Source organism: Xenorhabdus entomophaga (genome assembly GCF_037996725.1).
Taxonomy (GTDB): Bacteria; Pseudomonadota; Gammaproteobacteria; order Enterobacterales; family Enterobacteriaceae; genus Xenorhabdus; species Xenorhabdus khoisanae.
Window position 1 is genome coordinate 1 of record NZ_JBBMXH010000003.1, and the last position, 101,587, is coordinate 101,587.

At 42.9% G+C, this 101,587-nt stretch carries 74 protein-coding genes and 8 tRNA genes; 27 read left to right on the forward strand and 55 right to left on the reverse strand.

Annotated features, from left to right (window positions below):
• Nucleotides 1-534: 534 nt before the first annotated feature.
• The 10 genes from AAC854_RS00895 to AAC854_RS00940 all read left to right on the forward strand — a co-directional run bounded on the left by AAC854_RS00895 (nucleotide 535) and on the right by AAC854_RS00940 (nucleotide 15,006).
• Nucleotides 535-2,349: an IucA/IucC family protein gene (locus tag AAC854_RS00895; protein WP_422824013.1), complete on the forward strand. Its 1,815-nt coding sequence runs from the start codon at nucleotides 535-537 to the stop codon at nucleotides 2,347-2,349.
• Between the two features lie 46 nt (nucleotides 2,350-2,395).
• Complete coding sequence (locus AAC854_RS00900; RefSeq protein ID WP_422824014.1) at nucleotides 2,396-4,660, forward strand: TonB-dependent siderophore receptor; 2,265 nt, start codon at nucleotides 2,396-2,398, stop codon at nucleotides 4,658-4,660.
• Between the two features lie 97 nt (nucleotides 4,661-4,757).
• A complete protein-coding gene (locus AAC854_RS00905) occupies nucleotides 4,758-5,801 on the forward strand; it encodes an iron-siderophore ABC transporter substrate-binding protein (protein ID WP_340615485.1) in 1,044 nt (347 codons plus the stop codon).
• A complete protein-coding gene (locus tag AAC854_RS00910; RefSeq protein WP_340615486.1) occupies nucleotides 5,788-6,798 on the forward strand; it encodes a FecCD family ABC transporter permease in 1,011 nt (336 codons plus the stop codon). The genes AAC854_RS00905 and AAC854_RS00910 overlap by 14 nt, the downstream gene beginning before the upstream one ends.
• A gap of 3 nt (nucleotides 6,799-6,801) precedes the next feature.
• Entirely contained in the window at nucleotides 6,802-7,848 is a 1,047-nt protein-coding gene (locus AAC854_RS00915; RefSeq protein ID WP_422824015.1) for a FecCD family ABC transporter permease, read from the forward strand.
• Nucleotides 7,848-8,663: an ABC transporter ATP-binding protein gene (locus AAC854_RS00920; RefSeq protein ID WP_340615488.1), complete on the forward strand. Its 816-nt coding sequence runs from the start codon at nucleotides 7,848-7,850 to the stop codon at nucleotides 8,661-8,663. The genes AAC854_RS00915 and AAC854_RS00920 overlap by 1 nt, the downstream gene beginning before the upstream one ends.
• A 23-nt stretch (nucleotides 8,664-8,686) precedes the next feature.
• The gene (fhuF, locus tag AAC854_RS00925; RefSeq protein ID WP_340615489.1) at nucleotides 8,687-9,454 is read left to right on the forward strand and encodes a siderophore-iron reductase FhuF; all 768 of its coding nucleotides are present in this window, start codon (nucleotides 8,687-8,689) and stop codon (nucleotides 9,452-9,454) included.
• 250 nt (nucleotides 9,455-9,704) lie between these two features.
• Nucleotides 9,705-11,234 (forward strand): pyridoxal phosphate-dependent decarboxylase family protein, encoded by a 1,530-nt coding sequence (locus tag AAC854_RS00930; RefSeq protein WP_340615546.1) that lies wholly within the window; start codon nucleotides 9,705-9,707, stop codon nucleotides 11,232-11,234.
• 50 nt (nucleotides 11,235-11,284) lie between these two features.
• Entirely contained in the window at nucleotides 11,285-12,598 is a 1,314-nt protein-coding gene (locus AAC854_RS00935) for a lysine N(6)-hydroxylase/L-ornithine N(5)-oxygenase family protein (protein ID WP_340615490.1), read from the forward strand.
• Nucleotides 12,598-15,006 (forward strand): GNAT family N-acetyltransferase, encoded by a 2,409-nt coding sequence (locus tag AAC854_RS00940; protein WP_340615491.1) that lies wholly within the window; start codon nucleotides 12,598-12,600, stop codon nucleotides 15,004-15,006. The genes AAC854_RS00935 and AAC854_RS00940 overlap by 1 nt, the downstream gene beginning before the upstream one ends.
• A 325-nt stretch (nucleotides 15,007-15,331) precedes the next feature.
• Here the strand turns inward: AAC854_RS00940 and emrB are convergent, their stop codons facing one another.
• From emrB to proV, 8 genes are all read right to left on the reverse strand, one after another.
• Complete coding sequence (emrB, locus tag AAC854_RS00945; RefSeq protein ID WP_340615492.1) at nucleotides 15,332-16,873, reverse strand: multidrug efflux MFS transporter permease subunit EmrB; 1,542 nt, start codon at nucleotides 16,871-16,873, stop codon at nucleotides 15,332-15,334.
• 10 nt (nucleotides 16,874-16,883) lie between these two features.
• The gene (emrA, locus tag AAC854_RS00950; RefSeq protein ID WP_340615493.1) at nucleotides 16,884-18,086 is read right to left on the reverse strand and encodes a multidrug efflux MFS transporter periplasmic adaptor subunit EmrA; all 1,203 of its coding nucleotides are present in this window, start codon (nucleotides 18,084-18,086) and stop codon (nucleotides 16,884-16,886) included.
• A gap of 232 nt (nucleotides 18,087-18,318) precedes the next feature.
• Nucleotides 18,319-18,834: a transcriptional repressor MprA gene (gene mprA / locus AAC854_RS00955; protein WP_047962208.1), complete on the reverse strand. Its 516-nt coding sequence runs from the start codon at nucleotides 18,832-18,834 to the stop codon at nucleotides 18,319-18,321.
• Between the two features lie 129 nt (nucleotides 18,835-18,963).
• Entirely contained in the window at nucleotides 18,964-19,299 is a 336-nt protein-coding gene (ygaH, locus tag AAC854_RS00960; RefSeq protein ID WP_340615494.1) for an L-valine transporter subunit YgaH, read from the reverse strand.
• The gene (locus AAC854_RS00965; protein ID WP_340615495.1) at nucleotides 19,292-20,083 is read right to left on the reverse strand and encodes an AzlC family ABC transporter permease; all 792 of its coding nucleotides are present in this window, start codon (nucleotides 20,081-20,083) and stop codon (nucleotides 19,292-19,294) included. The genes ygaH and AAC854_RS00965 overlap by 8 nt, the downstream gene beginning before the upstream one ends.
• Nucleotides 20,084-20,280: 197 nt before the next feature.
• Nucleotides 20,281-21,306 carry a glycine betaine/L-proline ABC transporter substrate-binding protein ProX gene (gene proX, locus AAC854_RS00970; RefSeq protein ID WP_340615547.1) on the reverse strand — a complete coding sequence of 342 codons (1,026 nt, stop codon included), beginning with the start codon at nucleotides 21,304-21,306 and terminating at the stop codon, nucleotides 20,281-20,283.
• A complete protein-coding gene (gene proW, locus AAC854_RS00975; protein ID WP_340615496.1) occupies nucleotides 21,275-22,432 on the reverse strand; it encodes a glycine betaine/L-proline ABC transporter permease ProW in 1,158 nt (385 codons plus the stop codon). The genes proX and proW overlap by 32 nt, the downstream gene beginning before the upstream one ends.
• Nucleotides 22,422-23,624, reverse strand: coding sequence for a glycine betaine/L-proline ABC transporter ATP-binding protein ProV (gene proV, locus AAC854_RS00980; protein ID WP_340615497.1), 1,203 nt, complete (start codon nucleotides 23,622-23,624; stop codon nucleotides 22,422-22,424). Before proV ends, proW begins: the two co-directional genes overlap by 11 nt.
• Before the next feature lie 1,329 nt (nucleotides 23,625-24,953).
• Here proV and AAC854_RS00985 point away from each other — a divergent pair.
• Both AAC854_RS00985 and cspE read left to right on the forward strand, forming a co-directional pair.
• Nucleotides 24,954-25,439, forward strand: a complete 486-nt coding sequence (locus AAC854_RS00985) for a methylated-DNA--[protein]-cysteine S-methyltransferase (protein WP_340615498.1) — start codon at nucleotides 24,954-24,956, stop codon at nucleotides 25,437-25,439.
• Nucleotides 25,440-25,626: 187 nt separating this feature from the next.
• Complete coding sequence (gene cspE, locus AAC854_RS00990; RefSeq protein ID WP_047962204.1) at nucleotides 25,627-25,836, forward strand: transcription antiterminator/RNA stability regulator CspE; 210 nt, start codon at nucleotides 25,627-25,629, stop codon at nucleotides 25,834-25,836.
• A gap of 80 nt (nucleotides 25,837-25,916) precedes the next feature.
• Here the strand turns inward: cspE and crcB are convergent, their stop codons facing one another.
• The 3 genes from crcB to lipB all read right to left on the reverse strand — a co-directional run bounded on the left by crcB (nucleotide 25,917) and on the right by lipB (nucleotide 28,026).
• On the reverse strand, nucleotides 25,917-26,291 hold the full coding sequence (crcB, locus tag AAC854_RS00995; protein ID WP_340615499.1) for a fluoride efflux transporter CrcB: 375 nt from the start codon (nucleotides 26,289-26,291) through the stop codon (nucleotides 25,917-25,919).
• Nucleotides 26,292-26,307: 16 nt separating this feature from the next.
• Nucleotides 26,308-27,273, reverse strand: coding sequence for a lipoyl synthase (lipA, locus tag AAC854_RS01000; protein ID WP_340615500.1), 966 nt, complete (start codon nucleotides 27,271-27,273; stop codon nucleotides 26,308-26,310).
• Between the two features lie 117 nt (nucleotides 27,274-27,390).
• On the reverse strand, nucleotides 27,391-28,026 hold the full coding sequence (gene lipB, locus AAC854_RS01005) for a lipoyl(octanoyl) transferase LipB (RefSeq protein WP_340615548.1): 636 nt from the start codon (nucleotides 28,024-28,026) through the stop codon (nucleotides 27,391-27,393).
• 181 nt (nucleotides 28,027-28,207) lie between these two features.
• Between lipB and AAC854_RS01010 the strand changes: the two genes are divergently transcribed.
• Both AAC854_RS01010 and AAC854_RS01015 read left to right on the forward strand, forming a co-directional pair.
• On the forward strand, nucleotides 28,208-29,668 hold the full coding sequence (locus AAC854_RS01010; RefSeq protein ID WP_340615501.1) for a TrkH family potassium uptake protein: 1,461 nt from the start codon (nucleotides 28,208-28,210) through the stop codon (nucleotides 29,666-29,668).
• A 309-nt stretch (nucleotides 29,669-29,977) separates the two neighbouring features.
• Nucleotides 29,978-30,901, forward strand: coding sequence for a siderophore-interacting protein (locus AAC854_RS01015; RefSeq protein ID WP_340615502.1), 924 nt, complete (start codon nucleotides 29,978-29,980; stop codon nucleotides 30,899-30,901).
• Nucleotides 30,902-30,974: 73 nt separating this feature from the next.
• Here AAC854_RS01015 and ybeD read toward each other — a convergent pair whose 3' ends face one another.
• The 20 genes from ybeD to miaB all read right to left on the reverse strand — a co-directional run bounded on the left by ybeD (nucleotide 30,975) and on the right by miaB (nucleotide 52,094).
• Entirely contained in the window at nucleotides 30,975-31,238 is a 264-nt protein-coding gene (gene ybeD / locus AAC854_RS01020) for a DUF493 family protein YbeD (protein WP_047962199.1), read from the reverse strand.
• A gap of 108 nt (nucleotides 31,239-31,346) precedes the next feature.
• A complete protein-coding gene (dacA, locus tag AAC854_RS01025; RefSeq protein ID WP_340615503.1) occupies nucleotides 31,347-32,555 on the reverse strand; it encodes a D-alanyl-D-alanine carboxypeptidase DacA in 1,209 nt (402 codons plus the stop codon).
• Nucleotides 32,556-32,891: 336 nt separating this feature from the next.
• Nucleotides 32,892-33,890 (reverse strand): endolytic peptidoglycan transglycosylase RlpA, encoded by a 999-nt coding sequence (gene rlpA, locus AAC854_RS01030; RefSeq protein WP_340615504.1) that lies wholly within the window; start codon nucleotides 33,888-33,890, stop codon nucleotides 32,892-32,894.
• A gap of 12 nt (nucleotides 33,891-33,902) precedes the next feature.
• The gene (mrdB, locus tag AAC854_RS01035) at nucleotides 33,903-35,015 is read right to left on the reverse strand and encodes a peptidoglycan glycosyltransferase MrdB (protein ID WP_340615505.1); all 1,113 of its coding nucleotides are present in this window, start codon (nucleotides 35,013-35,015) and stop codon (nucleotides 33,903-33,905) included.
• Between the two features lie 8 nt (nucleotides 35,016-35,023).
• Nucleotides 35,024-36,949 carry a peptidoglycan DD-transpeptidase MrdA gene (gene mrdA, locus AAC854_RS01040; protein WP_340615506.1) on the reverse strand — a complete coding sequence of 642 codons (1,926 nt, stop codon included), beginning with the start codon at nucleotides 36,947-36,949 and terminating at the stop codon, nucleotides 35,024-35,026.
• A gap of 36 nt (nucleotides 36,950-36,985) precedes the next feature.
• Entirely contained in the window at nucleotides 36,986-37,456 is a 471-nt protein-coding gene (rlmH, locus tag AAC854_RS01045; protein WP_187653047.1) for a 23S rRNA (pseudouridine(1915)-N(3))-methyltransferase RlmH, read from the reverse strand.
• 2 nt (nucleotides 37,457-37,458) lie between these two features.
• A complete protein-coding gene (rsfS, locus tag AAC854_RS01050; protein WP_099114749.1) occupies nucleotides 37,459-37,785 on the reverse strand; it encodes a ribosome silencing factor in 327 nt (108 codons plus the stop codon).
• A 106-nt stretch (nucleotides 37,786-37,891) separates the two neighbouring features.
• Nucleotides 37,892-38,605: a nicotinate-nucleotide adenylyltransferase gene (nadD, locus tag AAC854_RS01055; protein WP_340615507.1), complete on the reverse strand. Its 714-nt coding sequence runs from the start codon at nucleotides 38,603-38,605 to the stop codon at nucleotides 37,892-37,894.
• Entirely contained in the window at nucleotides 38,598-39,644 is a 1,047-nt protein-coding gene (gene holA, locus AAC854_RS01060) for a DNA polymerase III subunit delta (protein WP_340615508.1), read from the reverse strand. Before holA ends, nadD begins: the two co-directional genes overlap by 8 nt.
• Nucleotides 39,641-40,186, reverse strand: coding sequence for an LPS assembly lipoprotein LptE (gene lptE / locus AAC854_RS01065; RefSeq protein ID WP_340615549.1), 546 nt, complete (start codon nucleotides 40,184-40,186; stop codon nucleotides 39,641-39,643). Before lptE ends, holA begins: the two co-directional genes overlap by 4 nt.
• A 48-nt stretch (nucleotides 40,187-40,234) precedes the next feature.
• A complete protein-coding gene (gene leuS / locus AAC854_RS01070; RefSeq protein WP_340615509.1) occupies nucleotides 40,235-42,817 on the reverse strand; it encodes a leucine--tRNA ligase in 2,583 nt (860 codons plus the stop codon).
• Nucleotides 42,818-43,029: 212 nt separating this feature from the next.
• Nucleotides 43,030-43,755 (reverse strand): amino acid ABC transporter ATP-binding protein, encoded by a 726-nt coding sequence (locus AAC854_RS01075; protein WP_340615510.1) that lies wholly within the window; start codon nucleotides 43,753-43,755, stop codon nucleotides 43,030-43,032.
• Entirely contained in the window at nucleotides 43,755-44,429 is a 675-nt protein-coding gene (gltK, locus tag AAC854_RS01080) for a glutamate/aspartate ABC transporter permease GltK (protein ID WP_340615511.1), read from the reverse strand. The genes AAC854_RS01075 and gltK overlap by 1 nt, the downstream gene beginning before the upstream one ends.
• 3 nt (nucleotides 44,430-44,432) lie before the next feature.
• Complete coding sequence (locus tag AAC854_RS01085; protein WP_340615512.1) at nucleotides 44,433-45,173, reverse strand: amino acid ABC transporter permease; 741 nt, start codon at nucleotides 45,171-45,173, stop codon at nucleotides 44,433-44,435.
• 120 nt (nucleotides 45,174-45,293) lie between these two features.
• A complete protein-coding gene (locus AAC854_RS01090) occupies nucleotides 45,294-46,181 on the reverse strand; it encodes an amino acid ABC transporter substrate-binding protein (protein WP_422824011.1) in 888 nt (295 codons plus the stop codon).
• A 457-nt stretch (nucleotides 46,182-46,638) separates the two neighbouring features.
• Nucleotides 46,639-48,168, reverse strand: coding sequence for an apolipoprotein N-acyltransferase (gene lnt, locus AAC854_RS01095; RefSeq protein ID WP_340615513.1), 1,530 nt, complete (start codon nucleotides 48,166-48,168; stop codon nucleotides 46,639-46,641).
• Nucleotides 48,169-48,178: 10 nt separating this feature from the next.
• On the reverse strand, nucleotides 48,179-49,057 hold the full coding sequence (corC, locus tag AAC854_RS01100; RefSeq protein ID WP_340615514.1) for a CNNM family magnesium/cobalt transport protein CorC: 879 nt from the start codon (nucleotides 49,055-49,057) through the stop codon (nucleotides 48,179-48,181).
• Nucleotides 49,058-49,128: 71 nt separating this feature from the next.
• Nucleotides 49,129-49,596, reverse strand: a complete 468-nt coding sequence (ybeY, locus tag AAC854_RS01105; RefSeq protein ID WP_340615515.1) for an rRNA maturation RNase YbeY — start codon at nucleotides 49,594-49,596, stop codon at nucleotides 49,129-49,131.
• Nucleotides 49,593-50,570, reverse strand: coding sequence for a PhoH family protein (locus tag AAC854_RS01110; RefSeq protein WP_422824016.1), 978 nt, complete (start codon nucleotides 50,568-50,570; stop codon nucleotides 49,593-49,595). Before AAC854_RS01110 ends, ybeY begins: the two co-directional genes overlap by 4 nt.
• A gap of 93 nt (nucleotides 50,571-50,663) precedes the next feature.
• Nucleotides 50,664-52,094: a tRNA (N6-isopentenyl adenosine(37)-C2)-methylthiotransferase MiaB gene (gene miaB / locus AAC854_RS01115; RefSeq protein WP_340615517.1), complete on the reverse strand. Its 1,431-nt coding sequence runs from the start codon at nucleotides 52,092-52,094 to the stop codon at nucleotides 50,664-50,666.
• Between the two features lie 203 nt (nucleotides 52,095-52,297).
• Here miaB and ubiF point away from each other — a divergent pair, with 203 nt between their 5' ends.
• Nucleotides 52,298-53,485, forward strand: coding sequence for a 3-demethoxyubiquinol 3-hydroxylase (gene ubiF, locus AAC854_RS01120; RefSeq protein WP_340615518.1), 1,188 nt, complete (start codon nucleotides 52,298-52,300; stop codon nucleotides 53,483-53,485).
• Nucleotides 53,486-53,566: 81 nt separating this feature from the next.
• Here the strand turns inward: ubiF and AAC854_RS01125 are convergent, their stop codons facing one another.
• The 13 genes from AAC854_RS01125 to nagB all read right to left on the reverse strand — a co-directional run bounded on the left by AAC854_RS01125 (nucleotide 53,567) and on the right by nagB (nucleotide 58,735).
• Nucleotides 53,567-53,941, reverse strand: a complete 375-nt coding sequence (locus AAC854_RS01125) for a helix-turn-helix domain-containing protein (protein ID WP_340615519.1) — start codon at nucleotides 53,939-53,941, stop codon at nucleotides 53,567-53,569.
• 3 nt (nucleotides 53,942-53,944) lie between these two features.
• On the reverse strand, nucleotides 53,945-54,247 hold the full coding sequence (locus AAC854_RS01130) for a type II toxin-antitoxin system HigB family toxin (RefSeq protein ID WP_340615551.1): 303 nt from the start codon (nucleotides 54,245-54,247) through the stop codon (nucleotides 53,945-53,947).
• Nucleotides 54,248-54,455: 208 nt separating this feature from the next.
• Nucleotides 54,456-54,530 (reverse strand) — tRNA-Gln (locus AAC854_RS01135).
• A gap of 18 nt (nucleotides 54,531-54,548) precedes the next feature.
• Nucleotides 54,549-54,625 (reverse strand) — tRNA-Met (locus AAC854_RS01140).
• Between the two features lie 41 nt (nucleotides 54,626-54,666).
• Nucleotides 54,667-54,741 (reverse strand) — tRNA-Gln (locus tag AAC854_RS01145).
• 18 nt (nucleotides 54,742-54,759) lie between these two features.
• Nucleotides 54,760-54,836 (reverse strand) — tRNA-Met (locus tag AAC854_RS01150).
• Nucleotides 54,837-54,877: 41 nt separating this feature from the next.
• Nucleotides 54,878-54,952, reverse strand: a tRNA-Gln gene (locus AAC854_RS01155).
• An 89-nt stretch (nucleotides 54,953-55,041) separates the two neighbouring features.
• Nucleotides 55,042-55,116, reverse strand: a tRNA-Gln gene (locus tag AAC854_RS01160).
• 68 nt (nucleotides 55,117-55,184) lie between these two features.
• Nucleotides 55,185-55,269: transfer RNA gene (locus tag AAC854_RS01165), tRNA-Leu, on the reverse strand.
• Between the two features lie 5 nt (nucleotides 55,270-55,274).
• Nucleotides 55,275-55,351 (reverse strand) — tRNA-Met (locus tag AAC854_RS01170).
• 152 nt (nucleotides 55,352-55,503) lie between these two features.
• Nucleotides 55,504-56,727: a DNA-binding transcriptional regulator NagC gene (nagC, locus tag AAC854_RS01175; RefSeq protein WP_340615520.1), complete on the reverse strand. Its 1,224-nt coding sequence runs from the start codon at nucleotides 56,725-56,727 to the stop codon at nucleotides 55,504-55,506.
• A gap of 12 nt (nucleotides 56,728-56,739) precedes the next feature.
• Nucleotides 56,740-57,897 (reverse strand): N-acetylglucosamine-6-phosphate deacetylase, encoded by a 1,158-nt coding sequence (gene nagA, locus AAC854_RS01180; RefSeq protein WP_340615521.1) that lies wholly within the window; start codon nucleotides 57,895-57,897, stop codon nucleotides 56,740-56,742.
• A 31-nt stretch (nucleotides 57,898-57,928) separates the two neighbouring features.
• A complete protein-coding gene (gene nagB / locus AAC854_RS01185; protein ID WP_340615522.1) occupies nucleotides 57,929-58,735 on the reverse strand; it encodes a glucosamine-6-phosphate deaminase in 807 nt (268 codons plus the stop codon).
• Nucleotides 58,736-59,107: 372 nt separating this feature from the next.
• Here nagB and nagE point away from each other — a divergent pair, with 372 nt between their 5' ends.
• The 7 genes from nagE to glnS all read left to right on the forward strand — a co-directional run bounded on the left by nagE (nucleotide 59,108) and on the right by glnS (nucleotide 68,263).
• Nucleotides 59,108-61,135, forward strand: a complete 2,028-nt coding sequence (gene nagE, locus AAC854_RS01190) for an N-acetylglucosamine-specific PTS transporter subunit IIBC (protein ID WP_340615523.1) — start codon at nucleotides 59,108-59,110, stop codon at nucleotides 61,133-61,135.
• A gap of 446 nt (nucleotides 61,136-61,581) precedes the next feature.
• On the forward strand, nucleotides 61,582-62,433 hold the full coding sequence (locus tag AAC854_RS01195; RefSeq protein ID WP_340615524.1) for a phytanoyl-CoA dioxygenase family protein: 852 nt from the start codon (nucleotides 61,582-61,584) through the stop codon (nucleotides 62,431-62,433).
• Nucleotides 62,434-62,468: 35 nt separating this feature from the next.
• Nucleotides 62,469-63,215 (forward strand): glycosyltransferase, encoded by a 747-nt coding sequence (locus AAC854_RS01200; RefSeq protein ID WP_340615525.1) that lies wholly within the window; start codon nucleotides 62,469-62,471, stop codon nucleotides 63,213-63,215.
• Between the two features lie 125 nt (nucleotides 63,216-63,340).
• Complete coding sequence (locus AAC854_RS01205; protein ID WP_340615526.1) at nucleotides 63,341-63,991, forward strand: HAD-IA family hydrolase; 651 nt, start codon at nucleotides 63,341-63,343, stop codon at nucleotides 63,989-63,991.
• Nucleotides 63,992-64,046: 55 nt separating this feature from the next.
• Nucleotides 64,047-65,171, forward strand: coding sequence for an MFS transporter (locus AAC854_RS01210; protein WP_340615527.1), 1,125 nt, complete (start codon nucleotides 64,047-64,049; stop codon nucleotides 65,169-65,171).
• Between the two features lie 44 nt (nucleotides 65,172-65,215).
• Nucleotides 65,216-66,445, forward strand: coding sequence for a DegT/DnrJ/EryC1/StrS family aminotransferase (locus AAC854_RS01215; protein ID WP_340615528.1), 1,230 nt, complete (start codon nucleotides 65,216-65,218; stop codon nucleotides 66,443-66,445).
• A 150-nt stretch (nucleotides 66,446-66,595) separates the two neighbouring features.
• Nucleotides 66,596-68,263: a glutamine--tRNA ligase gene (gene glnS / locus AAC854_RS01220; protein ID WP_340615529.1), complete on the forward strand. Its 1,668-nt coding sequence runs from the start codon at nucleotides 66,596-66,598 to the stop codon at nucleotides 68,261-68,263.
• Between the two features lie 130 nt (nucleotides 68,264-68,393).
• Here the strand turns inward: glnS and AAC854_RS01225 are convergent, their stop codons facing one another.
• Nucleotides 68,394-68,546 (reverse strand): hypothetical protein, encoded by a 153-nt coding sequence (locus AAC854_RS01225; RefSeq protein ID WP_340615530.1) that lies wholly within the window; start codon nucleotides 68,544-68,546, stop codon nucleotides 68,394-68,396.
• Nucleotides 68,547-69,148: 602 nt separating this feature from the next.
• Here AAC854_RS01225 and AAC854_RS01230 point away from each other — a divergent pair.
• Nucleotides 69,149-71,824: a beta-N-acetylhexosaminidase gene (locus AAC854_RS01230; protein ID WP_340615531.1), complete on the forward strand. Its 2,676-nt coding sequence runs from the start codon at nucleotides 69,149-69,151 to the stop codon at nucleotides 71,822-71,824.
• A gap of 123 nt (nucleotides 71,825-71,947) precedes the next feature.
• On the opposite strand, the gene fur is transcribed toward AAC854_RS01230, so the two are convergent.
• The 10 genes from fur to AAC854_RS01280 all read right to left on the reverse strand — a co-directional run bounded on the left by fur (nucleotide 71,948) and on the right by AAC854_RS01280 (nucleotide 85,475).
• Nucleotides 71,948-72,397 (reverse strand): ferric iron uptake transcriptional regulator, encoded by a 450-nt coding sequence (gene fur, locus AAC854_RS01235; protein ID WP_340615532.1) that lies wholly within the window; start codon nucleotides 72,395-72,397, stop codon nucleotides 71,948-71,950.
• Between the two features lie 174 nt (nucleotides 72,398-72,571).
• Nucleotides 72,572-73,105, reverse strand: a complete 534-nt coding sequence (gene fldA, locus AAC854_RS01240) for a flavodoxin FldA (RefSeq protein WP_340615533.1) — start codon at nucleotides 73,103-73,105, stop codon at nucleotides 72,572-72,574.
• Between the two features lie 174 nt (nucleotides 73,106-73,279).
• Nucleotides 73,280-73,570, reverse strand: a complete 291-nt coding sequence (ybfE, locus tag AAC854_RS01245; RefSeq protein WP_340615534.1) for a LexA regulated protein — start codon at nucleotides 73,568-73,570, stop codon at nucleotides 73,280-73,282.
• A 105-nt stretch (nucleotides 73,571-73,675) separates the two neighbouring features.
• Nucleotides 73,676-74,266, reverse strand: a complete 591-nt coding sequence (locus AAC854_RS01250; protein WP_340615535.1) for a TetR/AcrR family transcriptional regulator — start codon at nucleotides 74,264-74,266, stop codon at nucleotides 73,676-73,678.
• Nucleotides 74,267-74,304: 38 nt separating this feature from the next.
• On the reverse strand, nucleotides 74,305-77,388 hold the full coding sequence (locus AAC854_RS01255) for an efflux RND transporter permease subunit (protein WP_340615536.1): 3,084 nt from the start codon (nucleotides 77,386-77,388) through the stop codon (nucleotides 74,305-74,307).
• Nucleotide 77,389: 1 nt separating this feature from the next.
• Nucleotides 77,390-78,496: an efflux RND transporter periplasmic adaptor subunit gene (locus AAC854_RS01260; RefSeq protein ID WP_340615537.1), complete on the reverse strand. Its 1,107-nt coding sequence runs from the start codon at nucleotides 78,494-78,496 to the stop codon at nucleotides 77,390-77,392.
• A 286-nt stretch (nucleotides 78,497-78,782) separates the two neighbouring features.
• Complete coding sequence (locus AAC854_RS01265) at nucleotides 78,783-79,793, reverse strand: GlxA family transcriptional regulator (protein ID WP_340615538.1); 1,011 nt, start codon at nucleotides 79,791-79,793, stop codon at nucleotides 78,783-78,785.
• Between the two features lie 144 nt (nucleotides 79,794-79,937).
• Nucleotides 79,938-82,067 carry a type I secretion system permease/ATPase gene (locus AAC854_RS01270; RefSeq protein ID WP_340615539.1) on the reverse strand — a complete coding sequence of 710 codons (2,130 nt, stop codon included), beginning with the start codon at nucleotides 82,065-82,067 and terminating at the stop codon, nucleotides 79,938-79,940.
• A 2-nt stretch (nucleotides 82,068-82,069) separates the two neighbouring features.
• Nucleotides 82,070-83,425: an HlyD family type I secretion periplasmic adaptor subunit gene (locus AAC854_RS01275; RefSeq protein WP_340615540.1), complete on the reverse strand. Its 1,356-nt coding sequence runs from the start codon at nucleotides 83,423-83,425 to the stop codon at nucleotides 82,070-82,072.
• Nucleotides 83,418-85,475 carry a peptidase domain-containing ABC transporter gene (locus AAC854_RS01280; protein ID WP_422824012.1) on the reverse strand — a complete coding sequence of 686 codons (2,058 nt, stop codon included), beginning with the start codon at nucleotides 85,473-85,475 and terminating at the stop codon, nucleotides 83,418-83,420. The genes AAC854_RS01275 and AAC854_RS01280 overlap by 8 nt, the downstream gene beginning before the upstream one ends.
• A 559-nt stretch (nucleotides 85,476-86,034) precedes the next feature.
• Between AAC854_RS01280 and rtxH the strand changes: the two genes are divergently transcribed.
• The 4 genes from rtxH (at nucleotide 86,035) to AAC854_RS01300 (ending at nucleotide 101,471) form a co-directional block, all read left to right on the forward strand.
• Nucleotides 86,035-86,418, forward strand: coding sequence for a protein RtxH (rtxH, locus tag AAC854_RS01285; RefSeq protein ID WP_047963099.1), 384 nt, complete (start codon nucleotides 86,035-86,037; stop codon nucleotides 86,416-86,418).
• A gap of 35 nt (nucleotides 86,419-86,453) precedes the next feature.
• A complete protein-coding gene (gene rtxC, locus AAC854_RS01290; RefSeq protein WP_340615542.1) occupies nucleotides 86,454-86,915 on the forward strand; it encodes an RTX toxin-activating lysine-acyltransferase RtxC in 462 nt (153 codons plus the stop codon).
• A gap of 27 nt (nucleotides 86,916-86,942) precedes the next feature.
• On the forward strand, nucleotides 86,943-100,508 hold the full coding sequence (rtxA, locus tag AAC854_RS01295; protein WP_340615543.1) for an MARTX multifunctional-autoprocessing repeats-in-toxin holotoxin RtxA: 13,566 nt from the start codon (nucleotides 86,943-86,945) through the stop codon (nucleotides 100,506-100,508).
• Nucleotides 100,509-100,787: 279 nt separating this feature from the next.
• Complete coding sequence (locus tag AAC854_RS01300) at nucleotides 100,788-101,471, forward strand: hypothetical protein (RefSeq protein ID WP_340615544.1); 684 nt, start codon at nucleotides 100,788-100,790, stop codon at nucleotides 101,469-101,471.
• The last annotated feature ends 116 nt before the right edge of the window (nucleotides 101,472-101,587 follow it).

Below are 101,587 nucleotides of genomic sequence, written 5' to 3' on the forward strand. Positions count from 1 at the left end.
AATCCATAGAATGCAAATGTCAGATTGCGATGCGCCTGTTAGGGCGCGGCTGGTAAGAAAGCCTTATAGGCGCATATGAAAAACCCCCGGCTATGCCGGGGGATACTTATTTTTTACACGTTAATTTGGTGAGTCTGTTTTTATTCCTATGGGGATAATGTTCTATAAAACTAAATAATTACATATGTAATTGTTTTTATGTAAATTATTAGTCATATTTTATTTTCTGAGGTTTTTAATAACCCATATAAAATTTATGTTATTTATGGTTTATCCATATTATTAGGCTGTTCTATTAAACAGGGTGGCTAATTTCTCTAAATATTTTACTTTTTTAGGGTTGTTAATGGTAATGATTTTAATTATCATTTCATGAATTAAAAAAGAAATACCATAATGTTCGTGAGCCAGAATTAATACCCACTAGTTGGATAGTGATATCCAGGAATTTATATAAAGATGCATCACTCTGTTAGGCCATGTTTTGGAAACAAGAGTATGCAGAATATGAATGAAGGGCTTTATTAAATGTGTTTGTTGAATACTCATCAGGGTCATCAGACCTCCCATTTAACTAGGGAAAATTGGTTACACGCCAACCAACATCTTGTAGCAAAAATATTGCGTGAACTTTGCCATGAAAAACTCATCAAGCTAGTACATCATGGCAAAGAGCAATCTTATTCTGTTGAAATAAATAAATTTCAATATCATTTTCAAGCACAGTCCTACCAGCTTGATCATTTGGATATTGATGCTGCATCGATAACTAAACTTTGTCATGATCAATTGCAACCTTTAGATGCTATTGAATTGATTATTGAGTTGCGGCCATTATTGGATATTTCTGATAAATTACTGCCAATTTACCTCGATGAAATATCCAGTACGCTCTATGGATATGCCTTTAAATATGAAAACAATCGGCTGACTGCACAGGATTTAACTCAAGCAGATTATCAGACGGTGGAAACATCAATGAGTGAAGGGCATCCGGTATTTATTGCTAATAATGGTCGCATTGGTTTTGATGCCGATGACTATTTAGATTTTGCACCAGAAAGTGCCCATCCAGTGACATTAATTTGGATTGCGGTACATCGAAATAAAACGGTTTTCTCTTCACTATCCTCGCTTTCTTATTCACAGTTAATCGGAGAAGAATTAGAAAAATACTTGCCTGCACAGTTTGAGCGACAAATGCAGTCATTAGGATTGAATTTGTTAGATTATTATCTGATGCCTTTACATCCTTGGCAATGGAAACACCGTATCGCCATTAGTTTTGCTGCGGATATTGCCAAGCAGGAAATTGTTTATCTCGGTAAAGGTCATGACCGCTATTTGGCCCAACAATCTATTCGTACATTTTTTAATATCAGCCAGCCTAAGAAAAACTATGTGAAGACTGCGTTGTCAGTTCTCAACATGGGATTTATGCGTGGATTAGATCCGCATAGTATGGTGATGACTCCACAAGTTAACGAATGGCTCAGCAACTTGGTAGAAGCAGATGCTTTCTTTCAGGAAAAAGGATTCACCATATTGCGGGAACGGGCAGCGATAGGTTATTTCAATCACTACTTTGAATCAGCTATTAAGAAAGATAACCCACATAAAAAAATGTTATCCGCATTGTGGCGTGAAAGCCCAATGACGATTTTGAAAGAAAATCAACGCTTAATGACAATGGCTTCATTATTACACGTTGATCGAGAAGGCAATTCGGTAGTCGCTGCTTTGGTACAAGATTCAGACTTAACAGTTGAAGATTGGGTATCACGTTATCTGGATGCGTATCTTTCTCCATTATTGCGTTCTTTCTTCACCTACGATCTGGTTTTTATGCCACATGGCGAAAATCTGATGTTGGTATTGGAAAACAATGCACCAGTAAAAATGCTGATGAAAGATATTGGTGAAGAAATCGCCATCTTAAATGGTGAGCTTGAGCTACCCGAAGAGATTAATTTCTTGCATGTTACTATCAAGGATGAAATGAAAATAAACTACATTTTCCTCGATATATTTGACTGCTTTTTCCGCTATTTGATCCCGTTGTTGCAAAAACATCTTGCATTGTCGGAACTACGTTTTTGGGAATTGGTCGCCCATTGTGTTCATAGGTATCAATCACAACATCCGCATCAGATAGAGAAATTTCGCAAATTTGATCTATTTAAGCCTGATTTTGTGCGTACTTGTCTAAATCGTCTACAAATGTCGAATAACCAACAGATGATAGATCTTGATGATCGCGAGAAAAATCTGAAATTTGCTGGAACGTTAGTGAACCCACTTCATGCTTTACGCGAAAAATATTCTGTTGCTGTTGAGACAGACGAGTGAGGGAAACATCAAAGTGAACATAACAACAAATTATTTTGGTAACGGGATGAATAGAGGGATTAATCCAATTTTGCAACTAAATTATTTAACCAAAAGAACCCGGCTTTCTCTAATGATTCCGCTTATTTTGGCGGGAAATAATGTAGCTATGGCAGAAGAAGCACAAAGGAAGGAGGATAGGATTGTTGTAACGGCTGCATCGGTAGAACATGAAGGTATCACGGAAGATACGGGCATGTATAACACGTCATCAATGGTGACATCGACTGGCCTGAACTTGTCTGCACGTGAAACACCACAAAGCGTCAGTGTTATGACTAAACAGCGTATGGTGGATGAAAATCTGGATAGCGTTAAGAGTGCTATTGATAGCATCACAGGCATGACGGTTCACCAGGCTGATAGTGATCGTTTTACCTTTTCTTCAAGAGGAATGACGGTCAGAAATATGTTGCGTGACGGTGTACCTACTTTTTACGACATCCGTTTTAACTATGGTGATAACTTACTGGATACCGCCATCATTGATCGCCTTGAAGTCGTTCGTGGTGCTGCGGGGTTAATGGTAGGGCCGGGAACACCTTCAGCTGCCGTTAACGTGATTCGCAAACGCCCAACCAGTGATTTTCGTGGTGAGGCTACTTTAGGTGGTGGTTTCTGGGATAAGTGGCGGACTAGCCTTGATCTGTCTGGTCCATTAAATGAAAACGGAACTGTCAGAGGGCGTTTTGTTACTGCTTATGAGCGCTCCAATTCGTTTATTGATCGTGATAAACATGAGAAATATCCTTTTTACGGCATTCTTGAAGCGAATCTAACAGAAAATACTTTGCTGAGCATTGGCACTGATTATCAAATCAACCATACCCGCGGTGGAATGTTTGGTGGTTTGCCGATTTATTTTAAAGATGGCAGTAAAACTGATTACAAACGTAGTAACAGTTATGCGCCTGATTGGGCCTTCTCCAAAGTTCGTTCGTTTTCGACTTTTACCAGCTTGCAACACAAATTTGATAATGGCTGGAGTGTGAAAGGTACCTTTACTTATGACAATAACTCTCTTGATCAAAAAGTATTATGGGCGACCGGTTTCCCTGAACGTGCAACGAATGAAGGGATGTATCCGGGTAATATGACGTTGATTGACGGATCTCGTCGCCAGCGTAATTTCGATTTACAGGCAAATGGTAATTATAGGTTATTAGGGCACACGCATCACGCCAGCTTTGGTTTGAACTACCAGAAACAAAATTTCCAGAATGATTACTATTATGCCACTTGTATGCTTGAGAAAAATCCAAATGAAAACGATCAAGCCAATACAGGGAAAAGGAATAACTGTAAATATTTAGGAGATTTTACTAAATCTTCATGGAGTTATGCTGAGCCAACGTGGAGTAAGCAGAGAACAACAGGGTCTCATGGCTATATTGAACAAACCGCAGGTTATGCTGTTACACAACTCTCTTTAGCCGATCCAGTTACATTGATCCTTGGTGGACGTGTCACCAGTTGGAAAACTCGTGGTGATAACTTTGGTACGTCACAAAATGCCAGTTATAGTGATCAATTCGTACCGTATGGTGGGTTGGTTTACAACATAACACCGGATTTCTCGGTTTATGGCAGTTATACTAAAATTTTTGATCCAGAAAGCCGCATTGACCGTAGTAACCAACTCCTTAAACCCGTCTCCGGTGAAAACTATGAGCTGGGTCTGAAAGGTGTTGCCTTGGATAACGGTCTTGATTACTCATTGGCACTTTTCGAAATTCGTCAGAATAATTACACGGTTGATGATAATTCTGGAAAACCGAAAGCACCCGAAATTCCAAAGAATGCCAGAGTTTATAATGCAATCAATGGGGTAAAAACCCGAGGCTTTGAGGCTGAAGTCAGTGGTCAGATTACCGATGACTGGCGTATTTATGCGGGTTATACCCAATTCCGCGCGACTATGTCAGGTGGTAAGCGTACCAATACAGAAGATCCAAACCGCTTATTCAAATTGTTCACGACTTACACTTTGTCTGGTGTGATGAACGACTTAACGTTGGGTGGTGGTATTAATTGGCAGGGTAAAACATGGCGTGATCTTACCGGGCCTGATGGAAAAGTACGTCAGGATGGTCAAGGTAGTTTTGCCACTGTCAACTTGATGGGACGTTATCAATTCACGCCAGATCTTTCCCTGACAGTGAATCTGAATAACTTATTCGACAAGAAATACTACACCTCATTTGGTAGCTATACCCAGTACTACTATGGTGCACCGCGGAATGTTGAAGCAACTTTGCGTTATCAGTTTTAATTAAATCACGGACGGCGACAATGTATTTTTATCCATTTGAACAGCAATCGCTTGAACAACAATTTCTTGAACAACAAATAGTAAAGGGTAACTGGCAATGGTTTTGACACGTTGCAAAATGCTGGTTGCCGTACCGTTGATACTGCTGGCAAGTTTGTTGATTGGTTGTGACAAACCGTCAACTTCAAAACATTTACCGATGAACCACGCTGATTATCCTAAGAAAATTACTACTGCTTTAGGTACAGCGGTGATTAACCAGCCGCCGCAACGGATTGTGGCGTTGGGAACAGGTACTGAAGATATTTTGCTCGATCTGGGCATGATTCCTGTTGGCATTGAATCTCATCGCTGGGGCGGCGATGCTGAGGGATATTTGCCATGGTTCAGAGAGGAGGTAGAGCGGCGTGGTGCAAAATTACCTGCCATTATTGAAATGTATCCTGAATTGGATATTGAAAAGATCATCAATTTGAAACCAGATTTAATTTTGGCGACACAATCAGGTATCACGAGGGAACATTATGAGCATTTATCCCATTTTGTTCCCGTCGTTGCTTATCCGGAAAAGCCTTGGCAGACGACACCACGACAACAGATTGAGCTGGTGACACGAGCGTTGGGTAAAATAGAGCAAGGTGAAAAACTTATTGCTGAGCTGGATAACATGCTGACTCAGGCGGGAAGCACTATCCCTAATATTGCACATTATCATTTTGCCTATATTAAAGCAGGAACGACCGGTAATACCTTATCGCTCTACGTCAAAAACGATCCACGTGTGGATACGCTAATACATCTTGGTTTATCTCTATTTCCGTTGGCTGACTCCTTGACTGCACCTTTCGGTAATTTTTCCGCCAATATTGGTCTGGAAAATGCCGACTTGCTTAATGGCGCTGATATTTTAGTCACGTGGTACACCAATGAAAAAGAACGTCAGGAAACGGAAGCCCAGCCTTTATTTCGGTCTATCCGTGCTGTTGGTCAAGGGGGGTATATTCCATTGACCAATCAGTCCATTGTGATGTCCATGTCCTATGGTTCGCCACTTAGTTTACGCTGGGGATTACCCAAATTTATGCCGTTGTTAAAACAGGAATTGTTGAAGCAGGAGACAGCAAAACATGATGAACCCTAAACGGCGAATTGCTCTTACATTTGGGTTGATGTTCATGGTCGTGCTGACTTGCTTTTGTGTTATGGCCAGCTTAAGTTTAGGCTCAAAATCGTTGCCTTTGTCAGCAGTCTGGCAACATTACTGGCTAGGAGATAGTGGCAGTTATTACGATTTAGTGATCAATTCCCGTGAGCCTCGCACATTGATTGGTTTAATGGCTGGTGCGGCACTGGCATTGGCAGGGGCTGTGATACAAGGATTATTGCGCAATCCATTGGGTGATCCCGGATTGCTGGGTGTTAATGCAGGGGCAGCGGCTACCGTGGTCTGCTTTTCTTTCATTCCTGTTTTAGATGGAATACCTCGGTTTTGGACTGCGTTTATTGGCGCGAGTTTGTCTACCCTTTTGTTTTACCTGCTTAGCGGAAGATCACGCAGTACTCATCTTTCTCGGTTGGTCTTGACAGGCGCATCAATCAATATCTGTCTGTTTGCACTTGTGCAGGGTGTCATATTATTAAATCCACAAGTGATGGATAGCTATCGTTTTTGGACTATCGGTTCATTGAGTGCCATGTCATTGAGTGATGCCAGCTTGCTGATTCCTTATTTGCTGGTGGCAGTGATATTAACGCTTTCTTTGAGTTCTTCCTTAAATGTGATGGTTTTTGGCGAAGGGATTGCAGGCTCATTGGGAGTAAATGTTGCCCGAACCCGAATATTGTCTTTGCTGAGTGCGACAATGCTGGCGGCGGCTGCGACAGCAATGGCCGGCCCTATTGCGTTTGTTGGTCTGGCTGCCCCTCATTTGATGCGAGCATTGGTGGGTAGTGATTTCCGCTGGTTATTACCTTATTGCCTGCTTGCGGGTTCTTGCTTGCTCCTGATATCGGATGTAGTTGCTCGATTACTGATAGCGCCAGAAGAAATCATGGTTGGCATTATTACGGCGAGCATCGGTGCGCCTCTACTTTATCTGGTTGCGAAAAGTCGCGCCCAAAAAATGATGGCGGAATAAATGATGACACTGATACATTCGCCAATTAAGCAACCAAAAACGAAAACATTTAAACTGGGAAGCGCCGTTTTGCTTGCACCTTCATGGCAAGTGAGCAGGGTAGTTTTTTCTGTTTTACTACTCATTGTGGTGTTCTTTTACCTGTCTTTAGCGATGGGCAGGGAAGGGATTGATAATCCTTTTCTGTTGACAGAAACGCCTTATCAGAAATTTATCCTTATGGATATCCGCTTACCAAGAGCGTTAGTGGCAATTGGTGCGGGTATGACATTGGCACTTTCCGGTTCCCTTTTTCAGCTCACAACCCGTAATGCACTTGGCAGCCCGGATATCATCGGCGTTAATGGTGGAGCAGCCGTGGGGATCGTAATGGCGATGGTTGTTTGGCCTGATGTATTACCTGTTCCATTGGGTGCACTATTGGGTGCTATGTTTGCTGTCTTGTTGGTTTATCTCGGTAATAGCGCGGGAATCGGAAATATGTCGGCTAACAAGATCATTATTTCGGGAATTGCGATTGCTGCGTTGTGTACAGCATTTGTCGATTTTGCTTCCTCGAATATCCGGCTTGAACAGGCTCAACAACTGAAATCATTATTGAGAGGTAACCTTGCCAGTCAAAATTGGCGAAATGTTGCACTAATTAGCGGAATGATCATTTTCATTCCTGCTTTGTTTTGGTTAGGCAGGCAATTGAATTACACCCATTTTGGAGATGATCTGGCTAATACTCTTGGTGTACCTGTGCGTCTTATTCGGATTGTCAGCATATTATTGGCCGTAACTTTTGCCACCATGTCAGTATTGGTCGTAGGGCCAGTTGCATTCATCGCTTTGTCTGCCCCGCAAATTGCCCGACGCTTAGTGCGAAATAAGGGTATTGCACTGTTTTGTACTGCGTTGGTGGGTGCGTTGCTAATGCTGGCTTCTGATTTAATGACTCTGATATTACCGACTTCAGCCCGTTTACCAGTGGGGGTGATTACGGCTGTGGTTGGTGGAGTCTATTTGATGTATTTACTGTATTCCGAATTAAGGAGAACGCGATAATGTCATCGGATGATCATTCCCCAGAGATGGCTTCACGGCTGAAAGCCCATGATCTTTCATTGGCATACGGTAAAAGAACCATCATTAATGGTGTTAACCTTGCCATTCATGATGGTGAATTTAGCGTCATTATTGGCCCAAACGGGTGTGGAAAATCAACACTGCTACGGGCTATCAGCCGCAGTATGCAGCCCCAACGTGGGGAAGTCTTGCTGGATGGAACCAATATTCACCATCATAAGCCTAAATCAGTTGCTCGTGAGTTATCTTTGCTGACACAAGGCGCTATCGTTACTGAAGCACTGACAATTTATGAGCTTGTTTCTCGCGGGCGTTACCCCTATCAATCTTTCCTGCGTCAATGGTCGGCAGAAGATGAGAGAGTGGTCAATGAAGCGTTGAAGGCGGTGGATTTATGGGACATGTCACATAAATTGGTGAGTGAACTGTCAGGTGGACAGCGTCAGCGTGCTTGGTTTGCTATGACATTAGCCCAGCAGACACCAATTATTTTGTTGGATGAACCAACAACTTATTTGGATATTTCTCACCAGATTGAACTGCTTGATCTTTGTCAGGGCTTGCATCGGCAAGGTAAAACACTGGTATTGGTTTTACATGATATTAACCTTGCTCTGCGCTACGCCTCGCGTCTGATTATGATAAAAGATGGTCAGGTTTATGCAGAAGGTGTTCCTGAGGAAATTGTAACGGTACAAAATATTACCGATGTATTTGGTTTGGCATGTCGGATTATTCGTGATCCTGAATCTAACAAGCCATTGATTATTCCTAAATATAGACCCATAGCTTAGGATGAAAAATAGGAAAATATGAAATGACTGATAAGAATAATCATGACTCCATTAATTTGGCATCTGACATATCCATTGAAGATATAATTGATTTATTTGATGGTGCATTTGGACATTTTAATTCATCATTAAAAATAAATGTAGAAAATACTCCAGCAGGAAGTATGAATTTTTATCAATGGTCTAGTGAAGATGAGTTTTTGCTATTGATAAAACGTTACCAAGATTCATACTATAGTAATAATAATTTAAAACCAAATCAAAAAGGGCTTTATTCTTTATGGGCACAATGGTATTTTGGATTAGTTGTTCCACCAATGATGTTAATGTTGTTAGAATATCCTCGAGCTGTTGATACAGATTATAAGCTGTTTCAAGTGGAGTTTCATGAAACAGGTAGGCCAAATGTTGTTTATTATCAATTAACGTGGATGGACGAATCAATATCTTTATTGGAGCGTTATCATTCTATGTTGGATAGGCATATTATTCCTGTGTGTGAAAAAATTGAAACGTACCGAGGAATAAATGGACGTTTATTGTGGAATAATATTGGTTATGTAATGCATTGGTACTTAGAGAATTTCAAAGAAAGGATAGATAAAGAACAATATAATACATTAATACAGAATCTTTTCTTTGAGCAAATTCTGCCTGATGGCAGGGATAACCCGCTTTATCGGACAGTAATTATGAAAAATAATGCCATACAGCGCCGTTGTTGCTGCCAAAGAAATAAACTACCAGGAGTAGGGAATTGTCACGATTGTCCTCTTGAATCTACTGAATAAATAGAAGTTTTTTATTTATTATAAAATCAAAAATCATTATGGATGATGATATATAATGGCCTTAATGGATTAATGAAGGTATTTGGTTGTTTTAAAGAATAATGTCGAGCAATTATATAGAAGCATAATATATTTCGAGTTTCAGATAGAAAATCAGAGCTTGAAAAATAAAGAGTATAAAAGTTAAGGACATATAATGCCTGATAAAGCTAAAATTATTGCCGAACCGTTGGCTGAAAAGACACCTTCAATGGGGTATGGTTCTTTAGAAAATAGTGGTTTTTATCAACATTTATTTAATGGAGATAATGCTGATCGTTATTTAGAAAACGCTTGGGATGCTATTGTTAAGATAAAGAAAATATTAAAACAGACAAATAAGCCCTTTGGTGGGATTTTTCCTAATGAGTTATCATCATTATTTTCAAGTATAAATCTAAATAATCCAGTGGGTTCTTGGGAACTAGTTTTAGAGGAATTACATCATCTTTATTTTAAGGAAGCTGTTTATTTTCATCATCCGAAATACGTAGCTCACCTTAATTGCCCGCTTGTACTGCCAGCCGTGATTGCGGAAACAATAATAGGCGCCATCAATTCGTCAGTAGATACTTGGGATCAAAGCGCTGGTGGTACATTAATAGAGCAGAAAATTCTTGATTGGACGCTGGATAAGCTGGGATTGGGAAAAGAGTCTGATGGAATATTTACCAGTGGCGGAACACAATCAAATTTAATGGCGATGCTATTGGCGCGGGATTGGTTTTGTCATCAACGTAATCCAAAGCATAAAAATCAGCTGCATGGTTTACCTGCTGATTTTCATAAATTGCGTATATTTTCTTCATCCGTCAGCCATTTTAGTACACAGAAAGCAGCGGCGATACTGGGGTTGGGGTATAACTCGGTCATGTCGGTTCCTCATGATCATGAATTCTGCATGTCATCTCAAATGTTGGAGGCTGGCATCAAACAATGTCTTGAGGAAGGAAATATTCCTTTTGCCATAGTAGCAACGGCAGGCACAACAGATTTTGGCAGTATTGATCCATTGCCTATGATTGCTGATCTGGCGAAACAATACGGAATATGGCTGCATGTTGATGCTGCTTATGGTTGTGGGTTATTAGTTTCATCTCGCCATGGACATCTACTTCAAGGAATAGAACTGGCGGATTCTGTCACCGTGGATTACCACAAATCTTTTTTCCAACCTGTGAGTTGCAGTGCCTTTTTCGTCAAAGATAAGCAGCATTTCTCTCACCTGACTTATCATGCAGAGTATTTGAACCCTCTGAGCGCTGTTCAGGAAGGCACGCCAAATCTGGTTAACAAAAGTATTCAAACAACCCGCCGTTTTGATGCCTTAAAAATGTGGTTGACTTTGCGGATTATGGGAGCTGAACAACTGGGGCAGGCATTTGACAAAGTGCTGGATACCGCACAGGCCGCATATCGTTTAATGAAACAGCATTCTTGTTTTGAGCTTGTTCACCAACCAGTATTGAGTACGTTAGTTTTTCGCTTTATGCCGTCACAGTCACTTTCTGATGCTCATCTTGACCGCCTCAATGCAGATATCCGTAACGCGTTACTTAGAGAAGGGAATTGTGTTATTGCCGGAACAAAAATCAAAGGAAGGCAATATCTGAAATTTACTTTTCTCAATCCAGCAACAACCGAACAGCATTTACAAGAAATTGTGGATGAGATCGTTATGCAGGGAAACTTGTTGTTGATGGATCTTGCGTTTTCCAATGATGAACTTACTAGAAAATAATAATTGTTCTTTCCCAAATCAGTGGCATTTAGTATTTATTAGGAGTAACCATGAAAACCAAGATTTATGATTTTATCGCTATTGGAATTGGCCCATTTAATCTAGGCTTGGCCTGTTTGGTACAACCGATCCAAGAGATGAGCAGTTTGTTTATTGATCAGAAACCTGCTTTTGATTGGCATCCGGGCATGATGCTGGAAAACTCCACCATGCAGACACCCTTTATGGCAGATTTAGTGACATTAGCATCTCCTACTCATCCATTAAGCTTCCTCAACTATATCAAGCAGAAAGGGCGTATTTACTCGTTCTATATTCGAGAAAGTTTTTTCCTGATGCGCAAGGAATACAACCAATATTGTCAATGGGCAGCCGAACAGTTATCCAACCTGCGTTTTAATACACGGGTTGAGAATATCAGTCATGATGCTATATCTTCTCTTTATACCTTGCATTGCATAGATACATTAACGGAAGAAAAGCATGAGTTTTTCTGCAAAAAATTGGTGCTGGGAACAGGGCCTTCCTCTTATATTCCAAAATGTTGCAAGCCTTTTACTGAGCAGATGGTGACATCAGGAAATTATTTAAAAAATAAAGTTGCTTTACAGCAAAAGAAATCTATCACTGTATTAGGAAGTGGACAGAGTGCAGCAGAAATTTTTTACGATTTGCTTCAAGATATTGATATTTATGGCTATCAGCTCAATTGGGTAACACGTTCTCCGCGTTTCTTTCCTCTTGAATATACCAAGCTGACATTAGAAATGACGTCACCTGAATATGTGGATTATTTCTACGGTTTGCCGGAAAACAAGCGTGATGCACTGAATCGTACGCAAAAATCGCTTTATAAAGGCATTAACAATTCACTTATCAATGAAATTTTTGATTTGATGTACATCAAGCGACTAAATGGGGAGTTGGATGTTGCGTTGTACACCAATAGCGAATTACGACAAGTACACCAGATAACAGAAGAACAGGGCGTAGATAAGAAACTGGTGTTGGATTTATTCCAGCAAGAGCAAGAAGCAGAATTTTCTCTGGCTACGGAAGGAGTGGTACTTGCCACTGGTTATCAGTATCAAACGCCTGGTTTTATCGAAGGCATACAACATCTTATCCGCTGGGATAAGCAAGGGCGTTATGACGTTCAACGAAATTACAGTATTGACCATAACAATGAAATCTTCGTGCAAAATGTTGAACTGCATACCCACGGTTTTGTGACACCCGATTTGGGAATGGCGAGCTATCGTAATTCACGTTTGATCCAAGAAATCACAGGTGCTGAATATTATGTGATAGAAAAAAGTATTGCATTCCAACAATTTGGTGTTGTTAGTGAAGAGGTTATCTGATGTCTACTGTTATCTCTGCATCATTTGAAAAAACAGTTTCTGAGTTGGGTACATTTTCCTTGCGTCCGATAGTTCTGGCAGACGATATTGAGGTTATTACTGATTGGGTTAACCGGGATTATGCTTATTATTGGGGAATGCAAGGTCAGACTAAGCAGCAAGTAAACTATTTTTACCAAGACCTACTTATCCGCCAGCCTGATTCCGTCTTCATCGGTGCATATCAGGGGCAACCAGCTTTTTTGTTGGAATGCTATCGTGCGCAAGAGGATCTGATAGGGCAATATTATCCAGCACGTCCTGATGATATGGGAATGCATATTCTGGTTGCTCCGCCAGAACAAAAAATCAGGCAATTCACTTGGGGAATTTTTCAGACAGTGATTGCATTCATTTTCAGTAATTCTGCAATCAAACGCATTGTGGTTGAACCTGACATGCGTAATGAAAAAATTCATCGTCTTAACTTACGGGCAGGTTTTGTTTACGAAAGAACGGTACAGTTGCCACACAAAACTGCCGGGCTGGCATTTTGTACAAGGGAGCAGCATCAAATGGCATTACAAACAGACATATTAGCAGAATTGACTAATCAGAATCATTGCTTTGTCAGTCACTTACATCCAGCTATTTGGCAGAAAGTTAATCGTCTGCATTTGAAGAAAGCCATTTCAGAATTTGCCCATGAATGTTTATTATTTCCAGAGCAATTGACAGAAAAAACGGATCAAGAAGGTTATTACAGTTATCGCTTAGATAATCATGAATACTCAGTTAACTACTATTTTCGAGCTCGTAGATTGGCATTGGATCACTGGTTGATTGACTCTGACTCATTACGAAAAATGCAGGCTGGGGATTGGGTTGAGCTGGATTTCATACATTTTGTTATTGAATTCAAAAAGCAACTGGGTATTAGTGATAACGTGATGCCGACTTATCTGGAAGAACTGACCAGCACATTGCATAGTAGTTCGTTTAAGCATCACCGTACGGGTATCAAAGTGGAAGAGCTGGTCAATGCTGATTTTCAGACAATTGAGGCAGAAATGATGGAAGGGCATCCCATTTTTGTTGCTAATAATGGGCGAATTGGTTTTGATGCAGATGACTTTAAAAACTTTAGTCCTGAATCAGCTTGTGATATGCGTTTGGTGTGGTTGGCAGCACATAAGAGTAAAGCCCACTTTGCTTGTATTGAACAACTCAGTTACGAACAACTGTTAGAACAGGAATTGGGGCAATCTGAGATTGATAAATTTAATCATCAGCTTATTCTTTTGGGGTTGAATCCAGAAGAATATCTGTTCATGCCTTTTCATCCGTGGCAATGGCAAAATAAATTGCCTTCTATATTTGCTCATGATATTGCCACCCGGAAACTTGTGTATTTAGGTAAAGGAACGGATGTTTATCAGGCACAGCAATCAATACGAACGATGTTTAATCGTAGTCATCCTCAGCGTTATTATGTTAAAGCGGCTCTCTCGATTCTTAATATGGGATTTATGCGGGGCTTATCGCCTTATTACATGGCGACAACACCTGGTATTAATGATTGGCTGTTTGATTTGGTGCAAAAAGATAAAGTCCTGCAAGGCTGTGGTTTCCGGATTCTGCGGGAAGTAGCCAGCATAGGGTTCAGAAATAGCTACTACGAACAGGCTATTCAGGGAGATACACCTTATAAGAAAATGATGGCGGCACTGTGGAGAGAAAATCCATTACAATTGATTGAGCCGAATCAAAATGTGATGACAATGGCAGCGTTATTACATCATGATCAACATGGAAAGGCGTTTTTACCAGCCTTGATAGCTGCATCAGGATTGCGAGTTGATGAATGGGTGCATCGTTATCTGAATTGCTATTTCGTGCCATTACTCCATTGTTTATATGCTTATGATCTGATGTTTATGCCACATGGCGAAAATATCATCATAGTGCTGGAAGATCATGTTCCACAATATATTTTTATGAAAGATCTGGCAGAAGAAATTTTGGTCATGAATTTGGATACGGAATTACCAGAAAAAGCCAGTCGGGTGAAAGTTGATATGCCAGAAGAGATGAAAACGTTAACGATTCTGTCCGATGTATTCGATGGCGTGTTCCGTTATTTGGCAGCAATCCTTCATGAGCAGGCAGAATATACACAAGAAAAATTCTGGCAAGCTGTAGCACATTGTATTTTAGATTACCAGTCTCAGCATCCGGAATTTAGTCAACAGTTTAAGCAGTATGAACTGTTTACACCAGAAATTAAACGCTGTTGTTTGAACCGCCTGCAAATTGCTAACAACCGTCAGATGCTCGATTTATCTGACCCCGCTCAGAGTTTTAAATTTGCGGATAATTTGACTAATCCAATTGCTCCATTTGCTAATCACTTGGTAAATACTCTTTAGTGAGCAGCTATAAATTTTTTATCTGAAATGTTTAAACCTCACCGATAAAGATGAGGTTTTTTATTTCCGTTTATCCCCTCGGTATATCTTTATGTCGTATCTTATTGAATAACCTATTAATAAAATTACTTTAATATCGATGTTTTTCAACAAGATATTCCAATTTCATTTATGTTAGACGGTCTATTCATGTGGAGAACTTTGCTATGGGAATGAAATTTCAGTATGACGGAAAGAGGATAAATTGAAGGTATGGTGAATAATTCCCAATGTTTTTCATAACGGGAGCGGATGCTCCCGTTACTATCAAAGCCAATCAATCTTTTTAATGCGCTCCGCCTTGATCTTGTTTCCCCGCAGAAAATGGCGGTTTTGCCATCCAAACTAATAATGTCAAAACAAGGAACACGCCTGCTGACAGCCAAAAGATTTCATTGGCAGAAATAATTAATCCTTGTTGGGTGATCTGTTTTGCCAGATAAGCTGCGATCTGCGTATCATTCATGCCTAACTGACTTAATTGGTGATGAATTTGCTGATAGTTCGGGTTATATGGATTGATGTATTCAGTAAGGTTTGAATGGTGTATCGATTCACGCTGTGTCCACATTGTGGTTGTGAGGGATGTCCCGATTGAACCGGCCAATATACGGGTAAAATTTGACAGGCTGGAAGCCGAAGCCATTTGCTCTGGTGCAAGCCCTGATAAGGTAATGGTTGTCAGTGGCATAAAGAAACATGCCATAGCAAGTCCCTGAAAAAATTGAGGCCATGCAGCGGTGGCAAAATCCATACCCGGCTCAAATGTATATGCCCGCCAATAGAAACAAGCAGTGTAAGTGACGAAACTGAATGTCACGATGTAGCGCATATCTATTTTATGCCCAAATTTACCAATAATCGGGGAAAGCAACAGCGGCAACAACCCGACAGGCGCAGCCGCAAAACCAGCCCACGTTGCGGTATAGCCGAAAACTTCTTGCAATAATTGTGGCAGCAAGACAATCGAACCGAAGTACATCATGAAGCCAAGGCTGATGCTCAATGTCCCAATAGAAAAATTACGCTTCTTAAACAGCGATAGATCGATAATCGGGTGGTCATCCGTCAGTTCCCATATAATTAAGAACGTCAGTGCAATCACTGCAATAAGAGTGAGGATTATAATTTCGGTAGAATTAAACCAGTCAAGCTCCTTACCTTGGTCGAGCATGGTTTGCAGGCAACCTATGCCAATCACCAGCAAAAATAATCCTCCAATATCAATTGGATTAATCGCAGTCTCTGTTTCCCGGCCACGCAATATTTGCATAACAGCAAAGATAATAGCGATACCAAGGGGGATGTTAATAAAGAAAATCCATCCCCATTGGTAGTTGTCACTGATATATCCCCCTAAGATAGGGCCGCAAATAGGCGCAACAACTATCATTACTGACCAAAGCGCTAACGCCATGTTTCGCTTAACTGGTGGGTAATTATTGAGTAACAAACTTTGGCAAAGAGGAAGTACCGGTCCTGCTGCGAGTCCTTGGATAATACGGAATAAAATTAGCATACCAAGGCTATTGGAAACACCACATAGCCAAGATGCAAGCGTAAAAATCGCAGTAGCCCAGAGGAACAGTTTCACTTCACCAAAGCGCTTTGCCAGCCAACCCGTGATTGGTATAGAAATAGCGTTTGCGACACTAAAAGAAGTGATGACCCATGTTCCCTGCGAGATTGAAGCCCCTAAATTACCCGCAATTGTTGGTATGGCGACATTGGCAATAGTGGAGTCGAGAACAAGCATGAAAGTTGCCATTGCCAGTGAAATGGTCAGAAGAGCAAGTTTCGCGCCTGTCAGTGGTTCTCTGTTTCCCATGACTCTCCCCTTAAATCGGGTTTCCTAGGTTACTATTAATGACGTCAGTAACTATTTGGTTGGCAGAAGCCATATCTATCGTCAACGCATTTGTGTGATAGGCAGGAAGAGAGCGTTCGGTGGTTGCCAACGTAGTTCCATCGGTGTTTGCTGTATCCACGTTGACTACTGTTGATAAGCCAATCCGCAGGGGATGCTGTTTTAATTGTTCAGCATCAATCTCAATTCGGACGGGTAAACGTTGAACCACTTTAATCCAGTTACCGCTGGCGTTTTGTGCCGGTAATAAAGAAAAAGCACTACCGGTTCCCATATCAATACCTGCAACTTTGCCCGTATAAACAACATCCTTGCCATAGAAATCACTGATGATTGTGGCTGGTTGCCCGATACGCATATTTGCAAGCTGGGTTTCTTTGAAATTGGCTTCAACCCACATATTGCTGGCAGGAACGATAGCCATTAATGGTGTCCCTGAATTAATGCGGGAACCAACTTGAACGCTACGGCGTGCAACATAGCCATCGACAGGGCTGACAATCTGGGTTCTCTGTAAAGCAAGCCAGGCATCACGAACACCAGACGCGGCTTTTTCAACAGCAGGTTGTTTTTCCAATGGAGTATCTAAAATAGTTGCCTGATTGCTTTTATATTGCGCAATGGCAATATCCAGCTTGGCTTGAGCAGTTGAAACATTTTCACGCATATGTTGCAACTCTTCTTTGCCGATCATCTCCTTGGCTCCCAGCACTTCTCTCCGGTTAAGGTCACTTTGTGCTTTCTTGAGAGCGATTTTTCTCAATTCAATGGTTGCTTGATATTCTTTACTGGCGATCATGCACTGATGAGTGATTCGAACAGTATTCGCCAATTCATTTTCAGCTTTTTTCAAGGCTAATTCAGCGTCACGGGCATCAAGCTGTACCAGGACATGCCCACTTTTTACATAATCAGTATTGTCAAAATTAACGGTAATCACACTTCCCGCAACTTGCGACATGATTTGTACTTGGTTACCTGTTACATAGGCATTATCAGTTTCTTGGTGATGACGTAAAACGAGAAACCAGTAAACGGTATAAATGACACCAAGAGTGAGGAAGAGTAGCGTCAGTGACGTAATGATATTGCGGCGCTGCCGTTTCTTATTACTACTTTTTTGGCTCGTTTTTAGATTTGACGGCGAGAGCTGCATGTTCTCACTAGCACTCATAGAGAATCTCCGTATTTTTTATTCACTAATATTATTGTGATGACTGCACTAAACACGCCTCCAGTAGTGTGTAGACACTACTGGAGGCGTGAGCGATATGGATTCAAATATTATCTGAAGATAATAGTTAGCCATATGAGGTATCTGATGATACTGGCTAGCGGAAAAGTTTTTTTAGGTCATGTTGCTATAACATGTTTATTGATTCAAAACTGATCAGAAATAGAGATGATTACTTATTAAAACAATCACCAATATTATCTAATTGATTCAATACTTTTCTCATCAATTTTTCTAACTGTTTTTGCTCCTCCAGTTCGAGAATGGACCAAAGTTTAACCAGGCACTCATGCTGGGGTGGGAGTAAACCATTCAAGAAACTTGAACCTTTTTCGGTTAGATGAAGATGGAGGCAACGGCGATCATTATGGCTCTCCTTTCTTTCTATCCAGCCTTGCTTTTCTAATTCATCTGCAATTCGGGTTGCATTTGTACGGGAAGAGCCCAATGCCGCACTGAGTTCTGATGGCTGAATACTACGACTTTCTTTGGTATCCAGAATCATCAGAGCCATAAACAAGGTTTCATTGATTCCTTGTGCTTTCAGCATGTTGTTACGATTTTCCAGAATTTTGCTCTGGACATGCATTGACAAGCGAGTGAGTAATATCTCTTGATAGGGCAAACTTTTTTGCTGTGCAACACGGCAATTAAGTAACTCTTCTGTGGGAGTGAATGAACTTTCCATTGTTTAGATACCTTATTAGTTTCAACCGGTAAAGTAACGTCTGTTAAAAACCCTACAAATACTATATTAAAAGTTAAATTTAGCAATTATAGTTATTTATTATCATCATATTTATTTAAATATTGATACCTAATTCATAAATACCTTGAATATTATCCCAAAAACAGCAGCACCCGATAGTGTGGAAATGATGATGCTTTTGGTTTTATAGAAACATAAGCAGATAGTCAGGCACCCTATTAGGGTTGGTATCAATTTATTGTGTTCTTTTATCACGTCAGGAATACCTGAGACGATGAGAAGCGAGCAAATTGATGCAACGCCAATGCTATCCAGTATGACGCCCATTTTTCCCGCTTTTGCGGTAGGTGAGCGATTAGCACCTAAACGCAGGGGAAGATAGCGGAATAGAAAGTTGGCAATGCCCACAATAAGGCCGATAAGAAGTATTTTATTATCAATCATATGATGTGCTTTTACTCAACTGTGCGTTTTTGGCTTGCAGAAGGGCTGCTAAACAGCCTCCCGTGATCCCTGCAAGAATGGCGATGGGGATTGAGAAAAGTGTCACCCCGACTAAAGCCCCCAATAAGGCAGCGGTAACACAGTAGCTATTCTGTTTTTTGAAGGAGGCTAATAAGAAACTGAGAAACAGTGCGGGAAGCATAAACGTCATTGCTGCTTCAATTGCTGGATATGAGTCCAGATAACCATTACCCAATACAGTTCCTGCCACAGTACCCAACACCCAGGAGAGCCAAGAACACAGAGCAATGGCGATCATCCAATTTTCACTCCAACTGCGCTGGTTTTTTATTAATTTAGTTGTTGCTGCGGCAAAAACCTCATCTGTCAGGCCAAAAGCCCAAATAATGGTTTTCTTTTCTGATAAGGGTTGTTTAATGCGATAGCGTAAAGCAGGGCCATACAGAATATGGCGAATATCCATCGCCATCACCGTTAATGCGGAAACCCACAATGACATTCCTGCGCTGAGTAGGGCAGTGATTACAAACTGGCTGGCCCCTGCATAAATGACGCAGGAAAAAAATATGGCTTCTAAAGGTGTAAAACCCAGTTTGACTGCGCTTAGGCCAAATGCAAACGAGATGGGAACATAGCCAATGACAATAGGGAGACTATCAAAAATCCCTTCTTTGAATGAAGAAATTCTGCCTGGGTGAGGTTCTTCGGGGAGAGGGGTATCAGCTACTGGTATGTCAGGTGCGGATTTATCGGGTGTTTGCATGGCATATTTTATTTTTTGTTAATAGATAAAGTAACATTAACAAAATATGATGAAAGTGAAAATGTAAAACGTATAAATTATTTAATTAATGTTATTTAGAACAAAGGGATTAGAGGGAACTTGAGATAAAATGAGGAAAGCCGTGAAGTTTTGTTAATATTTTCACGGCCCTATCAGTATAGCGGAAGTACAGAGAGTCAGTTGCTTTGATGAGCTGCATTTCTGGCTGCATTTAACCAGTCATCCACGGTTTTCTGGTGTGCCCTAATCCAGCCTTCAGCCTGACGTTCAATATCAGCTTCAGAAATTTTAATGCTGTGCATACGCTGATTCTGCGCATTGATATCAGCAACCGGTAATTTCATGACAGCAAAAAGTGTTGCAGCAGCGGGGTTCTTTTCTGCCCAGGCTTTGTTTGCCACGATGTGCATGGTACTGGGAGGAAAACCATAGTTATGACCGTTAGGTAATTGAGTATCAATGGATTCATCATCGCCGAGAGCGGAGAAAGGAACTTGCAGCCAGATGACATCTTTTCCGGGTTTCAGGACATCACTGACCCAATAAGGTGTCCAGGTATAGTAAAGGATCGGTTTGCCTTCCCGATAACGGGCAATGGTATCTGCCATCATGGCAGCATAGTTTCCTTGGTTATGTTCCACGGTATTTTTCAATCCATAAGCTTTTAACTGGCGGTTAATCGCTTTTTCACACCCCCAACCAGGATTACAACCGGTTAAATCTGCTTTGCCATCTCCGTTGCTGTCAAACAGCTTAGCAAGTTTAGGATCTCTGAACTGGGCTATATTGGTGATTTGGTATTGTTCTGCTGTTTTTTTATCAATGAGATACCCTTGAACCGCGTTTTCGACATATTTTCCCTTGCGATAAAACATATTATCGCCTCCGGCCGCTTTATATTGAGCGTTATGAAGCGGCTCCCAATTGACGGACATAAATGTGGCATCACCGGAGGCAATGGAAGCATAAGCGACGTTATAATCAACCTCTTTGATCGGTTTGACATCATAACCGAGTTTTTCCAATGCCTTGCAGACAATTAATGTCTGGAATGTTTCTTCACTGATTGTGCTTTGGAGTGGCTGTACACTGATGCCCTTGCCCGGAAGATCAGCCGCAAATAAGGAAAGGCTCATCAATGCTGACAGGATTACGCCTAAGACTGCTCCCTTATTTATGATCTTTTTGCATAAAGCTATCATGCTGCGCATGATTATCTCCTCCGTTATGTGTCGGACCAGATATCATTTTTTGTGGATTTTTAGGGTAAGAAATTTTTTGTTTGGCTGAGGATAATAGTAGGTTCAGTAATCCTATCGGCCCTGAATGATACCAATGGCTTTTTCTGGCACGGGTATTTTTTCCCAGAGATTGGGTTAGGCGGTCAAGGATAATGGCGAGAATGACAATTCCCACGCCTCCAACAGATGCCAGCCCTATATCAAGGCGGCCAATACCGCGCAAAACCATCTGCCCCAAGCCGCCCACTGCTATCATAGAAGAAATGACAACCATGGAAAGTGCTAACATCAATGTTTGGTTCACACCAGCCATAATTGTAGGCATGGCTTGAGGAAGCTGAACTTTGAACAACATTTGCCGTGGGCTTGCACCAAATGATTTGGCGGCTTCAATCAAATCATCGGGAACCTGTTTGATTCCCAGAATGGTCAGCCGAATCATGGGAGGTAAAGCAAAAATGATAGTCACCATGACGCCAGGCACATTACCGATGCCAAATAACATCACGATTGGGATCAGATAAACAAAAGCGGGTGTTGTCTGCATAGCATCCAGCAAGGGACGAATCATGTTGGCAACCCGATCATTGCGAGCTAACCAGATCCCGAGAGGCAGCCCGAGCAGAATACAGAACAGCAGGGCGGTAAGTACCAATGCCATGGTTATCATGGCTTCTGACCATGCTCCAATTGCCCCAATGAACATCAGTGAAATGAAGGAAATACCTCCCATTTTTGCTCCGGCGAGCTGCCATGCCAGAAATGCAAAAAATACAATGGTAATGGGGGCTGGTGTTGTGATCAGGAATTGTTCAAAACCATTGAGGATAAAATCGACGGGAACGCGGATTGCCTGAAACACAGGTCGGAAATGCACAACAATCCAATCGATAATATTGGTCACCCATGAATCAAACGGAATGAGTTTGTGCTGAAAAGGTGACATGATATTAAAGTGCTCTGGCGGGATATCGCTGGTTGTATTTAGCCAGTCATAGTTCCCTGATGGAGAGGCAGTGGCAGTATCCATCCAAGGATCACTGACGATTGTCGGATCAGTGTTTATTTGTGGAGGATTATTTTTCATTGGGAGCCTCTTTATCTAAGGCTTGTAACAAAATTCCTTTGGAAATAACGCCTAAATAACGGCCATTATCTCCAATAACAGGAACTGCACAGGGAGATTGCACCACGGTGGATATCAATTCATTCAGTGGAGTTTCTGCCGAGACAGCAGCTGGTTTTTCCAATATGGCCTGCTCGATGGTTTTTTCTTCTGCCAATGCCTGCTGTAGGGAATTGACAGATACCACTCCAATAAACTTCTGGCCCTTTTCGATCAGATAGCCATAACTTCTATCTTCGTCATCCAACACTTTCAGAGCTGAGCGGGGGCCGAAACCTGCGGTGATATAGAGTAGAGATTCTGGTCGGCGGCGGGCAATGTCTTTTGCTGAGAACACATGGCTGATGTCTACGCCACGGAAGAAAGCCCTGACATAATCATTCGCAGGATTATTCAGGATTTCATCAGGTGTGCCCACTTGTACAATGATACCCCCTTGCATGATAGCAATACGATTGCCAATACGCATCGCTTCATCTAAGTCATGGGAAATGAAAACAATAGTGCGTTGTTGCTCTCCCTGTAGGCGCAATAATTCATCTTGCATTTCGGTACGGATCAGGGGATCGAGGGCTGAGAACGCCTCATCCATTAACAAAATATCGGGGTTGTTGGCTAATGCTCTGGCTAGTCCAATGCGTTGTTGCATACCGCCAGAAAGTTCGTCGGGATATGACAGAGCGTAATTTTCCAAATTCACTTGTTTCAGCGTTTCAAGTGCTTTTTGATGGCGCTTTGCTTTGGGAATACCGGCAAGCTCCATTCCAAATGCAGTATTTTCCAAAACATTCAAATGCGGCATGAGTGCAAATGATTGGAAAACCATACTGATTTTACTACGTCGAACGCTGCGTAACTGGGTTTCTGTCATGGTTGAGATATCTTCGCCATCGATGAGTACCTGACCTTTAGTTGGCTTTATCAGGCGATTGAGAAGACGTACTAGTGTGGACTTACCTGAACCAGATAATCCCATGATCACAAATATTTCGCCTTCTTCAATAGCCAGATTGGCATCCTGCACACCGACGGTTAATCCTGTTTTTTCAAATATTTGCTCTTTACTGAGGCCAGAAGATAATAACTTAAAAGCTGGTTCAGGAGGATCACCGAATATTTTATAAAGGTTCTTAATTTCAAGTTTAATGGTCATGTGAAAATATTTTCCTGTTGTTGATGATATATTGTGTCTGATTGCTCCAATGCTATTTTTTCCAATACATACCCTAACATATCGAAATAAACGGACAACACATTATCTGAATTTATTAATAAATAATTGACTTTTCTTATGAGAGATTACTGAATTCATAAGGAAGGCTATATATCAATTTGATTAAGGTTTTTTGAGGTGAAAAATTAATCTGGTGGGGTTTTTATATCTTTTTGTTATTTAATTGGTTTTTCCGTCCGTGACGTGATAGTTTTTAATATGACTTGATGGTGTGGATCATATTTAATTGGTTTGTTTTTTGTTTTTCATTAAATTTAAAAATTAACTGTATAAGTTATCTTAATTAAATATTTGTTCATGTTTATCTTATTGATTTTTTGAGTTATTGTTTTTATAGGACGGAGGTTATCTAAGATTTTAAGTGATGATATTGAACCCTGATTTCTGATAATCATGTTATTCATAAGGTTTATTCAATATAACTATAGCATAAAGTTGAAAATAGTATTTTCTGTCAGATAAATATTGCTATAACAATGTGATGGATAATGATAATACTTGTCACTGGCTATGTTTTATTACCTGAGAAGTTCTGAAGTTGAATTTAATATTCAATCATTGATAAACATCAAGTCGCAGTGCCGTTGAAAAAGACGCTCCCCACTAAGTGAAGGCAATGACTGTCATTAGCTATTATGACAAAAAACTAACGCTTTAAAAAACAGTAGGATGCAGAAAAAAGGAGCATGCAGGAGGCAGAGGTTCACTTCAGAAATGAATAATTTTCATCACATCCTATTTTGCTGTGAAAGCTTTTAATAGCTAGATATAGCAAGGTTTTTCGCATCATTGATTCATGGCGAACTGTGTAGTGTATGCCTTTCGTCATTCATTTGTTGTTTGGCTGGGTGAGTTTATTTACTACAATCTATTGGTTTTATACCACAGTGTTTGCCATAAATGATAACGCTTCTAGTAAAATTTCTTGGTGGTATATATTATTAACAATAATAAAAACTAACACTTGTGTATTGTATTGAGATAATTCATTTTTGAAATCACTGCTATATATAGTGTTGATTAATAATATTTTATCTATATGTGGTGTTTTTAGCTTTTTTAAATGATCGGCATTAAAAATAAGGTGTCATAACTTATTGGCAGAGCCATAATTTTAATTGTCAGAGGGCGCGATGGTTTCTTTATCAAATTGTCAGATGTGTAACCGAATTCATCATTGCAAATGGATGAACGAGGGATTTAGGCTAGTACTGAAATTTTCGATAATAAATTAAATGGAGGTAGTTTATGTACCATCATTACCTGAATACTCCAGAAGGATTTCCCAAGCCTTATGTACATATCACTGCGGATGATGAAGGAGTAACGAGCATTTATTTCGTTAATGAAAAGAAAGAATTAGAATCTAAGAATGTGATTACTAAGCAGTGTGCAAAAGAGTTACAGGAATATTTCAAAGGAAAGCGGCTGACGTTTACAGTCCCTTTAAGTATGCGGGGAACTGAATTCCAGAAACGAGTCTGGCAGCAGCTATGCAACATTCCTTATGGTGAGATGTGGAGTTATAAACAATTGGCACTAACGTTGGGTTCAGTAAATTATTGTCGTGCGGTTGGCATGGCAAATTCACGCAATCCAATTTCATTGATTGTACCTTGCCATAGAGTAATTGGTCATGATGGTAAGCTAGTTGGTTATACTGGCGGGTTGGATATCAAAGGATGGCTGCTGGAACACGAAAAAGGTAGAAAGACGAAAAGTAAACAAAGCTGAAATAAGACGCTAATTTATTTGTGAAATCACTATTGGCGTATAAAATCAGTCAATGTAACTAAACGAAAAGTACGTTTTTTTGCATTTTGTATATATTTCGTGATCTATGTTACAGACAATAGACTATATTATTTGTTGTACTGTACGTGACGCTATGTTTGTGTCTTTATTATTAAAGGTAAGTTTGATGTCAAAAATTAAAGGTAACGTTAAGTGGTTTAATGAATCCAAAGGGTTCGGTTTTATCACTCCAGAAGATGGTAGCAAAGATGTTTTTGTGCACTTTTCCGCCATTCAGTCCAACGGATTCAAAACTCTGACCGAAGGTCAACAAGTAGAGTTTGATATTACTGAGGGTGAAAAAGGTCCATCTGCTGCGAACGTTGTCGCAATCTAATTTCAACCCCGTATTCTTAAAACCCGTTCTTAGCAACGGGTTTTTTTTATCTTTTGTCAGTGCTGAATTTTAGCAGGGCATTAAAGTTTGTTCATAACTGCAAAAGCAAGCCCTGTCATCAGTAACGAGCCTATCACATTTGCCAGCACAGTCAGCAGTGCCCAGCTTATCTTTCCTGCCTGTAACAGATAAACCACTTCAGCGGAGAAGGTAGAGAAGGTCGTCAGGCCGCCACAGAAGCCCGTGGTGAGCATTAATTTCCAAACAGGATCAAGGTGCGTCGCTTTATTGAAATAAGCCAGCCCTAATCCAATGATAAATGCGCCGATGCAATTAGCCGTCAGCGTACCAACGGCAATTGGGGAGGAAGGGGTGTTTAGGCGGAGGCCGATGAGCCAGCGTAACACGCTACCTAAGCCACCACCGATAAATACAGCAAATACAATATTTATCATTGGTGATGGCAATAGATTATTTGACTTCCATACCTTTGGCCTGCAAATCGGCATGGTAAGAAGAACGAACAAATGGGCCACAAGCTGCATGGGTAAAGCCCATTTCTAATGCTGCTTCTTTCATTTCTTCAAATTCAGCCGGACTTACATAACGCTGGACTGGTAGGTGATGGCGGCTTGGCTGTAAATATTGCCCCAAAGTCAGCATGGTGACACCATGACGACGCAAATCACGCATAACTTCTAAAATTTCTTCATTGGTTTCGCCCAATCCCACCATCAGACCTGATTTAGTCGGGATATCAGGGTGAGCTTCCTTGAATTTTTCCAGTAGTTTCAATGACCATTCATAGTTAGCGCCCGGACGAACCTGACGATAAACCCGTGGTACGTTTTCCAGATTATGGTTGAATACATCGGGTGGCGTTGCGGTCAGGATTTCCAGTGCCCGATCCATGCGACCGCGGAAATCTGGTACCAAAGTTTCGATTCTAATTGAAGGATTTTTTTCACGAATAGCGGCGATACAGTCAGCAAAATGTTGTGCACCGCCATCACGCAGGTCATCACGATCAACGGAAGTGATAACAACATAACGTAATCCCATGTCTTTAATGGTTTGCGCGAGTTTAATGGGTTCATCCGCATCAGGTGTATTCGGGCGACCATGTGCTACGTCACAGAATGGGCAGCGACGGGTACAGATGGCGCCAAGGATCATAAAGGTGGCGGTTCCGTGGTTAAAACACTCAGCAAGGTTAGGGCAGGAAGCTTCTTCACAGACGGAATGCAATCCATTTTTGCGCATTGCAGCTTTGATACCCTGAATGCGGCTGGAATCCGCAGGAAGTTTGATTTTCATCCACTCAGGTTTGCGCAAGAGTGCTTCACGTTCTGTGGCAACTGTCTTCACAGGGATCAAAGCCATCTTGTCTGCGTCGCGGTATTTGACACCGCGTTCCATCTGAATTGGTTTACTCATAATCGTGCCGGTTCCAGTTATATTCTTCAGATTTTGACTTACTGCCTGATGTGTATGACAAGGCGATCGAGGCAATAAATCCATTCAAATTTTTTTGAAAAATGTTAAAAAATTATATCATCTTTCATCGATGAGTTGAAATCCCAAGATCTGACAGAATTTTTCCACCAGAACGGGTTGTACATCTTCAATGGTCACTCCTGTGACAAAGTCACAGAGTTGGATCATTTGCATGCCAGCATAACCGCACGGATTAATGCGGAAAAACGGCTGTAAGTCCATTGCAATATTCAGTGCCAGGCCGTGGAAAGAGCATCCTTTACGGATACGCAACCCAAGGGAACATATTTTGTTGCCTGAGACATAAACTCCGGGAGCATCCGGGCGGGCATATGCTTCTACACCAAAATGAGCCAGAGTTTCGATCACTGTATTTTCAATTGAAGTGACCAATTGGCGAACTCCAATTTTTGAGCGTTTCAAATCAATTAAAACATACATAACCTGTTGACCTGGGCCATGATAGGTGACTTGACCACCTCTATCCGATTGGATAACAGGGATATCTCCTGGCGCAAGTACATGCTCAGCTTTACCGGCTTGGCCTTGTGTAAATACTTTCTCATGTTGGACAAGCCAAATTTCGTCAGGTGTTTCCGCAGTACGCTGCTCAGTGAACTGGTGCATGGCATCAGAAACCGGCTCGTAAGGCTGAATACCTAACTGGCGTAAAATAACGGTGTTATGTTGCAATGGGACGTCATCATTCGTTAACAAAAAGTGCCCGCCAGTATAACGCCCTAAGATGATTCCCACCAGTTTGAGAATGCCTTAAAGCAATAATATTGTTAATTAGACGAATATATTTTTATTTTGTATTATCATGGTTATATATTTTGATGATTTTCCCTTTAATCTCTGTTTGAGCTAACAGATGGTCAAAAAAAACCAACTTTTAATTGTTGGGCATCTTTGTAGTTTTCTGGTGCTCCTTTACAGTCTCTCGATGCTGCTGCCTATTTTCGTGGCTCTGTTTTATAAGGAAAAAAGTGTTTTTGCTTTTTTTGAAACATTGGTCATTGGATTGACTGTTGGGGGAGCTGGCTGGTATTTCACTCGTAAAACCAAAGCGCAACCCAGCACACAAGATGGGTTTCTTATCATTGTGTTATTTTGGTTGCTGTTTTCGTTACTCAGCGCCCTGCCTTTTATGCTCGACAAGAGCCTGAATATTAACCTTGTGGACGCGATGTTTGAAGGTATATCAGGCATTACGACGACAGGAGCAACGGTGCTGAATGATGTGTCTGCACTGCCTAATTCGGTACTCTATTATCGCGCCCAGCTCAATTTTATCGGTGGGCTGGGAGTCATTGTCCTTGCTGTTGCCATCTTGCCATTATTAGGAATTGGTGGCGCAAAACTCTATCAATCAGAAATGCCGGGTCCTTTCAAAGAAGAACGATTAACCCCGCGTCTTGCGGACAGTGCCAAAAGCTTATGGGTTGTTTACCTGTTGCTGGGGGGATTATGTTCGGTCAGTTTCTGGGCTGCGGGTATGTCATGGTTTGATGCTATTTGTCATGGTATCTCAACCGTTTCTTTGGGGGGATTTTCAACCCGCAATGAAAGCCTTGGTTATTATGACAGTGCAGCCATTGAAATGGTGGGGGGAATTTTCTCAGTATTGTCGGCAGTCAATTTTACGCTTTATTTCGTGGCTCTGACACGCAGGAGCCTGAAGCCACTGTTAAAAAACGCTGAACTGCAATTCTTTTTGTTGGTATTGGCAGGCGTGGTTTGCATTATTTGGTTGGAGCTATACCGTTCAGGTATGTATGGTGTGAAAGATGCGTTCATTCATGGTTTTTTCATGACAAGCTCCATGATGACAGATAACGGTCTGGCAACTGCTGATTATGCCCAGTGGCCCCCGCATACCATACTGATGCTACTGGCGGTCAGTTTTTTTGGTGGCTGCGTAGGCTCAACCTGTGGTGGTATCAAAGCACTTCGCTTTATGATCTTGGCAAAGCAGAGTGTTAGCGAAATTAACCAACTCATTCATCCGAATGCAATCTCAACGATCAAAATTGGTAAATCAGTGGTTCAGGAACGGGTTCTGCGTTCTGTCTGGGGCTTCTTCTTCCTTTATGTTTTTTTCAGTTGTTTTTTTATCTGGGCATTGAACCTGCTCGGTTATGATTTGGTGACTTCATTTGCCACTGTCGCGGCTTGTATCAATAACATGGGTATAGGATATGGTGCTACAGCACAAGGTTTTGGTAATCTTGATGCGGTAGCGAAATGGATGATGTGTGCCGCCATGTTGTTGGGAAGGCTGGAAATTTACCCAATACTGATTTTGTGTTCGAAAGCGTTTTGGCGTTTTTGAATCGAGGGTAAATAGATAGCCGAATGATTTTTCCGTATTCGGCTATCTATATTGTGCCACCGGATAAGCTGTTGATGTAGCTATTTTTTACACCAGCACAGTGAATTTTCTTTTTACTGGCTTTATTGCTGTTGCGTCGTCAGGCGAAGTAGAGAGTTGGGATAAATTAGTTCATTTAGCAAAAATAGCGATTAATAATGAATATGAGAATAGTTATCATTATCTATTGATTTTGGTTTTCTTTTGAACTAGTGTTGATAACACTTTATTAATAACGAGAATAACAAACCTGTTTGTTACGATAATATTATGTCTTCAACTTACTCCATTTTTAACTTGCGCCTGAAAGAGCGGATTACCATATCACCATCCATATTACGCTGTGTTTTCGAAGGCCCGGAAGTGCATAAAATGCAGCGACACGCACCTGATCAACGCATAAAGTTGCTGTTTCCTCAGCCAAGGAACCCTTCATTAAAAGTTAAGGAGGGGAAAGATTGGTATAGTGATTACATGTCTATCCCTAAAGAAGAACGTCCCTGGATGAGAACTTACACATTAAGGGCGCTATGTACGGAAGACAATGAAATGGATATCGAGTTTGTTTTACATGGTGGAGACACGCCTGTATCCAATTGGTTACGGCAGGCTAATCCAGGAGAGCCTTTACAGATTGTTGCACCAAAAACAGATATCAATGATAGCACAATGAACGGGGCGGATGGTTGCGAGTGGAAACCGTCAGCTCAAGTCGGTCAGGTGTTGTTGGTTGCCGATGAAACGGCATTGCCAGCGGCATTGGGTATCCTCGAAGAGTTATCACTGCTCGAAACCCCACCCGGCGTACAGGCATTTTTTGAAGTTCCTGAACAGGAAGATTGCCTCAATGTAGAACAATTCAAATTTGCCGATGTATTTTGGTTACCCCGTCAAGCCAAACAAGGATATACATACGGCGAATGTTTGTTAGAGGCAGTACGCGAACACGTGACTCTTCCTGAATCCGTGTTTATTGAAGAACAATCCTTAACTGAAGTCACTTCCAATGACGGGACTTTGTGGGAAAGGGCAGAAGGTGAGAACAAAACAAGTCTGTTTTATGCTTGGGTCGCGGCAGAATCATCCGCTGTAAAAAACCTTCGTCGTTATTTACTCCAAGAGCGCCATTTAGATCGAACATTAATTAATTTTATGGCGTATTGGGCTAAGTCTCCGCGAGATAACCACGCCTGAATCAAGTAAGAACAAATTCTATTAATTGCAGAAAAAACGCTGACCAAGAAATCAGCGTTTTTTAAAGATGCGATTACAGCACAACGCGCACTAATTCCAGATTACCCAATTCTTCATACAGTATTTCAACTTGCTCAATATGCGTAGCGTTGATAGTAATGGAAACTGAGTGGTAATTGCCTTTGCTGCTTGGTTTTACGACTGGAGAGTAATCACCCGGCGCATGGCGCTGAACTACTTCAACAACTTGATCCACCAGCTCGGGTTGAGCTAAGCCCATCACTTTATAGGTAAATGAGCAGGGGAACTCAAGCAGTTCATTTAATTTTGTTTTCATGGGCGTTCCTCATGTATTTGCCACGGCAAAGGGGATGATTTGCCGTGGTGTGATAATTTTCTGACAATATGTAATTAATATAGGGTTAAATACCTAACTTTCAATAGATTAACCAAACCAGTGGTGGAACATCAGCCGGATATAGTCAATCATACGGCTGAAAAAGCCGCCTTCCTGCACTTCATGCATCACAACCAATGGACGTTGCTCAATGGTTTTACCATCAAGCTGGAAGTTAATAGTGCCAACAACTTGATTTTTGGCGAGTGGTGCATGCAGTTCGGTATTATCCAATATGTAGCTGGCTTTCAAATCCTTCAGGCGACCGCGAGGGATCGTCAGGTAAACATCTTTATCAACGCCCAGTTGTACTTTATCCGTGTCACCGAACCAAATCGGTTCTGATGCAAATTCTTTACCTACTTGCAGTGGTGAAACTGTTTCGAAGAAGCGGAAGCCCCAGGTCAGTAATTTTTTGCTGTCAGTTTCACGCCCTTTGAACGTTGGGCTACCCATCACGGCAGAAATCAGGCGCATATTTCCTTCGGTTGCAGAAGCAACGAGGTTATAACCCGCCCCGCTAGTATGGCCTGTTTTAATGCCGTCAACATTTAAACTTTTATCCCACAACAAGCCGTTACGGTTAGGCTGGCGAATATTGTTGTAAGTAAATTCTTTTTCTTTGTAGATAGCATATTCATCCGGCACATCGCGGATTAAAGCTTTCCCAATCAATGCCATATCATGAGCTGAACTATATTGACCATTAGCATCCAGACCATGAACAGTCTGGAAGTGCGTGTTTTGCAGCCCTAAACTCTGTACGTATTTATTCATCAGGCTGACAAACGCATCCTGACTGCCTGCTACATAGTCTGCCATTGCGACACAGGCATCATTGCCGGATTGCAGGTTGATACCACGGGATAGCATGGCAACAGAGACCTGATCACCGGGCTTTAAAAACATTAAAGAAGAACCTTTAAATACCGGGTTCCCTGTTGCCCAAGCATCTTTACCTACGGTAACGGTATCATTCGGGCCGATTTTTCCTGATTTGATAGCCTGACCAATGACGTAACTGGTCATCATTTTGGTCAGGCTGGCGGGATCGCGGCGAACATCAGCATTTTTTTCAGCTAATACCTTTCCTGAATTGTAATCAATCAGAATATAGGCTTCTGAATCTAGTTCGGGAACTCCGGGGATCATTGTTCTGAAATTATCATCCGTGTTGGCGAACGCAGAAACGCTGGTAGCCAGAGCGATGCCTAACGTGGCATTTTTAATAAAACGGGAAGTAACTATGTATTTCATGATTGATTAGGTAACATCCGTGAGAAAGGGATTGATAATAAGTGACATAATAACAAATGAAAAAAAAGCTGACATTAAACAAAATTGGGTGAGTTGAAGGTTTACACTTTTTTACCCGTATTTTATTCACCACAATTTTATCTGCCTGCTGATAGGAATCAGATAATCCAGTCAGCAGGCAATGATGCCATTTATTTCTGTTGATATACACCCATCGTCTTTCAAATTGCCGATTTATTGGTCAGACTCATCCTTAGCCATACTCTTAGGGAATGTTCCCTTGTTGTTTCCCTACGCCTTGAAATCCATTGGGTATAGCAAAATTGGGATAGTGGATCAGGGCGCAACAATAAAAGAAGATTGATGCATTTGATCCATTAGTTTTTTTTGTAATTCCAAGGCTTGTTGGCGGCTGTTAAGCGGCCCCAATTGAACGCGATAGACATTGCCAAATTGGGTGGTACGGCCTTGTACGTTAAAACGCTGACTCAAAGACTGTTGCCATTCTTTAGCTTTTTGCTCAGCGCTGACAGCACCTACTTGTACCATATAACTGCCTGCCGCTACTGAATCAGACAGGGTTTTAGGACTGGACGGTTCTTTTGATGAATCCGATGGTGTTGTCGCTGGTGGAGTAATAGGCTGGTTTTCTGTACCAACAGAAGGGTTTTGTTCAACAGCCGATGGTTCCACAATATTCTGTGATGTGGAGTCGTTTATTATGGGAGCTTTGATAAATGACTGAGAACCAATATTGGGTCTTTCAGGTAAGGCATAGCTCTGTTTGGCAATCGTTGCTCCCTCAGTACCTAAACCAGAGAGTGAACCATCAGGCGCAACTTGAATGCCATCCAGTCTTACTTTGCTTTGCGGCATCAAGTTTAATCGCTCTGCTGCTGCACGTGATAATTCAATGATTTTTCCCGGCTGATTGTAAGGGCCTCGATCATTAATCCTGACAATCATCATGCGGCCATTACTTAAATTGGTGATGCGCACATAGCTTGGAATAGGCAATGTCGGGTGGGCCGCCGTTAAAGAATAAGGGCTGGCTCGTTCACCAATCGCGGTCATCTTTCCATTGGATTCTTCACCAAACCAACTGGCATAACCTGTTTGGCTGAAATTAGCCGGATCTTGCACTATGCGATACGTTTGCCCACCCTTCTGATAATCCTGATTGGCGCTTGGATGATAAGGCTCATATTGAGGCTCAGCACCCAAAACATCACGGGTTGGGACAGGGGGAAGGGAAGATGCCCGGTTAGTGTCTGTTGTTGTACAGCCTGATATCAGTACCGCTAGGATGCTAAGTATAAGCCATTGTTGACGCATGAAACTTCTTCCTCATAAACTTTTGGATAATAATTTACGATGTGTGTGTATTGACATAATAATGCCGAATCCTGCCATTAAGACAATCAATGCTGATCCTCCGTAACTAATCAGAGGCAGAGGGACGCCGACCACGGGTAGGATGCCGCTTACCATGCCAATATTAACGAAGACATAAACAAATAAAATAAGTATCAACCCGCCGGCCATCACACGGCCGAAAGTATTTTGTGCTTTGGCCGCAATATACAAGCCGCGCATAATGACTATCAGGTAGAGTCCGAGCAAAACAAGAACGCCTACTAACCCCATTTCTTCCGATAAGACCGCAAAAATAAAGTCAGTGTGTCGTTCAGGAAGAAATTCAAGTTGTGACTGCGTGCCTTGCAACCAACCTTTTCCGAATAAACCGCCTGAGCCGATGGCTATCTTGGATTGGATGATGTGGTAGCCTTTACCCAGCGGATCACTTTCAGGATCCAGCAGCATCATAACGCGGTCGCGCTGATAATCGTGCATTAGGAAGAACCACAATATTGGAATAAAACAGGCAACCAGTAAAACTGCAATGCCAATTAATTTCCAGTTCATCCCTGCCAGAAACAGAATAAATATGCCAGAGGCTGCAACCAGAATGGACGTTCCCAGATCCGGTTGAGCTGCCACCAGAAGAGTGGGCAGAAAAGTCAGGAATAGTGCGATGCCCGTGTTTTTCAGGGAAGGAGGGCAAAGGTCACGGTTCATAAAACGAGCCACCATCAGAGGAACCGCGATTTTGGCAATTTCTGATGGCTGGAAGCGCACAATACCCAAGTCTAACCAGCGTTGTGCCCCTTTACTAATCTGTCCAAAAACATCAACTAAAATCAGCAGAATGACGCATACAATGTAGAGGTAAGGAGCCCAATTTTCATATAAGCGTGGAGGCACTTGAGCCAAGACGATCATCACTATGATCCCCATAATAACTTGCCCGACTTTGCGCTCCATCATATCGATGTCTTGTCCACTGGCGCTCCACATAATGAAAAGACTATAGGCCAGTATTGCCAGAATGCAGAGTAGCAGTGGAATATCTATATGTATTCGGGTCCAGAAAGGAACCTTGTTTTGAGATTCTGTCATGGCTTTACTCAATTAGCTTGTGTTCTGGTCGCTTGTGTTCTGGATGGCTGAGCTCCTGTCGTCGCTGAGGTTGCGTCAGGAGAGGCAGTTTTCTTATCCTTGAGCAGGATATGATCCAGAATTTGGCGGACGATAGCGCCGACAGGTGGCCCTGAACCGCCATTTTCCAGAATGATGGAAATGGCAACGGTTGGGTTGTCATAAGGTGCAAAGGCAATCATCAGCTTATGATCACGTAGATGTTCAGCAAGTTTGTTTGCATTATAAGTTTCATAACTGAAGACCTGAGCTGTACCTGATTTAGCTGCGGCTTTGTATGGTGTGCCCGCAAAGGCTCTGCGGGCAGTACCATTTGGAGCATTGGCAACGCCATACATGCCATCTTTGGCAATTTCCCAGTATCCAGAATGGATATCCCCAATCTGTTCGCTGGCTGGAGGTTGATAAGGTTGCATTTCGCCATTTACGCGAGTGCTTATCAAGAAATGTGGGGTCTTTACTTTTCCGTCATTGATCAATGTCATTAGGGCTTTTACCATCTGCATTGGAGTTGCAGTCCAGTATCCCTGACCGATGCCAACAGAAATGGTATCGCCTTGATACCACGGTTTTTTGTAGCGTTTGAGTTTCCATTCACGGGTAGGCATGTTGCCCGGGTTTTCTTCTTTCAAATCAATGCCCGTAAATTGACCATAGCCAAATTTTGTCATCCATTCAGATAACCTATCAATGCCCATATCGTAAGCAACTTGATAGAAAAAAGTATCCGCTGATTCAACAATCGATTTATGAACATTCAATTTGCCATGTCCCCAGCGTACCCAGTCGCGGTAACGTTTATCTGATCCCGGCAGTTGCCACCAACCCGGATCGTTTATCGTGGTGTTTTTTGTAATGACATCACTGCTAAGGGCGGCGACAGCAATAAAAGGTTTTACCGTCGATGCGGGTGGATAAGCCCCTTGCGTTGCTCGGTTAATTAACGGGCGATTGGGATTGTTAAGCAGGGTTTTATACTCTTTGCCCGATATGCCATCAACAAACATATTTGGATTGTAGCTTGGGTTGGATACCATAGCCAAAACTTCCCCGGTACGAGGATCGGTAACAACAACACCTGCACGGCTGGTTGTCAGTATCTTTTCAATGTAAGTTTGAAGCTCCAGATCGATTGACAGATAAATATCCTTGCCTGCCTGTGGAGGCTGTTCGTGCAGTTGGCGAATGACTCTGCCACGATTGTTAACTTCCACTTCTTCGTAGCCGGGTTTGCCATGCAAAATAGATTCATAATAACGCTCAATACCCAGCTTGCCGATATCATGACTGGCAGCGTAATTAGGCAAAATCCCCTCTTTATCGAGCCTTTCTACATCTTTATCGTTTATTTTAGAAACATAGCCGATTACATGGGTTAGGGCAGAGTCGTAAGGATAATAACGGCGCTGGTATCCCTTGATTTCTAACCCCGTAAAACGGTATTGGTTGACAGAAAACCGTGCCACCTGAACCTGATCCAGTGGTGTTTTCAGTGGAATTGAAGTAAAGCGACGTGCGCGTTGGCGTTCTTTTTTGAAGATTTCAATATCTTCATCAGTCAGGCCAACCACAGAACGTAATTCTTCTAATGTCTTGTCAAGATCAGTGACTTTCTGCGGCACAATCTCTAACTGGTAAATGGTTCGGTTAGTTGCTAATGGTGTGCCATTACGGTCATAAATGATCCCACGACTTGGAGCGATGGGAACAAGCTTAATGCGGTTCCCATTTGAGCGGGTTTGGTAATCTTCGTGGCGTGTGATCTGGAGATTATAAAGATTAGCAATCAAAATGCCGGTTAAAATAATAATACCTATAAACGCCACAAGTGCGCGGCGTATAAATAGGGCTGATTCAGCCGAATGATCACGAAAAGGAGTTCGTTTCTTCTTCATCCCATTGCCAGAATTCACAGTGATAGATTACCCAATTTATTCCCGATGATAAGGGTGATTAGTTGTGATGCTCCATGCTCGGTAAAGGCTCTCTGCAACCAGTACCCGCACGAGGGGGTGTGGCATGGTCAGGGGAGAAAGTGACCAACTTTGTTCCGCTGCTGCTTTACAGGCCGGAGCCAAACCTTCGGGGCCACCAATCAGTAAACTGACATTCCTGCCATCCAGCTTCCAGCGGTCAAGCTGTTGTGCCAATTGAGGAGTGTCCCAACGAGAGCCGGGGATATCCAGAGTTACAATGCGATTGCCTTTACCAACAGCAGCCAACATTTGTTCGCCTTCCTTTTCCAGAATGCGCTTGATGTCTGCGTTTTTGCCGCGTTTTCCCGCCGGAACTTCAATCAGCTCAAAAGGCATATCCTTGGGAAAACGATTCAAGTAATCCATGAAGCCGGTCTGAACCCAGTCCGGCATCTTTGTTCCTACAGCGATCAGTTGTAACTTCAAACTCAACTCCAGAGTTTTTCCAGTTCATACATGCGACGGCTGTCTTCTTGCATGACATGAACCATAATTTCGCCGAGATCCACGACTATCCAGTCGGAAATCCCTTGCCCTTCAACACCCAGAGGCATGATGCCAGCTTCGCGGCAGTCATCAACGAGATTATCTGCCACAGACATCAGATGGCGGTTTGATGTTCCGGTGCAGATAACCATGCAATCAGTAATGCTGGATTTTCCACGAACGTCTATAGAAACAATATCCTGTGCTTTGGAATCTTCAAGTTTATCAATAACAAATTGTTGTAGTTCTGTGCCTTGCAAAAGGATCACCTTTATTTTATAAAATTGGTTGAGTAACGCAGAATAATAGCATGCCAATCTCTGTAAAAGTAAGCAACTTGGCGGCAATTCGTTGTATGATTTAGCTATTGCTTATCTATTGCCTATATAGTCCCCATGAATCGATATAATTTTGTATCGATGGGGGGAGCAGATCATCACAACTTAAACCTTGTTGGTGACGTTGGCGAATGTCTGTCGCCGAAATGTTTAATAGCGGAGTAGCGGCTAAGTAAATATAACCGTGTGGTTTTTGACTCAATGGAAATGGAGTATCAACTTGGTGATTTTCCAGCCATTGCTGCATTTCAGGGCTTGATAATTGCTTCTGATAACCCGGGCGGGAACAGACCAACAGGTGGCAGATATCGAGCAATTCTTCCCATTTATACCATGTATGAATAGTTTGTAATGAGTCCTGCCCGATAATGAATGCCAACGGGCGTTCTTCCCCCGCTTCCTGACGAAAGGATTTCAATGTTTCCACTGTGTAAGATGGTGTTTGTCGCTCCAGTTCACGAGTATCCACAGTAAATAGCGGGTTATCCTGTACAGCCAGACGAACCATTTCCAGCCGTTGCTGAGCACTCGCCTCTGGTTGAGGGCGATGTGGTGGAACGTGATTAGGCAATAAAATCACCTGATTGAGTCCCACTAGTCGTGCCAGTGCTTCCACAGGACGCAAATGACCATAATGGATAGGATCAAATGTGCCGCCAAACAGTGCCTGAATAATCGGGGCACCTTTATCGATTGTTGAATCAATGGTATTTATTGGATCAGTATTTATTAGGTCAATAGAATCAAGCATTCAGCAAGCTCTCTGGTAATGGTTTTCCGCATAACAGCATGGAAAGCGTTTCCAGGTCAGCCCAAATGGATTGGCTATAATCCTGTTTGACACGCAGTTCCATCTGGGTCAATAAATGTATGGCGAATTGCAGGTCTTGTTGTGACAGGCGTTGTAATGCGGCTGTTAACAATGGCCGGCGATTTTGCCAAACTTTGTGCTGATCAAACAGTGTTTTTAAAGGAGCTGTCTTCAAAGGGGCTGTTTTACTCTGGCGTTTAAGTATTAACAGCAGCATCAGTTCCCGCTGTATCGTACGAAGCAGGATGACAGCTTCAGTATCTTCTTGCCGGAGTTGTTTCAGTACATGCCATGCCCGTTTTATTTTTCCTGCCAGTAAAGCATCAACCCAATGATAGGGAGAAAAATGAGCAGCATCGTTGACAGCTTCTTCAACGCGAAGAAGTGTCAGCCGATTATCGGGGTGGAGCAGGGAAAGGCGTTCCAATGCCTGAGCCAGTGCCAATAAGTTCCCTTCATAGCAATAGCACAAGAGCTGATTAGCTTCATCTTCCAGTGATAGCCCCATGTTTTTAGCACGCTGAGCCACCCATTGAGGCAGACGATTTTGCTCTGGAGTCAGGCAACTGACATATACGCCATTTTGCCCAATTGACTTGAACCACTGGCTATTTTCCTGCGCTTTAGTGAGCTTATGGCCACGCAGTATCAGCAGGATATCTGAATGCAGTAACTCTGATAGCTTGATGAGCCGTTCTGACATTGAGGCATTCGGGCCATTTTCCGGCAGCAACAGGATGAGTGATTGACGGCTGGTAAACAGACTCAGTGACTGACACAGACTGAAGATTTCATCCCAATCGGTATGGTTATCCAACGCGAAGGTGAAATGCTCCATAAAGCCATGTTGTTCAGCCACTCTGCGGACACTGTCCTGACTTTCCTGTAATAGCAATGGCTCATTGCCCCATAGCAGATAGCAGCTTCGCAGCTCTTCATTGAGCTGCGAAAGAAGTTTTTCAGGATAAAGTCGGATCATTGTTTCTGTGTAGTCGCAGCTTTCTGTTTTTCTTCAGCTTTCAGAAGTTCTGCGCTATGAACAGTTAACAGTTGGCGCATAAGCTGATGGGCAGCCTGTTCGCGCATTTCCTGTTGAACCAATTCATTTTCTGCATCTTTTGCCAGTGCTTCCAGTGGGTTATCGAAGAAAGAACGATCAACCCTTGCCTGCAATGGATAGGTGCTGCCATCCGGCATCAGAACTTGAGCATCAACATACAGAATTAATTGGCGTTCGGCTGCTTTACCATCCTGAAAGACTGAAACAGTCTCTTTGTTTTCATTAGAACCCAAAAGTTTCAGGATAGGCACTGAAGCATCGCCATGTTCAATAATTTTGACATCGTTCAGGCGCAGTTGCTGGCGCACCGAGCGTGCCAGAGGCCCGTAAGGGTCCCCTGAACTTAATTGCAATGTTTGAAGCTCTTTTGGTACTTGCGTTGTGCCGCGAAGGTGAAAACCGCAGCCAGCGGTGACCAGCACTGCTAGCCCGAGCAACAACGTGAAAATACGATGCCGCAGATTATTTCTTTCCACTACATTTTTTCCCACAACAGAGCTCTCCTGTTATCAACCAACGACCAGGTTCAGTAATTTACCTGGCACATAGATGACCTTGCGAATACTGACGCCTTCAAGATATTTCGTCACACTGTATTCTTGCGTCGCCATTTCCTGAACATACTCTTTTGCTGCATCTGCCGGTACAGTAATGCGGCCACGAACTTTACCATTAATCTGAATGATTACCAGTTTAGTATCGTCCACCATTGCTTGCTCATCTGCTTGCGGCCATTCAGCAACATCAATGTCATTTTCATTGCCAAGTTCTTTCCACATGATGAAACAAGCGTGTGGGGTAATAGGCGAAAGCATACGTACAACTGTGGTCAGTGCTTCTTGCATAAGAGCGCGATCCTGCTCAGTTTCCTGCGGAGCACGTGTCAGTTTGTTCATCAGCTCCATAATTGCAGCAACGGCGGTATTGAATGCCTGACGGCGGCCAATATCATCGGTGACTTTCGCAATGGTTTTATGGAGATCACGGCGCAGATCTTTTTGTTCCGCAGTCAGGCTACTGATCTCCAGCGGCTGGGTTGCCCCTTTATTGCTGTGTTCATAAACCAGACGCCAAACACGTTTCAGGAAGCGGTTAGCACCTTCTACGCCAGATTCCTGCCATTCCAGAGTCAGCTCTGGTGGTGCAGCGAACATCATGAACAGGCGAACAGTATCAGCACCGTATTTATCGACCATAGTTTGTGGATCGATACCGTTGTTCTTGGATTTCGACATTTTGCTCATACCGGTATAAACCAGTTCATGCCCGTCTTTATCCGTTGCTTTAATAATGCGCCCTTTTTCATCACGCTCAATAATAGCGTCAGCCGGAGATACCCAGACTTTTTCGCCACTGTTGCCGGTGTAATAGAAAGCATCGGCCAGAACCATGCCTTGGCACAGCAGGCGTTTAGCGGGTTCATCAGAATTAACCAGGCCAGCATCACGCAACAGCTTGTGGAAGAAGCGGAAGTACATCAGGTGCATGATGGCATGTTCAATACCACCGATGTATTGATCCACTGGCAACCAGTAGTTGGCCGCAGCCGGGTCTAACATGCCTTTATCATGATCCGGGCAGGTATAACGTGCGTAATACCATGAAGATTCCATGAAGGTATCAAAGGTATCCGTCTCAAGCAGAGCAGATTGACCGTTGATGGTCGTTTTTGCCCATTCTGGATCAGCCTTAATTGGGCTGGTGATGCCATCCATCATAACATCTTCCGGCAGGATCACTGGCAACTGATCTTCTGGGACAGGAACAACGGTTCCATCTTCCAGTGTTGCCATTGGAATTGGCGCGCCCCAATAACGCTGACGGGAAACACCCCAGTCGCGCAGGCGGTAATTGACCTTACGCTGGCCGACGCCCATTGTAACCAGTTTGTCTGCAATGGCATTGAAACCTTCTTCATTATTCAGCCCGCTGAATTCACCGGAATTGACCAGTGCATTTTTGTCTGTAGCGGCTGCGTCCTGAATATTGGGTTCGTTGCCGTCGTTGTCCAGAATAACGGCTTTCATTGGCAGGTTGTATTTAGTCGCAAACTCCCAATCACGTTGGTCATGGGCAGGAACTGCCATAACAGCACCAGTGCCGTATTCCATCAGGACAAAGTTAGCAACCCAAATAGCTATTTTTTCATTGGTCAATGGATGAATAACGAACATGCCTGTTGGCATGCCTTTTTTCTCCATGGTTGCCATATCTGCTTCGGCAACTTTGGTATTACGGCATTCGTTGATGAATTCTGCCAGTGCCGGATTATTTTCCGCCGCTTGTTTTGCCAGAGGATGGCCTGCTGCGACAGCAACATAGGTTGCACCCATGAAAGTATCTGGGCGAGTGGTATAAACGGTGAGTTTTTCTTGGCTCTCAGCAACATTAAAAGTGATTTCGACACCTTCAGAACGACCAATCCAGTTACGTTGCATAGTCTTGACCTGTTCAGGCCAATCTTCCAACTTATTCAGATCGTTCAGCAGCTCTTCCGCATAATCGGTGATCTTGATGAACCATTGTGGGATCTCTTTGCGTTCCACTTGGGTATCACAACGCCAGCAGCAACCATCAATAACTTGCTCATTAGCCAGAACGGTCAGGTCATGTGGACACCAGTTAACAGCGGAGGTTTTTTTGTATACCAAACCTTTTTCGTACAACTTAGTGAAGAACCACTGTTCCCAGCGATAGTATTCTGGTACACAGGTCGTTACTTCACGATCCCAGTCATAACCAAAACCCAGTGTTTTCAACTGGTTTTTCATGTATTCGATGTTGGAATAAGTCCACGGAGCAGGGGCGGTGTTATTTTTAACCGCAGCCCCTTCAGCCGGCAGGCCGAAAGCATCCCAACCGATTGGTTGCAACACATTTTTACCTAGCATGCGTTGATAGCGGGAAATCACATCACCAATAGTGTAGTTACGGACATGGCCCATATGTAGTCGACCAGAAGGGTAAGGTAGCATAGACAGGCAATAGTATTTTTCTTTGCTGTTGTCTTCTGTCACTTTGAACGTTTGCTTCTCTTGCCAGTGAAGCTGGACTTGTTGTTCTATGTCTTCTGGACGATATTGTTCTTGCATGGCACCGATAATCCTATGGTGAGTAATAAAGCTACGCCGTTAGCGTGCTTGTTGTTATGGAACATGGTTGTTTATGAAATCTAAGACGCCATAGCATAGCTGATAAGGGATAGGCGCAACAACTCTTGTTAAAGGCGGAAGGTGGAAAATTACTTATTTTTGATGGAATTTAAGGCCGGCGGATAGTGTTGCCATCCGCCGACAAAGAGAAATCAGGGCAAAATTTTTGCCAGAAAATCGCGGGCGCGCTCCGATTTCGGATTAGCAAAGAAATCTTCTTTCTTACTGTCTTCGACAATTTTTCCCTCATCCATGAAAATAACGCGATGCGCTACTTTTTTGGCAAATCCCATCTCATGGGTTACCACCATCATGGTCATACCTTCTTTTGCCAATTCAACCATGACATCCAGCACCTCATTTATCATTTCGGGGTCGAGTGCAGAAGTTGGCTCATCAAACAGCATCGCAATAGGGTCCATGCAGAGGGCACGGGCGATGGCAACCCGCTGTTGCTGACCACCAGAAAGTTGTGCGGGGAATTTATTAGCATGACTGGATAATCCAACTCGTTCCAGTAATTTTAATGCTTTTTCAGTCGCCGCTTTCTTATCGCGTTTTAACACCTTAACTTGGGCCAGTGTCAGGTTTTCAATGATAGAGAGATGTGGAAACAGCTCAAAATGTTGGAATACCATTCCCACTTTGGAGCGTAGCTGTGCCAGATTGGTGCTCTTATCATTGACTTTCGTTTCATTTACCAGAATTTCACCCTGCTGGACTGGTTCAAGGCCATTGACCGTTTTTATCAGCGTGGATTTACCGGAACCAGAAGGCCCACAGACCACGACTACTTCGCCTTTTTTGACTTCAGTTGAGCAGTCAGTAAGAACCTGAAATTGGCCATACCACTTGGATACATTTTTCAGGGAAATCATCAAACAGTCCTTTTCTTCAAATAGTTAACCAGCATAGAAGCGGCAAAACTAATCACAAAATAAACAAAGCCGGCAAACAGAACCATTTCAATCTGAGTGCCGTCGCGCTCACCAATATTCGCTGCTGTACGGAAAAAATCAGCCAGACTCAGTACATATACCAGAGATGTATCTTGGAATAATACAATGCCTTGCGTTAGCAATAATGGGATCATTGCCCGGAATGCTTGTGGCAGGATGATCAGACGCATGCTCTGCATATGGGTCATACCCAGTGCCAACGCAGCAGAGGATTGCCCACGGGAAATACTCTGAATGCCTGCCCGAATGATTTCGGAATAGTAAGCGGCCTCAAATAGCGAGAAAGCTACCATTGCGGAAATTAAACGGATATCGGTTTTTGGTGATATACCTAGAACATTTTGTAATAAGTTAGGCACAATCAGATAGAACCAGAGTAATACCATCACCAGCGGAACTGAGCGAAAGAGATTAACATAAAGAGTGGCAAACCAGCTCAATATCTTAATGGATGAGAGACGCATCATTGCCAGAATGGTTCCCCAGACAATTCCAATGATAATGGCTACCACGGTGATTTTGGCCGTTATCATCAATCCATTCAGGAGAAAGGGTAGGCTAGGAATAATTGAACTCCAATCAAACTGATACATTATTTACCTTCCTCCCATATTGCCTGGCAAACGTACTTTTTTCTCAAGTATGCTCATGGCAAGCATGATCACGAGATTGATAGCCACATAAGCCAAAGTGATCGCCGTAAATGATTCATAGGCGTGTGCTGAGTAATCCAGCAGTTTCCCGGCTTGTGCAGCCATATCAACCAGCCCGATAGTAGAAGCAATAGCTGAGTTCTTCACCAGATTGAGCATTTCTGAAGTCATTGGAGGAATGATCACCCGATAGGCATTTGGCAGCAGAATATAACGATAGGTTTGTGGCAGGGTTAATCCCATTGCCAACCCTGCGGCCTTTTGCCCTCTGGGGAGTGACTCAATTGCGGCGCGAACCTGTTCACATACGCGGGCGGCAGTGAATAATCCCAAACAAATGACAGAAGAAATAAAAAATTGAATATTAGGGTCCAGTTCCATTTTGAACCAATCGCTTAAGCTTTTGGGCAGGAATTCCGGCACGACCAAATACCACGTAAAAAACTGGACAATAAGGGGCACATTGCGAAACAGTTCAACGTAACATGCTCCTAGCCCGGAAAGAAATTTATTCGGGACAGTTCGGAGAATACCAAACAAAGACCCGACAACAAGTGCAATAAGCCAAGCACAGATGGAAAGTGCGATGGTGACTTGAAACCCGGAAATCAGCCACCCCAAATAGGTGGTATTACCAAAAGGAGCAGCTTGTAAAAAGATGCCCCAATTCCAATCAACAGACATAACCGTTCTCCCTGAAATGGGGTTGGCAGTAATACTTAAAAACGATCTAAAAAAATGAGGTAGGGAACGACTACCTCAGACCCGTCGTGCCAATAAAATCAGGATTTTTTAGTTCCTTAATTAGTTCAATACCTTATCGTTTGGTGACTTAAACAAGGTTCTCATTTCATCTGACATGGAGAAGTTCAGGTTCAGATTTTTGGGTGGAATTGGCTCTTTGAACCAGCGATCAAACATTTTTTCTGCTTCACCGGAGGTTTGTACTTTAACAATGACGTCATCAATCAATTTCTTGAATTGAGGATCATCTTTGCGCAGCATACAGCCATAGGCTTCTTCTGATTGTGCCTTGCCAACAATGATCCATTGATCCGGTTTCTTCGCTTTTGCACGTTCGCCTGCGAGCAGGGCATCGTCCATCATAAAGGCAACGGCACGGCCTGATTCCAGAGTACGGAATGAATCACCATGGTCTTTGGCACTGATGATGCGCATTTTCATTTGCTTCTCATCATTGAGTTTGTTCAACAAAATTTCAGAGGTTGTGCCAGAAGTCACGACAACATTTTTTCCTGCCAGATCATCAAAGCCTTTGATACCAGAATCTTTTTTAGCCAACAGGCGGGTGCCGACGGAAAAGATAGTGTTGGAAAATGCTGCTTGCTTCTGTCGCTCATAATTGTTGGTTGTAGACCCACATTCAAAATCGAATGTACCGTTTTGTAACAGGGGAATGCGGTTCTGGGAGGTAATAGGGATCAGCTTGACCTGTAGGTTAGGCATATCCAGTTTTTTCTTAACAGCATCGACGATCAAATTGGAATAATCTTGGGAATAACCAACGACGTTTTGCTGATTATCGTAGTAAGAGAATGGGACAGAAGATTCTCTGTGCCCAACAACGATAATACCGTTATCTTTGATTTTTTTCAGTGTACCAGTCAATTCCTCAGCATGAGCAGCCCCAACCGCGCTAAGCAACATCATGGTTAACATCAACTTACGCATATACAGCTCCTATATCTGGCTATTTTTCGTGAAATTACACTTTCTTACAGATAATTGTGTTTTTACATAGATGAATAAAATTGTTTGTAGAAACGATTTTCTGAATCATTTTGTTTATATGCTGTAAAAAAATAATTCATAATGTTACTTTTTTGAAACCATAATGTTTTCATTTCGCGACCTACCTCGCACTATAAATAAACAATTTCATTTATGCGTGATTAGAAAGTGAATAATATCGAATGCTGTTCACACTTTGAACTATTTAGCGTAATATTCTGCTTGTATGTTATAAAACTGGTTATGTATGTTGTAAATTTGCGTTACATTGGTGATGAAAGTGATGCTTAAGGAAGATTGCTGAAGTTGTCTGTGGAGTGAGATAAAAAATTTATAAAATCAGGGCATAAAATATGCCCTGATTTTTCATTAATAATATCTTCTCATTTATGAGAAATTAAATTTTTTGACGTCTTTTCATAAAAGCAAAAATGAAAAACAGCGCACTGAATCCCCATATCGGCCAATTTCCGAAGCGAAAATAGGGCGTTATTCCTGTTGCGGGCGTAACTTTGGACTCTAATACCTGCCGGGCAAATTGTGGAATTTCAGCTTGAATTGAGCCATTTGGACTGATCACTGCTGTAACACCATTATTTGTTCCTCTTAACAGAGGGCGACCCAGTTCAAGGGCGCGCATCCGAGCCATCTGGAAGTGTTGCCACGGGCCAATGGAACGCCCAAACCAGGCATCATTAGAAACGGTGAGCAAAAATTCTGTATCAGGCTTGAAGTTATCACGTACCTGTTCACCTAAAATGATTTCATAACAGATAGCCGCAGTAATATTGTGCCCTGCAACAGAAAGCTGTGGCTGGGTGTAATTACCACGGCTAAAAGAAGACATTGGCAAATTGAAGAAGGGGGCCAACGGGCGCAATACTGATTCCAACGGGACAAATTCACCAAATGGTACGAGGTGATGTTTGTCGTAACGGGTTGGGGCCGGATATCGGTAAGGCGTTTTATCACCTAATACAATAATACTATTGTAAAATTTATAACCTTCCAGCGTAGGCCGGGCATCAACAATACCGGTAATTAAGCTGGTATTGTGTTCTCTCAGTGAGGCATCCAGTTCGGTCAGAAAAGCCCTTTGGTTGTATTCAGTATCTGGAATGGCAGATTCAGGCCAAATGATGATAGGTGCCTTGCCAATGAAGGGACGGCTATTATCCAGATAAATATCCAACGTTTTCCCAAGAGCAGCAGGATCCCACTTTATGGCTTGGGGAATATTGCCTTGAACCAGTGCGATATTAGTGGCTTTTTCCGGTTGTAGGGTATACCACTGATAGTGTCGCATTGGCCATGGCAATAGCAGCAAGATAATGGCAATGATGGCCGATGATAGCTTTTTATGAACAGTAGCAAAAACCAGTAACCCGCTAATCATCATAAGCAGGAAGGTAATGCCTTCCACACCCAGAATAGGCGCAACAACTTTCATTGGGCCATCAATTTGACTGTAGCCGAATTGTAACCAAGGAAACCCGGTTAATACCCAGCCACGCAAGAATTCTGTTAATTGCCAAAGCGCGGGGCTGGCAATGACCAGTCTGATACCACTGGAAGTCGGAAAAAACCGGTTCAGTAAGCCGGCGAATAATGCAGGGTAAAGGGCAAGATAGGCTGATAGCAGGAGCACCAGAAAGATATTGATGGCGGTTGGCATACCTCCAAAATCGGCAATACTGACATAAACCCAATTTGCGCCGCTGCCAAATAAGCCAAGCCCCCAACATAAACCAATCAAGAAAGCCTGACGGCTGGTCCTGTTTAAGGTGAGGATTTGCAGGCCGAAAAGAGAAACGAGAGCGGCAGGCCAGAAATCAAAAGGTGAAAAAGCCAGTGTTCCACTGGCTCCGAAAAGAAGTGCCAGCACGGCACGTAGCCGCTGGCAATTCATTAATGAGGCTTTGTTCATCCAGATCCTATTATGGTTTATCAAGGCTAGGAACTTCAGCATCATCCGGGATTTTTACATGAACCTGAATGATCTTACGGCTATCAGACATTGCTATTTTGAAAAGATAGCCATTAATGACAATAGATTCTCCACGGGAAGGCAGATGCCCGAATGCCTGCATAACTAGCCCGCCAATGGTATCAACCTCTTCATCGCTGAAATTGGTACCGAAAACCTCGTTAAAATCTTCAATTTGAGTCAATGCCCGAACTGAATAGGAGTGTCGGCTTAAAGCACGAATATCGTTATCATCATCATCATCGTATTCGTCTTCTATTTCACCAACAATCAGTTCAAGAATATCCTCAATTGTGACCAGACCAGAAACACCGCCAAATTCATCGATCACAATCGCCATATGATAACGTTGAGAACGGAATTCTTTCAGCAGACGGTCAACCCGTTTACTTTCCGGCACAACAACAGCTTGACGAAGCACTTTACCAATGCTGAAAGGCTCTGTATTCGTACGCATGAATGGCAGTAAATCTTTCGCCATTAATATGCCTTCGATGTGATCCTTATCTTCACTGATAACAGGAAAGCGTGAATGGGCCGAATCGATAATAACATCCAGACATTCGTCCAGAGATTGATTGCGTTTTAAGGTAACGATCTGTGAGCGTGGGATCATAATATCCCGCACACGTTGGTCAGCAATATCCATTACCCCTTCGAGCATCTCTCGGGTGTCGGGATCGATCAGGTCGTTCTGCTCTGAATCACGGATCAGTTCAACCAAATCATCACGGTTTTTCGGCTCACCGTGAAAAAGCTGATTAAGAAGTGCAAAGAAGCCTTTCTTAGGGTCAGGGCTATCGTTACTTGAAGGATGGTCGTCGCTCATGGCGTTTTAATGAAAATTCCCCATTAATAAATCGTAGAATGTAATGTTTAACATAAAAATGTTGGTTATGGTTATTCTTTTTCCATGAGATAGGGATCAGGATAACCCATTTTTTCCAGAAGTTCTGTTTCCAGAGATTCCATTTCCTCTGCTTCATCGTCTTCGATATGGTCATATCCCAGAAGATGAAGGCTGCCGTGAACAACCATATGTGCCCAGTGTTCCTCGACAGTTTTTTGTTGCTCTTCTGCCTCTTTTTCAACAACTTGACGACAGATAATTAAATCACCGAGTAAGGGTAACTCAACTTCAGGTGGCGCTTCAAATGGGAAGGATAGCACATTGGTTGGTTTATCTTTCCCGCGATAAGTGAGGTTTAAATCGCGGCTTTCTGCCTCATCGACCAAACGAATGGTCACCTCACTCTCCGCCTGAAATTGTGGCAGAACACCTTCCAACCAGCGTTGGAACAGGACTTCATCAGGAAGCCCTTCTGGATTTTCACATGCAATTTGCAAATCTAATATAGCTGAACTCATTGTGCTTCCTGTTTGCGTTTTTCATTAAGCGCTTTTTTACGCTCTTGCTCTGCTGCTTCCCATGCTTCATAGGCGATAACAACTTTTGCAACCACCGGATGGCGGACAACGTCTTCACTATGTAAGAAGTTAAAGCTCAGTTCATCAACATCAGATAAAACTTCTACCGCATGGCTCAGACCTGATTTCTGCCCTCTTGGCAGATCAATCTGAGTCACGTCACCAGTAATAACCGCCTTGGAATTAAAACCAATGCGGGTTAAAAACATTTTCATCTGTTCGATGGTCGTATTCTGACTTTCATCGAGAATAATAAAGGCGTCATTGAGGGTACGTCCACGCATATAAGCTAGTGGAGCCACTTCGATAACGTTTCTTTCGATCAGCTTCTCAACTTTTTCAAATCCCAGCATCTCAAACAGGGCATCATAAAGCGGGCGCAGATAAGGATCGACTTTCTGGCTCAGGTCACCGGGCAGGAAACCCAATTTTTCCCCGGCTTCAACCGCAGGACGGGTCAGCAGAATACGGCGGATTTCCTGACGCTCCAGTGCATCAACAGCAGCAGCGACAGCCAAATAAGTTTTCCCTGTTCCCGCCGGCCCAACCCCGAATGTGATGTCGTGGTCAAGGATATTGGCAATATATTGCGCCTGATTGGGCGTGCGGGGCTTTACAACACCCCGTTTGGTTTTGATGCTCACGGCTTTGCCGTATTCAGGCACACTTTCTGCTACCTGTTCCAGTATGCGGCTTTCGGTGATAGCTAGATGAATCTGTTCAGGCTCAAGATCCGGTATCATGCCGCGTACAGGGGCGGTTTCGACATAAAGATGACGCAGGATACCCGCTGCGGCATTCACACACAGTGGTTTACCTACCAGTTTGAAACGATTATCGCGACGGTTGATTTCGATACCCAAACGGCGCTCAAGTTGTTTCAGATTGTCATCAAGTGGTCCACACAGGCTCATTAGGCGTTGATTATCTGCGGGTTCCAGAAAAATTTCTTGGGTTGCTACTTGTGGGTTGATTTGTGTCACTGATTATCTCTATGTTAGGGCCTGTTAAGGCTGATAAAAGCCAACGCCGAGTTCATCTTCTTTGCGTGTACGGGCAATGACTGATTCAGGTGACTCATGGATACGAAGATCCATCTCATCTTCAGTGCGGATAACTTTACCTCGCAGGGAGTTGGCGTATACGTCAACAATCTCGACATCAACGAACTTGCCAATCATGTCAGGCGCACCTTCAAAGTTAACCACGCGGTTATTCTCAGTACGGCCGGAAAGTTCCATAATATTTTTGCGGGACGGGCCTTCAACGAGAATACGCTGTGTACTGCCAAGCATTGCACGGCTGAAGCTCATGGCATGTTGGTTAATGCGTTGTTGGAGTAAGTACAGGCGCTGTTTTTTCTCTTCTTCACTTACATCATCAGGCAAATCGGCCGCAGGTGTTCCCGGGCGTGCTGAGTAGATAAAGCTGAAACTCATGTCGAAATTAACATCGGCGATCAGTTTCATGGTTTTTTCGAAATCATCCTGTGTTTCTCCCGGGAAACCGATGATGAAGTCGGAACTAATCAGAATATCAGGACGAGCCTTACGCAGACGGCGAATAATACCTTTGTATTCCAGCGCAGTATGGGCACGTTTCATCAGCGTCAGGATGCGGTCAGAACCGCTCTGAACTGGCAGATGCAGGAAACTGACCAACTCTGGCGTATCTTCGTAAACTGCAATGATATCATCAGTGAATTCAATTGGATGGCTGGTGGTGAAGCGAACACGGTCAATGCCGTCAATAGCTGCAACCAAGCGCAACAGTTCTGCAAATGTGCAGATATCTCCATCAAACGTTGCACCACGATAGGCATTGACGTTTTGGCCAAGCAGGTTAACTTCACGCACGCCCTGTGCAGCAAGTTGAGCGATTTCAAACAGAATATCGTCACAAGGACGGCTGACTTCTTCTCCACGGGTGTAAGGAACGACACAGAATGTGCAGTACTTATTACAGCCTTCCATAATGGAAACGAATGCAGTCGGGCCGTCTGCACGAGGCTCTGGCAGACGGTCGAATTTTTCTATCTCAGGGAAACTGATATCAACGACCGGGCTGCGGGTGCCTTTGACATGGTTAATCATTTCAGGCAGACGATGCAGAGTTTGCGGCCCAAAGATAATATCGACACTAGGTGCACGTTGGCGAATAAAATCCCCTTCCTGAGAGGCTACGCATCCACCCACACCGATAATGACCTCGGGGTTTTTGTCTTTTAAGCCTTTCCAGCGACCAAGTTGGTGAAAGACTTTTTCCTGAGCTTTTTCACGGATTGAACAAGTATTCAGGAGTAAGATATCTGCTTCTTCGGCGACATCGGTTAACTGATAACCGTGAGTGGTTTCCAGCAGGTCGGCCATCTTGGATGAATCGTATTCATTCATCTGACAGCCCCAGGTTTTGATGTACAGTTTTTTTATCGTCGACATTTTGTGTATCCGGTGTTTCCAGTGGAATGATGCTTCAACACTGAAAAGCGCAATGTATTGCACATAGTGTATTTAGCATAATATTGTTAGCTATTGTAGTCATTTGAGGCACGAGTGACCAGACTGTAACACCGGATATTCACAGCCGGAAAGGGAAAATTCCGGTACACTATTTTAATCAACAAGTTAATCACGTGATAAGTATGAATAATCCACAACAAAAATTCGATATCCTTGTCGTGGGCGCTGGCATGATTGGTGCCGCGACAGCATTGGGATTGGCACAGGAAGGCTGGCGCGTTGCGCTATTGGAACACCAGTCACCAGCGCCTTACGATGCAGGCAGTGAACCTGATATTCGCGTATCTGCGATTAGTTGTGCTTCCGTGGATTTATTGAAGCAATTGGGTGCGTGGAAAAATGTATTACGGATGCGCAGTGCCCCTTATCGCAAATTGGAAACGTGGGAACAGAATGATTCCAATGTAACTTTCGACGCCAACAGCCTTGGATTGCCGGAGTTGGGCTATATGGTGGAAAACCGTATCTTGCAATTGGCTCTGTGGCAGGAATTTGAACGTTATCCAAACCTGACACTGTTTTGTCCTACGGCTCTGAAATCGATGCAGCGTCAACGCGAGGATAAAACATGGCGGGTAATGTTGGCAGAGGGTGCGGAAATTGATGCACATTTGATTATTGGTGCAGATGGCGCCCGCTCCCAAGTTCGTCAATTGGCGAATATTGGCAGCAAAGGATGGCAGTATCGGCAGTCGTGTATGTTGATAACGGTTAAGACTGAGCAACCCCAACAAGATACAACATGGCAGCAATTTTTTCCTTCTGGCCCCAGAGCTTTCTTGCCGCTGTTTGATCAGTGGGCTTCATTGGTTTGGTATGATTCTCCTGCACGTATTCGTCAATTGCAATCAATGACGATGGTACAACTTGAGCGAGAAATTTCTAAGGCGTTTCCTGCCCGTTTGGGTAAAGTCACTCCGATTGCAGCAGGTTCATTTCCTTTGGTTCGCCATCATGCCAGCCATTATGTGCAAGATGGATTGGTGTTACTGGGTGATGCAGCTCATACCATTAATCCGTTGGCAGGGCAGGGCGTGAATTTGGGGTATAGAGATGTGGATGTTTTGCTCAAGGTACTGACTAATGCCAAAGAATTGCTGGAAGATTGGCATTCTCAGGCAGTTTTGATGCGTTATCAGCGTCGTAGGATGCCGGATAATTTGGTGATGCAAGCAGGGATGGATCTTTTCCACACTGCATTCAGCAGTGATTTGCCGGGACTGAAAACAGCGCGCAATTTGGCATTGATGGCGGCACAACGTTCAGGTGTTATAAAAAATCTCGCACTGAAATATGCTTTGGGTTTGTGAGTGGCGTTTATTTTTAACAAATTAAATCAATAGCTAGATGGATAAACTACACCGGATCAGTCCTAAAACTAAACTAGCCCCTTAAGGGGCTAGTTTAGTTGGTTTGATAAGAATATCAGCGGGAATCCCGAACATGCAGTGTAAATTCCGGATCATAGTTAATGTTAGGTTACGCTTACGATTTAGGACCTCATATACACGGTTGGCTTTTCCAATCGCAGGTTCCAGATCTTTAATGGTTAACCCTGATAGCTCCATTCTGTACTTAATTGCCTCAATCGGATCTGGTGGATCTATTGGATAATGTTCTGCTTCATAAGCTTCAATCAGCAGCACCATAACTTCCATGTAATCAAATTCAGCAGTCCCTATTTCAGGTTGATTATTGAACAGTGGTGCAATGGCTTTTAGCGCTTCTTGATAATCTTGTTCTGTTCTAATAGGTTTAATGTTCATTGTTCACTCCGGCTCTACGGTGTTGGCATTTATGGCATCGTATTGTTTGTGTGTGCCGACGAATTTCACATATACCCAACCTGCGGGATAAAATATGGAAACTATCAGGCGATAATCATTCCCTTTGATATTGAATACCACGCGATTATTTTTCAGGATACTCGCATTGCGGTATTGAGTTTTAATTTCAGCAGGTGTTTTCCAAGAGGCTTTTTTGGCTTCATCATACCAAGCTCTTAGTGGTTGTTCTGCATCGGGGGGCTTTTCCCAAAAAGTCTTGAGTGATGCAACGGATATTATTTTCAGAAAGAGATGTTAGTCCCAATTTGGGACTCGTGCAAGTAATCTACTACAGCATATTGCTGATAGAGGATCGTGGTTCAAATTTGTGTATTACTGAAATTCTGTTGGGCTGTTGAGTTGAGTGAGTTTGTAGATATTAGACAGCTGGTTAGTTGTTTTGGTATTAAAGTGATTTTTAATAAGATGGTATTTTGGTAAGAATTAACAGATATGGCTGGGGTACCTGGATTCGAACCAGGGCATGCCAGGATCAAAACCTAGTGCCTTACCGCTTGGCGATACCCCAATTGGGTTTGAAAATGAATGGTGGCTACGACGGGAATCGAACCTGTGACCCCAGCATTATGAGTGCTGTGCTCTAACCAGCTGAGCTACGTAGCCGTTTACAATGATCGTAAAATTTATGGTGATTTTCAGAAACATGGCTGGGGTACCAGGATTCGAACCTGGGAATGCCGGAATCAGAATCCGGTGCCTTACCGCTTGGCGATACCCCAATTGGATTTGAAAATGAATGGTGGCTACGACGGGAATCGAACCTGTGACCCCAGCATTATGAGTGCTGTGCTCTAACCAGCTGAGCTACGTAGCCATTTACGATAATCGTAAGATTTGTGATAACGTTCAGTAAGATGGCTGGGGTACCTGGATTCGAACCAGGGTATGCCAGGATCAAAACCTGGTGCCTTACCGCTTGGCGATACCCCAACTGAGTGTTATCACTACAGCCTTTATTGTTCTCAAACTGTTTTAATTTAACGCGATATCGTTTTAGTCATACTGCTATTTCAGTTGTATGGCTGGGGTACCTGGATTCGAACCAGGGCATGCCAGGATCAAAACCTGGTGCCTTACCGCTTGGCGATACCCCACCTGAAACAACACACTAAAACTTAAAATCGTTAATAAACACGTTTTAAGTACAAACCGATAAATAAAATGGTGCGGGAGGCGAGACTTGAACTCGCACACCTTGCGGCGCCAGAACCTAAATCTGGTGCGTCTACCAATTTCGCCACTCCCGCAAAGATGGTGGCTACGACGGGAATCGAACCTGTGACCCCAGCATTATGAGTGCTGTGCTCTAACCAGCTGAGCTACGTAGCCATCTTTCGCTTTACCTTCATCGGCGGTGCGGGGCGAATTATGCGTATATCAGAGAGATGCGTCAACTGCTTTTTTAAAGAAATATGCACAAAAGCGTTCATTTGTCTGTCTTATAATCATTTTGCTGACTTTACCGACAAGAATGGCTGATGTTATCCCCCAAGAAGATGTTGTAACAGTACACCATTAAGCATAGCGCGTTTTGTTAGCGCAAATGCGCCAATAGCAGAGCAGTGATTTAGCTCGGAAACGACAACAGGAAGATCTTCACGAAATGCTTGTAATACTTGCGTATTGATACAACTCTGTATAGCCGGAAGCAAAATCTGCTCTGCTTCGGTTATTTCCCCTGCAATAACGACTTTTTGGGGGTTAAATAAGTTAATCGCTATAGAAATCGCTTTGCCAAGGTAGTGCCCTACTTGCTTGATGACTTCTGTAGCCAATGGGTCACCTGCATTAGCCGCGAGGCAAATGGCGTGAATGTTGCAATTATTCAAGGCGAGCTGGCTTGGGAAGCCTTGACGTAACTGATGCTTTACTCTGGCTTCTATTGCTGAGTTGGAAGCGATAGTTTCCAGACAGCCAAAATTACCGCAATGGCAGCGTTCACCCAACGGCTCGATTTGAATATGCCCTATCTCGCCCATATTACCGCGTTTATTAAGCAGGATATTGTTGTTAACGATGACACCAGCACCCGTCCCACGGTGGATGCGTACTAGAATGGAATCCTCACAGTCACGAGTTGCCCCAAAGTAATTTTCAGCTAATGCAAGGCTGCGAATATCATGCCCAATAAAGCAGAAGGTATTGAAATGATCCTTTAAACTTTTCACCAAGGGCCAGTTATCTACCTTAATATGCGGCATATAACGGATAACCCCTTCATCCGGGTCAACCAAGCCAGGAAGAATTACTGAAATTGCAATCAACTCACGTAGTCGGCGTTGATTTTTGTCGATGAAATTCTCGATGGCGGAAATAATCCGCTTTTCAACTTCCTGCTGAGTATTCTCCGGTACAGGATAGCGCTCTTCTACTAGCGTCTTACCACTCATGTCAAACAGCGCCAAAGTTGCATCATGGCGCCCAAGCCGAATTCCAATCGTATGGAAATGGCGGCTTTCGGTGATAATGGAAATTGCACGCCTTCCTCCAGTGGAGGCTTGGTGTTCGACTTCTTTTATCAAGCCGCGTTCCAATAGCTGACGAGTAATTTTTGTTACGCTGGCGGGGGCAAGCTGGCTTTCTTCTGCAATTTGAATGCGTGATATTGGCCCATGCTGATCAATTAGCCGATAGACCACAGCCCCATTTAGCTGCTTGACTAGATCAATATTACCGATTTGCTTTTGTGCGTTTTCATTACTCATCAATCTTGATACTCACGATAGTTTGATTTCATTTCCGTTAACAATGGTTTTGCAGATTTTGAAATCGTGAGTAAATGCAGTCAGATTCGCTACCTTGCCGGGTTCAATCGTGCCGAAGTATTTATCAACACCGATTGCCCGAGCTGGGTAAAGCGTTACCATCCGCAACGTTTCATCCAAAGCAATACCAACCTGTTCAACACTATTTTTGACACAATCAATCATTGTGACTGATGAGCCGCTCAGCGTTCCATTTTCATCAACACATAAACCATTTCGATAATATATTGTTTTATTTGCAAAGGTAAATTGTTCCATTGCATCAGGAGCAAGCCCGGCAGGAAGAATGGCATCTGTGACTAAAATAAGCTTTTCATTTTTTAATCTCTTGGAATTGCGGATATTTGGCCATGAGACATGCATCCCATCACAGATAATGCCGGCATAGACTTCTGATGAATCATAAATGGCGCTGATTAACCCCGGCTGGCGACCAGAAATGGCGGGCATAGCATTATATAAGTGAGTAGAGAAGGTAATGCCATTTTGGAAACCATGGCGCGCTTCTTCATAAGTCGCATTGGAATGACCGGCAGAAACAACAATACCTGCTTCGGCTAACTGCCGAATATATTTGCTCTCCACCATTTCGGGGGCGAGGGTAATCTTCGTGATAACATTCGCGTTATGGCAAAGGTAATTGACCATTTCCGGTGTTGGCTTACGAATATAGGCGCTATTATGAGTCCCTTTTTTGATTGGGTTCAGATAAGGCCCTTCCAAATGTAGCCCCAGTGCCTGATTGGGATTTTTTTTCAGATAGGAGCGCATCACTTCAATGGCTTTTATCATCAACTCATCGGGGCTGGTGATGAGGGTAGGGAGGAAACTGGTGCAACCGTAGAGCTGATTGGTTTTCTGCATGGTATGCAGAGTATCTTCTGAAATATTGTCCAATTGATCATTAAATTGAACGCCACCACAACCATTGACTTGTAGATCAATAAACCCGGGGGTGAGATTCGCGCCGTGTAAGTCGTGTTTCTCAATCTCTTCTGGCAATTCATCTACCGGACAAACCTGTTTAATCAAACCGTCCGCAATGATAACCGCGTGGTTATCAAGCCTGTCATATCCGGTATAAATGATGCCGTTGGTTAATGCGTACATATTGGTTTCCTACACTTTGACTAAATTAAGTTTAGCTGGCAAATTCATTGATAATGTCGGTTTCCAGTTGGCGAAAATACTTCACTGTTTTCACTTTCAGCTCCATCGTTGCAGGTTCATCACAAACGATAAGAGATTTTGGATGCGTCTGGAGGCAACTGACTGTCCACATATGATTGATATTCCCTTCTATGGCAGCTTGCAGAGCTTGGGCTTTATTCATCCCGGTTGCCAGAATCATGATTTCTTCGGCATCCATTAACGTGCCAACACCAACGGTGAGTGCATATTTGGGGACTTGTTCCACATCATTGTTGAAAAAACGGGAATTGGCTGTCCGGGTTTCAATGGTCAGTGTTTTGATGCGTGTGCGTGAAGAAAGAGAAGATGCAGGTTCATTAAAAGCGATGTGCCCATCATTACCGACGCCTCCCATGAATAAATGGATTTTTCCATAAGATTTGATCTTATTTTCGTAACGCTGGCATTCAGCATCAATATCCGGTGCATTTCCGTTTAACAAATTGATATTTTCAGTTGGAATATCAATGTGATTGAAGAAGTTTTGGTACATAAAAGAGTGATAGCTTTGAGGATGGTTTTCAGGCAGACCGATATACTCATCCATATTGAATGTCACAACGTGCTTAAAGCTCACCTTTCCGGCTTGATACAGGGATATCAGCTCATTGTAGGTCGTTAGTGGTGTGCTGCCTGTAGGAAGCCCAAGTACGAAAGGACGTTCAGCAGTTGGATTAAAGCCATTGATTTTACTAACAATATAGTGAGCAGACCATCGACCAACGTCACTTGCTGTTGTTAGGGGGATCAGCCTCATGAGTACCTCTTAAAAATCATTCGTTAATTTAATTATGAGAGCTATGCACAACATGCATGACACATGAGATATCAAGGCCATGCATTCTGGCAACAGGATAGACCGCACATCATACCTAATCTAAATGGGGTCTTGCCTCATGTAATGCAATAAAGATATTTTCAATGATAAAATAAGTTTTGCGTGCTAGCTATGTTTTTGATTAAAAATTTATCAAATCCGGTGATTTTAATCACATATCAGAGGTATTTAATTTGCGATACAAAATAATTTTTTTAGACTAAAAAATGTTTTACAAGAAACAGATAAATGATGTCATCACGTCGTTAATTAACTAAAAGACTCCATTAACGGAGCTTCAAGGGGGAGTAAGTGAATATTCTGAGCTACTTACAACGGATTGGCCGGGCATTGATGGTGCCTGTGGCGACATTGCCCGCAGCGGCAATATTAGTTGGTATTGGTTATTGGATTGATCCAACGGGGTGGGGTTCCGACAATGCGTTAGCAGCACTGCTAATTACATCGGGTACTGCCATTCTCGAAAACATGGGAATGCTGTTTGCAGTTGGTATTGCTTATGGCATGTCGAAAGACAAAGATGGCGCTGCTGCACTGGCAGGTTTAATTGGGTTTATTGTTGTCATAAAGCTATGTTCTCCGGCTGCGATAGCAATGATTACAGGTACTCCGCTTGAGGAAGTACCAATGGCATTTAGCAAGATAAACAACCAATTTGTTGGGATCTTGGTGGGTGTCTTTTCTGCTGAACTGTATAATCGCTATAGTAGTGTGGAATTACCACAAGCACTATCTTTCTTCAGTGGTCGTCGTTTAGTACCTATCTTGAACTCTTTCTTAATGATTGTTGTGTCTTTTATCCTGATGTTTGTTTGGCCAGTAGTTTATGGTTGGCTGGTAGCATTCGGTGAAAGTATCACCAATCTTGGTTCTGTAGGGGCGGGTGTATACGCCTTCTTCAACCGTCTGCTGATACCAATTGGCTTACATCATGCACTTAACTCAGTATTCTGGTTTGACGTTGCGGGTATTAATGATATTCCTAACTTCTTGGCTGGACAGAAATCCATTGAAGCAGGTACAGCCATTCCTGGAATTACAGGGCGTTATCAGGCAGGTTTCTTCCCTATCATGATGTTTGGTTTGCCGGGAGCTGCATTAGCGATTTACCACTGCGCACGTCCTGAAAACAAAGCAATGGTCGGAGGTATCATGATGGCAGGCGCATTTGCTGCTTTCTTCACTGGCGTGACTGAGCCACTTGAATTCTCTTTCATGTTTGTAGCGCCTGTACTTTACGTGCTGCATGCCATTCTGACGGGAATTTCAGTTTATATCGCAGCAGCAATGCACTGGATTGCGGGCTTTGGCTTTAGCGCTGGGTTTGTTGATATGTTACTTTCATCACGTAATCCGCTGGCTGTTCACTGGTACATGCTTATCCTACAAGGCTTGATATTCTTTTGTCTGTATTATGTCGTATTCCGTTTCACCATTAAAAAGTTCAATCTGATGACACTTGGGCGTGAAATATCAAACACGGATCAGGCTGATGGTTATGATGTTAATATGGTAAAGAAAGGCAGTAACTCTGCAAATAACATTCAGGAAGAAGCGCGCCAATATATTGCTTCTGTGGGGGGAGCAAATAATCTAACTAGTATTGATGCTTGTATCAGTCGGTTGCGTTTGTCAGTAAAAGACTCAGGCTTAGTAAATAATTCATTGGCGAAACGTCTCGGGGCTTCAGGGGTGATTCGTCTGAATAAACAGAGTGTTCAAATCATTGTTGGGCCTCGTGCAGAATTGATAGCTAATGCTATGCGTGATTTGTTAGAAAAAGATTTCGTTGCTGCAGCACTAGAAATACAACAGTCTGAGTCTCAACCTTTGGAAAAAGTGAATAGTCAGCAGGAGGGTGAACCTATTTTGACTTTAATGGCTCCAATCAGTGGTGAGTTAGTGAATCTAGAGGATGTTCCTGATGAAGCATTTTCCCGTAAGATTGTTGGTGAAGGCATTGCTATTAAACCAACGTCGAATACTGTTTTTGCTCCTATTGATGGTACAGTTGTGAAAATTTTTGATACTAATCATGCGTTTTGTATTGTTGCAGATAGCGGTGTTGAAGTCATTGTCCATATAGGTATTGATACTGTTTCGTTAAACGGAAAGGGATTTAATCGTTTGATTCAGGAAGGAGTAAAAGTAAAAATAGGAGATGCAATATTGAAATTGGATCTTGATTATCTGAATTCTAATGCCAAATCTTTAATAAGCCCAGTTATTATCAGCAATATTGATGACTATGAGGGAATTAGAATTACTTTTAAAGATCATGTAATAGCTAAAAAAGAGATTTTATTTCAAGTTATATAATAAATATGAGTTAATAAAAACTAATCTTATTATTTATATCGGTGATCGTTTAGGCGATCACCAAATAAAGATTCAAGTCAATTATTTTCACATTAATAACAATCTTAGTTATCCATTATAAATAATAGTTATTTATTTTAAAATGTTGGATGTGATCTTCATCTAATTTATGTGAATTTTTATCTTTCTGTTCAAGTTTTATTTTGCTTAAATTAAATTTTTTCTGATAGATTTATATGTGTTTGTTGTTAATTTTTTGTTTCTGAGTTTAAATCTATTCGGGTGCTATCTAGTAGGGATAATTAAAATTAGTTTATAATTAGTGGCATGTCTAAATAATATTTAAGTGAAATATAAAAGTATGTTTAATATAACATTAACTAAAAATAAAATCACTCTATGAGATAGTAATTTATCATATATAAAAATTAATTAGGGTAAATAAAATGTCTAAAATTCTTTCCGAAGAAAAAATGAATGAGTACTTAAAAAGTTGGGATAACAATGGGTATATAGTCATAGAGTCAGCTATAGATAGAGAACAGACAAAGAAGACAGTGGATGCTATATTTGATTTTCTTGAAATGGATAAAAATAATCATATTGATTTTTATGATAAAAATATTCGATCTCGCTCAGGAATTGATGAAATGGGACGAATTCCTTTTTACCATCATCAAACATTATGGGATAATCGGCAAAATCAACTAATTTATTCGGTTTATGAAAAAATATTTGGTACAAAAGATCTATTGGTGAGTATTGATAGAGTTAACATGAATCCTCCAGTTAATGAAAATTGGAAGTATGAAGGATTTATTCATTGGGATATTGATGTTTCAAAGCGGCCGTTGGAAAGAAAAATACAAGGTTTATTGAGTCTGACTGATGATGATGGAAACTCTGGTGGATTTCAATGTGTTCCCGGATTTCATAAAGTTATTTATGAATGGTTATCCAAGCAATCTGAAGGATATAATAGTAGATTTCCAGATACGACAGGAATGAAAATTGAGTCGATTCCATTAAAGGCTGGTGATTATGTTATTTTTCATGGTGCATTACCTCATGGAAATAAACCTAACGTTTCTAATAAACCTAGGTTGGCTCAATATTTTTGTTGTTTTCCACGCACTGATCTTACTGCACAGCAAATTTCAGAGAGAATTTCAGCCTATCAGAAAGGATTGCCGACTACATCTATAACAGGTAAATCCTTCCCTATTAAGAAAGTGGAACAACAAAGTACATCTAATATGAATTTAACAACGTTAGGTAAATTATTACTGGGTTTTTAATAATATTACTCTAAGATGTTATAATGGAGAAAAAAATGCATCATGTAGAGAATAATATTGATATTTCAATTGTTCTTCCTAGATATAATGAAAATTTTTTCATTATTGATAAAACTATACAGCGTATCAGGAAGATTCAAGAAATATTGAATGTACAAGTTATTATTGTTAACGATTCAAATAAAAATAATTTCCATGATCATGATATCGTTAAAATAAAAAAACAGTATCCTGACGTTGTGGTTATCTCTAATTGTGGTAACTATGGTAAAGGGTATAGCATCAGACGAGGCGTAGATCTGGCAATGGGGAAGTATATATTTTACACTGATATTGATTTTCCAATAAAAGAGAATGATTTCTTGAATGCATACCAAAATATTGAAACATATAATATTGATTTGGTTATTGGTGAGCGATTCTCAAAAAATAAATCAAGGGCTAATTTATATCGTAAAATAACAAGTAAATTCTTTTTGAAAATGGTTAATTCCTTATTAAAATGTGAGGTTTCTGATTCTCAGTGTCCATTCAAAATGATAAGATCAGATCTAGCAAAAGAATTATTTTCCAAGCAAAAAATAAAAGGATATGCATTTGATGCTGAAATTATTTATCTGGCAAATAGGCTTTCTAAGAAACTATATCAAATTCCTGTTTCTTGGGAAGATACAAGGGAGAATTGGAGCTTGGTGAAGACATTGACTAATTATAGTATTATGATTTTAAGTGTTTTTTCTATTAAGATTTACTGGATTGTCAATGATCCTAAAGTACTATGATAGTGTTATTTAGTAAGTGTTTTCTGATTTGAATACTATTTTATTTGTTTATTATTGACTCTTATGAGCAGTGGGTCTAAATTATTATAAATATAGATTATAATACTTTTCATTATGGAGGGGTGATGGAACTTTCTAATATAAAGGCTATTTTATTTGATATGGATGGTACTTTAATTCAGTCGTTATCAGAAGTTGAAAGTATTTGGTCTAAATGGTGTGAGATGCACAATATTCCTGTAAAAAAGGTATTGGAAATTTGTCATGGTGTGCGTTCTGTTGATGTCATTTTATCTGTTGCTCCCTATTTGAATGTAGAAGAACAGATACAGATATTAAATGATTTAGAAATTGAATACTCTAATACTGCTATACCATTACCTGGTGCAAAAGATTTTTTACACTCTTTAGATCTTTGTCCGTGGGCCGTGGTGACTTCTGCTAGCAAGCGGGTTGCATATCATAGAATGAAAATTTGTGATCTTAATATACCAGATCTCATAATTGGTTCTGATGATGTATTAAATGGGAAACCACATCCTGAACCTTACCTCATGGCGGCCAAGTATCTGAATGTTGCAGTTGAAGATTGTTTGGTTTTTGAAGATGCTAAAGCTGGAGTGCAAAGTGCATTGACAGCCGGTTGTAAGGTTATACAGATAGGCGGTAAAGAAAAAATTTTTGATGAAGTTATAGGTTTGATTAATGACTGGAAGGAAATTAGTGTTTTTACAATGGAGCACTATTCTTTCAGGATTAAAATGAACTTATTATAAAATATAATTTATTGATTGGATGTTAATAGTATTTATATTAAGATTGAGATACTCCATGAATAATGTTATTTCTACTAGGATCGTTTTCCTTGCGGCAGGTATGGGGATTTCTGCATGGGCTCCTTTGATACCTTTGGTAAAAGCAGATTTAAATATTGATACAGGCGAATTAGGTTTTTTATTACTTTTTCTTGGATTAGGTTCAATTGTTTCTATGCCTATTACAGGATTTCTGACCACTTTATTTGGTTGTCGCAAGGTTATAATATATTCAGGTTTTTTTTCTATTATCTTTTTGCCGTTATTGGTATTATCTTCTAATTCTATCCAGCTTGGCCTCATGCTTTTTATGTTTGGTGCATCGATTGGTACGGTGGATGTAGCAATGAATATTCAGGCAGTTGCAGTTGAAAAGGAAACAAATAAAAACTTAATGTCAGGATTTCATGGTTTCTTTAGCTTGGGTGGAATCTTTGGGGCTGCTGGTGTATCTATGCTGCTTTACTTTGACTTTTTGGCTATTGAGTCATGTTTATTTGTATCTTCTATATTGACTATATTGTTTTTGCTGTCTTTTTCCGGACTGATTAGTCATAAAGATAACAATGAATATAGAGATAGGAAAAAAATCGTTTTCCCCCAAGGTATAGTGATTGTTGCTAGTTTACTTTGTTTTTTAATGGGAATTATTGAAGGATCTGTAATTGATTGGAGTGGTGTGTTTCTAGTCAATGAGCGCAATGTTGATATATCATTCAGTGGATTCGGTTATGCTGCTTTTGCTGCTGCGATGACAATGGGAAGATTTATGGGGGATTTAATTATATCAAAAATAGGGAGAGGGATAGTATTTTTCTTTGGTACATTAAGTATTTGCATTGGGTTTCTTATTGTTGTTAGTGTAGAAACTCTTAACCTGTCTATGGTTGGTTTTTTCTTTATTGGGTTGGGTTCATCAAATATTGTTCCAATATTATGTTCTATATCAGGAACCCAAAATATAATGCTTCCCAGCCATGCTGTTGCTTCTATTGTAACATTCGGATATTTTGGAATTATGATTGGACCTGCTTTAATAGGATTTATTGCGTACAATTTTGATTTGGAAATAGCGTTTTATATATTATCTATTGGTGCATTAATTATGCTATTAAATACAAAGTTAATTAAAATACATTAATTTAATTAAAAATTCACCTACTATAAGAATTAAGGAATGTTATTATGAATTTTCCCCAATGGCCTTGTTTTTCAGAAAAAACATTTAAAGATATTCAAGCACCACTTTTATCTGGTCAGGTTAATTATTGGACCGGAAAGAAAGGTATGGAATTTGAAAATAAATTTGCCAATTGGATTGGTGCAGAAATGGCTATTTCCTGTAATTCAGGTACTTCCGCCGTTAATATTGCAGTTGGTGCATTAAATATTGGCCCGGGAGATGAAGTGATAGTCCCTTCCTACACCTTTATTGCCACCTCTTTTGCGGTTTTACAATGTGGGGCTATTCCTATTTTTTGTGATACGACTGAAGAGCACACCATTGATCCTAACAAAATTGAGACACTGATTACGTCCCGTACCAAAGCGATTATTGTTGTCCACCTTTATGGGGTGGTATGCGATATGGATCCAATTATGGCTATTGCACGCAAACATAATCTTAAGGTGATAGAAGATAGCGCTCAATGCTTAGGTGGAAAATATAAAGGACAATCGGTTGGAACAATTGGTGATCTTGGAACCTTTAGTTTTTGCCAAGCAAAACATTTTACGACGGGTGGAGAAGGGGGCATGGTTGTCACCAATAATACGGAGATTGGTTGGGAATGCCGAGCCTATCGAGATCATGGTTTTGATGTGAGAAGAAAGTTTGACCTTCTCGCTTTGGAAGAAGTTTCATGGCATGTACATAATCGCATTGGTTACAACTATCGAATGACTGAAATTCAGTCGATCATTGGGATTAATGAATTGGAGAGATTCGATGATTGGAACATGAAAAATCGTCAGCAATATGCCAAGATTTACGATAAAAAATTTGCCAATATTGATTTAATCGACAGTTTACCGTTGAATTCCCAAGATAGATGCAATGCTTACTGGTTATATCCGATAGTTTTTGATTTGAACAAATTGGATTGTACGGCTGAGGTCATTTTAAGTGACTTGAAAAAGATAGGCGTCCCTGCATTTAAGATCCAATGGCCGGAAGCCTATGGGGAAAAAGTATTCAGAGAATTGCGTGGCTTTGGCTCAACGAATTTCCCTTTCCATTCGACAGAATACACCTCACCAGAATCAGTTAATTACCGTGATGTGGTGTGTGAAACAGCACGTTCTTTATTACCTAGAACAATCAGTCTGTATTTGCATCCTAGCTGGGATGAAAAACATATTGTTTATTGTGCAGATCAATTGATTGCGGTATTGAACAATCATCGAATTGGTTGATTTTATAGCGGGAAGCATTTGGGCTTCCCGCTTTTACACCTTAACTTTACCCATTCCTCCATTTCCCACGAACAAAGTATTGTTTCTCGGTTCAGCTTAATAGATTATAGGGGGTTATGTTGAAGCGCTTTTTGCATTGAGGAAAAAACAATGAGTGAGGCAGATGCCCGCCCGACAAACTTTATTCGTCAGATTATTGACGAAGATCTGGCAACGGGGAAACACACATCCGTACATACCCGCTTTCCGCCTGAACCTAACGGTTATCTGCATATTGGTCATGCCAAGTCGATATGCCTGAATTTCGGCATCGCTCAAGACTATCAGGGACAGTGCAACCTACGTTTTGACGATACAAACCCAGTTAAGGAAGACATCGAGTACGTTGAGTCAATCAAAACTGACGTACAATGGTTGGGTTTCCAGTGGAGTGGCAATATTCGCTATTCTTCTGACTATTTCGATACGCTTTATCAATACGCCATTGAGTTAATCAACAAAGGATTGGCGTATGTGGATGAATTGAGCGCTGAAGAAATCCGTGAATATCGCGGCACTCTGAAAGAACCGGGTAAAAACAGTCCTTACCGTGATCGCAGCGTGGAAGAAAACCTCGCTTTGTTTGAAAAGATGCGTGCCGGTGAATTTGCTGAAGGTAAGGCGTGTCTGCGTGCCAAAATTGATATGGCATCTCCGTTTATCGTTATGCGTGATCCGGTTATCTACCGCATTAAGTTCGCAGAACATCATCAGTCAGGCAATAAATGGTGCATCTATCCGATGTACGATTTCACACACTGCATTTCCGATGCGCTGGAAGGGATCACCCATTCCATCTGTACACTGGAATTTCAGGATAACCGTCGTTTATATGACTGGGTATTGGATAACATTACGATTGATTGCCACCCACGTCAGTACGAGTTTTCTCGCCTGAATCTGGAATATGCGGTGATGTCAAAGCGTAAACTGAATCAGTTGGTGGCAGAAAACATCGTTGATGGTTGGAATGACCCACGTATGCCAACTATCTCTGGTTTACGTCGTCGTGGTTATACTGCGGCTTCTATTCGTGAATTCTGCCGCCGCATTGGTGTGACTAAACAGGATAACAACGTTGAAATGGCAGCCCTGGAATCTTGCATTCGTGATGATCTGAATGAAAATGCACCGCGCGCCATGGCAGTTCTTGATCCGGTAAAATTGGTGATTGAGAACATGCCGGAAGGCGAAGTCATTCTGACCATGCCTAATCATCCGAACAAGCCAGAAATGGGCAGCCGTGAAGTGCCGTTCAGTCGTGAGCTGTACATTGATCGCGCGGATTTCCGTGAAGAAGCTAACCGTCAATATAAGCGTTTGGTTCTGGGTAAAGAAGTACGTCTGCGTAATGCGTATGTGATTAAAGCTGAACATGTTGAAAAAGATGCGGAAGGCAATATCACGACAATTTATTGCCAATACGATGAACAAACCTTGAATAAAGATCCGGCTGATGGCCGCAAAGTTAAGGGTGTTATTCATTGGGTAAGTGCTGCACACGGCGTACCAGCAGAATTTTACCTGTATGACCGTCTGTTCAGTGTGGCAAACCCCGGCGCGGAAGATGATTTTCTGTCTACTATCAACCCAGAATCATTGGTGGTTCGTAAAGGGTTTGTAGAGCCAGGGTTGGTAAATGCACTGCCAGAAAAAACGTATCAGTTTGAGCGTGAAGGTTATTTCTGTGCTGATAGCAGCCTCTCAAGTGCTGAACATCTGGTATTTAACCGCACGGTTGGCTTGCGTGATACTTGGGCAAAAATCTCACAGGAATAATGTGAGTCAGGTTGCCTAATCCACACCCTAAAAAAGCGTGATTATTTTCACGCTTCAATTTACTGATAAAGCGCTGGTTTTTTAGCCGGCGCTTTGTAATTCTGACAGTGCAACCTGTGGCACTTTAGGCTTAACGAGATGCAGTAATCAAATCGATAGAAAGTTTGGGAAGATAATAGGCGAGGTATTTTGAGAGCAGCTCTCTTCCCATTGGGGTGAAATGCAACGGAGTTGAGGCATTAGCCAAGGCTGAATTTGTATTCGTGGTATCATAAATCGGCATGTTGTCATTGGCCTCCCATCGGGTCCACTTATGGTAAACGCGTTCAGAAAGCATTGGTAGCAAGGGCAACAAGGCATTGTCGTTCAAATTAGGATCGACGGTCAGCCTGGAAAGCCATTCGTCGTAAGGGACTAAACATTCAAATCTCCTATAAGACTTAAAGAATAACCATGCCAAATGAAATTATTTACATTAAAATAATAACTAAGAGTAATTAATTTTATAATGGACTCAGCAAGTTCCGAATACAAGTCTCTTGTATGTTTTGTCATCTGTTTTTTGTAACATACATCAAAGAATTTTCTTTTTGGGATGTATTTCAAAGAATTTTCTTTTTGATAGTTCAAACCAGAAAAAATATGTTGTCGCGTCAACTTCCACAGAGAAAATAGATTTCGAGTTAAAACTCAAAAGTGATTATCGTCATACCCGCTGCTGTGGTTCGCTGAAAGTGCAGATAAAAGTATTGTAATGAAAATTGATTCCTTCAATTGTGATTAAAAAATTGCCTTATAGTCCCATATTATATAGGGTTATTGGCTAGCAAAATCTGTACACTATTTGCCCAGAGAAAAAAATAAGAAATTCGGACGAGGTAGTTTATGAAAACCATAAAATTACGTACCTTGGCAGCACTCATCACGGCAGTTGGATTTATAGGTAACACCCATGCGGAAATGACATCACAACAGATCGTAGATTCATTGAGCCAGCTAAAAGTCAATTTCAAAGTCATTGATAATCAGGCTGGCTCGCATGGCACAAACTGCGCGATTATAGGCGCAGATTCGGCTGCCTGTAATCGCGTTAATATCACCTTGAGCAATGGTAATCAGGCAATCGATTCTTCTGATTGGGCGATCTATTTTCATAGTATTCGCCAAGTTCTGAAACTGGATAATGAGCAATACAAAACCACCCATATAACGGGTGACTTATATAAATTGGAGCCAACCGAGAAATTCACAGGTATTAAGGCTAATGAAAAGATCGTGCTGCCGATTATTGGGGAATACTGGCAGATCTACAGCACGGATTTTATGCCACGTTGGTATGCAACCTCCGGCGATGCTACGCCTAAGGTGTTGGTGAATACCGATACTGAAAACATCAGTGAGTTTTTATCTGATCTGGAAGGTGAACAATGGAAGCGCACTGTAACGGATAACAATATCCTGATGACAGCGGAGAATCGTTTCACAAAAAATCAGCAGGTAGCAAAAATCAGTGAGGATAAACTGCGCGGGCAGATAATTCCGACTCCGAGGGAGCTTTCCATTCATTCACAGGATGTCGATTTATCCCGTGGAGTGAAATTAGAGCTGGGAGGGTTGAGCGGCGAATCTATTAAGGTCATCAGAGAGCGTTTTAAAGCACAGAACATTGACTTAACAGATAGCGGCTATCGGATAGCGACGCAAATCAATGCGGATCAGTTTACAAGGTCATGGCGGGTAAAAGGCGCCTATTCGTTGGCAATTACGACCAAAGGAGCACAGATTGTCGCGTTTGATCAATCAGGTGTATTTTACGGCCTGCAATCACTGTTTTCCTTACTTCCTGCCAACGGTACGCCGAAGATTGCTACATTGACAGCAAAAGATGCACCAAGATTTGAATATCGTGGTGTGTTCCTTGATGTTGGGCGTAACTTTCATAGCAAAGAAGCGGTTTTGCGTCTGCTCGATCAAATGTCCAGCTATAAGTTGAATAAGTTCCACTTCCATTTGAGTGATGACGAAGGCTGGCGTTTGGAAATTCCCGGTTTACCGGAGTTGACAGAGGTTGGCAGTCAGCGTTGCCATGACCTGAGTGAAACTCAGTGCCTGTTGCCGCAATTGGGGTCAGGGCCGAATAACAACAACATGGGGAGCGGCTATTTCAGCCGTCAGGATTATCTTGATATTCTGAATTATGCCAAAGCCCGCCAGATAGAAGTAATCCCAGAAATTGATATTCCCGCTCATGCCCGTGCCGCTGTTGTATCAATGGAAGCACGCTATAAAAAACTTATGGCACAAGGCAAAGAGCAGGAGGCCAATGAATATCGCTTACTTGATCCGACAGATACCTCAAATACAACATCCGTACAGTTCTATGATCGTCGGAGTTATCTGAACCCATGTATGGATTCTTCCAAACGATTTATCGATAAAGTGATTAGTGAAGTTGCCGCCATGCACAAAGAAGCCGGGCAACCGTTGAATACATGGCATTTTGGCGGGGATGAGGCGAAAAATATTCGTTTGGGCGCCGGATATCAGGATCAAGACGGGCCAATTGTGCCGGGCAAGGGGATTATCAACAAAAAAATCGAAGATAAGCCGTGGGCTAAATCTCAGGTTTGCCAGAAGATGATAGCGCAGGGTGTAATCAACGATGTTGATGAGCTTGCCAGTTATTTTGCTATTGAAGTAAGTAAAATCGTCAACTCTCACGGCATTGACACGATGCAGGCATGGCAGGATGGCCTGAAACATGCCAAGTCAGCAAAAGACTTTGCCACTAAACATGTTGCGGTCAATTTCTGGGATACCCTTTATTGGGGAGGTTATGACACCGTAAATGATTGGGCGAATAAAGGTTATCGAGTCATCGTTTCCAGCCCTGATTATGTCTACATTGATATGCCGTATGAAGTGCATCCGAAAGAGCGGGGCTACTATTGGGCGACTCGGTTTAATGATGAGGCGAAAATTTTCAGCTTTGCCCCAAATAACATGCCACAGAATGCGGAAACTTCGGTAGATCGCGATGGCAACCGTTTTAATACCCATAGCAGTAAACGTTGGCCGGGCGCCTATGGTATGTCAGGGCTATCATGGAGTGAAACCGTGCGTACTGATGAACAGATGGAATATATGATTTACCCGCGCTTATTACCGCTGGCGGAACGTGCATGGCATCAGGCGGATTGGGAATTGAATTATCAGCAGGGTAGAGAATATAAAGGTGGAATAACCCATTATGTTGATACGGATGTGCTCAATCGTGATTGGGAACGTTTTGCCAACCTGATGGGGCAGCATGAGCTGACCAAACTGGATAAACTCAACATTGCTTATCGTCTGCCGGTTCCGGGAGGAAGAATTGTTGCCGGGGTATTTGAAGCTAATGTTGCATTGCCGGGTGTTGTTATCCAATATTCACTGGATGATGGAAGAACATGGCAGATTTACGATGACAGACAGCGGCCTTACGTCAGCAATAATGTGAAAATCCGTTCTGTCAGTAGCGATGGAAAACGTTTTAGCCGGATAGACGAAGTTAAATTGTAACGCTTAAATCTAACGCCTGAAGCAATCTGCCGATTAGCTCACGCTAATCGGCAGTAGTTTATTCAGATTAAGCCAGACACGAGAAGCGAACGACGTTAATCACTTCTTTATTGTGCTTGCTTATTATGTTTTTTCATCATGCAGCAAACTATCTTTGCGACAATCACCAACAGCGCAGTGACCATATAAGTAGAGGCTATGGTTTGAAAGTTTAATGCCATAGCGTTCAGCGATGTCTTTCTGGCGTTCTTCAATCGATTCGTCACTGAATTCAATGACTTTACCGCAGTCGAGACAAATTAGATGGTCATGGTGGTGTTGCTGAGTGAGTTCAAAAACAGATTTACCGCCTTCAAAATTGTGGCGTGTGACAATGCCGGCATCATCGAACTGGTTCAACACGCGATAGACAGTGGCGAGGCCAATCTCTTCACCGATATCAATCAGTTTTTTGTAGAGATCCTCCGCACTGACATGATGGCATTCTGGGTCCTGTAGCACTTCCAGAATTTTCAAGCGCGGAAGTGTTACTTTAAGTCCAGCATTTTTCAATGCTTTATTGTTGTCGGTCATGCGGATTCAGTCCTGTAACTTGAGTTAAGTGAACTTATGATACTTAGGGGTATCGTGGGGAATCATGATTCTGTTTCACGTTGTTGATTATAGGCATGGATATTCAAAATGAAAACCATGCCAGACCTGATATCATGACACATTATGCAAGTGTGTGAAAGGAAGCTAACGCCCTTATGCATCCAGAATTTCAGACAGGCTCATTTCAGCCTTAATTTTTTGTACCCAGGCCTCAACGCGCTCATCAGTCAATTCTGGTTGGCGGTCTTCATCAATAGCCAGACCAATGAAGTGGTTATCATCAGCCATACCTTTAGAGGCTTCAAAGTGATACCCTTCGGTTGGCCAGTGACCTACAATAATAGCGCCATGAGGTTCAATAATATCGCGGATGGTACCCATAGCATCACAGAAATACTCTGCATAATCTTCCTGATCACCACAACCGAATAGAGCGACCAGTTTCCCTTCGAAGTTAATCTCTTCCAAAGTCGGGAAAAAATCATCCCAGTCGCATTGAGCTTCGCCGTAATACCAAGTTGGGATGCCAAGCAGCAGAATATCGAAGGCTTCAATGTCTTCTTTGCTGCTTTTGGCAATATCGTGGACTTCAGCAACATCAGCACCGCCCAATTTTTCTTGGATCATTTTGGCGATGTTCTCTGTGTTGCCTGTATCGCTGCCGAAGAATATACCTATTATTGCCATAAAATGGGTTAACCTCTTGTTTTATTGTGTATCTAAGCTATACACATCACGCTGAAATCAGCAGGAAAAATGTCAGTTTTAATAAAGTGAAAAGCGTTATTTTGACCAAACATTCATGACAAATCTGTCAGATTTGTGTGGTGATGCCGCTTTATTGTTGTTGAATAAAAGCCGTTAATCGGCAAGGTGATTTTTTTCTGCCAGTTGGGCTAACAGCATCTGTTCAATCAGTTCACTACGGCTGATATTACGCTGTTTTGCCAGATGATTTAGTGCATCGACTGCCTCTTCGTTGAGTTTTAATTCCACTCGACGCAGTCCTTTGACTTTATCTCGTCGCAACTGGTTGCGTTTATTAATCCTAAGCTGTTCATCTCTGGACAGTGGGTTTGTTTTAGGTCGCCCTGGCCTGCGTTCATCTGCGAACAAATCCAGTGTGGTGCGATCAGTTTGTTCTTTTGCCATAAATTCAATTAATAAAGGGCGTGTACCAATAATATAGCGGGCAATAATACCTTAGCTGAGCGCGTGTCGCTACTGGTTGATGGGGGAGATTGTCGGAATAGGCCTTTAGGATGTAAGCGTCTTTCGTATCATGTAGGTCAGAAAAGCAAGATTTTCAGCCCCATTAAAATCTGATTCCATTCCTTTTTTTCCTATCGCGCCATCAACAGTGGTCATTAACCAGAACGCGGCTTGCTCTGCATTAATTTGTTTGCCGATTTCCCCACTTTCAATACCCTTGCGAATTAATGAGGCCAGGCGCTCCCTGACTTTCTTGTCATTTTCGATAAATATCTTATGAATAGCGGGATTGCGGCTGGCTTCAGCGATAATTTCAATGCCAAGACGTGCATAGCCGGGTTCATTGGAAAGATGGTGCAGAGCGGTCATTATTTTTTCTATCGTGGCAACACTTGAATCTTCATTCTCACAGGAAGAGAGAATTTCGTCATAATCATGGCTGTCCTCTTCTGCAATAGCTTCAATAATGGCGTTTTTGGTTGGGTAATAGTGAAACAGATTTCCGGGACTCATACCTGCTGCTTTGCAGATTTCTGCCGTTGATGTTGCATGAAACCCTTTTTCTATAAAACAGGCGATGGCGGCATCAAGAATATGTTTACGTTTTGCCCGCTGTTTTTCTGTCTGTTTTTTCACTTTAACTTCCTTCAAAACTCTGGATATAAAATCATCTGCTAGCGATAATCAAGATCGTCTTTCGTTACTGACGATAATTTTTTCAGATATGGAATGATAAAGTTTTTAAAGTCATCCATATAGCTATAAACCACGGGCACGAACAGCAAACTTAGCAACGTTGAGCTGATTAATCCGCCAATCACAGCAATTGCCATCGGCGCTCGGAAGCTGGCATCAGCACCACTGGTAATGACGAGCGGGATCATCCCTGCAATCATGGCAATTGTTGTCATGACAATTGGCCTGACACGCTCTCTGCCCGCCTGAATAATCGCTTCATTGCGTGACATACCAGAGCGCGCTCTTTCGAGAATAAACTCAACCAGCAAAATAGAGTTTTTGGTGACAATTCCCATCAGCATTAATATGCCGATAATTACTGGCATATCAATCGCGGCATTATAGAGAAGCAGGGCGATGATAGCACCACCAATGGCGAAGGGGAGGGCAATTAAAATCGTCAGCGGTTGCAAAAAGTCTTTGAACAGAACAATCAGAATGGCCAGTACCATCAAAATACTCAACAGCATAGTGGTGGAAAAACGGTCAAACATTTCATTCATGTATTCCACATCGCCATACACAATCCTTTTCACTTCGAGTGGCAGATTTTTTAATGATGGCAACTCATTGATTTGATCTAATGCCGTTCCAATGGCAATGCCATTAAGATCGGCTTCAATGACTGCCTTACGCTGTCTGGAAATGCGCTCTATTTTGTCAGGGCCAGAAGCAAAAGAGATATCCGCGACAGATTTGACCGGCACATTCGTACCAGAAGTACTGTTCACATAAAGATCATTCAAGACGGTCAAATTATCCCGTTTTTCTTTGGATAATAAGACGCGAACCGGAATTTGCCGGTCTGGTAAGTTAAATTTGGATACATTGGCATTAATCTCACCAATGGTTGCTGTTTTGATTACAGAACCAAGAGCGTCGGTAGTCACGCCTGCTCTGGCAGCTTCGGCAATATTCGGCGTGATGATAATTTCCCGTCTTGGCAGCGGTTGTAAGGCCTGAATATTTTTCAAGCCATTCAATTGCATCATCTCGCGGCGTAACTGATCTACAGTTTGCGATAGAATCTGGGGATCTTCACTCGCCAGAACAATCGAAACATCACGATTACCTTCACTATTACCAAAATTATATCGAATATCTGGAATCTCACCCAAAACAGGTGCCAGTGATTGCTCAAACTCTTTTTGTGACAACTTACGTTCATTGATGGGGACGAGGTTGATAAGAATATTACTTTTATTTTGGCTGATAGTACCGGATGAATCCTCAACACCGGCAACAGAAAAGACATCGATAATTTCAGGACGATCCTGCAACTTTTTGATAATGTTCTGCAAAACAGCATCACTTTGTTCTGCTTGTGTTCCCGGTGGTGTTTCGACCTCTATCTTAGCGATACTGACATCCGATTTAGGCAAGAAACCGGATGGCAATAGATCAACCAGCCCCAATGAACCCAAAAGAAAGATGAAAGCAAGCACTAAAGCGGTTTTGCGAAATTTTAATGTCTTATCCAGAATGGAAACATATTTTTTAATCCATTCGGGGGTATCCTCTTTATCCGCTTTGATATGTTTCTTTGGTAATAACAAATAAGCTGACATCAGGGGCGTGACCAATCTGGCAACCAACAATGAAGATAATACGGCGGCAGATACGGTAATACCAAACGGAACAAAATATTTACCAACAAAGCCGCCAACAAAACTGACGGGCAGAAAAACGGCGACAATCGTGATAGTAATGGCGATAATGGCAAAACCAATGGCATTTGAAGCCTTGATAGCGGCAATATACGGCCTTTCCCCTCGTTCAATATATTTTTCGATATTCTCTATTTCAACTATCGCATCGTCCACCAAAATACCGATAACCAATGTTAATGCCAGCAATGTAATACTGTTTAACGTGTAATCAAATAGAAGCAGAATAATAAACGTTGGCAGTATCGATAATGGCAAAGCCACTGCCGCAATTAAAGTCGCCCGCCAGCTTTTCAGGAAGAAAAATACCACAATGACGGTTAGTATCGCCCCTTCGATAAGGGTCTGCATAGTCAGGTTATAACCTGACACAGTATATTTTACGTTTGATGTGACTAGCTTAACATTGATATTGGCGTACTCTTTTTCAATCTCATTCAGTGTTTGTGTTACCCCTTTTTCTACCACAGTATCACTGGAACCTTTGGCACGAAATACAGCGAAACCAACAACGGGTTCACCATTTAAACGGGCAATAGTAATAGTCTCTTTATGTGAATCATTGATAGTGGAAATATCGCCTAAAGTGACCCAATTATTTTTTTCTAAAGGAAGTTTTAATTGGCGAAGATACTCAATTTCATTTTTTGCACCTAATATACGTATAGTGTGGTTTTGACCGGCAATTGTCATTTTCCCACCGGGGATATTGACATTATTCTGGAGTAATAATTGGTTAATATCCGCTATGCTGATCTTTAACGCCGCCAATTTTACCGGATCGGGTTCAATCAGAATTTCCCGGCTTGTACCACCCAATCGTGTTATTTTCTGGACACCCGGCACCATCAGTAATTTTTTACTTAACGTGTCATCCACAAACCACGATAATTCGGTCAAATCCTTATCTTTTGACTGAACGGTATAATTCAGAATCGCCCCGCCTTCGACATCAATGCGGTTTATCAGTGGCTCATCTATTGTCTGGGGTAATTCTGCCCGAATTTGGGTAATTTGCTCGCGAATATCACTGATAGCAACGTTAGGATCGACTTTTAAATTAAATTCGACAATCGTGATCGATACGCCATCGGTAATAGTTGAGTTAATATGCCGAATACCGGGTAACCCGGAAACAGCTCGTTCTATGGGGCGTGTTACTGCATTTTCCAATTCAGAAGGGGAAGAACCCTCTTGTGTGACAGTCACCGTCACCACAGGAAAGTCAATCACTGGATTGGCATTGATGGGTAATTTAAAGAAGGAAAATAACCCTGCGACAGTGAGCGCGAGAGAAATAACAATTGTGGGAATTGGCTTTCTGATTGCCCATTCTGATAATTGGAATTTCATCTTATTTTTCCTGTGATGTCATAGAAACAATATCCATTTCTTGCAGGAATGGCGATGCAGAAACAATGATTTTATCTTTTGATGATAATCCTGACTTTATCTCAATCCATTTATCAAAAATACGCCCGGTGACAATCTGTTTTTTCTCGACAATATTGTTTTTCCCGACAACAAAGACACTTACTTTATTTTTGTCAGTTATTTTGGCAGCACTATAAGGGATGGCATTGACCTTTTCGGGTTTGAATTGAAAAAGGGCATAACCAAAATCACCCAGCTTGATATCTTTGGGGACATTTTCCAGAGTAATTCTTATTTTTCCTATTTGGGTAATCGGATCAACTTTCGGGGATATATATCTTACCTTTCCGGCTATTTTATCTCCTTCAGTCAGGGAAATAACCGCAGATGAGCCTGCCTGTACCTGTTTTAAGTCAGAAACATAGGCATCAGCCGAGAATTCATACTGATTATTCTCAATCAACTTAAACAGATAATTATCATTAGTAATCATCCCGCTCATGGCAACACGTTCACTGATAACACCTTCTTTGGGAGCGAGTATTGTGGTTTTGGCCCGTTGAGTCTTTTCTTCTTGCAGTTGTGCCTGTAACTGCCGATATTCTGCTTTTGCTGCATTCAAGGCAGATAATGATGAATTTGCTTCCATTTTAAATTTGTCAAATTCACTGGCAGAAATCACGCCAGTACTGATCAGTGGTTTTGCCCGCTTAAGCTCAGACTGAGCATGACTATTCATTGCTTCATTCTTTTTTATCAACGCCAGCGCTTTTTCCATCTCGGCTTTGGCTCTTTTGACTTTTTCATCTTGAGTGGGTGTTTCCAGTGTCGCCAAAACTTCCCCTTGTTTTACATAGTCACCTTCTCCGACTAAAACATCAGTAATGACAAGTTGAGTCAGTGCCGGGCTTATCACAACCTCATTTTTTGCAACGACAGATCCCAAAATTTCGATAGAAGGCATAAAGGGAACCGACTGCATGGTTGTAGTTGATACACGCATCTGTTCTTGGGATGACTGGGAATTTGTATTAAAAATGAACATAGAAAAACAAAAGCCAAGAAAGGGTAGGAGAATTCTTGCCATTTATCGTCCTTACTGATGATCACTTCGGTTAGTGGTAAGACTTTTTAGACAGATTAGTCTATCTATAACTTAAGTGCAACTGTGTCTGGCGAAGAATGCCATCCAGTCACCTGAAGTCATCCACATTGGCCTGCAATTTAACGGTGCTGTCTTGTCGCTTTAGCCTATTTATCAACCTTCCGAATCAACATTTATTCCCACCAGACACCATTAAGCGCCAGTGCTATTGACTCATCCCGGAGCGGTGTGACTCTCTGATTATTTGCAGAGTGCAAAAAAACGTTCATCAGTGATGATATTTTTGGCGGTACTCTTTTGGCGTTAATCCATTGCAACGTTTAAATAACTCTCTGAAATAACGGGTATCCTCATAACCCACTTCATGGCTGATTTCTTCGATGGTTTTCTGTGATTTTTCCAGACAATGTTTGGCCTGTGACAGACGGATCTGTTGAATATATTGAATCGGTGTTTTCCCTGTGGCGATTTTAAAACGACGTTTCATCTGGCGTTCACAAAGATGAATTTTATTGGCTAAATCGGCGACGGATAAAATTTCAGAGGGGAAAGCATGCATCCAATCTTGTAGTTTGTGGATCAGCGAATCGGCATGTTGGCGATAAGCGACAAAACAGGCGGAATCAGACGAATTTTTATTGTCATTTTCGCCCAGCAGGAATTTCGCGCATTGTTCTCTGGCATATTGCCCGTAGATCAACTCAACAATATTCAGCATGGCGCTTCCGCACCCATAGGCGCTGGAAATGCAAAAACGGTGATTGTCACTGATGATCTTTTCGTCGGTATAAAGGGGGATATGGGGAAATATTTTTTTGAATTCAGTGGAAAAGTGAGGATGGATTGTTGCGCCTGTGTTTAATAATCCTGCTTTGGCAAGTATAAAGGTGCCAGAGCAGATTGAAACAATAGGAATGTGTTTTTCATCCATCGTCTTAATCCACTCAATGAGTTCCCTCGAACAGTGCCGTGGTTCCCATTCAGGAAAGCCCAATGAACCAACCAGAATAATATCGGGTTCCTGGTCGTCTTGAAGAGTATTGTGGAAGGTATCGTGGGCAGCAGGCGCAGGATCCCCAAACAGGCCATTTGTATTATTGACGCTTTGATGGGTCATTCCCTGACCAATCATGCCTTGATGGGTTGGAGAAATAATATTGACATGAGGAATCGGGCCGCCAATGGCGTTGGCGGCAATGGTGAGAATTTCAATCGGCATGGCAACCGATGTGACTGATGTGTGAGAAAAAACCAAAGCTGTAATAGTGACTTGTTTCATAGTTATATTCTCTTCCTTAAGAACATTTTGTGATGCTATGTTAATTTCGTTATGAAATTAATTCTAAGGCGAAATAAGCTTCATGTCTTCAATGAATTTTCTTTTTTTGTCGTCGTAAAAAGCGCCATAAAAAAATCACCGTAATCACTTGGTTTGTTGATGCCAGAGTTGGGCATATAAGCTGTCTTGCTGCACGAGAGCATCATGTGAACCTGACTCAACGATTTTCCCTTGATCTAAAACGAAAATTTTACTGGCATGGCGAATAGTATTCAGCCGATGGGCGATACTAATCACCGTTCGGTTGCGGCATATCTCGTCCATATTGCTCATAATGGCCGCTTCAGATTCATAATCTAGTGCGGAAGTGGCTTCATCAAGGATCAAGATCCTGGGATCATTCAGCAACGCCCTCGCCAACGCGATACGCTGCCGTTGTCCGCCAGAAAGATTACTCCCTTTTTCACCGACAGGATGAGCGAATTTTTGTGGGAACGCATTAATGAAATCAGTGGCACCCGCTAAGTTTGCGGCCTGATAAACTTCTTCATCACTGGCATTGGGTTTGCACAAGCGAATGTTATCCGCAATGCTGCCGGAAAAAAGAATGCTCTCCTGCAAAACAACACTCATATTACGGCGTAGTGATACAGGGTCGGCAATAGCTAAATCCATGCCATCCACCAAAACCTGCCCGTGTTGTGGTACATACAGGCGCTGCAACAGTCGGGTCAGCGTGCTTTTACCGGAGCCTGACGGCCCTGTAATGCCGATAAACTCTCCTGCCTTAATTGCCAGCGACAGATTTGCCAGCACTTCCGGCGTATCTGCATGATAGCGGAAGCGTATATTCCTGAATTCAATCTGGCCTGCCAGCTCAGGTGCCGATGCCAGCCCCTGTTTACTGTTTTCCATGGGTTCATCCAGAATATCGCCAACCCGACGCAGGGCGATCAGGGTATGCTGAAAATCCTGCCAGACTTGCGCCAATCGTAAGATCGGCTGGGTAACGTGACCTGCCAGCATATTAAAAGCAATTAATTCACCGGGAGATAAATTGCCATCAAGCACGGCCCGGACTCCCCACCACAACAGTAAGGCGGCAATAACTTTCTGGATCAGGGCGATCCCTTGTCCTGCTGCCAGCCCGCTTTTCTGAGCCGTAAAGCGTTGGATCAACTGCTGGCTCAATGCCTTTTGCCACTGGTGCAAAAAACGTTTTTCGGTTGCGGTAGTTTTGATGGTTTCGATACCCGTGACAGCTTCTGTCAGGAAACTTGTGGCATCGGCATCGGCTTCATACTCTTTTTCTACCTTGCGTCGAATGATTGGCCCGACGGCAACCCAGAGCAAGAAGTAGAGTACCAGCGAACTGATAACGATCCATGTCAGCAGGGTAGAATAGTGGAACATGACACCCAGAAACAGAATGATGAAAATCAGGTCGAGCAGCAACATAAGGGTTGAGCCGGTCAGAAACTGCCGGATATGCGCCATTTCCCGCACTCTGGCGATAATTTGCCCTGTTTGGCGTTGCTTGAAATAAGGCAGGGGCAATCCCACGAGATGGCGATAAAGCCTGCCGGAAAGTTCGGAGTTGATCTGGCTGGCCATATGCCCAAACACGGTATTACGCAGGAAGCCATACAGCGGCTCAGCCAATGCCAGTGCGAGCATCGCCATGCCGAGGACATGCAGGCTGGCAATACTTCGCCCAACCAGCACCTTGTCGATGACATTTTCAAACAACAAAGGCGCAGCCAGCGCAAAAAGCTGCAACACAATGGCAAACAGGAAAATATCCCGTAACTGATTTTTTTGCCTGAAAATGGAAGGATAAAACCAGCTCAGTCCGAATTTAATCTGTTGTTTAGTCAGTGTCTTGTCTGCTACCAGCAGCACTTTATATTGGCCAGCGCTGCACCTATCGGGTTTCGCTTTCTCACCGTGCGCAGGCTGATCCCACGTACGCACTTCGCATTTTCCGCTGGTCGGATCGAGCACAGTGATCGTATCAGGTTGGATTTCTGACAATACCCACCAACGCTGATCCAATTCAATTAATGCAGGTAAGGGTAATGTACCGGCGTTATCCGGTGTCAGGTGATCAAATTTACTGTGTAGCCCAATCGCATCAGCCGCTTCGCGCAGTTGTGAATCTGTCAGCGTCAGGGAATCCAGCCCCAGTGCATGGTGCAGTTGTTCTACAGAAGCGACCTTATGGAACTGTTTTCCTAAATAGACAATACAATTCAGAGCATAATCGTCAGTCATGATTATTTTTCCCTCAGGGCTTCTGATTGATACTCTTGAATTGGGCTGAGCAGATAATCAATCACTCGTCGCTGATCCGTCTTGATTTCCGCAACAATGGACATGCCTGCCGTAATTTCGACCGGTTTTCCATCCACCATAATATTGTTTTGCTTAAGGCTGATTTGTGCCGGAAAAACCAGACCAAGACGCTCATCGGTTGTGGAATCCCGTGAAATATTGAGTAACTCACCTTCGATTGTACCGTAGCGGGTATAAGGGAAAGCATCAACTTTGACCGTGACGTGCTGACCCGGGCGAACGAAACCCACGTCTTTGTTCAGGATCTGAATTTCAGCAAGTTGTACATGCTCATCGGGCACAATCACCATCAAACTTTGTGCTGACTGTAGAACGGCACCAAGAGTATGGACACTGAGCTGCTGGACAGTTCCCGTCACAGGAGAGCGCACAATCTCAAGCTCTTCCCGTTCATGCATTTTAGAGATTTCCTGTTTCAGGCCAGCTAATTGAATTTCAGCCTGTTTTCTTTTCTCAAACCATTCCCGCTCTTTTTGCACTTTGCTGCTTTTTAAACGTTCCTCCAGGCTCTTGTATTGCGTCTGGAGAATACTAAGTTCTGATTTTTGCTGAGCGATCAGCCTTTCTGTTTCCAGAAATTCCTTTTCTTGTTCCAGATATTCGACTTTGCTGATGACCTGCTTTTGGCTCAATGTCTTTCGAGCCTGCAAACGCTGGCTGATATTTTCGCGTAGATTGCTCAATGACCGTATATCGCTACTCCGCGCTTTTTGGGAAGTGAGGTTGACTTCCATTTCCGCGTAGATGTTGGTCACGATTGAATCGAACTCCTGCTTTTCGTGATGGTAATGCATCAGGATTTTTTCCTGTTTTACTGCGGGCTGTTGCTGGAAAGCGGGTAGGGATTTGGGATCACTCTTCGTCAATAAAGCCTGATAGCGGATTTCTTCTTCAGTCAGGTAGTCGCGCTGTTCGAGCAAACGGGCAATATCCTGATTTACACCAAGTGTATTGAGCGTCAGCAGTGGCGCACCTTTCTCAACGTGCTGCCCATTTGTAATATGGATGGCAATCAGGCGGCTTTGTTCATAAGCCTGAATGACCTGTGACCGGCCTGAAGCAATCAGGCGGCCGGTTGCCGTTGCCTGCACATCCAGCTTCCCCAGATAAGCCCACAGTAAGGCGGCCAGCACGCCAATGCTCAGGGTAATCGCCGTATAACGTGCGAACGGAGAGGGAGGGCGTTGTGACAGCGCCAGATGTGTTGGCAAAAAGTCATAGTGGGGAGTGGGAGTACGGAACCGTTTGATCCCTTTGTGCAAGATAGCCTTAAACATGGGTCGGCTCCTCCTGTTTTAGTTCTTGTTGTAACTGCCAGAGTTTTCGATAGTGCTTGCCCTGTTGCAGAAGTTGTTCATGACTGCCTTGTTCAGTAATTTGGCCCTGATGTAACACAATGATCCGGTCACACTGGCGTACCGTGGAGAGCCGGTGTGCGATAGTGATGACAGTTCTGCTCTGAGCAATGGATGCCATATTGGACTGAATGATGGCTTGTGATTCGTCATCCAACGCGCTGGTGGCTTCATCAAGGATCAGGATTTTGGGATCTGACAGCAGAGTTCTGGCAATGGCCAGACGTTGCCGTTGTCCACCTGATAAGGATTGCCCCCCTTCTGCGATTACCGTGTCATATCCCATTGGCAGCTTGAGAATAAAATCGTGTGCCCCTGCTAACTTTGCTGCTTCAATAACGGTGGATAACGGCGCATCAGGGCATGATTGGGACAAGTTTTCATACACTGTTTTGTTGAACAGGAAGTTTTCTTGCAGCACGATACCGACTTGTTGCCTGATGGATTCAATATTGAGATGTTGCAAGGGGATGCCATCCAGCGTGATTACCCCGCTTTCCGGGGTGTAAAGCCGCAGCAGCAAACGTGCAAGGGTACTTTTCCCAGAGCCGGACGTGCCGACGACGCCGACGGTTTCGCCCGCCCGGATATTCAGCGTGAAATGATTGATGGTTGGGGAAAGGTCGGGTTGATAGCGAAAAACAATATCGGAAAATGAGATCGCGCCCTGCAATGTAACGTGTTGGTTGCCAGATTGCTGTTCTGTAGGCAGATTCAGCATATCACCCAGCTTCTCAATGGCGATACGTGAACGGATAAATTGCCCCCAGAGTTGCACCAGCTTGGACAAAGGTTGTTGGGTATGGCTCACCATCATATTGAAAGCAATCAATTGACCAATCGTCATGTGCAGTGAAAGCACTTCTGAAGCGCCAAGCCAAATAATAACCGCACTGGTTACCTTCTGTAACAGCATGACCAGATGACCGGAACGATTGTCCCACTGTTGTACATCATAACTGGTGCTGACCATTTTTTCGGTCTGGCTGTCCCAACGGCGGATAAAGCGAGGCTCAGCGGCCAGGCTTTTCAGTGTTTCGGCCCCCGCGACTGTTTCAGTTAAGAAAGAGGTATTGATGGCGGCATGAGTAAACTGTTTTTCCACTGCCTGTTCAATTTTTGGGGTAACCCACCATGCAAGCAGGGCATAACAGGGAATGGTAAGCAGAAAAATGAGCGTCAGCATACCGGACAGCAGACTCATGACGTAAATAAATACGAACATGAACAAGACATCAATACACAGCGTGAACATGGAGCCGGTTAAAAACTCCCTCACCGTTTCCAGTTCCCGTACCCGCGTCACAATTGCACCCACCTGACGGGATTTGAAAAACAGCAGGGGCAGGCCGAACAGGTGCTTAACCAATTTCAGCCCGAGTTTGATGTCAATCCGGTTGGCTGTGTGGGCATACTGATATTCGCGTAATCCCCGCAGGAGCACTTCAATCAATCCGGCGGTCACCAGCCCGAAAATCAGTACATCCAGCGTGGAAAATGCCTGATGGACAAGAACCTTATCCATGACAACCTGCACGACCAGAGGTGAGATAAGTGCCAGAATTTGCAAAACGAAAGAGAACAGCAGTATCTCCGTCAGGTTTTTCTTTTGCCTGACAAACTCAGGAATAAACCAGCGAATATTAAACTGGCTACTTCTTTGTTTTATTTTTAACCACTTACCACTCCATAGACTGATAAATTCTGCTTTACCTAAGATCTCAGATGCTTCCTGATGAGGTCTTTGGATTAATACCCGTTGTTCATCATACTTTGCCAAAACGAAAGGTTGCCCATCGTTTTCGAATAAAATAGCGGGTAAAGAAATATCATCTAACTTCTTATTTATAGAATGTTTATTCTTAACTTTAATATTGTATTCTTTTTGTATTTTACTTAAAGCAGAGCTGTAATCATCATTATCGCTTAAGTTTTCATTTGATGCGGCAGGATGACTTCTATTAGATATCATTATTATTAATTTAATTAATGATATTGTTTTTTTTTCTATTTCATTCATCAAAGTAGATCTATATTTTTAAGAAAAATTAAACCCTGAAACGAGAAGATAACCTGAAAAGCAATGCGGTATTTATTGGGAAAAGAATTTTAATAAATCCGGTTAAAAGTATTATCTGTGATCAAGGGAGATATGAGTGTTGGTAATTGGGACAAAATGTAGCGGTTAAACAGACATTTTGCTGTTTATATATTGATTTCAGCCATAATATGGATATATTTTTGTTCAAAATAGCCTGTGAATCACTTGGTTTATCATAGTGCACTTTACTTGTCATTTTGTATTTAAATCGCGTTTGACATTTTTATATACTCATTCTTAACAATGTTGTAAAAATTATTTTTGATTAACCTACCCTGCTGAGGCAGTTTAAGCAGTTGTAGTGATGCGTTTAGTAATGAGGTTTAATTATAAATGAAACCATAATAAATATGGGATTCATTTGTCATTTAATCATTTTGTTTTAATGATATTTTAACATTAAATCAATATTTATTTAATGGATAATGATATGTCTGAGAAATTCGTTCAAACCATTTCAAGCGTTAATTATAACAAAGGTGTGTTCTCCCTTTATTTTGTTGGTCAAGATCCTAATCGAATGGCAAATGGCATATTGGCAGAAAGTGATCAGGAATTACAATTAAAACAAACTATTCATATGCCTGCATCTGGTTTTATGTATATGGTTTCCATGGTAAAAAACATGCTTGAAGATCCCAGAATGGAAGCTGAAATCAATAAACTGATTGCCGCAGGTTTTTTACCTATGCCAGAAATAAATGAAACTGAGACGTCGGCACAAACTGATGCGATGGTTGCAGAAACAGCTGATGTTGCAGAAACCACTGAGCCTAAAAAGCGCGTAACACGCAATTCAGAAACATCAAAATAATATCAATACATTCCTAGTCAAGTGGTTGCTCACTTATGATGGTCACACATCAATCAGCAGCACTGAGTACGACTGAAATACAGGCAATGATTGGTGGGGTAATGTTGCTTTGTCAACATTCCCCTTTGCACCGACGCTATTTGGTTGCTGAGTGGCAACAACGAATCTTGCCGTCATTTGAGCTTAATCAGTTTTGCTATTACGAAGATGAACATAAACGCCCAGTTGCTTTTTGTAATTGGGCTTTTTTGTCTGACAGCAGTCGAGAAGCGATTCTTGCGGGAGAGCGGGAAATATCGCGGGAAGACTGGCGTTCAGGTCAGCATATTTTTTTTCCAGAGATGATTGCGCCTTTCGGACATGCGCGTGACATTGCCTGCGATCTTCGTCGGCGTGTCTTTGCAGCATGGAAAGGGCAAAAAGCCTGCACAGTCAGGGGAACTCTGGATATTCAAAATGACCGCTGTATCCGTCGGGTACAGTGGTTTTATGTTTAATTTTTCTGCCTAATACCAGGATTATTTATGGGAAAATCATCCAACCGAAGTACGGAATACTTTTTTACCGGTAGATATGAAGATGATAATGATGGAAACACAATACACGCCATCGGTGTGGGTGGTGTTATTAATGCTTATGGCGGAAATGACTACATAGTCGTCGGCTCTTTTGATGCTACCGTCAATACAACGTGGGGTCATGACACTATTGTAGGTGCTGCCGGGCGTCTGAAAGTCAATGATACGGGTGGCGATCTGACGGTGAAAGGAGGAAGCGGCTACACTTCAATCAATAAGACACAAAGTGGGCCGATAAGATTTGAAGGCATCTCTGGTGGCGTGAGAATCAATCATACCGGTGACAAGAGTGGCATCTTTTATTCTGGCGCAGCCGGATACAATAGCATCACCCGCAAAGGGTTGCAGGGCGACATTAGCTTCAAGGGCGCAGGTGCATACAATGAATTCTGGCATGAAACCAATCAGGGGAATTTTTACTTTGCCGGAGCTGGTGGTGCTAACAAGATCGATCGTACTTGGTTTAACCAGTATCAGGGCTCTAAGGGAAATGTGACCTTTAATGGTGCTGGTGCTTCGAACGTCATTAGCTCCAGAGTCGAGACGGGTAATATTGATTTTGCGGGAGGCGGGGCATATAACCATATCTCTCGTAAGGGTAAATTCGGCAATGTCACTCTGAAAGGTGCGGGGGCTTATAACCGTCTTGAGCGTACACGTCAGGCGGATGATGTTTATTCTGAAACCCGGGGAGATATCCGGTTTGAGGGGGGGGGTGGATATAATAGCCTCTACTCCGATGTTGCGCACGGTAATATCTATTTCACGGGGGCGGGTGCCTATAATGAAATTACCCGCAAGGGTGCAGCCAATGACTTAGGCAGCGAAGGGATGGAATATGCCAGAGCTGAAGAGGTTGTGCTGACAACTGCAACCATGAGTGGTTCATGGATTGGCAACTCCCATCAGGTGACAGGGTTTAAATCGGCGCGGGAGGCGAACACTTACCTGTTTGCGTTTGAAGATGGTACTTACACTAAAATCAACAAGGTTCAGCTCCGCAATGATCCTGACACTGGCAAACTGAAATACGTTTCAACGGCTTGGTATAAAGAAGGTAAACATCTTAAGGGGCTGGAAAAACAAGATATCTCTGCTCAGGATGGCTTTAATTCAGTCGGTACTGACGGTGCATACACGTTATCAAATCTGACCGTTGAACAACGGAAACCGGTAACGGTTCATGCCGTTGAGAAAAAACTGACAGAAAACGAATGGGTGAATTATGGCAATGGTGTCCAGATTGACGCGGCAGATATTACTTTGTCAGACGCGAAAATGGGTGGTCACGCGATTGACAGAGATGGAACTACCATTGATGTAAAAGCTGTGAAATCCAATCGTATGCCAAACACTTATGTGTACGCCACAAGACACGACATATACACAAAAATTGTTGTGGTTGAACTGAGGAACGATCCCAAAACAGGAGTACTGCAATATATTGCACGTCCTTGGTATAAAGAAGGTAATCACACCGCTAATGTGGCGAATGAAATATTTTCATATGCCAATCAATATTCCGATATGGAAGCCGGTGGCTACTCGCTGAGTGATCTTCATTACAGCGTGAATACTGTGCGCACAACTTCCGGTCGTGTGCCTGATATGCATGAATATCGTGATCTTGAGCTGTTCAAATCGACCACCAGCAGTGGTGAAAGTTCGGGCGATGTTCATTATATAGGTGTAGGCGGCGGCAACGTCATCAAATCCAACGTGACCCGTGGCAATATTTACTTTTATGGCGCGGGCATTGCCAATGTTATTGAACATAGTTCTGAGTTTGGTAATACAGAGTTTCGTGGTGCTGGCGGTGCCAATATCCTGACGAGAAAGGGTAAAGGAAATGTACAGGTTATCATGGGCGGTGGTGCCAATGTTCTGACACATGTTGGTGATGGAAAAACTACCGGTATTATGCTGGGCGGTGCCAATGTCCTGACGAAAAAGGGCAAAGGAAATGTACAGGCTATCATGGGCGGTGGTGCCAATGTTCTGACATATGTTGGTGATGGCAAAACTACTGGTATTATGCTGGGCGGCGCGAATATCCTGACCAAAGTCGGTGATGGCGACACCACGGGCATTATGCTGGGTCTGGGCAACGTCTTGACACATGTTGGTGATGGACAAACGCTGGGCGTCATGGGCGCAGCAGGCAACATCTTCACTAAAGTCGGTGATGGTACAACAATTGCGGCCATGGTCGGGATTGGCAATATTTTCACCCATGTCGGAGAGGGCAATGCCTGGGCGCTGATGGGCGGTGCAGGGAATGTCTTCACCAAAGTCGGCAACGGCGATGCACTCGCATTGATGCTGGCACTTGGCAATGTTTACACCCACGTTGGTAACGGCACCAGCGTTGCGTTGATGATTGCTAAAGGCAACATTGCAACCAAAGTAGGTAACGGTGAAGCACTTTCTGCCATGATTGGCAAAGGCAATGTCTTTACCCAGATTGGTCATGGTTCTACTTTTGCCGCCATGATTGGTGGTGCAAACGTGCTGACCAAAGTGGGTGATGATCTGACAGCGGCATTGATGGTGGGTAAAGCCAACATTTATACCCATATCGGAAAAGGAACAAGCATTGGTTTGTTTGCTGGCACGGCCAACGTCATGACCAAAGTGGGTGATGGCACAACGTTGTCTGCCATGTTTGGCAAAGCCAACGTTATGACCCATGTCGGCAATGGGTTGACAGGTGTGCTGGCGTTAGGCAAAGCCAATATCGTGACGAAAGTCGGTAATGATTTCATGGGTGTTGTGGCGGCTTCGGAAGCCAATGTGGTGACCCATGTCGGTGATGGCCCGACGGCAGCTTTGTTGGCTGGCAAAGGCAATATTCTGACCAAAGTGGGCAAAGGACCCACAGTGGGTCTGCTGGTTTCCAAAACCGGCAATATCATGACTCATGTTGGTGACGGTACTACGGTCGGGTTTGCCAAAGGTGACGCTAATATCATTACCAAAGTGGGTGATGGATTAGGCATCAATGCAGCCTGGGGCAAAGCTAATATCCTGACCCATGCTGGTGATGGTGATCGTTATAACTTTGCCAAAGGTGATGCCAATATTATTACCAAAGTGGGTGATGGTCAGGAAGTGACCGTTGTTCAGGGGAAGGCTAACATTGTAACCCATGTGGGTGATGGTGATGATTATACCGGCGCTTGGGGTAAAGCCAACGTTATCACTAAAGTGGGTGATGGCCGCAATGTCGTGCTTGCCAAAGGTGATGCCAATCTTGTGACCCAAATCGGTAATGGGGACAGCTTCAATGCGTTGTGGAGCCAGGGCAATGTGGTCACCAAAGTGGGTGATGGCATGCAGGTCACGGCTGCTAAAGGTAAGGGCAACATCACGACTACCGTGGGCAATGGATTAAGCGTGACTGCTGTTCATGGCGATCTGAACGTTAACACCAAAGTCGGTGATGGTGTTTCCGTCAATGTGGCTTGGGGAAAACTTAACGTCAATACCCGCGTGGGTGACGGCCTGAATGTCTCGGTCATGAAAGGCAAGGGCAATGCCAACATCCGCGTGGGTGATGGTTTGAATATCAATGCTTCTTATGCCCGCGACAACGTGACAATTCAGGTGGGTAACGGTGATTTTTATGGCCTTTCGGTGGCGGAAAGCAATACCCAGAGCAATAAATTGGATGCCCTGTTTGATGATGTAAAACAGCAAGTGCTTGGTAACGCAGGTAGTCAGGGTATCAATTATCTGGTGAATGGCGATGAAGCCAATACATCGGGAACCCATCAAGGGCGCGGAGCCATTAATCTGCCGGAAGTTTCTTCCCTGAATGGCTTTAAACTGACAGAAATTGATGAAATCGCTTCTGATTTGCAGGGAAGCCTGAAAGGTTCCGTAACGGGTGTTGATACCCCGGATATGGAAGATATCCAGAATTCACTTGACAATGATCGGCGGAACACTTCTTCCCAGCCACGTAATCTGATCGTCAATGGTGACTTTGAACAAGGTGAAGCGGGATGGCAATACACCAATGGTATTGAAGCCAGCCATTCAGCCGAGGCATATGGTCTCAGCATTGAGGGGCATGGCAATCGTGTCAGTGAGATTGATGTCAAAGGTAACACGCATCTCTATCAGGATATTCAGGATCTGACAGCGGGTGAAACCATTACCGTTAAGTTCGATTTTGCAAGGCGTGCTGACATCTCTGATGATAACGGGCTGGAAGTGTGGTGGAATGGCGAAGTTGTTTTTGCCGCCGCCAACGGTAACGTCGAATGGCAAAATAAGGCATTGACCTTAAAGGCCAAAAAGGGCAATAACCGACTGGAATTTTCTGGCATCGGCTTGAGTGATGGCTTGGGCTACGTTCTGGATAATGTCTCTGCAACCTCATCCTCATCATTTGATATGCCAGGCAGCGTCATTACTGAGCATATGGGGCAGGACAAGGCCGCACAGAATGCTTTGCAGGATAAGGAAAATGCGGAAGCTGGCAGCCAGCATCTGGCACAGGAAAGGGATAAGCAACTGGCGGCGATCTCTGGCACACAGGCACAACTGGAAGCCACAGATCTGGATGCCCTGAATGCCAATGGACAGACACAGCGCGATGCGATCGAGGATGAATCCCAAGCGGTAAGGGATGAGCTGATGGCTAAAACCAAGGGTCTGGAAGCGCTGGACAGCCATACCACATATCATGGGGAATCCGGTCAACAATGGCGTGATCAGTTTGCGGGTGGCTTATTAGAGCGCTTGCAGACCGAACTGGACAAAACAAGCGAGACTGCACAGAACCAGTTAGATAACTCACAAAAAACGGCAGCAGCGCGTCTGGGGGATATCAAGGATGCGGTTGCCAAATCAGAAGCGGGTACGCTCAAAGCTGAACAAAACCATCAGCATGCCAAGCAGGATGTTGAAGAAGCGCGCACACAGGCCGAAAACAGAAAAAATGAATCCATCGCTCAGAAACAACGGGCTGAACAGGCAAAACTTGATGTTGACTATAAGCCGACGAGCACAGGCGTAACAGGCAGCCATTTGTCAGGTAAAGCGTATGAATCTGACTACTCTGAAGACATAGAAAAAGCTGAAAAATCCAAGAGCAAAGTTAATGCTGAATTGAACGTTGAGGCAGATGGTAGGTTCAGTGAAGAACTGCAATACCTGAATGAAGATTTGAACGAACTGACCGATGCCAAAGGCGCCTTGAATCGCTTACAGATCAATGCAGGTGTGCGCGCTAAAAAAGCTGCTGGCGGATCTACCCTGACATCTGTGCATACTGAAACATCTGTCAATCAACCTGTTAGTCAGTCCGCTGATACCGAGACTGAATGGGTCAGAAACACACCGAAAATTTCGGGACTGGATCTCAGTGGCCTGAAAGCACTGGGTGAAGAATCTGTCATGAGCAGAGCACAAAAAGTGGCTAATATTTACCGTTGGTTAGATAAAGGTAACGAGTTTGCCACTGAAAAATATATTCCTGTGCCGGGGTTTGATCGCGTGGATGCAGATATTCCGGACAATTTCAGACAGAAAATGGTGACCTTTATTGAAGGCTACCTGAATAGTACTGAAAATAGCGTACCAAAAGATCAGGTCACTTCGCTGGCGAAACTGTTCGTTGATGCCACAATCGATTACGACTGGGACAAGCGCGTCGAATTCGTCTCGAAACTGGAAAGCTATGGTTATAGCTTTGAGCCTGCACATGGTGATAAGAGCATCGTTTCATTCTGGTCTGGCCGAAACTTCAAACAATACCGTGATGTTCTTGATGCAGCACAGACTGACGGTAAGAAGGTAGTTTACGATATTGATATAAAAGGTAACTCTTTTGCCATTGATCTGAATAAAATACTGATGCGTTGTAGCAGCATATTTCTCGATTCTGACATTGCAGAACAGAAAGTTTTGCAGTCGGCCATTAACACTTCTGCCCACAGCAATACCGGATTCTGGAGTTCCCTCTATGCAACCGGATCACGTGATGATGTCTATGTCATTTCGGAAGGCGGATTGCGTTTTGGCAACTACTTCTGGAATGTTGAATTGCCGGTATTGCGTCAATTGCAGCGCGAAGGACTGATAGGCGAGATTCGTCTGCTGGATAAGGCTGCTAAAGAATATCAAGGTGTGTCACCTGAATCCATTGGTCGCAGGTTGACAGGTGCGGGTATTTCTATGAAAGCACGTTTTGATTCATTCAGTCCTGCAGAGCAGAAAAGGCTGCATAAATTGAATCCTAACACATATAAGCCAGATACACTGATTGATCTGAATATCAAAACGAGCATCATGGATCGTCGGCTGAACCGAGCCCTGCCATTCTATAAATTGCGTACAGAACGCAATTTGCTGGTAAGTAAAATTGATGATGAAGGGTTTAAAATTCGTCCGTGGCCAGGTAATCACCGTGATGAATTCAAAACTATCATATTGGAACATCCTGAAGATTCAGCTCAGATCAAAGCCGTTGAGCGTTTTATCCTTGCCAATTATGACAATTACGACCAACTGCCTGATGCGTTGCATCTGATAAAAGATCGCATTGTTTCCCACGATCATGGGCGTACCCGCATTATCGCTGAAAAAGTGGACGGTAGCTGGAACTATAAACCGAAAACTACTGACTTGATGTCTGCGGCAGAGTTGCAGGAAGCGGCTTATGTTAAAGGCAAGGTCCTCGGTGACAGCTATCGGAATGTGTTAGATGCTCTCAGTAATTACCAAAATTCCTTGCAAAACAACAAAGATTATGACTTTGAAGCAGTGGAGAAATTAACCGACCTGCTTCACCAGGTTGAAAGCTATTTGAATGGACATCCAGATTCAAAACGCGTTCCTGCGCTACAAAATTTGTTGTCACAAGTGAATGTCCGTCTGGAAGAATCGCTGGTACTGGCAGATATTACACCAAGAAGTGGCGAAAAAGTTGCCATTGATAACGACGGCACACCACCGCATGACAGAGATCCATTCAATCCAGTGGCACGTTTCCTGAATAATGAGCTTTACGGAGCCAAAGAAGACCGCCGCGATGTGCATGGCAGTACTCAGACAATATTGGATGCGGCAGTGACCAGCGGCGCTGCGGATAAAGTCACGCTACGGGGTAAAACAGGGCGTTTGACGGGTTATTACCATAATGGCGGTCAAACGGATCAGGATGATCAGAACACTGCCAAAAAAGTGGTGCTTTTCATCCACGGTTCCGGCTCATCTGCGGAAGAGCAAGCCAGTACTATCCAAGGCCACTACCAAAAACAGGGTATTGATATGCTGGCGGTGAACATGCGGGGCTATGGCTCCAGCGATGGTCATCCAAGCGAAAAAGGGCTGTATCAGGATGCCCGTACCATGTTCAGTTATTTGGTTAATGACCGTGGTATTAAGCCTGAAAATATCATCATTCATGGTTATTCGATGGGTGGGGCGGTTGCAGCGGATCTTGCCCGTTATGCAGAACGCAACGGGCAGCCAGTTTCTGGTTTGCTGCTCGACAGGCCAATGCCAAGCATGACCAAAGCCATTACTGCCCATGAAGTACCAAATCCTGCGGGGATCACTGGCGCGTTGGCGAAAGCAGTCAATGGGCAGTACTCCGTGGAGAAAAACTTGCAAGGTATCTCTAAGCAGACGCCAATCATGCTGTTGACCGATAACGAAGGGCTGGGCAAAGAAGGAGAAAAACTGCGAGCCAAACTTGTTGTGGCAGGTTATCAGGTATCGGGTGAGCAGACCTTCTATGGCCATGAAGCCAGCGGTCGGTTAATGAGCCAATATGCTGATCAGATTGTTTCAACACTTTCTGAACCTCGGCATGAAAATGGTAGCGTGAAGGCAGGCTTGTTGGAAAAAATGCTTTACACCCTATTTGATGTGAAATCAGGTGGAAAAGAGCTGGATCAATACTCTTTCCATTTCACTCAGGGAGAATCACTGCTAGGTAATCTTAAGAAACTTGTGCCAGAAATTGGCAATGTACTCCTGACTAACGGGAATCACATTGAGTCAAAAGAATTTCTGGAAGGTGTCTGTTTTGCCTTGTCTGGCCGTTACCTGATAGAAGAGCGAGTACATGGAGTCGGTGGCGGTAAAGCGTATTTGTCGTGGCTGACTGATGCGGTCAAGGCTTACAATGACAATACGGTAAATAAAAAGAGTGATATCAATTCGATTGAAGCCTCCTTGCTTAATCAGTATCGCCGCCAAAATATCGGTCCGGCAATTCAAGATCTGCTATCAATGCAGTATAGCCAAACTCAAAATCTGTCTACTTTGGAAGATCGCAGAAAAGCCAATCAAGCTTATGGCGGCAAGCTGAAAGCCAATGGATTAACGGGAGATAGAATCGACCGCTCGTTGAGCAATGATATTGCCGGCTATGAGTTTGTGATGGAACAGTTGCGTGATGTGGATAAAACGACATATATGTCCTTTATGTCTGAAGATCACGCAATGGCAGTTGTTGTACATAAAGGGGAAAGCCAAACCGTTTGGTCATTCTATGATCCTAACTTTGGTATCAAGTCATTTGATAACTATAAAGACTTTGAACGCTTTATGGACTCTTTCCATAAGGGAATGATAACGGGATATAAATCCAAGTTTGCTTATACCTATGAAGCCAGCAGAGAGGAAAATCAAAGCTTCTATGTTAACTACAATACGTTTGAAGATGACACTATTACCCATTATGACGGAGTCTGGAAACAGGCGCGTGACGGTGAACAACAGTACGTATTGCGTGCGCTGAAAGAGCAGGGTAAGACCTTTAAGCTGGGTGCAAACGTAACGGGGCGTGTGGTTGATTTCGGTGACGATGCCGTGACGTTGGAAGTGACGACGAAGAAAGGTGAGAAAATCAGGGTTGAAGTTGAAAGTCACAATTTCAAGCAGGCAGCTAACCTTGTGCAGTCGAATATCGATAAAGTCGTTGCTAATGCGAAAAATGGCACATTCATACTCAAAGTGTCGGCAGAGAATATTACCAACCAACCCAATACAGGGCAGATTGCGACTGATTCGTTTGATGTAAAACCGCAGCCTGACGAATTAGAGATTCTCAAAGGCATCAAGAGCGATCTGAAACGTTACAATGAAGTGCTGAAACCGGAGGTAGACAGCGCAGGCAGAACGACGAAAGATATCCGTACAACAAAAGATTTCCTGACTGGTTACAAGCAGGGTCATGCGGAGCAAGCGGTGGATGGCTTCCGTTCAAGCATGAATATCAAGCAACTGGTAGATCTGCTGGTCAAAGGTCACTGGAATGCAGAACAAAAAGGTGCTTTGGCTTGGGAAATTGAAAGCAGAGCCTTGAAAATCGTCTTCCAGCCGAAAGCGGAGAAATTCAATCATCTGTTCCGTGATGTTGCATCAACAGGCATTTCTGATACCAAAGCGAGCGAACAACTGGCACCACAATTGTTGTTGCTGAACCTGTCAAACGATGGTTATGGCGGACGTTGTGATCCGTTGTCGAAATTGGTTCTGGTTGCGAAACAACTTGAAAACAACGGACAAGATGGTGTTGCCCGCCAATTATTGGAAAAAATGTATTCTGCAGCCGCCGTACTCAACAATCCAGATTTGTATTCTGAAACTGAGCACGCCAATGCGAATAAATTATTGGGATCTTTGGCAGCACTCCATGCCAAGAACCCGATGGTGGACACATCCATCAAAGTGTGGAAAGAGAAACTGGAAGGGGATAAAGCACTGACAGTCGATGGCGTGATTCAGAAAATTACTGCCGGAAATACGGAAGGTAAACCCGTACTGCTTGAACTGGATGCTCCGGATCATGCAATGGCGGCGTGGGCGAAAGGCAGCGGTGAGAATCGCGTTTACGGTTTCTATGATCCAAATGCAGGCATTGTCGAATTTTCGTCAGCGGAGAAGTTTGGCGCTTATGTGACTCGTTTCTTCGGGAAATCCGATCTGAACATGGCTCAAAGCTACAAGTTACCGAAAAATGCAGCCGGGGAACTCGTCTTCAAGCGTGTAGTGGTGATCGATGGTGATGTGCTGGCAACTTATCGACCAAGATTGGCTGATAAGGTCACTATGCGAGACATGCTGGAGCTGCCAGTGTTTGATGATACCCCAATGAAAAAATATGAGGGTATTGATGGCGCTGATGTGGTGAAAAAACCGTTGGGTGACAACTCGTCAAGTCATATTCGCGTGAACAACCAAGATGTTGACTCTTGGGGGAATGTTGAGGTCAAACCGCAGCCTGAAAATAGCGATAGCCGCTTTAGCGGTCAGATCATTATCCAGACTGAAAATGATCCTGTTGCAGCGAAAGCAGCGGCGAGTCTGGCAAGCAAACACCCTGATTCCAGCGTGATTGTTCAGCTTGATGCCAATGGCCAATATCGTGTGGTGTATGGTGACGTTGGACAATTACCATCCGGCAAATTACGTTGGCAGATTGTTGGGCATGGGCGTGATGAAAGCGATATCACACAAAAAAATACGCGCATGAGCGGTTACAGCGCAGATGAGCTGGCTTTGAAACTGAAAAAGTTCAGTGCTGATTTCAAACAAGCCGGTACACCTGACCATATCAGCCTTGTTGGCTGTTCCTTGATTGGCGATGACAAGCGTGAAGGTTTTGCCCGTCGCTTTATTTCGGCGCTGGATAGCCAGGGTATCCGCACCACCGTCTCGGCGCGCAGCAGTGAAGTTGCGGTAGACAGCGTTGGTCGTAAACACACGAAAGATGCGCAAGATCAGTGGGTTAATAAACTCACGGATAACAAGATTGTGTTGGGCTGGAATGATAAAGGGGAAGTGGAAAGCCATTCTGAGCGAGTTCGCCGTGGTATCTCTGAAAATGACATCAGCTTGTCCCGTGTGGGTCAGACAGATGTTGGTGCAAAAGCGCAAGGCTCTATTGCGGACAATGCAGAGACATTCCATGCACCAAAACAACGGCATGAAACTGATGCGAATGGAACTACTGCATCATCGGCATCATCAAATAATAAACTGAGCTATTCCGGCAATATTCAGGTACAGGCTGGTGATGGTGAGTTTACCGTTGCTAACTGGGGAACCTCTAATGTGGGCATCAAGGTAGGTAAAGGTGGCTTTAAGTCTCTGGCCTTTGGTGATAACAACGTGATGGTTCACATCGGTGATGGTGACAGCAAGCATAGTGTTGATATTGCTGGTTATCAGGCATTGGAAGGCGCACAACTGTTTGTGGGTAACCGCAACGTCAGTTTCAACGCAGGACGCAGTAACGATTTGATCGTCATGCTGGAAAAATCCATTCCGACACCACCGCTGGTTAACCCATTTGATGGCGCAGCCCGTATTTCCGGTGTATTGCAGAACATTTCCGGGTCGTTTAACTCACCGGATTGGCTGGCGAAACAGGATCAGCAATGGACATTGGAAAGTGCTAAGAAATATGTCAGTGATCTGTCCGGTCTCGATTTAACCAGCAGTGTGGACTATAAAACCCTGACTGATCTCGATTCTCAAAATGAACGTAGCAGCCGTGGCCTGAAAAGTGATCTCGAAAGTACACTGAACAAGCAGTACAGCCAGTGGTTGGCCAAGCATGGCAATACTTCTGGAATGGGTAAAATCAGTCGGGCGGATAAATTCCGTCAGATGAATGAAAAACTGGCCTTCAACTTTGCTGTTGGTGGACAGGGTGCAGACATTCAGGTAACGACAGGTAACTGGAACTTTATGTTCGGTGACAACATCCAGTCGATCCTGGATACCGATCTCGGTTCATTGTTTGGCGTGATGACGCAGGAATATACCTCCACGGGTATGGCAAAAACTACGTTTACCTTTAATCCAAAGGACTTGCCACGTCAGCTCAAAAACAAACTGTTGGGGAATCTGGCTGGTGTCGGCGCGGATACTACGCTGGGTGATATTTTTGGCGTGGATTACACCCCGAACGGCGGCATTGTTTCCCGTTCAGGTAAGCCCGTTGATGGCGTTGCCATTCTGAGCGAAATGCTGGAAATCGTCGGTGAATTTAGTGGTGATCAGTTGAAGGCCTTCATTGATCGGGACAAGTTACTCGGCAGCCTGAGAGCAGGATTTGAAATGGGGGCTAATGGCGTGAAATCTTTTGCTGAAAGCCACGGACTGAAAGCGAAAGCGCCTGATGAAAATCAAGAAGGACATGTCACCATTGATAAACGCGATAAATCTACTGCGGAAACTGAAGCACCACAGACAGATCGCGCTTTTGGATTGACTTCCCTGAACCTGCCAAACCTGTTTGCAACGCTGTTCCATAAGGATAAGCAGGCCGAAATGAAATCTATGGTCGCCAATCTGAAAGAGAACCTGACGGCTGATTTGTTGAACATGAAGGGTAAAACCTTCGATTTTCTGCGCAACAGTGGTCATCTGCAAGGGGATGGCGATATCCACGTTTCACTCGGTAACTATAACTTTAACTGGGGAGGGGATGGTAAAGATCTCGGCGCTTATCTGGGAGATAACAATAATTTCTGGGGAGGTCGTGGTGATGATGTCTTCTACTCTGTGGGAACTTCCAATATCTTCGCGGGCGGTAAAGGTCATGACACAGGAGTCATGATGGGGCGTGAAAACATGATGTTTGGTGGTGCAGGCAATGACGTTGCTGTACTGGCCGGACGTATCAATTATGCCTACATGGGAGATGGTGATGATCGGGTGTTTGCCTTTGGTGAAGGTGGCATGATTAATAGCGGTAAAGGACGCGATTATATCGTGGCTGCTGGCAACTTTAATCGTATTGATGCCGGAGAAGACCAAGATTATGTAGTCACCATTGGTAACAACAGTCAGGTTAATTTGGGAGAAGGTGACGACTTTGCGACTGTCTTTGGTAACTATAGCCGGATTGATGGCAATTCAGGCAACAACTCTATCAAACTGATGGGTTATCACGCGGTGATCAATGGGGGTACAGGCAATGATCATCTGATTGCTGATGCGGTATCCAAGTTCAGCCAGTTTGACGGCGGTGCTGGTGATGACCTGCTGGTACTAGGCGGATATCAGAACCACTTCAAAGGTGGCACAGGCGTTAATAGCTTTGTGGTCAGCGGTAGTGTGATTGATAACGCAGTTGAAGATATCAAACAAGGTGACAAGATTATTTTCAACGATATCAACTGGAAAAACCTGTGGTTCCAACGTAGTGGTTACGATTTGGTTCTGCTGACGGATCGCAATGTCAAAGATACTTCGGCACAAGGGAAGTTTGAAGCAATGGGGTCTGTGACCTTCAATAATTACTTCAATGGCAACCGTGCGGATATTGTTATCCAAATGGGGAATAAAGATGCACAGGGCGAGCGTGAATATACCGCCCTCTCTGCTAATGCGGTGGATTCTCTGGTGCAGGCGATGAGTGGATTTGCCCCTAATATGGGAGACAGTGGATTTATTGATTCGCTTGATAACCAAACGAAATCCACCATCATAACCGCTTGGTCCGATACGACGAACGGAAAATCAAAACTGGTCTGATGGCTGGATAGATTTGATCGTTAGATATGTTTATTAACTTAAATGGCCCACAATTGTGGGCCATTTAATTTTGGAGTAAACACATGATACTAAAATGGTAAAATTTGTTTTTATTCAATACATTATATGAGATAAGGTGTTAATTGATACAATAATTTCATTTTGTGATAATTTTTATTTGAAAATATCTGACTTTGTACTAGATTTTAAGGTGTCAATAAAATTTTTAATGACATTAAATACCTAATAGATTTCAGGCTTCCAAATAGGGAGTGCAAGATGATTAATGTGACACTGCTAGCTTTTTCGGGTAGAAAAAACTATGAGTGGGATTATGGTTTTGATGATGAAAATAATCATCAAAATAAAGGATTATTGGAGTTATTTAAATTAAACAAAGAGGGGATTAACTCTGACCTTGAAAAACATTTTAGGAAACTTGGGTTTTCCGGGTTTTATGTTGAATTTAGTGGCACCACGGTTGATGAGGCAAAGCAGCTTGGGTTACCTGAATATTTTTATGTTTGTGATGGGCAAGCATCAGATTTAGCAAAGAGCCAATTGATTGGTCGAGAATTGATTAAAGGTTTTAAAGAAAACAATAAACTTAGGGAGTATATAGAACTTGAAATAGCTTCTATTGAGCCCAAAAAGAGTATTCTTTCTGTAAATTCAATTCAACTCGAAGAAGCATGCAATGAAGAAAGATATATAGAAAAAAAAGATTTACTTTTACGTGATGTAGTTAATAATAGAGTTAAAAGAGTATTGTTTTTTGAACCAAATACTGGAAGGCGTTATGAGGTGTATTGGAATCATATTAATGATGATAAACTATTCTGGAATGAATATGAAAATGGCTCCAGGCTAAAAAAAACCAATTGTTATGCTTATGCGTGTAATTATGTGATCGAAGGTTTTCCTCCAGGGCGCGAGCATACTTTTCGAATACCTATTGAATAACAAGCAATGACATGATCTAATTATCTTTATTTTTCTTTCGAATGCTCGCCCATGAATCCTAACCACTCCCTCATTGAATACTTATCCGTTGTCAAAGAAACCCGCTCTGATATCAA

Coding starts and splice junctions, on each gene's coding strand:
- AAC854_RS00900 (WP_422824014.1), top strand. CDS start 2,396: ATGAATAGAGGGATTAATCCAATTTTGCAACTAAATTATTTAACCAAA.
- AAC854_RS00905 (WP_340615485.1), top strand. CDS start 4,758: ATGGTTTTGACACGTTGCAAAATGCTGGTTGCCGTACCGTTGATACTG.
- AAC854_RS00910 (WP_340615486.1), top strand. CDS start 5,788: ATGATGAACCCTAAACGGCGAATTGCTCTTACATTTGGGTTGATGTTC.
- AAC854_RS00915 (WP_422824015.1), top strand. CDS start 6,802: ATGACACTGATACATTCGCCAATTAAGCAACCAAAAACGAAAACATTT.
- AAC854_RS00920 (WP_340615488.1), top strand. CDS start 7,848: ATGTCATCGGATGATCATTCCCCAGAGATGGCTTCACGGCTGAAAGCC.
- fhuF (WP_340615489.1), top strand. CDS start 8,687: ATGACTGATAAGAATAATCATGACTCCATTAATTTGGCATCTGACATA.
- AAC854_RS00930 (WP_340615546.1), top strand. CDS start 9,705: ATGGGGTATGGTTCTTTAGAAAATAGTGGTTTTTATCAACATTTATTT.
- AAC854_RS00935 (WP_340615490.1), top strand. CDS start 11,285: ATGAAAACCAAGATTTATGATTTTATCGCTATTGGAATTGGCCCATTT.
- AAC854_RS00940 (WP_340615491.1), top strand. CDS start 12,598: ATGTCTACTGTTATCTCTGCATCATTTGAAAAAACAGTTTCTGAGTTG.
- emrB (WP_340615492.1), bottom strand. CDS start 16,873: ATGGGAAACAGAGAACCACTGACAGGCGCGAAACTTGCTCTTCTGACC.
- emrA (WP_340615493.1), bottom strand. CDS start 18,086: ATGAGTGCTAGTGAGAACATGCAGCTCTCGCCGTCAAATCTAAAAACG.
- mprA (WP_047962208.1), bottom strand. CDS start 18,834: ATGGAAAGTTCATTCACTCCCACAGAAGAGTTACTTAATTGCCGTGTT.
- ygaH (WP_340615494.1), bottom strand. CDS start 19,299: ATGATTGATAATAAAATACTTCTTATCGGCCTTATTGTGGGCATTGCC.
- AAC854_RS00965 (WP_340615495.1), bottom strand. CDS start 20,083: ATGCAAACACCCGATAAATCCGCACCTGACATACCAGTAGCTGATACC.
- proX (WP_340615547.1), bottom strand. CDS start 21,306: ATGATAGCTTTATGCAAAAAGATCATAAATAAGGGAGCAGTCTTAGGC.
- proW (WP_340615496.1), bottom strand. CDS start 22,432: ATGAAAAATAATCCTCCACAAATAAACACTGATCCGACAATCGTCAGT.
- proV (WP_340615497.1), bottom strand. CDS start 23,624: ATGACCATTAAACTTGAAATTAAGAACCTTTATAAAATATTCGGTGAT.
- AAC854_RS00985 (WP_340615498.1), top strand. CDS start 24,954: ATGTACCATCATTACCTGAATACTCCAGAAGGATTTCCCAAGCCTTAT.
- cspE (WP_047962204.1), top strand. CDS start 25,627: ATGTCAAAAATTAAAGGTAACGTTAAGTGGTTTAATGAATCCAAAGGG.
- crcB (WP_340615499.1), bottom strand. CDS start 26,291: ATGATAAATATTGTATTTGCTGTATTTATCGGTGGTGGCTTAGGTAGC.
- lipA (WP_340615500.1), bottom strand. CDS start 27,273: ATGAGTAAACCAATTCAGATGGAACGCGGTGTCAAATACCGCGACGCA.
- AAC854_RS01010 (WP_340615501.1), top strand. CDS start 28,208: ATGGTCAAAAAAAACCAACTTTTAATTGTTGGGCATCTTTGTAGTTTT.
- AAC854_RS01015 (WP_340615502.1), top strand. CDS start 29,978: ATGTCTTCAACTTACTCCATTTTTAACTTGCGCCTGAAAGAGCGGATT.
- ybeD (WP_047962199.1), bottom strand. CDS start 31,238: ATGAAAACAAAATTAAATGAACTGCTTGAGTTCCCCTGCTCATTTACC.
- dacA (WP_340615503.1), bottom strand. CDS start 32,555: ATGAAATACATAGTTACTTCCCGTTTTATTAAAAATGCCACGTTAGGC.
- rlpA (WP_340615504.1), bottom strand. CDS start 33,890: ATGCGTCAACAATGGCTTATACTTAGCATCCTAGCGGTACTGATATCA.
- mrdB (WP_340615505.1), bottom strand. CDS start 35,015: ATGACAGAATCTCAAAACAAGGTTCCTTTCTGGACCCGAATACATATA.
- mrdA (WP_340615506.1), bottom strand. CDS start 36,949: ATGAAGAAGAAACGAACTCCTTTTCGTGATCATTCGGCTGAATCAGCC.
- nadD (WP_340615507.1), bottom strand. CDS start 38,605: ATGCTTGATTCTATTGACCTAATAAATACTGATCCAATAAATACCATT.
- holA (WP_340615508.1), bottom strand. CDS start 39,644: ATGATCCGACTTTATCCTGAAAAACTTCTTTCGCAGCTCAATGAAGAG.
- leuS (WP_340615509.1), bottom strand. CDS start 42,817: ATGCAAGAACAATATCGTCCAGAAGACATAGAACAACAAGTCCAGCTT.
- AAC854_RS01075 (WP_340615510.1), bottom strand. CDS start 43,755: ATGATTTCCCTGAAAAATGTATCCAAGTGGTATGGCCAATTTCAGGTT.
- gltK (WP_340615511.1), bottom strand. CDS start 44,429: ATGTATCAGTTTGATTGGAGTTCAATTATTCCTAGCCTACCCTTTCTC.
- AAC854_RS01085 (WP_340615512.1), bottom strand. CDS start 45,173: ATGTCTGTTGATTGGAATTGGGGCATCTTTTTACAAGCTGCTCCTTTT.
- AAC854_RS01090 (WP_422824011.1), bottom strand. CDS start 46,181: ATGCGTAAGTTGATGTTAACCATGATGTTGCTTAGCGCGGTTGGGGCT.
- lnt (WP_340615513.1), bottom strand. CDS start 48,168: ATGAACAAAGCCTCATTAATGAATTGCCAGCGGCTACGTGCCGTGCTG.
- corC (WP_340615514.1), bottom strand. CDS start 49,057: ATGAGCGACGACCATCCTTCAAGTAACGATAGCCCTGACCCTAAGAAA.
- ybeY (WP_340615515.1), bottom strand. CDS start 49,596: ATGAGTTCAGCTATATTAGATTTGCAAATTGCATGTGAAAATCCAGAA.
- AAC854_RS01110 (WP_422824016.1), bottom strand. CDS start 50,570: ATGAGCCTGTGTGGACCACTTGATGACAATCTGAAACAACTTGAGCGC.
- miaB (WP_340615517.1), bottom strand. CDS start 52,094: ATGTCGACGATAAAAAAACTGTACATCAAAACCTGGGGCTGTCAGATG.
- ubiF (WP_340615518.1), top strand. CDS start 52,298: ATGAATAATCCACAACAAAAATTCGATATCCTTGTCGTGGGCGCTGGC.
- AAC854_RS01125 (WP_340615519.1), bottom strand. CDS start 53,941: ATGAACATTAAACCTATTAGAACAGAACAAGATTATCAAGAAGCGCTA.
- nagC (WP_340615520.1), bottom strand. CDS start 56,727: ATGAGTAATGAAAACGCACAAAAGCAAATCGGTAATATTGATCTAGTC.
- nagA (WP_340615521.1), bottom strand. CDS start 57,897: ATGTACGCATTAACCAACGGCATCATTTATACCGGATATGACAGGCTT.
- nagB (WP_340615522.1), bottom strand. CDS start 58,735: ATGAGGCTGATCCCCCTAACAACAGCAAGTGACGTTGGTCGATGGTCT.
- AAC854_RS01195 (WP_340615524.1), top strand. CDS start 61,582: ATGTCTAAAATTCTTTCCGAAGAAAAAATGAATGAGTACTTAAAAAGT.
- AAC854_RS01200 (WP_340615525.1), top strand. CDS start 62,469: ATGCATCATGTAGAGAATAATATTGATATTTCAATTGTTCTTCCTAGA.
- AAC854_RS01205 (WP_340615526.1), top strand. CDS start 63,341: ATGGAACTTTCTAATATAAAGGCTATTTTATTTGATATGGATGGTACT.
- AAC854_RS01210 (WP_340615527.1), top strand. CDS start 64,047: ATGAATAATGTTATTTCTACTAGGATCGTTTTCCTTGCGGCAGGTATG.
- AAC854_RS01215 (WP_340615528.1), top strand. CDS start 65,216: ATGAATTTTCCCCAATGGCCTTGTTTTTCAGAAAAAACATTTAAAGAT.
- glnS (WP_340615529.1), top strand. CDS start 66,596: ATGAGTGAGGCAGATGCCCGCCCGACAAACTTTATTCGTCAGATTATT.
- AAC854_RS01225 (WP_340615530.1), bottom strand. CDS start 68,546: ATGCCGATTTATGATACCACGAATACAAATTCAGCCTTGGCTAATGCC.
- AAC854_RS01230 (WP_340615531.1), top strand. CDS start 69,149: ATGAAAACCATAAAATTACGTACCTTGGCAGCACTCATCACGGCAGTT.
- fur (WP_340615532.1), bottom strand. CDS start 72,397: ATGACCGACAACAATAAAGCATTGAAAAATGCTGGACTTAAAGTAACA.
- fldA (WP_340615533.1), bottom strand. CDS start 73,105: ATGGCAATAATAGGTATATTCTTCGGCAGCGATACAGGCAACACAGAG.
- ybfE (WP_340615534.1), bottom strand. CDS start 73,570: ATGGCAAAAGAACAAACTGATCGCACCACACTGGATTTGTTCGCAGAT.
- AAC854_RS01255 (WP_340615536.1), bottom strand. CDS start 77,388: ATGAAATTCCAATTATCAGAATGGGCAATCAGAAAGCCAATTCCCACA.
- AAC854_RS01260 (WP_340615537.1), bottom strand. CDS start 78,496: ATGGCAAGAATTCTCCTACCCTTTCTTGGCTTTTGTTTTTCTATGTTC.
- AAC854_RS01265 (WP_340615538.1), bottom strand. CDS start 79,793: ATGAAACAAGTCACTATTACAGCTTTGGTTTTTTCTCACACATCAGTC.
- AAC854_RS01270 (WP_340615539.1), bottom strand. CDS start 82,067: ATGACTGACGATTATGCTCTGAATTGTATTGTCTATTTAGGAAAACAG.
- AAC854_RS01275 (WP_340615540.1), bottom strand. CDS start 83,425: ATGTTTAAGGCTATCTTGCACAAAGGGATCAAACGGTTCCGTACTCCC.
- AAC854_RS01280 (WP_422824012.1), bottom strand. CDS start 85,475: ATGATATCTAATAGAAGTCATCCTGCCGCATCAAATGAAAACTTAAGC.
- rtxH (WP_047963099.1), top strand. CDS start 86,035: ATGTCTGAGAAATTCGTTCAAACCATTTCAAGCGTTAATTATAACAAA.
- rtxC (WP_340615542.1), top strand. CDS start 86,454: ATGATGGTCACACATCAATCAGCAGCACTGAGTACGACTGAAATACAG.
- rtxA (WP_340615543.1), top strand. CDS start 86,943: ATGGGAAAATCATCCAACCGAAGTACGGAATACTTTTTTACCGGTAGA.
- AAC854_RS01300 (WP_340615544.1), top strand. CDS start 100,788: ATGATTAATGTGACACTGCTAGCTTTTTCGGGTAGAAAAAACTATGAG.